The organism is Pseudomonas sp. REB1044 (genome assembly GCF_038813925.1).
Taxonomy (GTDB): Bacteria; Pseudomonadota; Gammaproteobacteria; order Pseudomonadales; family Pseudomonadaceae; genus Aquipseudomonas; species Aquipseudomonas boreofloridensis.
This window is the reverse complement of the sequence record NZ_CP046139.1, coordinates 2,636,734-2,752,076: the sequence shown is the minus strand read 5'-3', so window position 1 is coordinate 2,752,076 and position 115,343 is coordinate 2,636,734. Positions and strand designations below refer to the sequence as shown.

The window sequence follows — 115,343 nt, the reverse complement described above, 5'->3', positions numbered from 1 at the left end:
CCGACGGCCAGGGCGGTTATCTGCTCGCCGAAGGTGGACGGGATCGTGTACTACGCTTGTCGCCGTCTGCGCAGTAGCGCTCGGCGGCCTGTCCCGCCACACTGACCACCCCGATCAGGAGCAGGGCATGGCGCTTTCCTCGACCGATTTCACCACTCGGCTGCTGGTCGATGCCGGCATAGGCCCCGGCATGCGTGTACTGGATGTCGGCTGCGGCATGGGCGATGTCAGCTTCATGCTCGCCGAGCTGGTGGCGGCGGACGGGGCGGTGGTGGGCATCGACCAGTTTGCCGCCGCGCTAGCGCACGCGCGCCAGCGTCAGGTAGATGGGCATGCTACCAACGTCGAATTCGTCGAGTGTGACCTGCATCGACTGCCGGCGTCTCTGGGGCTGTTCGACGCCATCGTCGGGCGTCGAGTGCTCATGTACCAGCCCGATGCCGTGCTTGCCGTGCGCCACTTGGCCAGGCTGCTGCTGCCCGGTGGCGTGCTGGTGTTCCAGGAACATGACAGCACGCTGACGCCCGCCAGCCTCGACCCTTTCCCCTTGCATCGCCGTGCCCAGCGCTGGTTGCAGCGCATGATCGCGCATGAAGGCGCCGACTTGCACATCGGTTTCAATCTGCACCGGATCTTCAGCCAGGCCGGGTTGCAGGTTGGTCACTTGCGCGCCGAATGCCTGCTGCAGACGCCTGACAGCCCCTACGGGCTGGCGGCGATCATTCGCGCCTGCCTTCCCCGCATCATCGAGCACGACATTGCCACCGCGCGACAGGTCAACATCGACACCCTGCAGGCGCGTCTGGACGCCGAGCGGACCGCCTCCACGGGCATCTACATTGGCGACATGGCCTTTGGGATTTGGGCACACAAGCCCTGAACAGGCCGGTGTCACGACTGCGTGACTGTACAGGCATCTCGCCAACGCCCGCATAGCGGTATACTCGCGGTCCGTTCGACTGTTATCCGAGTACTTCAATGGGTCTTTCCACTACCGCCACTTCCGGGCGGCGCCGTCTGGGCGCGCCGCTCATCGCCCTGGTCCTGTTGCTGACCGGCGCCTGGTTTCTCCAACTCAATGCCAGCTTCAAGCAGATGCTGTTGCTGCTGGTGGGCGCGGCCCTGGGGCTGACCCTCTATCACGCCGCCTTCGGCTTCACATCGGCCTGGCGCGTGTTCATCAACGAGCGGCGCGGCGCAGGGCTGCGTGCGCAGATGGTCATGCTGGCACTGGCGGTCGTGTTGTTCTTCCCGGCCTTGTCTGCCGGCAGCCTGTTCGGTAATCCAGTCAACGGACTGGTAGCGCCCGCCGGAGTGTCGGTGGTGTTCGGCGCCTTCATCTTCGGCATTGGCATGCAACTGGGCGGCGGCTGTGCATCCGGCACCTTGTTCACGGTGGGCGGCGGCAACGCGCGCATGCTGGTGACCTTGCTGTTCTTCATCATCGGCTCGGTCGCCGCGACTCACCACGCCGATTGGTGGTTCGCCTTGCCGTCGCTCCCGGCCACCTCGATCGTCAAGGCCTGGGGTGTCGGACCGGCACTGGTCGCCAGCCGTGGGCTGTTCGCGCTGATCGCGTGCGTGACGGTGATCCTGGAGCGACGTCGCCATGGTGTGCTGGAGCGGCCTGTGGGCAGCGAGCACCATGGCGTGCGGCGTTTTCTGCGCGGGCCGTGGCCGCTGCTGTGGGGGGCGATCGCTTTGGCGCTGCTGAACTACGCCACCCTGGCATTGGCCGGCCGCCCGTGGGGCATCACCTCTGCCTTCGCCCTGTGGGGCGCCAAGACCCTGAGTGGGTTGGGCGTTGATGTCGGCAGTTGGGTCTTCTGGCAGGCACCGGCCAACGCCAAGGCCCTGGCATCGCCGCTGTGGCAGGACATCACTACGGTCATGGATGTGGGCATCGTGCTCGGCGCCTTGCTCGCCGCCGGGCTGGCGGGTCGGTTTGCGCCTAGCCTGAGGATTCCCTTGCCTTCGCTCGTCGCTGCGGTGATCGGGGGCTGTTGCTGGGGTATGGCTCGCGTTTGGCCTACGGCTGCAACATCGGCGCCTATTTCAGTGGCATCGCGTCCGGCAGCCTGCACGGCTGGCTATGGCTGGTGGCCGCCTATGTCGGCAACGTGATCGGTGTGCGACTGCGTCCGCTGTTCTTCGCCGGTGAGCGACGTGCTGACAAGCTGACCGGGTGTTGAGCATCGGGTCATCAATCGTGAAGCTGAGAAACTACCTGAGCTTTATCGATAAATAGCTTTAGGTTTTCATCTTAAACTATTGATTAACAAAACATTATTGGCTTTTGGCTCTGATCAGCAGAGCCTCTGCTGCGAATCATCGACGGGCTACGGCATGTTGCACGCACTGTTCGTAGTACGTCTGCTTGATCGCCTTGGGCGGCAGCCTTGAACGACTGTTGTAGGTCTGTTCAGTGATGCCCATGGCGGTCATGCGCATCCAGGGCTTGGCGAAGCGGCGTACCTGCAATTTCTTGCGCGCTGCATACAGCGTGGCCCCCGACAGTTTGGACTGCTGCGCTTCAGCAGCGATCTGAGCGCCCCATCCACAGACGCTGCGATCGTTCTGGTTCAACGGCCTGGCCTGGGCGTCCCATGCCACGAAGGCCAGCGCAAAGCTGGCCAGGGTTGCTAGAAATACGCGCATGTTGCTGTCCTAAGCATCTGAAGAAAAAGGGAGTTTGCCTTCGCTTCTGTGGCTCCGGGGCCAGCATATTGCTGTCAGGCGACGGACTGTCATACCCCCTTCCGGGGACCATTGCCGCGCGGCGCGATGTGCTGGCGCTGCGCGAGCATGAGCTGATTCATGTGGGGCGAGGAATATCGAGTGCATCGATGTGATCGTACAACTGCATGCGTTATGATGGCCGCTGTCTTTTCACGATGAATCTCAACGGCATGACAGAGCAGCACGTACAGCCGCGGACACGACGCAAGCCGCGCAGTTTGGCTCAGGAATTGGTCACGGTGCTCACCGAGCGTATCCGCAACGGCCAGCTCAAGCGCGGCGACAAATTGCCGACCGAGTCGCAGATCATGCTCGAGGAGGGGGTCAGTCGCACCGTGGTGCGGGAAGCCATCTCGCGCTTGCAGGCAGCCGGGCAAGTCGAAACCCGTCATGGCGTCGGCACCTTCGTGCTTGACGCACCGAGCGCTACCGGCTTTCGGATCGATCCTGCGACTGTCGTCACCTTGCGCGAGGTGTTGGCGGTGCTGGAGTTGCGCATCGCCTTGGAGATCGAGGCGGCCGGACTGGCCGCCCAGCGGCGCAGCGACGCGCAGTTGCAGGGCATGCGCACGGCGCTGGACGAGCTCAATGAAGGCGCCGCACAGGCCTGCGATGCGGTCTCGGCGGACTTCCAGTTCCACCTGCGCATCGCCCAGGCCAGCGGCAATCATTATTTCGCCGATATCCTCGCCCATTTGGGTACCAGCATCATCCCTCGCACCCGGCTCAATTCCGCGCGTCTGGCCCACGATGACCAGGCCCATTACCTCAGCCGCCTGAGTCATGAGCACGAGGCCATCTACGAAGCCATCGCTCGCAGTGACAACGAGGGCGCGAAGTTGGCCATGCGCTTGCACTTGAGCAATAGCCGCGAACGTCTGCGCCAGGCCCATGCCGCAGCCGAAGAGCAGCACGCGGGGTAGCGGGCAGGGGCCTCGAGGCCCCTGGCCGTCGCGTCAGAGCGGTGCGTCACTCCACTGGCCGTTCACCAGTCGCCGCAGCCGCAGTGGGTTGGCGTCCTGCAAGGCCAGTGGCAACAGCGCCTGCGGGTAGTTCTGGTAGCACACCGGGCGCAGGAAGCGGTCGATGGCCAGTGTGCCGACCGACGTGCCGCGTGCGTCGGACGTGGCGGGATAGGGGCCGCCATGGACCATCGCATCGCACACCTCGACCCCGTGGGATAGCCGTTGATCAAGATCCTGCCGACCTTTTCCTCCAGCAACGGTACCAGCCAGGCGTAGGCCTCGAGGTCTTCGGGTTCGCCAATCAGCGTGGCCGTCAGTTGTCCACGCAGGCCCAGCAGCGCGGCGCGTAGCTGAGCGTCGTCAGCGACTTCGACCGCGACCGTGGTGGGGCCGAACACTTCTTCCTGCAGCACCGGGTCGGACGCCACCAGCAAATGAGCGTCTGCCTTGAACAGTTGCGCGTGCGCTTGGGGGCCGGTCTGGACCTGACCGGCCAGGTGCTCGATGCCAGGATGCGCATGCAGGTGCGTCAGCCCCTCTTCGTAGCTGCGCAGGCCACCGGTATTGAGCAAGGTCTGTGCGGCTTGCTGTTGCAACTGCTGACCGACTTCGCTCAACAACTGACTGAACGCGGGGGATTTCAGGCCGATCACCAGCCCCGGATTGGTGCAGAACTGGCCCGCCCCAGGCATACCGACCCTGCAAGTTCCCGAGCAATGGCTTCGCCACGCTGGGTCAGTGCCGCAGGCAGGACGATCACCGGATTGATGCTCGACATTTCAGCGAACACCGGAATGGGCTGGGGGCGTTCGGCGGCCATGCGGCACAGAGCATCGCCGCCCTTGAGCGAGCCGGTGAAGCCGACCGCCTGGATGGCGGGGTGCTTGACCAACCCTTCGCCCACGCCTGCACCAAAGACCATGTTGAACACGCCCTCAGGCATGCCGGTGCGCCTGGCGGCGCGAACAATGGCGCAGCCGACCAAGTCAGCTGTAGCCATATGCCCGCTGTGCGCCTTGAACACGACCGGGCAACCGGCTGCCAGCGCAGCGGCCGTGTCGCCACCTGCCGTGGAGAAGGCCAGTGGGAAGTTGCTGGCACCGAACACCGCTACCGGACCCACGCCGATACGCATCTGTCGAAGGTCGACGCGCGGCAGCGGCTGGCGCTGAGGCTGGGCCTGGTCGATGCGAGCGCCAAGGTAGTCGCCACGGCGCAGGACCTGGGCGAACAGGCGCATCTGACCGCTGGTACGGGCGCGTTCGCCCTGGATGCGCGCGGCGGGCAGTGCGGTTTCCTGGCAGACAATGGCGACGAAGCGGTCGTCCAGTTCATCCAGCTCGTCGGCGATGGTGTCGAGAAATTCGGCACGCCGTGTCCCAGGCAACTGACGGAATTCGGCGAAGGCGGCCGCTGCCGCGCGAGCAGCTTGATCGACTTCGCTTTCGGTGGCCTGCGCGAAGCTGAAGGGCAGTGCCTGCCCGTACTGGCGTCCAGGCTCTGCAGACGTTGCTGGCCGCCGGCGCTGCGCTGGCCGGCGATGAAGTTGTGGCCGAGGATCTCAGGCATGGGGTGCTCCTGTGGTTGACGCTGGATGCCTGCTCACCGCCCCGTCAGGTGCGGAAGATGCAGGCCATTTTCAGGTGATCGGTGCTGGATTGAACAAGGTGATGTCGTTGTGTAGCTTGTGGCGCTCGGCCCAGGTCTGTTTGCGGCCACTGGCCACGTCCAGGTAGAAGTGGAACAGCTCCCAGCCCAGCGCCTCGATGCTCGAGCGGCCGCTGGCGATGCGTCCGGCGTCGATGTCGATCAAGTCGGGCCAGCGTTGCGCCAGTTCGCTACGGGTACACACCTTGACCACCGGCGCCATGGCCAGGCCATACGGGGTGCCGCGGCCCGTGGTGAAGACATGCAGGTTCATGCCCGCCGCCAACTGCAGGGTGCCGCAGACGAAGTCGCTGGCCGGTGTGGCGCAGAAGATCAAGCCCTTGCCGTTGACTCGCTCGCCTGGGCCGATGACGCCCTGGATGGCGCCACTTCCGGACTTGACGATCGACCCCAGGGATTTTTCGACGATGTTCGACAGGCCGCCTTTCTTGTTCCCGGGCGTGGTATTGGCGCTGCGGTCGGCTGCGCCCTGTTGCAGGTAGCGGTCGTACCAGTCCATCTCGCGCACCAGCGCCTCGGCCACCTCGGGGGTTTGTGCGCGCGAGGTGAGCATATAGATGGCGTCACGTACTTCGGTGACCTCCGAGAACAGCACCGTGGCCCCGGCGCGCACCAACAGATCGGCGGCGAAGCCCAGCGCCGGGTTGGCGGTGATGCCGGAGAAGGCGTCGCTGCCCCCGCATTGCATGCCCAGGATCAGCTCACTGGCCGGGACCGTCTCGCGGCGGCGCTGATCGAGCTTCTTCAGCCGTGTTTCGGCCAGGTGCATGATCTGTTCGATCATCTCCACGAAGCCCAGCGAGGCATCCTGCAGGCGGTACAGCCAGGGCTCGGCGAGGTCCACGGAGGGGTCGCCCTCGTGCATGACCTGTCCTGCCTGCAATTTCTCGCAGCCCAGGCTGATCACCAGCGCTTCGCCGCCCAGATTGGGGTTGCGTGCCAGGTTGCGTACGGTGCGGATGGGGATATAGGCGTCGCGGGCATTGATTGCCACGCCACAGCCGTAGCTGTGGGTGAGGGCGACCACGTCGTCGACATTGGGATAGCGCGGCAGCAACTCGGCGCGAATGCGCTTGACGGCGTGGTCGAGCACACCCGTCACGCACTGCACGGTGGTGCTGATGCCGAGGATGTTGCGGGTGCCGACGGTGCCATCGGCGTTGCGATAGCCCTCGAAGGTGAAGCCCTCCAGGGGTGGCAAGGCCGCTGGCACGGCATTGCACCGGGGCAGGCTGTCGAGTTCAGGCGCGGCAGGCATCGACAACTGGGTTTCCTGGACCCAACTGCCCTGGCGCAGGTCCTGGAGGGCGTAGCCGATGATTTGCCCATAACGCCGCACCGGCTCGCCTTGGCGGATGTCGACGGTGGCCACCTTGTGGCTTTGTGGTACGCCCTCGATCAGGGTCAGGCCATCGGCGAACCGCGCGCCTTCGCCCAGCCCGCCGTCGTTGACCACCACCACGACATTGTCATCGTCGTGCAGGCGGACGTAGCGGGGCGACTCGGAATGTTCGATCAACTGCATGCTCAGGCCCTTTTTGTCATTCATCTCAGGCGTTCATCCGGCGTTCTTGCTTCAGCTTATCGGCGCGCGGCCGCCAGCCCGCCAGTAGGCGCGGCGGCAGGCTTGGGCGGATCCTTGAGCTCGATACGCTTGATCGGTCCCACGATCACCAGGTAGCTGAACACTGCCACCAGCGCGTTGGCGCCGACATACACCAGTGCCCACTTGAACGAGCCGGTGGCGCTGATGATGTAGCCGATGACAATCGGTGTGGTGATCGAGGCGATGTTGCCGAAGGTGTTGAACAGACCGCCCGAGAGTCCGGCGATCTGCTTGGGCGAGGTATCGGCGACCACGGCCCAGCCCAGCGCGCCGATGCCTTTGCCGAAGAAGGCCAGGGTCATGAAGCCGACCACCATCCACTCGGCCTCGACATAGTTGCAGAACACCATGGTGGTGGAGAGCATGAGGCCGCAGACGATCGGCAGCTTGCGCGAGAAGGTCAGCGAGTTGCCGCGTCGCAGCAGCCAATCCGACAGTACGCCGCCCAAGACACCGCCGATGAAGCCGCAGATGGCCGGCAAGGAGGCGATGAAGCCCGCCTTGAGGATGGTCATGCCGCGCTCTTGCACCAGGTACACCGGAAACCAGGTCAGGAAGAAGTAGGTGATGGCATTGATGCAGTATTGGCCGAGGTAGACCCCTAGCAGCATGCGACTGGTGAGCAGTTGCTTGATGTAGCCCCATTTCGGTCCGTCGTTGCCGCGTTTCTGGTCCATGTCCACCAGGCCGCCGTTGCGTTCGATGTGTTCGAGTTCGGCCGGACTGATACGCGGATGCTGGCGTGGGTTGTAAATGGTTTTCATCCACACCGCCGAGAACAGGATGCCTAGGCCACCCATGACCACGAACACATGTTCCCAGCCGAAACTGAACACGATCCAGCCCATGAGCGGGGCGAACAGGGCGGTGGCGAAATACTGCGCCGAGTTGAAGATCGCCGAGGCGGTGCCACGTTCGGCGGTTGGGAACCAGGCCGCGACGATGCGGGCGTTGCCCGGGAACGACGGGGCTTCGGCGAAGCCGACCAGAAAGCGCAGGGTGAACAGCGTGACCACCGCCCAGGCGACCGGCAGGCCGCCGACGAAGCCTTGCAGCAGGGTGAACAGCGACCAGGTGAAGATGCTGAAGGCGTAGACATTCTTCGAACCGAAGCGATCGAGCAGCCAGCCACCGGGAATCTGTCCGGCCACGTAGGCCCAGCCGAATGCCGAGAAGATGTAGCCCAGAGTGACTGCGTCGATGCCCAGGTCCTTCTGCAGGCTGGAGCCGGCGATCGCGATGGTGGCGCGGTCGGCATAGTTGATCGTGGTCACCAGGAACAGCATGAACAGGATCAAGTAGCGCACGTGCGTTGTTTTCGTCGCTTGCATGCGGTTGAACTCCCACTAGTTATTGTTGTGCGGGGCGGTCGAATTGTAGGCCGGAGCAGCTGTGCTCCGGCGGCGGCCTGTGCTGGCCGCAGGGCTGTGCCTATTGCGGGCCCATCTTGTCCATCAGTGCGGCGAGCATCTGGTATTCATCGTCGGTCAGGTCGGTCAGCGGTGTGCGCACGGGACCGGCGTCGTAGCCGGCGATACGGGCACCGGCCTTGACGATGCTCACGGCGTAGCCAGCCTTGCGGTTGCGGATGTCCAGATACGGCAGGAAGAAGTCATCGATCAGTTTGCCGACGGTCGCGTGGTCGTCGCGGGCGATGGCGTTGTAGAAATCCATGGCGGTCTTGGGCACGAAATTGAACACGGCCGAGGAATACACCGGCACGCCCAGTGCCTTGTAAGCCGCTGCATAGACTTCAGCGGTCGGCAAGCCGCCCAGATAGCTCAGGCGATCCCCCAAGCGGCGGCGGATCGACACCATGCGCTCGATGTCGCCCAGGCCATCCTTGTAGCCCACCAGGTTCGGGCAGCGCTCGGCAAGCTGTTCCAACTGGGTTGCGTTCAGTCGGCAGACGTTACGGTTGTACACCACGACGCCGATCTTGACCGACTTGCACACCGCCTCCACATGGGCGGCTACCCCGTCCTGGCTGGCTTCGGTGAGGTAGTGCGGCAGCAGCAGCAGCCCTTTGGCGCCCAGGCGCTCGGCTTGCTGTGCATAGTCGATGGCCTGGCGAGTGGCGCCACCGACCCCGGCCAGGATCGGAACCGAGGTGGCGCAGGTGTCCACGGCAGTCTTGATCACTTGGCTGTATTCGCTGGCAGCGAGGGAGAAGAACTCGCCGGTGCCGCCAGCGGCGAACAGCGCGCTGGCGCCGTAGGGGGCGAGCCATTCCAGGCGCTTGACGTAACCGGCGGGATTGAAGTCGCCGTGAGCGTCGAAGTCGGTGACCGGGAAGGACAGCAAGCCGTGGGAGAGGATGGATTTCAGTTCTTGTGGATTCATTGTTGGAAGCATCCTATGGCGCTAGAGGGTTCAAGGCTAGAGGTAAGTTATCGTACAACCCAAGTTCTGCAAAGAGGTCTGTTGAAAAATTTCGATGCCAGGCGACGGAGATTGGAAGGATGACAAGCAGGCCCGCTATTCGACGAGCACCGAGCATTTTCAGCTAAGTGCGCACGGTTGCATTTATTTGGGAAGGGCGGGTAGGCGTGTGTCCAGGTTTAGATCGACTACTTGAAGGTTCAAGCAAGACTAGGCCAGGTCATCGTATGTCTAAGGCGTAGGGTCGTGATGAGTGCTGACAAGGTCTGGTTCGCACGTTAAAGGCAGACAGTCCCACTGCGGAACGACATTGCGTCGTCCCGCGATCAGGGTATCAAGCACGCGATCAGGCCGCCTGATGGCGTTTTCCGGCCTGAGCTTTATGTACCTGGGCGCGGCACGCCTCGCCAAAGGCCTGGAACAATTTGATCGAATCCGGGTTCTTCGAGGCCTGCCATTCCGGATGCCACTGCACCGCGAACAGGAAGGGCGAAAGGCTTGGTGCATGGATGGCCTCGACCAGGCCGTCTTCGGCACGCGCAATGGGCTGCAGGCCTTCCCCGAGGTTGCGCAAGCCTTGACCGTGGAGTGAGTTCACCCGGATCTGATCGCTACCCAGGGTGTCGCGCAGCCAGGTGCCTGGTTCAATGGTGACGCTGTGGGAAGCGGCATACTGCACCTCGACCGGATCATCAGGATTTTCCCGATGGTCGTTGAAACCGGGCTCGGCGTAGACCTTCTGATAGATGTCGCCACCGAGGGCCACGTTGATTTCCTGCATGCCACGGCAGATGCCGAAGATGGGCAGGCCACGGGCGATGGCCAGTTGTACCAGGGGGATGTCGAACAGGTCGCGATCCTTGTCCTGCGCTTTGCCGGGCGTTTCGTTCTGCTGACCGTACAGGGCCGGGTCGATGTTGCTGCCAGCGCCGGTCAGGTACACGCCGTCCGCCATGTCCAGGTAGGCTTCGAGCGCCTCGGTACCACAGCAAGTGGGGACCAGAACCGGGATGCAGTCGGCGAAGTCGACCAGGGGCGTGATGTACTTGTGGGTCATGACCTGGTAGTCGTGACCTTTGCGCTCTTGGGTGCCCATGGTCATCAGGACGACGGGTTTGCGCAGGGCGGGTTGCGTGTTGCCAATGTTGCTGTTGGACATATGTCACCTTGGGACAGGTACTACCTGTCGTTGTTATGCAGGCGCGCGGCCTGAAGCCTGAAGTGCGCGGCCTGAAGCCCCGAGCACTGCCGGCGCAACGATTGGCTGCGAAACCGGTCGGGGCATGGGATCTAGCTTGCCAGAGCCGTTCGATATGTCAAACGACCGAGCGGGCGGTTTAACGCGGTTTTCCGGGGTGTGCAGGGCTGCATGCCCGAGGCTGTAGGGGTTTGCCAGGGGCGCGGGTCAATAATAATTAACGACGCAGTTGGATCATTGCAGCGTTGCAATGAAGCGCAATGACCGCATGTGGTGATCGTCAGATTTGACAATGTGGCGGTGCTGGCCGAAGAGTGTCTGCCATGCCACCGACCCACTATCACTGCAAGGAGCCGTGTATGTCCGTGTCCATCGAACCCTTGATTCGTGTGCCTCTGGCCGAGTTGCAGGCGCTGTTGCAGCAGGTTTTCCAGCGTCACGGCTGCAGCGAAGCGGTGGCCGGTGTGCTCGCCGCTAATTGCGCGGGCGCCCAGCGTGACGGCGCGCATAGCCATGGCGTGTTCCGTATGCCGGGATACGTTTCGACCTTGGCCAGCGGTTGGGTCGACGGGCGTGCGGTGCCTGAGGTCAACGATGTCGCGGCGGCCTTCGTGCAGGTCGATGCCAAGGGCGGTTTTGCCCAGCCGGCCCTGGCTGCGGCCCGGCAACTGCTGGTGCAGAAGGTGCGTAGTGCTGGCATTGCGGTGCTGGCGATACACAACTCCCATCATTTCGCGGCGCTGTGGCCGGACGTCGAACCGTTCGCCGAAGAGGGCCTGATCGCCCTGAGCGTGGTCAACAGCATGACCTGCGTGGTGCCCCATGGCGCGCGCAAACCCTTGTTCGGCACCAACCCGATTGCCTTCGCCGCGCCCTGCGCCGGGCATCCGCCGATCGTCTTCGACATGGCCACCAGCGCCATGGCCCATGGCGATGTGCAGATCGCTGCGCGTCAGGGTGAGCAACTGCCGACCGGCGTGGGGGTTGATGCCGCCGGTGAGCCGACCACCGATCCCCAGGCGATGCTCGACGGCGGCGCCTTGCTGCCGTTCGGCGGACACAAGGGGTCGGCGCTGTCGATGATGGTCGAGCTCCTGGCCGCAGGGCTGACGGGCGGGCACTTTTCGTGGGAGTTCGACTGGTCTCAGCACCCCGGCGCGAAGACGCCCTGGACCGGCCAACTGATCATCGTCATCGACCCGGCCAAGAGCACAGCCACACCGTTTTCCTACCGCAGCGCAGCATTGGTGGAGCAGATGCACGCGGCCGGCTTGTCGCGCTTGCCGGGGCAGCGGCGGTTCATCGAGCGTGAGTTGTCGGCAGACCAAGGCGTAGCGGTCACCGAGGTACAGTGGCTGGAGCTGCAAGGGATGCTGGAGAGGCAAGTCGACGAGTGAATGGTTCGCTTGATTTTAGTGGCTCAAGACAGCATGACTTCAGCTCGGTCTCTTGGTCGATTCCAGCAAGGCACAGGCCTTCGATTTTTCGTATCAAAGTTCGCAAGGTATGTGCTCATTCGCACTGGGAATTTCAGTGGGAACTGGCACCTGAGCGATCAAAAAACTTGGCACGCTTAGACAATAGGAAACTGCCGAGGAGTATCAAAGCCCAGCCCCACCAAGCACCGTCCAAGTGAAGAAATCGTTTAACGCCCAGTGTTGACCAAACGGCTACACCTACCATGATTAATGCGAGACCTAAACTCCTACGAATGCGAGGCGATTCGCACAGCCACTCCAGCAGGAAACCTATCAGTAGTAGTGCAAGTGCCAGGTAGATTTCAGTCATTTCAAATCTAGATAATGAGCATGGTAGTTGATACTTGAGGTCCGATACCACCTTTAACCTCAGCCTGGAGAACTACCATAACATCGCCGGCATGGTAGGGAGTCAGCGCTTTCCGAGTCGCGAACGCCGCTGCACTACCGGATACGCCGCCTACGGCCCCTTTGGCCAATTTGCCAGATACCTTCGGCATTGCCCACCCGGCGCCACGGGCAACGATCAAGCCGACCAGTGATGCAATGGTGATTTTGTTTTCGTTAAGTCTGTCGGCTTGCTGTCTGCTGAGAGGCCTGGAAACAGAGACTTGCAGGGTGCAAACACGTTCATCAGCAAGCATTCGCTCGTAAAGCTCTCGCATGGCACTCACCACTTTATAGTGTGCTCCATGGACGGAGGGGAGATTGGTTTCGGGGAAGTCGCAGCATTCCCCAGGTCTTATGATAAATACACTTACATCAAAAGCTATGGCGTAACGACCGATAGAGTGATACGTCCTTTCAGGTTTCATGACCTCTCCTGGTGGGGCCTGCATAACGTCGATACTGCAACGACAACAAGATAAATCGTTGCGGAGGTACAGCAAGACGGCCCTTTCTGAAAGATCCGTGGTGCGTTTCCGCTCAATTTTCCATGCTGTCATAACCCTCGGCATTGCAACGCCGCATACCCACCTTGCACATCCAGTGATGTTCCTCGCTCGCTCCTGCAGGTATGCTCGGGCCTGTCCTTCCGACTGTCCTGATTCCAAGGAGCTGCGCGCTGTGTTCAAACATGTCGATGCCTATGCCGGCGACCCGATTCTCTCGTTGATGGAGGCCTTCAAGGTCGATTCGCGGACCGACAAGGTCAATCTGAGTATCGGCCTGTATTACGACGAAGCCGGCGTGGTGCCGCAGTTGGCGTCGGTGGGCGAAGTCGAGAAGCGTCTGGCCGGCCAGCCGCACGAGGCGTCGCTGTACCTGCCGATGGAAGGCCTGGCCAGCTACCGCCAGGCGATCCAGGCGCTGCTGTTCGGTGCAGACCACCCCGCAATCATCGAGGGCCGAGTGGCCACGGTGCAGACGGTTGGCGGTTCGGGGGCGCTGAAAGTCGGCGCCGACTTCCTCAAGCGCTACTTCCCGCAGGCCGAGGTCTGGGTCAGCGATCCAACCTGGGACAACCACCGCGCCATTTTCGAAGGCGCCGGATTCAAGGTCCATACCTACCCGTATTTCGACCCAGCCACCCGTGGCCTCGACTTCGAGGGCATGTTGGCGAGCCTGCAGGCGCTGGCGCAACAAAGCATCGTGCTGCTGCACCCGTGCTGCCACAACCCGACGGGCGTCGATCTGAGCCAGGACCAATGGCAGCAGGTGGTCGAAGTGGTCAAGGCGCGCCAATTGATCCCGTTCCTCGACATCGCCTACCAAGGCTTCGGCGAGGGCTTGGTCGAGGACGCCTACGCCATCCGCGAAATGGCCCGTGCCGGCGTGCCTTGCCTGGTCAGCAATTCCTTCTCGAAGATCTTCTCGCTGTACGGCGAGCGGGTAGGGGGGCTGTCGGTGGTCTGTGACGACATCGCCAGCGCGCACAGCGTGCTGGGTCAGCTCAAGGCGACCGTGCGCCGCAACTACTCCAGCCCGCCCAGCCATGGCGCGCTGCTGGTCGCCGGCGTGCTGGGCGACGCGCAGTTGAACGCGCAATGGCAAGCGGAAGTCGGCGCCATGCGCATGCGGATCCTGGCCATGCGTCAAGGCCTGGTCGAGGCATTGGCCCGACACCTGCCAGGCCAGGACGTCCAGTTCTTCCTGCGCCAACGTGGCATGTTCAGCTACACCGGCTTCAGCCCCGAGCAGGCGCGTCGTCTCCGTGACGAGTTCGGTGTGTACATTCTCGACAGCGGTCGAGTGTGCATGGCCGGGCTGCGTGAGGATAACCTGCAGCGCGTCGCCGAGGCCTTTGCGGCGGTGCAGCAGGGCTGATCTAAGCGCCCTCTGGAAGCGGCTCCACGCCGTTCCAGAGGGCAGCGTTTCCCTGCTACACCCGTCCCTCATGCCAACAGGGCTTCGCATTCGCCCCCATTCAGTGCACAATCGCGCCCCTCTTTTTCGGTTGGGGGTGGCGTGAGTCTCGTGTCTCGCCATGCTCAGCCTGTTGCAGTCTTGCGAGTGGAGTTGCACCCGGATGAATGAGCAGGCCCAAAGCGTCGAGCAACGCTTCGAATCGACCCAACACGCCGCCCTCGGCAGCTGGTCACGTCAAGACACCACCTGGATGCTGGGCCTGTTCGGCACGGCCATTGGTGCCGGTACGCTGTTCCTGCCGATCAACGCCGGTCTTGGTGGCTTTTGGCCGCTGCTGGTCTTGGCTGTGCTGGCATTTCCCATGACCTACTATGCGCACCGGGCCTTGACCCGCTTCGTGCTCTCCGGCAGCAAGGAAGGCGACATCACCCAAGTGGTCGAAGAGCATTTCGGCATCACTGCCGGCGCGCTGATCACCGTGCTGTACTTCTTCGCCATCTTCCCGATCCTGCTGATCTACAGCGTGGCGCTGACCAACACCGTGGCCAGCTTCATGGAGCACCAACTGCACATGACCCCGCCACCGCGGGCGATCCTGTCGTTCGTGCTGATTCTCGGCCTGCTGGCTATCGTGCGCTGCGGCGAGCAGGCCACGGTCAAGGTCATGAGCCTGCTGGTGTATCCGTTCATCGTCGCCCTGGCGCTGTTGGCGCTGTACCTGGTGCCGCATTGGAATGGTGGCATCCTCGATACCGCGCACCAGGTGCCGTCCGGCTCGGCGCTGCTGCACACCCTGTGGCTGGCGATTCCGGTGATGGTGTTCTCGTTCAACCATTCGCCGATCATTTCGGCGTTCGCCGTGGACCAGAAACGCCGCTACGGTGCCCATGCCGATGAGCGCAGCGGGCAGATCCTGGCGCGGGCGCACCTGCTGATGGTGGCGATGGTGCTGTTCTTCGTGTTCAGTTGTGTTCTGACCTTGAGCAGTGCGCAACTGGCCGAAGCCAAAGCGCAGAACCTGTCGATCCTGTCGTACCTGGCCAACCACTTCAGCAACCCGGCCATCGCTTTCGCCGCGCCGCTGATCGCCTTCGTGGCCATCGCCAAGTCGTTCCTGGGCCACTACATCGGCGCCAGCGAAGGCCTCAAAGGCATCATCGCCAAGACCGGCGCTCGCCCGGGCGCCAAGACCCTGGATCGTGTCGTGGCGGCGCTGATGCTGGTGGTGTGCTGGATCGTCGCCACGCTCAACCCGAGCATCCTGGGCATGATCGAGTCGCTCGGTGGTCCGATCCTGGCGGTGCTGCTGTTCCTGATGCCGATGTATGCCATTCGCCGCGTGCCGTCGATGCGCAAATACAGCGGCGCGCTGTCGAACGTCTTCGTCGTGGCGATCGGCCTGGTAGCCCTGAGCTCGGTGGTCTACGGCCTGCTGGCCTGAGTGAGTCCAAGCCTGCGGGCTTGCCCGCTTGCAGCCTGGCGCTAAAAACGATTAACTCGGGATCCTTTTCAAACCCATAAGGATTCGCGCCATGGCTCAAGTGACTCTCAAAGGCAACCCGGTTCAGGTCAACGGCGAGCTGCCCAAGGTCGGTGCCCAGGCGCCGGCCTTCTCCCTGGTTGGCGAAGGTCTGGCCGACAAGTCGCTCCAGGACTATGCCGGCAAGCGCAAAGTGCTGAACATCTTCCCCAGTGTCGACACCCCCACGTGCGCCACCTCGGTGCATAAATTCAACGCCCAGGCCAACGAGCTGCCCAACACCGTGGTGCTGTGCATCTCGGCCGACCTGCCGTTCGCCCAGGCCCGTTTCTGTGGCGCCGAGGGCCTGACCAACGTGCACAACCTGTCCACGTTGCGCGGACGTGAGTTCATCGAGCAATACGGCGTAGCCATTGCCGATGGTCCGCTGGCGGGCCTGACCGCCCGTGCCGTGGTGGTGCTGGACGAACAGGACAAGGTGCTGCACGCCGAGCTGGTCAAGGAAATCGCCGACGAGCCGAACTACGACGCGGCGTTGGCTGTCCTCAAGTAAGCCTGGGCCAACGCCGCTGCGCGCTGTGCACGCGGCAGCCTCGCTGAAAATATGCGGCAATACGGCCCGGACGCCTTTCCGGGCCGTTTTCATTTAAAGTTCATCGTTTTAGCAACGTCAGCCAATGGTAAATCCCTGGTAAAGCTCCTTTGCTAAACCGATGCCAGTGCTTATCGTTCAGCCTCTCCGGCCGCCACTCTCTGAACAAGGTTCGTTCAATCCATGCAAGCTTCCGTTTCCCGCTCCCCTCGTCGCTGGCTGATTGGCCTGCTGATCCTGCTGCTGGTGGCCCTGCTGGCCTGGTGGCTGTGGCCTGCGGCTGCGCCCAAGCACATGGACCCGGCGGTACGCATGGGCAAGGGCGGGCGACCGGGTTTCGGCGCGTCCAGCGATCCGGTGCCCGTGCGCGTGGAGCCGGTCCGCGTTGGTGATTTCCCGCTGTATTACAAGGCCTTGGGCACCGTGACGGCGACCAGCACGGTCAACGTACGCAGCCGCGTCGCTGGCGAGCTGGTGAAGATTCACTTCAAGGAAGGCCAGCAGGTGAAGGCCGGCGACCTGCTCGCCGAGATCGACCCGCGGCCTTATCGCATCGCCCTGCAACAGGCCGAAGGCACCCTGGCGCAGAACCAGGCGCAGCTCAAGAATGCCCAGGTCGATGTGGCCCGCTACAAAGGCCTCTACGCCGAAGACAGCATCGCCAAGCAGACCCTGGACACCGCCGAGGCTCAGGTCGGTCAGTTCCAGGGGCTGGTCAAGACCAACCAGGCGGCGGTCAACGATGCGCGGCTGAACCTGGAGTTCAGCCAGATCCGTGCCCCGATCAGCGGGCGTCTGGGCCTGCGCCAACTGGACCTGGGCAACCTGGTGGCGGCCAACGACACCACGGCGCTGGTGGTGATTACCCAGACCGATCCGATCAACGTCGTCTTCACCCTCCCGGAAACCGAACTGGGTACCGTGCTGGAGCGCTATCGCAGCGGCGCACGGTTGGCCGTCGAAGCCTGGGACCGGGGCGACAGCAAGCTGCAGGCCACCGGCGTGCTCGGCAGCCTCGACAATCAGATCGACACCAGTACCGGCACCCTCAAGTTCAAGGGCCTGTTCGAGAACAAGGACCGGGCCCTGTTCCCCAACCAGTTCGTCAACGTGCGCCTGCTGGCCGACACCCTCAAGCAGGTGGTGCTGGCCCCGGCAGCGGCGATCCAGTTCGGTAACGACGGCACCTTCGCCTATGTGGTCGGCGCCGACGACAAGGTCAATGTGCGCAAGCTCAAGGTCGGTGCCAGCGATGGCATCAACAGCGTGATCCTCGACGGCCTCAAGGATGGCGAGCGCCTGGTCCTGGAAGGCACCGACCGCCTGCGCGAAGGCACCCAGGTCGAGATCGTCGACGACAGTTCACAGGTGCCCGCCACTCCGGGTCAGCACCTGCAAGGCCAGGAAACCAAGGACGCCACCCAGGCCGGTGAGTCGAGCAAGGCGGGCGCATGAACATCTCGCGGCTGTTCATCCTGCGCCCGGTCGCCACCACGCTGACCATGCTGGCCATCGTGCTGGCTGGCCTGATCGCCTACACCCTGCTGCCGGTGGCGGCCTTGCCGCAGGTGGACTATCCCACCATCCGGGTCATGACCCTGTACCCCGGCGCCAGCCCGCAAGTGATGACCAGCGCGGTCACCGCACCGTTGGAACGTCAGTTCGGTCAGATGCCGGGGCTGAGCCAGATGGCCTCGACCAGCTCCGGCGGCGCCTCGGTCCTGACCTTGCGCTTCAACCTGGACATGAACATGGATGTCGCCGAGCAGCAGGTGCAGGCGGCGATCAATGCCGCCAGCAACCTGCTGCCCAGCGACTTGCCGGCGCCGCCGGTGTACAACAAGGTCAATCCGGCCGACACGCCGGTGCTGACGCTGGCCATCAGCTCGCGCACGCTGCCCTTGCCCAAACTCAACGACCTGGTCGATACCCGGGTGGCGCAGAAGATCGCGCAAATCAGCGGCGTCGGCATGGTCAGCATCGCCGGTGGCCAGCGCCAGGCGGTGCGCATCAAGGTCAATGTCGATGCCTTGGCGGCCAACGGCCTGAGCCTGGACGACGTGCGTACGCTGGTGGGCGCCTCCAACGTCAATCAGCCCAAGGGCAACTTCGACGGGCCGACGCGGGTGTCGATGCTCGACGCCAACGACCAACTGCGCTCCCCAGAGGAATACGCCAACCTCATTCTCAAGTACAGCAACGGCGCGCCGCTGCGTTTGAAGGACGTCGCCGAGATCGTCGATGGCGCGGAAAACGAACGCCTGGCCGCCTGGGCCAATGAAAACCACGCCGTGCTGCTGAACATCCAGCGTCAGCCTGGGGCCAACGTCATCGATGTGGTCGACCGCATCAAGACGATGTTGCCGTCGATCACCGATAACCTCCCGGCGGGCCTGGACGTCAGTGTGCTCACCGATCGCACCCAGACCATCCGCGCCGCCGTACGCGACGTCCAGCATGAACTGCTGTTCGCCATTGCCCTGGTGGTGATGGTCACCTTCCTGTTCCTGCGCCGCTTCAGCGCCACGATCATTCCTTCCATCGCCGTGCCGCTGTCGCTGGTTGGCACCTTCGGTGTGATGTATCTGGCCGGCTTCTCCATTAACAACCTCACGCTGATGGCCCTGACCATCGCGACAGGATTCGTGGTGGACGATGCCATCGTCATGTTGGAGAACATCTCGCGCCATATCGAGGAAGGCGAAACGCCGCTGCAGGCCGCGCTCAAGGGCGCGCGGCAGATCGGTTTCACGTTGATTTCGCTGACGTTCTCGTTGATCGCGGTGCTGATCCCCTTGCTGTTCATGGCCGATGTGGTCGGCCGGTTGTTCCGTGAGTTCGCCATTACCCTGGCGGTGGCGATCCTGATCTCGCTGGTAGTGTCGCTCACCCTGACACCGATGATGTGCGCACGGCTGCTCAAGCGCGAGCCCCGGGAAGAGGAACAGGGCCGTTTCTACCGCGCCAGCGGTGCCTGGATCGACTGGTTGATCGAGCGCTACAGCCATGGCCTGCGCTGGGTACTGCGGCATCAACCGCTGACGCTGCTGGTCGCGCTGGCCTCGTTGGCGCTCACCGTCGTGCTCTACGTCATCGTGCCCAAGGGCTTTTTCCCGGTGCAGGACACCGGCGTCATCCAGGGCATTTCCGAGGCGCCGCAGTCGATCTCATTCGCCGCCATGAGCGAACGTCAGCAGGCGCTGAGCCAAGTGATTCTGGAGGATCCGGCGGTGCAGAGCTTGTCGTCCTATATCGGTGTGGACGGCGACAACGCCACCCTCAACAGCGGTCGCCTGCTGATCAACCTCAAGCCCCATGCCGAGCGCGACGTCACCGCCAGCCAGGTGATCGCCCGGCTGCAGCCGCAACTCGAGCGCCTGGTCGGCATCCGCCTGTTCATGCAGCCGGTGCAGGACCTGAGCATCGAGGACCGCGTGAGCCGCACCCAGTACCAGTTCAGCCTGTCGTCGCCCGATCCGGACATGCTCGCCGAATGGAGCGGCAAGTTGGTGCACGCGCTGCAGCAGCGCTCCGAGCTGACCGACGTGGCCAGCGACCTGCAGGACAAGGGGCTGCAGGTGTACCTGGCGATCGACCGTGACATGGCCAGCCGCCTGGGCATCAGCGTGGCGCAGATCACCAACGCGTTGTACGACGCCTTCGGTCAGCGACAGATTTCCACCATCTACACCCAGGCCAGCCAGTACCGCGTGGTGCTGCAGGCCCAGGCGGCCGCCAACATCGGTCCGCAGATGCTCGAATCGATCCACGTCAAGGCCGCCGATGGCGGACAGGTACGCCTGTCGGCGCTGGCCCGGATCGAGCAGCGCCAAGCGCAGTTGGCAATTTCCCACATCGGCCAATTCCCGGCGGTGATGATGTCCTTCAACCTCGGCCAGGGCGTTTCGCTGGGCGAAGCAGTGCAGGTGATCGAACAGGTGCAGCACGACATCGGCGTGCCGCTGGGGGTGCAGACCCGCTTCCAGGGCGCCGCCGAAGCTTTCCAGGCCTCGCTTACGAGCACCTTGCTGCTGATTCTCGCCGCCGTCGTGACCATGTACATCGTGCTCGGCGTGCTTTATGAGAGCTACGTTCATCCCGTGACCATTCTGTCGACGCTGCCTTCGGCGGCGGTCGGGGCGTTGCTGGCGTTGCTCATCAGCGGCAATGACCTGGGCATGATCGCGATCATCGGCATCATCCTGTTGATCGGCATCGTCAAGAAGAACGCGATCATGATGATCGACTTCGCCCTGGAGGCCGAACGTCACCAAGGCATGAGCCCGCAGGAGGCGATCTACCAGGCCGCGTTGCTGCGCTTCCGGCCGATCCTGATGACCACCTTGGCCGCGCTGTTCGGTGCCTTGCCGCTGATGCTGGCCACGGGCTCCGGCGCTGAGCTGCGCCAGCCCCTGGGCCTGGTGATGGTCGGTGGATTGCTGGTGAGCCAAGTGCTGACCCTGTTCACCACTCCGGTCATCTACCTGTACTTCGACCGCCTCTCGCTCCGCTGGCGGCGCAGCCCCGCGCTGGAGACTCAGGTATGAGTGGCAAGCGCGAAGCGGCGAGCGGCGAGCTGATTGCGAAGCGCTCGGGCACGACACGCGCAGACGCCGCGGCTTGCCGCTTGCCGCTTGAGGCGTACAGTTCGCCGCGACCGGTAGGGAGCGCTCGATGAACCTGTCCGGCCCGTTCATTCGTCGGCCCGTGGCGACCATGCTGCTGAGCCTGGCGATCATGCTGCTTGGCGGCGTGAGTTTCGGTCTGCTGCCGGTTTCGCCGCTGCCGCAGATGGACTTCCCAGTCATCGTGGTGCAGGCCAGCCTGCCGGGGGCCAGCCCGGAGGTCATGGCCTCGACCGTGGCCACGCCGCTGGAACGCAAGCTGGGCAGCATTGCCGGGGTCAACGTGCTGACCAGCAATTCCAGCCAAGGCTCCACGCGAGTGATCATCGGCTTCGAGCTGGGCCGCGACATCGATGGCGCCGCGCGCGAGGTCCAGGCCGCGATCAATGCCACGCGCAACCTGTTGCCCAGCGGCATGCGCAGCATGCCGACCTACAAGAAGGTCAATCCGTCGCAGGCGCCGATCATGGTGCTGTCGCTGACCTCCGATGTTCTGTCCAAAGGCCAGCTGTACGACCTGGCGGACACCATCCTGTCCCAGAGCCTGTCGCAGGTCACCGGGGTGGGCGAGGTGCAGATCGGCGGTAGCTCGTTGCCGGCGGTGCGCATCGAGCTGGAACCGCAACTGCTCAACCAGTACGGGCTGTCCCTGGACGAAGTACGCACCGCGGTGGCCAATGCCAACCAGCGCCGCCCCATGGGTTTCGTCGAGGATGACCAGCGCAACTGGCAGGTGCGTGCCAACGACCAACTGGAAAAGGCCGATGACTACAAACCCCTGGTGATCCGCCAGCAGAACGGTGCGATCCTGCGCCTGGGGGATGTGGCCAAGGTCGGCGATGGTGTCGAGAACCGCTACAACAGTGGTTTCTTCAACAACGATGCGGCGGTGCTGCTGGTCATCAACCGCCAGGCCAACGCCAACATCATCGAGACCGTGCAGCAGATCAAGGACCAGCTCCCGGCCTTGCAGTCGCTGCTGCCGGCCAGCGTCAAGCTCAACGTGGCCATGGACCGCTCGCCGGTGATCAAGGCGACGCTCAAGGAAGCCGAACATACCCTGCTGATCGCCGTGGTGCTGGTGATCCTGGTGGTCTACCTGTTCCTGGGCAACTTGCGCGCCTCGTTGATTCCCAGCCTCGCGGTGCCGGTGTCGTTGGTGGGTACGTTCGCGGTCATGTACCTGTGCGGCTTCTCGCTCAACAACCTGTCGCTGATGGCGCTGATCCTCGCCACCGGACTGGTGGTGGACGACGCCATCGTGGTGCTGGAGAACATCTCACGGCATATCGAGAACGGCGAGAAGCCCATGCGTGCGGCATTTCTCGGCGCCAAGGAGGTCGGTTTCACGCTGCTGTCGATGAACGTTTCGCTGGTGGCGGTGTTCGTTTCCATCCTGTTCATGGGTGGCATCGTGCGCGGGTTGTTCCAGGAGTTCTCGATCACCTTGGCCGCCGCGATCCTCGTTTCGCTGCTAGTGTCGCTGACCCTCACGCCCATGCTGTGCTCGCGCTGGCTCAAGCCTCACACCGCGCGCCAGCAGACACGCCTGCAGCGCTGGAGCGACCGTCAGCACCAGCGCATGGTCGCTGGTTATGACCGCAGCCTGGGCTGGGCCTTGCGCCATCGGCGCCTCACGTTGCTCAGCCTGCTGGCGACCATCGTGCTCAACGTTGCCCTTTATGTGATCGTGCCCAAGACCCTGATGCCGCAGCAGGACACCGGTCAGTTGCAGGGCTTTGTGCGCGGCGACGATGGCCTGTCGTTCAGCGTCATGCAGCCGAAAATGGAAACCTATCGACGCGCGCTGCTGGCCGACCCGGCCGTGCAGAGCGTGGCCGGCTTCATCGGCGGCAACAGCGGCACCAACAACGCCTTCGTGCTGGTGCGCCTCAAGCCCATCGGCGAGCGCAAGGAAAACGCCCAGAAAGTCATCGACCGGCTGCGCAAGGAGCTGCCGAAAGTGCCGGGCGGGCGGCTGTACCTGATGGCCGACCAAGACCTGCAACTGGGCGGCGGCGGGCGTGACCAGAGCTCCTCGCAGTACCTCTACACCCTGCAGAGTGGCGACCTGGCAGCCCTGCGTGAGTGGTTCCCGAAAGTAGCGGCGGCGTTTCGCAAGCTGCCGCAGCTCACCGCCATCGATGCGCGTGACGGTGCCGGCACCCAGCAGGTGACGCTGGTGGTCGACCGCGACCAGGCCAAGCGCCTGGGCATCGACATGGACATGATCACTGCGGTGCTGAACAACGCTTACAGCCAGCGGCAGATCTCCACCATCTACGACAGCCTCAACCAGTACCAGGTGGTGATGGAGATCAACCCGCGCTATGCCTGGGACCCGAGCACACTGGAACAGGTGCAGGTGATCACCGCCGACGGCGCGCGGGTGCCGCTGTCGACCATCGCCCACTACGAAAACAGCTTGGCCAACGATCGGGTCAGCCATGAAGACCAGTTCGCCTCAGAGGACATCTCCTTCGATGTCGCCGAAGGCTATAGCGTCGATCAGGCGCTGGCGGCGGTGGAGCGCGAGGTGGCCAAGCTCGGGCTGCCCGAATCGGTGATCGCCAAGCTTGGCGGCGACGCCGATGCCTTCGCCAAGACCGCCCAAGGCCAGCCATTCATGATCCTCGGCGCCTTGGTGCTGGTGTATCTGGTGCTGGGCATCCTTTACGAGAGCTACATCCATCCGCTGACCATTCTCTCGACCCTGCCGTCGGCCGGGGTGGGCGCGTTGCTCACGTTGTACCTCACCGGCGGGGAGTTCAGCCTGATTTCGTTGCTCGGCTTGTTCCTGCTGATCGGGGTGGTGAAGAAGAACGCCATTCTGATGATCGACCTGGCGCTGCAACTGGAGCGCCACGAAGGCCTGACGCCTGAAGAGTCCATCCGCCGCGCCTGCCTGCTACGGCTGCGACCGATTCTGATGACCACGCTGGCCGCCATGCTGGGCGCGTTGCCGCTGCTGCTCAGCCAGGCCGAAGGCGCGGAGATGCGCCAGCCGCTGGGCCTGACCATCATCGGCGGCCTGGTGTTCAGCCAGGTGCTCACCCTCTACACCACTCCCGTCGTCTACCTGTACCTGGACCGCGCGCGCCATCGTTTCAACCGCTGGCGCGGCGTGCGTACCGACGCCGCCCTGGATACTCCGCTATGAATTTTGCCCAGACCCCGCTGCACCGTGCCCTGCAACTGTTGACTCGTGGCCGCGGCTCACGCCTGCTAGGTGCCGGGCTGTGCGTGGCGCTGCTCAGTGCCTGCACGCTCAGCCCCGACTATCACCGTCCCGAGGTCAGCACGCCGGTGCAGTTCAAGCAGGCCGAAGGCTGGACCCAGGCCAAGCCTTCTGACGCCATTGCCCGTGGTGCCTGGTGGGAACTCTACGGCGACCGCCAGCTCGATACCTTGGTCGAGACCCTCAACAGCAGCAATCAGACCGTGGCCCAGTACGAAGCGCAGTACCGTCAGGCCCAGGCCCTGGTACGTAGCAGCCGCGCGTCGCTGTTTCCATCGCTGAACCTCACCACCAGCAAGAACCGTTCGGCCCAAGGGGCGGGGAGTTCGAGTTCGAGTCTGTCGAACAACAGCAGTGGCATTCGCAACACCTACAACGCGCAATTGGGGGTGAGCTGGGAGATCGACCTGTGGGGCAAGCTGCGCGAAACCCTCAATGCCAATGCGTCCAGCGCCCAGGCCAGTCTGGCCGACATGGCGGCAATTCGGCTGAGCCAGCAGTCCGAGCTGGTGCAGAACTATTTGCAGTTGCGTGTGATCGATGAGCAGAAGCGGCTGCTTCAGGCCACGGTGGCCGCGTACGAACGCTCGCTGCGGATGAACCAGAACCAGTACCGCGCCGGCGTCGCCGGGCCCGATGCCGTGGCCCAGGCGCGCACCCAGCTCAAGAGCACCCAGGCCGACCTGATCGACCTGGCCTGGCAACGTGCCCAGTACGAAAACGCCATCGCCGTGCTCATGGGCAAGGCACCGGCCGAATTTTCTCTGGCCGAAACCCGCGACATCCCTGCATTGCCGCAGATTCCGTTGAGCCTGCCGTCGCAGTTGCTCGAGCGTCGTCCGGATATCGCGTCTGCCGAGCGCAAGGTCATGGCCGCCAACTCGAACATCGGCGTGTCGCGCGCCGCGTATTTCCCCGATCTATCGCTGAGCATGAATGGCGGCTATTCCAGCAGCAGCTTCAGCAACTGGATCGAATTGCCCAATCGCTACTGGTCGGTCGGCCCGCAACTGGCGCTGACCCTGTTCGATGCTGGTAAACGCAGCGCCGAGGTCGATCGCACCGTGGCCGTGTATGACCAGACCGTCGCGCAGTATCGCCAGACAGTGCTCGATGGCTTCAAAGAGGTGGAAAACTACCTTGTGCAGTTGAAGGTCTATGCCGATGAGGCTGTGGTACGTCAGGAAGCCCTGGATTCGGCGCGCGAGTCGTTGCGTTTGACCGAGAACCAGTATCGCGCTGGGCTAATCGGCTATCTGGACGTGGTCAACGTGCAGACGACCGCCCTGAGCAATGAGCGCAGCGCCTTGAACCTGCTGCAGGGGAGGCTGGTGGCCAGTGTGCAGTTGATCGCAGCACTGGGCGGTGGCTGGGACGCCGAGCAGGCCTTATCGCCAGTCGAGGACTGAGCGAGTCGACGCATTCTACGTGGCAACTATCTAGCGCCTGAGCGCACCGCCTGCTCCTTAGCCTCAGGGCTTTTCCCAGGAGTATGCCATCGTGACTCACGCTATCCCTCCCTCGGCAGCGCATCAGGACTGGATCATCGGTCGGCGCTTGCCCAATTGGCTGGCGACCGCCAGTCTTGAACAGGTTCAGGCACTTCAGGATGCGTTGAGCTTGAGCCTGTATTTTCATGAGCGGGCCAGAGCGCTGTTGGCTGGACTTCAGGCCCCGGATGCTTACGCCGCGCCCTTGCTGAGCGCAGCGCTCGAGCAGCAGATTGGCAAGTCTGTCGAGCTGGATGCCTTGCGGTTCAGAGTCGGCACCCGCGAACCTGTACTGACTTCGCAACCCATCGGTTACCCAGTGACCAAGGCGGTGTATCGCGAGATATCACTCTTGGAGGCAGCTCTGCGCAACTTCAGCGCCGAACAGGCTGAGGAGGGTGGACAACTGGAAGGCAATCGGCTGCTCCGGCCCGGTGACGAACAGGCTGTACTGCCCACTGCCGCGCAGTTCGCCCAACTGTGCCGCGAGGTGGATGTGGGTGGGCAGTATCAGGCGCATGTGGACCAGGTGCTGCAACCTGACGATCACGCCGACGAGCCGGCAGGCGCAGCGCAGCGCCGGACCTTGTCCCTTCTGGCCCGCGCACACCGCTATGGGATGCTCGCCGATGCTCATGTGGCGCGCCTGAAAGGCCACCTGAGCGAGCAGGAGTTACAACTGGTGGTGCAGGTGTGCAGCTTGACCGTCAAGCCAACCTTCCAAGGTTGTCCGGTTCAGACCAAGGGCCTGCAGTTGCTAGGCACTGCACTGGAGCGCATCGTGGTATTGGATGTACGCGACGAGAGCCTCAGCCCTCTCTATACCTCAAGCCAACGTGTGCTGGTGCATATTCCAGGCGATCCGCACACGCCTTGGAGTGCGTTTCCCACCTTGCGCTACTTCGCCAACGACTTGGGCAAGCGCCTGCGCACTGCCGACTATCAAGCATTTTTCAGTCGCTTCGTTCGCAGGCGGCAGGCCAATGCATTCTTCAATCAGCTGGTCAGTGGCTACGCGGGCGTATCAGATCTGGCCAACATTGCGCTGGAAGAGCACATGCGGCCGTTGCCTGAGCCGTTGTTCGACCAGTTGGCGCAGGCACGCATCGCACAGATCAAGGACGATGCTGCGATGATCGCGGTGCCGGTCAGTGCCGTTGATGAGCAGGTGCAGCGCGAGCACGATCAACGCTTGGCCAGCGAGGGCTGGGCATTGCTGAATTTGGCGGGATTCTTCGTGCCAGTGATCGGCCTGGGGTTGCTGGCGGTGACCGCCTGGGAGCTGCTGGGCGAGGTCTACCACGGCGTCGAGGCCTGGCGCGAAGGCGATACCAGTGAGGCGTTGGATCACCTGCTCAATGTGGCGGGCGATGTCGCTGCATTCGCGGTCACGGCCGCCGGAGTGGGCGTGGTGCGCGGTGCCTGGAGTCGATCACGCTGGGTCGATGAGCTGCTGCCGGCCACCCTGGAGGATGGCAGTACACGCCTGTGGCACGAAGACCTTTCGCCCTGGCGCGACGCACCGCCGTCCGAAGCGCGCTGCGACGAGCAGGGCCTCTGGCGCGACGGCGACCGTACCTGGGTCCAGATCGATGAACATCACTATCCGGTGCGACAGCGCGCCGATCTGCGCTGGCAGCTTTTGCCGCACAACGGTCACGGCCCGCTGCTCGAACACAACGGTGCCGGCGCCTGGCGTTTGTGGTGGGAGCAGCCGTTGGCCTGGGACGATCCGTATCGGCTGTGTCGCCGCCTGGGCGGGGCCTGGGCGCGACTGGATAACCAGCAGTTGGACGAAATCATGCAGATTCACGGCCTGGATGCCGCGCAATTGCGCGCGCTGCATGCCGATGGACGCAAGCCTCCTGCAGTCTGGCAGGACAGCGTCGAGCGCTACGATCTGGACCGCCGCATTCGGGGCACCGTCAGCCAGTTGCGCAGCGGCCAGCCGGCGAGCGACGGTCTGGTGCTTGCCCATGCGCGGCGCTTGCCGGGTGCCGCCGACGTCAGCGATCAAGCCCTGGCCGAGCGGATCTGGGCACAGCGTCGAGAACTGTTCGAGCAATTGTATGAGGCCACGCGGCCCAGTGACGCGCCCGGGGCGCAGATCGTGCGACGGCAGTTCACCTCGCTGCATTCACGGGGCGCAGCCCAGGTGCTGAACGATGCCCGTGCTGCGGATCGCGAACGTTTGTTGCAAGGGGCACGCGTGCCGCTGGCCCTGGCGGAGGCGGCGCGTGAAATGGTGCGACAGATACGTGTCGCTCGGGTGCTGGAGTCGTTGTACCTGGACGCCAGCCAGGACGCGGATCTGGCGCGGGTGGTGTTGCACCTCCTGGGCCGATCGCCTGGGCCGGTCGCTGCTAGCGGATGGCGTCTGTACGAGCATTCATTGTCGGGGCCCACGCTGCTGTCGATCAAACCCGGGGAGGGCGCGGCCAGCTTCGACCTGGTTCATCTCAATGGCAGGTTCCAGTTGGCGCAGGGAGGCCATGCACTCGGCGAGCGGGGCGAGTTGTTCGAAGTCATCGCGCGCACGTTGGATGAATCGCGCTGTACGGCGATGGGACTGAGCGACCCACTGCCGCATAACCTGCGCGTGCGCATGGCCCGACTGGCTGCCAGTCAGCCTGGCGAAATCGAGCAGGCTTTGGCACTGCGCCCACCAGTTGGCGGCTTCCGGCCGCCCCAGCGTCTGGCTGACGGACGCTTGGGCTATCCGCTCAGTGGGCGCGGCGCGAGACGCCAGTCCCGCGCATTGTATGCACGGGTTCGGGCGCTATACCCCAATTTCAGCGACAGCGAAGTGGAGAACTGGCTGATTTCCGTACGCGCACAAGGTCTTGACCATAACCTCGAGCTGCAGCGCCTGGGGGCAGAGCTCGACACGCTGCGCGAACATCTCGCTGCCTGGACCCAGCAAGCGCCGGGGCTGATGGCCCGTGCCGAACGCTCTGGCATGAGGGATGCGCTGATGGCTGCCTGGCGTCGCCAGTCTCCGCGCGTGGCCAATCAGATCGGCGAGCCGATCGGCTATCGCCTGGCCCTCTGGGGACTGCCCATGCGTCGACTACCAGACATCCCGGCGCAGGTGCGCTTCAGTCATGTGGTGTCGCTGAACATGACCAGCATGAGCCTGGAAGAGATCCCTGAATCGTTCATGAACGCTTTCACCGGCTTGCAGTCCCTGGCGCTGAACAACAACGCGTTGAGCCGATTACCGGCCAACATCGAGCACTTGCCTGAGTTGCGTGAGCTGGACCTGTACGGTAACCAGATCGTGCTCGATCCTGAACAGGCCGAGCGTCTGGGTCGTTGTACCCGTTTGCAGCGGCTGAACCTGTCGTTCAATCCGCTGGGGCGGGTGTTCTCGGTGGCTGCCATGCCGCGCCTGATCTCGCTGCAGGTGCGTGCGACGAGCATCAGCGAACTGCCGAGCGGTCTGTTCGACCACCACCTGCTGGAAGAAGTGGACCTGCGCAACAATCTCATTACACGGGTGCCGGACGACTATTACCGAGTCCCGCTGTGGGTTTCGGGTGCCATCCTGCTAGCCGAGAACCCGCTGGAGTCCGGCTCGGCCAACCGGCTGCGCAGTTTCATGAGGGTGAACGGCTGGCTGGAGGAAAGCGATCCTGCCTCGGGGGCCGAGGAGCCTGAGTCGCTCGATCTGGCTCAGGCTTTGGATTATGCCCGCGAGGGGTGGATGCGCAGCATCGCGCCGCGTGAGGCCAGAGGTTTCGGCGAAGCCTGGGACGCCTTGCAGGCCGAGCCGGGCAGTCAGGACTACCTTGCCTTGCTGGCTCGTCTGCGCGAGACCCGCGATTACCGGACCGACCCTACCGGCCTGGGCAGCCGAGTCGCGGCCACCCTGCAGGCTGCCCAGGACCATGCCGAACTGCGTCAGGAGCTGTTCGACCTGTCCAGGGGGCTGGAGGGGTGTGACGACGCGGTGATTGGCCGCTTCAGCGATCTGGAAGTCCATCTGCTGGTGTGGCGAGCACGGTGTGAGGCCGAGCGCGGTGCCGAAGAGTCCGCTCTGCTGTACCTGGGTCGACAGTTGTGGCGGCTGGACGAACTCGATCGCATCATCGCCGAAGACCTGCAGGGTCGGCGCCAGGACGGTGGGCATCCGGATGAAGTCGAGGTAGGACTGGCCTACCGGCTAGGCCTGCGTGACGAGTTCGACCTGCCGGGGCAACCGGCGACCATGAGTTACCGCGAGGTGGCTGGTGTGGGTGCGGATCAGTTGGACGACGCGCGGGCGCGGCTGCATGAGAGCGAGACCGACGAGGCGGTGGCGCAGTCGATGGTCTGGAAGTCCTTCTGGCGCACCCATCTGCTGCGCAGCGATCCAGAAGGCTTCGAGCGGTTGGACCAACGTTTCCACAGCCGCCTGCAAGTGATCGAGGACATGGCCGAGGGCAAAAGCTATGACCAGGTGCTGCTCGATCGCGCCGCACAGATCGACGCCTTGCAGCAACGGGCGCGGGTGTTGGGCGATGAAGCACAGGCGCTGGGCGAGGATTCTGAGGCGCGGGTGCGCAATGCAGCGGCTTTGGCCGAAAACGCCCGCCAGTTGCAAGAGAGCCAGAGTGAATTGGCAGCGATGCAGGACGATTCGGCGTTCGCCGAACAGGTCAGGGCACTGACGGTGTCCGCCGATGACTATGAAAACTGGCTGCGCAGCATTGGTCGGGACCGAGAGGCGGCGTGGGATGCACGCATATTGGCATACACCCGTGCAGCACTCGCCCAGGCCAGGCCCGAACCGCAACCGGGGCCCAGCCACAGGCGTCCCTGATGCCTTGATCGACTATGCTTGCAGATGTGTAGGAAGCTTCTGAGACGTTCGGGGCCGTTTCCGAAATCCCACGTTACCTTTAGTCTAAGCCGGTGCCTGATCCCTTGGTTTAGGCTCTGGCTCGGATCTTTCTCCCTGATCTGTAGTCCCTGGTTAATCGAGAAAACAAGGAGATGCTCATGCTCGTCCGGTCACTGACCCTCGCCACCCTGTTCGCCGTCAGCGGCCCGCTGTTCGCCGCCGACAGCGACGCTCCACTGGCCAAGGAACTGGGCAAGGCACGGCCATTGGTCGTCATCGCGCCCAGCAGCGCCGACCCGACGCTGCGCGGCCTGGAGCAGGCCATCAAGGATCCTGCCACCGAAGCCGGGTTCAAGGAGCGCAATCTGGTGCTGTTCAGCGTGGCCAGCATGATGGGCAAGCGCGAAGACAAGAACCTCGAGCAGCAGACCACCATGGCCTTGATCCGCGAGCTCAAGCTCGGGGCGAGCAAAGGCACCCGGGTGATCCTGATCGGCAAGGATGGCGAGCGTCATGTCCTCAAGGACGACGACACCCCGGAGAAGCTCGACCCGCAAGCGGTGTTCAAGGCAGTCGACGAACTGCCGGCCAGCGAAAAAGCTGTGACTGCGCCTGAACCGGTGGCTGTGGCGCCAGCCGGCAAGCCGGAGAAGCCGAACAAGGGGACCAAACCTGTCAAGCCCGCTGCGGCGCCCAAACCACTGGACGACTGATTGCGCTCGGCGATGTGCAGGTCTGGGCGATGGTGCTCATCTGGCCTTTGCCTTCGACCTGCCTGTGACGCTCAGCCCAGCCGCGCAAAATGCGCCTGCATGCGCGCAGCATCGGCCGGCCGCCCGCTGAACAGCTCGAACGCCTTCACCGCTTGGAATACCGCCATGGTGCCGCCGTCCAAGGTACGGCAGCCCAACGCTCGGGCATGGCGCAGCAATTCGGTTTCCAGCGGGAAGTAGATGATTTCCGCCACCCACAACCGTGCATGCAGCCAATGCACCGGCAGCGGTGTGCCGGGCAGTTTGCTCATGCCCACCGGCGTGGTGTTGACCAGGCCGTCAGTCGCAGCCAGCGCAGCCGCCAGATCATTGCCGAGCAGCGCCCGGCCAGCACCGAAACGCTGTGCGAGGTTTTCTACCAGGGCTTGCCCGCGAGCGGCGTCGACCTCGAACAGGGTCAGTTGCTCCACGCCCTCGGCCAACAGTGCATGCGCCACCGCCGAACCTGCACCGCCCGCACCCAGTTGCACCACCTGGCGGCGCGCCACATCGGGCAAACCACGGCGCAGACCTTCGGCAAAGCCCAGGCAGTCGGTGTTGTGGCCAATGCGCTTGCCGTCTTTGAATACCACGGTGTTCACGGCGCCGATGCCACGCGCTTCTTCTGACAGTTCGTCGAGCAACGGCACGATGGCCTGCTTGAACGGGAAGGTAATGTTCAGGCCGGTGAAGCCGCTGCGCTGCGCGCCGTCCACCAGCGCAGGCAGTGCGCTATCGTCCACGCCGAGTTGATCGGCGTCGATCAGACGATACAGATAACGCAGGGATTGGGCATCGCCTTCGCCTTGGTGCAAGGCTGGCGTGAGGGAGGCTTGGATACCACGACCGACAAGGCCGGCGAGTATACCGTGGGCGGCGAGGGGGGAGGTCATGTCAGTGCATCGCTTTTGTTATTGGATGCGTTTATTTTTGTACCATCTGGTTAGTTTTGTAAACGCAGAGCTGCTTCGCCTTGGGGATTTGGGGCGGTAATCGCCCGCAGCTTTACGCGTCGTTACCCAAACAGGGGCGTAGCCAACGCCCCCTGTCGTCGGTCACAACGCGTTGGCTCGCCCGCGGCCCGTCGATGGGCCGCCGAGTGTTTCGTCATCCAGTGAAACGCGTGAGGTTTCCGGCAGCGCCAATCCACCGACCAGCGCAACCAAAGCAATCACCACCAGATAGAAAGCAGGCGCCAAGCTGCTGCCAGTCTGGGTGATGAGCCAGGTCGCCACCAGCGGTGCGGTGCCGCCGAACAGGGTATAGGCCACGTTGTAGGTAATCGCCGACGCAGTGTAGCGGGTGCGGGTCGGGAAGCTCTCCGACAGCAAGGCAGCGGTCACTACACCACTGGACAAGGCGCCGACTGCCAGCAGGATCACCCCTAACAGGGCGCCGGACATCGAGCCGGAACTTGCCAGCCAGTAGGCGGGGAATACGCAGACCATTACCCACAGGCAGGTGAAACCGATAGTCCGACGCCGGCCGATGCGGTCCGACAACGCGCCGGCCAGCGGGCATCCGGCGGCAGCGAACAGCAATGCCACGGTGGTCACCAGCAGCGACTGGGCACGGCTGAGATGACCGACCATCTGCAGGTACGTGGCGAAGTAGGTGGTGAACATGTAGAACGACAACGCCGTCAGCGAGATGAAGGCCCCCAGGTTGCGAATGGCTCGGCCATGGTGGCGCAGGGTGTCCTTCAGCGGCGAGTGCTCGTGCTGGCGACCCTCGGCCAGCGCCTCGCGGAAGGCCGGCGTTTCCTCCATGCGCCAACGCAGGTACAGGCCCACCAGACCCAGGGGCGCGGCGATCAGGAACGGTACGCGCCAGCCCCAGGCGTTCATGGCATCGCTGCTCAGGCTGGCTTCCAGGCCGTAGGCGATCACGGCTGCACACGCGAACGCGGAAAAGGTCGAGACCGGCACGAAGCTGCCATAGAACGCCCGGCGCTCGCGTGGGGCATGCTCCATCAGGTAAGCGCAAGCGCCGGCATACTCGCCTCCGGCAGAAAAACCTTGCAGGCAGCGCGCCAGCGTCAGCAATACCGGGGCGGCGATGCCGATGCTGGCGTAGGTCGGCAACAGGCCGATCAGTGTGGTGGAGCCGGCCATCAACAGGATGGTCAGCGAGAGGATACGCTTGCGTCCCAGACGGTCGCCCAATGCGCCGAAGATGATGCCACCCAGCGGGCGCAGGGCGAAGGCGACGGCGAATACGGCGAAGGTCTTGAGCAAGGCGACGCTGGCGTCCTCGCTGGCGAAGAACTGGCTGGCGATCAGTGTGGCGAGAAAGCCGTATACGGCGAAATCGAACCACTCGACGAAGTTGCCGATGGCCGAGGCGGCAATCACGCGGCGCAGGGTGGCGGGGATACCTCATGGGATGCGGACATGGGCACGTGCTCCGGTTGGCGTAGGCAGCCTGATGGGGGCGGACAGGATCATGCCCTGTCGTCTGGTTATCAGGTGCAGTACACCTCAGCGCAACGACCGCCGCATCCTTGAGCACGACACCCAGATATCCGTTTGGACCGATCCGGGCGCCAACGCTATTCAAACCGTGAACACCACCCCGGTGCGCGAGGCGGCGTTGCGGATATGCGCTTGCATGGCCCGCTGGGCGGCGGCCTGGGCACGGCGCTCGAGGGCCTTGAGGATGGTGCGGTGTTCCTGCCAGGTTTCCATGGCCCGTTCGGGACGAATGAACGGCAGCTTCTGGCTTTCTAGGAAGATCTCCCGGCTGCTGGTGATCACCTGCAGCATCGCCTGATTGCCGCAGGCCAGCAGCAGCGCCTGGTGGAACTCGAAATCCAGTCGCGCCGCCGCCTCGAAGCGGCCCGCGCGCAGTTCCAGGCGCATGGCCTCGACGTTGGCCCGTAGCCGGTCCAGCGGATCGGCGGTCAGGGCCAGCGCGGCTTGGCCGGCCGCAAATCCCTCCAGGGCATAGCGCATCTGGAAGGTATCGGCCGCCGACACTTGCTCGGCATAGGGCCAGGCGAATCCACCCGGTGCCGGGCTCTGCACGAAGACACCTTTGCCGGCCTGCACGCTGATCAGCCCCATGGCGCTCAACGAGGACAGCGCTTCGCGCAGGGAGGCCCGGCTGACGCCGAGGCGATCGGCCAGGTCGCGTTGCGAGGGCAGGGCGTCGCCGGGTTGATAGCCGCCTTCGTCGATGAGCTTGCGGATGGCCTGCAGGGCCAGTTCCGGTACGGCGCGGGGGAGGGTGTCGAGCATGCTGTTCAGACCGGTAGGAGGGCGATGACGCTGACGTTGTACGGCGATCTGCCGGTGCTGGCAAGCCTTGCGCCAAGCTGGCGCAGCGCGGATTACAGCGCACGAAAGCAGGGCGCACGAGGCCGACCGAGTGAGATCTACAGGTCAACTGTTCAGACCAGTAAGACCTTGTAGAACCCGCGCCCCGCGCACTCGCGGTCGATTTCAGGACGAGCTGGCATGCTGCCTGCAATGGCCTGCAGCGCACACCCATTCGACTTACCGCGAGGCCTTCCATGACGACGTTCCGCTCCCTGCTCCTGGCCACCCTGTTCTGCAGTGCGGGCCTTACGCTCACACCCGCCCAGGCCGATGCCCTGAGCGACATCGCTGCCCGTGGCGTGCTCAAGGTCGCCGTGCCCCAGGATTTCCCGCCCTTCGGCTCGGTTGGCCCCGACATGAAGCCGCGCGGGCTGGATATCGACACCGCGCAGTTGCTGGCCGATAAACTGGGCGTCAAGCTGGCGCTGACGCCGGTCAACAGCACCAACCGCATTCCCTTTCTCACCACCGGTAAAGTCGACCTGGTGATTTCCAGCCTGGGCAAGAATGCCGAACGTGAAGCGGTGATCGACTTCTCCCAGCCCTACGCGCCGTTCTACCTGGCGGTATTCGGTCCGGCCGACGCGCCAATCGACGACATCAGTGCAGTGGCCGGCAAGACCATCAGCGTCACCCGCGGCTCGATCGAGGACATGGCGCTGAGCGCCGTCGCACCCAAAGATGCGGTGATCAAACGCTTCGAGGACAACAACTCGACCATCGCCGCCTACTTGTCCGGCCAAGTACAGTTGATCGCCAGTGGCAGCGTGGTGATGGCGGCCATCGCCGAGAAGAACCCGGCCAAGGTGCCGGTGGTCAAGGTCAAGCTCAAGGACTCGCCGGTCTACGTCGGCGTCGCCAAGCACGAGCCGGCATTGCTGGACAAGGTCAACAGCACACTGGCTGCCGCCAAGGCCGACGGCAGCCTGAACCGCAACGCCGAGAAGTGGCTCAAGCAACCGCTGCCAGCCGACCTTTAAGCACTAGGCGGACTTTCGGACCATGGCCTATCAATTCGACTTCGCGCCCGTGCTCGCCCAGAGCGACCTGCTGCTCAAGGGCGCACTGTTCACTTTGGAGCTGACCGCCATCGGCACGGTGCTTGGCCTTGCCATCGGTGTGGTCGGTGCAGGCGTGCGGGCCTGGCGCCTGCGCCCGTTCGACCTGCTGTTCGGTGTGTACGTGGAACTGATCCGCAACACGCCGTTCATCGTTCAGCTGTTCTTCATCTTCTTCGGTCTGCCGGCACTGGGTGTTCGCCTGAACGAGTGGGAAGCCGCGGTGCTGGCCATGGTGGTCAACCTCGGCGCCTACAGCACCGAGATCATTCGCGCCGGTATCCAGGCGATCCCCAAGGGGCAGTTGGAGGCCGCGGCAGCGCTGGCCATGAGTCGCTTCGAGGCGTTCCGGCACGTGGTGCTGCGCCCGGCCCTGGCCAAGGTCTGGCCGGCGCTCAGCAGTCAGATCGTGATCGTCATGCTCGGATCGGCGGTCTGTTCGCAGATTGCTACCGAGGAGCTGTCGTTCGCCGCCAACTTCATCCAGTCGCGCAACTTCCGCGCCTTTGAAACTTACCTGCTGACCACCGCCTTGTATTTGCTGATGGCCATCGTTGTGCGCCAACTGCTCAACTGGCTCGGCCAGCGTCTGCTGATGGGGAAACGCTGAATGGATTTCACCTTCTGGGACATCGTGCGCAACTTGCTGGTGGGGTTGCAGTGGACCCTGGCGTTATCGCTGGTGGCCTTCGTCTGCGGCGGGCTGGCCGGACTGTTGGTGCTGATCGGACGGATCTCCGAGCGCGCCCTGCCACGGCGGCTGGCGCGTGCCTACATCGAACTGTTTCAGGGCACGCCGTTGTTGATGCAGCTGTTCATGGTGTTCTTCGGCATTGCGTTGTTCGGTGTCGATGTGTCGGCCTGGGCGGCGGCGGCCATTGCCTTGACCCTGTTCACCAGTGCATTTCTCGCCGAGATCTGGCGCGGCTGCGTGGAATCGATCCCGCAAGGGCAGTGGGAAGCCAGCGAAAGCCTGGCGCTGAGCCGTCTGGAGCAACTACGCCACGTGATCCTGCCGCAGGCCCTGCGTATCGCCGTTGCGCCGACCGTGGGCTTCTCGGTGCAGGTGGTCAAAGGCACCGCCGTAACCTCGATCATCGGCTTCACCGAGCTGACCAAGACCGGCGGCATGATCGCCAACGCTACCTTCGAGCCGTTCATGGTCTACGGCCTGGTCGCGCTCGGCTACTTCATCCTCTGTTATCCGCTCTCGCTGAGCGCCCGCTACCTTGAAAGGAGGCTGCATGCCGCTGCTTAGAGTGTCCGCGCTGCACAAGTATTACGGTGACAATCATGTGCTCAAGGGCGTCGACCTGAGCATCGAAGAAGGTGAAGTGGTGGCCATCATCGGCCGCAGCGGCTCGGGCAAGAGCACCTTCCTGCGCACCCTCAACGGTCTGGAATCGATCAGTGACGGGGTGATCGAAGTGGATGGCGAATATCTCGATGCCAGCCGCGCCGATTTGCGCGCACTGCGCCAGAAGGTTGGCATGGTGTTCCAGCAGTTCAACCTGTTCCCGCACCTGACGGTCGGTGAAAACGTGATGCTGGCACCGCAAGTGGTGAAGAAGGCCGGCAACGCCGAGGCGCAGGCGTTGGCCCGGCAGATGCTGGCTCGGGTCGGCCTGGCCGAGAAGTTCGACGCCTATCCGGACCGTCTTTCCGGCGGGCAGCAGCAGCGGGTGGCCATCGCCCGGGCCCTGGCGATGTCGCCCAAGGTGCTGCTGTGCGACGAGATCACCTCGGCGCTGGATCCGGAGTTGGTGAACGAGGTGCTGGGTGTGGTGCGCCAGTTGGCCCGCGAGGGGATGACGCTGATCATGGTCACCCATGAGATGCGCTTCGCCCGGGAAGTGGGTGACAAACTGGTGTTCATGCATCAGGGCAAGGTGCACGAGGTGGGCGATCCCGAAGCGCTGTTTGTCGCGCCAAGAACGCCAGAGCTGGCTCAGTTCATTGGAAGCACCCTGATGGCATGATCCAGCACTGCGGCAGACTTGCTTGTCAGCTTTGATCCTCTGGCCAATAGGTGAAGACCTGCTCTGGCCCCGCTTGAAGATCAACGCGAATGACCGGCTTCCAAAGGCCTGCAGCACTGTCGCTCAAATCCTGCTGCATCGCTTTGGCCTGCGTGATCGCATCGAGATGCCCGCTCTGGTAGAAGAAAGCCTCCAGTGGCAGCAATTGTGGGATGTTCTGGGGCCAAGTTTCGATCAGCAATTCGTTGTGGTGTAGATACTGCTCGGGATTGAGCATCGCCTCGCGCGATTTCAGCGAAATATCGAAAGCGACAGCGTCTACTGCCAGGCTGCACTGATGTTGATTGCGATCGTTGAAGTGCTTGTCGTTGCCCGCAATGGATTGGAAGTGGGCCTTGAGTGTGGCGAGATCGAAAATACCTTGAGCGGCGCAGCGCACGCTGGCTTGGCTGTAGTTACGGTGGGCGCCGCATCCGCTTTCTTGGCGATCCCAACTCGCTGCGTCCGTGGCATACATGCACAGAGGCTTGAGCGGGTAGAGGTCTGGCGCGGCCCCAGCATCGAGCTCGCGAACGATTAGACCCTGATAGAGCGTATTCCATGCCAGCACCTTGATCCCGAGGTCTGCACGCAGGTATGAAAACGATACGCTACCGGAGTTCACCGAGCGCTGGCTGGGATTCCATACCTTGAATTGCGGGGAAAAGGTTGTCGTTCGCAGGATCACCCCATTGCAGAGCAGGGAGGTTCTGCCATCGCACCGGCTGGCTGTACTGGTGTAGCGCAGGGTCAGCGCCTGTGCTGTGGCTCGCCCTTGTTGATCATGGGTCGGCGCCTTGAAAATCTGGTTATCGGTTGCGCCTGGATCCAGCGCAACGATTGGTACATCCCTGGAAGTTTCCTGGAGGAAGGCATTGCGTAATTGCAGTGCTGTTTCGAAAGCGCCACTTCTGTTGGCGTTGAAGAAAAACGCCTCGATCGGCAGTTGCTTGGGCTGCGTATCGTCCCATGTGGGTATCAGCAACTCATTGCCGGCGGTCTTGGCGATATCGGCGTGAGCCACTCGCGCCTGAAGGCTGGTGATCAGTTGCTCGGGCACTTGGGTGCTCAGCGAACACTGATCACCGCGCGCAAACTCCTTCGCCTTGAAGTGTGCGCTCCAACTGGTGACAGTGATGGCGGGGGGAATTTGCGTCGCGCACACACTTTCATCCTTGCGCGGCGGTTCGGCGACGTCTCGCATTCCGCAGCCGTGCAGACTTCGCCCATTGTTTTGGGTGCCAGCCAGAAATGGGTAGATACAGCGTGGCGACTGCAGCGTATAGCCAGCACTCATCGCTGTCGTGTTGTCCATGAAAATGAAACCGCTGGTCAGATCATTACTGTTGCTTGCCCCGTCTACTCGCAGCCAGGAGAAAGTGACCGAACCCAGCGCTTGGCTCGCTGGGCTATGCGTCCAGAAGGCATACCCGGGATTGTGCGTGGCGCGACGCAACAGGATGCCGCTACAGTGCAGCGCCGGGGCACCATGTTCACATTGCGCCACCGCACTGTTGTAGCGCGCGTTAAGTCGGTCGATAAGCGAGGGTTGATCGTTCAGCGCCAGTAATGACTGATCCATGATGGTCGCTGGAGCCGCTTGGCTGGGGCCTGGCTCGCCCTGTTGCTGAGGAATTGCCTGGACGCCGAAAGCGAACAGTGGATGACATGCAAGGGTGACAATCAGAACCACCGGCTGGAGTAAGGCGGTCTTGCGATACATGGCGCTGCCCTCATCGGTGAGTCTTTGTGCTAACGCTAGGCGGGGCGGCGCGCACTGCCAACTGGTAAATGTATCAGTTGAGGCAGACCGTTTACTCCTGAAGAAAAACCTCGGCAAACAGGTTGGGGCCTTGAAATCCATTAATCTCGGCTCTTCGTGCGTTGAGTGGGAAAAGCGCTGACAGCCCCGAACAGGAGAGAAGAGTAATGAACGAAGCATCACGATTCTGGCGAAACCCAGAACTGCCCTTTGTCGAGGCACGGTGGGTCATCGATGGGCGCAGGGTCTGCTATGAGCCTCATTCTCACGAAAGCTTTTCCATAGGCGTGGTCACAGGTGGACGCAGCACCTACCTCAACGGCAACACGTTGCGCGAGCTGACCGCAGGTGCCACCGTTCTGATGAACCCAGGCGTGGTGCATGCCTGCAATCCTCTCCAGGGTGAGCCGTGGTCTTACCTGATGCTGTACGTCGACTTGCCCTGGCTGCAGGCTCAGGGTTCGTTCTGCCGCAGGCGACCTACAGCGACTGCACTGCGCTGTACGCGCATCTGTTGCAGGTCTTCACAAACGTGTTCGAGCAGCAGGTCTCTGGGCGGACGTCTTTCTGAAAGCGTTCTTCAAAATGTTGCCAAGCTATCTGCAGATGCCTGGCGAGGTGGTTCGATCAGATCATCCGCGTTTGGATACCGCTGCGGCCTTCATCCGCGCCCACCGTCTCGATCCTTTGAGCCTGGACGATATCTGTCTTGTTGCTGGACTCTCCCGCAGCTACCTGATTCGCGCCTTCCGCCATCGCTTCGGCCTTACACCCCATGGTTACCTTATCGATCAACGCGTGCAGCACGCACGCGCCGAGTTGCGTCGGGGGCGGGCATTGCAGAAGTGGCGCTGGAGGCCGGATTCGCCGATCAGGCGCATTTACAGCGCGCTTTCAAGCAACATTTGGCGGCAACGCCCGGGCACTACCGCAGCGGTTGCTGATCCAGACCTTCAGGCCAACATCAGATATGCCGCACTGATCACCAGCAAGCCCGCCAGTACCCGATTGAACAACCGCATGTTCCGGGCATTGCCCAGGCAGTGGCTGATCATGCTGCCCGCCCAGGCCCAACTGGCCACTGACACGAAGCAGATGGGCGCGTACAGCCAGGTGAATAGCCACAGCAAGTGATGATCGCCGCCGGTATAGGCGCCGATACCGGCCACCGAGGCCAGCCAGGCCTTTGGGTTGAGCCACTGCATCACCGCGCCGTGCCAAGCCGAAGGTGCTTGGCTCTGATGATGGGTGTTCAGCTCGCCGCTGTCGCTGGCCAGCTTCCAGGCCATGTACAGCAAGAACAGCACCCCCCCCAGAGCAGCAGACGATTGAGCAGCGGCCAACGCAGCAGCAGTTCGTGCAGGCCCAGGCCGATCAGCAAAAGCAATAAGCAAAAGCCCAGGCTGGCACCGGCGGCGTGCCCAAGGGTGGCCCGCAGACCGTGTCGCGCGCCGCTGCCCAGCGCGACGATGTTGACAGGACCTGGGGAAATCGAAGCGGCCAAGGCGAAAGCGGCCATGGACAGTGACAGGCTCATTGAAGGCGTCCTCGTTGTTCTATGAAGCGGCCATGCTCTTGCAGGGGGCACTGCGGCGTATTGAACGAAAGTGCTCAGCGACCGGTTACAGTTTTTGTAATAGTTTCCCGCTGTCGGAAAAACCTGCTTCGATTGTAGGATCGACATCCCAAATTACACTTAAGGCCCTTATGAGCACCTTCGCGGAGCCCCCCAGTCCCTGGCCGTCCCGGCCGCCCTTCATGCGTCGTCCTGACGCGTTCCCCGAGAGTACCTGCTGATGGAATGGCTAGCTGACCCCACGGCCTGGCTGGGCCTGCTGACACTCATCGTGCTGGAACTGGTGCTGGGTATCGATAACCTGGTGTTCATTGCCATCTTGGCCGACAAACTGCCCCCGCATCAGCGTGACCGCGCCCGGGTGATTGGTTTGACGCTGGCATTGGTGATGCGCCTTGGCCTGCTGGCCTCGATCTCGTGGATGGTGACGCTCACTGCGCCGCTGTTCGAGGTATGGGGCAAGAGCTTCTCAGGTCGAGATCTGATCATGCTGTTTGGCGGCGTATTCCTGCTGTTCAAAGCCACCATGGAGCTGCACGAGCGCCTTGAAGGGCATGTCGCCCAAAGCAGTGCGGGTGCACGTCACGCGGCTTTCTGGCCGATCGTCGCGCAGATCGTGGTGCTGGACGCGGTGTTCTCGCTGGATGCGGTGATCACCGCCGTGGGCATGGTCGAGCATCTGTCGGTGATGATGATCGCGGTGATCTTCTCCATTGGCATCATGATTGTGGCCAGCAAGCCGCTGACCCGCTTCGTCAACGCCCACCCGACAGTCATCATGCTGTGCCTGGGCTTCTTGATGATGATCGGCTTCAGCCTGACCGCCGAAGGCCTGGGTTCCACATTCCCAAGGGCTATCTGTATGCGGCGATCGGTTTCTCGATCCTGATCGAGGCGTTCAACCAACTGGCCCGGGCTCGTCGCAAGCGCAGCCTGCAACAGCACCGCCCGCTGCGCGAGCGCACCGCCCACGCGGTGCTGCGCCTGCTGGGCGGGCGTCGTGTCGAGACTGACGAACTGGGCGAGGAGATCGCCGATCTGGTCGAAGGTGGTGAAGAACAGGTGCTGTTCGACCGCCGCGAGCGCGTGATGATCAGCGGTGTGCTGAACCTCGCCGAGCGGCCGATCCGGACCGTGATGACCGTGCGCACCGAAGTCGATGCGCTGGACCTGGCGCAGTCGGCCGAGATGATCACGCAGACGCTGATCAACTCGCCTTACTCACGGCTGCCGCTGATTCGTGACGGTCGCATCGACGAGCCTCTGGGCTTCGTTCACAAAAAGGAGTTGCTCAAAGAATTGCTGACCGGTAGCACCCCGGACCTTGAGCGTATGGTGCGCCAGCCGCTGAACCTGCTGGAGAGCTTCAGCATTCTCAATGCGCTGGAGCAGATGCGAGGACAGTCGACGCACATCGCGTTCGTGATCAACGAATTCGGTGATTTCACCGGCGTGCTGACCATGACCGACATTCTTGAGTCGATCGCCGGTGAGCTTCCCGATGCCAGTGAGGTGGCCGGGCCGGAGATCGTCCAGGAGGTCGATGGGTTCGTCGTCAACGGGGCGCTGAACCTGACCCAGGTGCAGGCGCGAACCGGCTTCGCCGCCCGCGCCACCGAGGATTACCAGACCCTCGCCGGACTGGTGATGAGCCTGCTCGACCGCCTGCCGATGGTCGGCGATCAGCTCGACTGCAATGGCTGGCGCATGACGGTGATGGCGGTGCAGGAGCGCCGGGTGCGCCAGGTGCGCCTTACACCGCCCGCCGACGCTGACGCAGGTGCTTGATGCCCTCGAGCACCAGGACCAGTACGGCGGCCCAGATCGGCAGATAGGTCAGCCACTGGTCCGAGGTGATGGTTTCGCCCAGCAGCAGTGCCACGCCAACCAGCAGCACCGGTTCGACGTAGCTGAGCAAACCGAACAGGCCAAAGGGCAGTAAGCGGCTAGCCAGCACATAGACGATCAGCGCCGAGGCGCTGATCGCACCGAGCAGGGGAATCAGCCCATACAATCCAGGATGCGCGGCCAGGTCGGCCGTTGTCAGGGGGCCCTCGATCACGAAGTACAGGGCCCAGGGCAGCAGCAGGCACATGTCGCACCACAAACCGCCCAGGTGGTCGGTGCGGCAGCGTCGGCGCAGGACGAAGTAAATCGGGTAGCCCACCACCACCACCAAGGTTTCCCAGGCGAAGCTGCCATGCTGGTACAACTCGTGGCCAACGCCTAGGGCAGCGCAGCCCACGGCCAGTTTTTGCAGGCGTGAGAGACGTTCGCCATAGACCACTCTGCCCGTGAGCACCATTGCCAGGGGCAGCAGGAAATAGCCCATCGACACCTCCAGACTGCGCCCATGCAGCGGTGCCCACAGGAACAGCCACAACTGGATGCCCAGCAGCGATGAAGTGCCTATCATGCCGAGCAGCAGGGCGGGTGTCTGGCCAATCCGTGTCAACAGTTCGCCGACATGGCGCCAGTCCTTGCTCAGCAGCATGAACAGCGTCAGGCACGGCAGGGTCAGCAACGTTCGCCAGCCAAAAATTTCCTCCCCGTCGAGCGGAGCAAGCAGGGAGGTGTAGAAATACATCACGGCGAACAGACAGGACGCCATGACGGACGAGATGATGCCTTTTGACACGAAAGCCTCGATAGCTGGAGAGTGAACGGACCGATCAACCGGGCATGATGGCAGCGGGGGTGTCCGGGGGCAACCGGCCGCTTGAGGAACGTGCGGCGAGTGCTTGGATAAAGGCCTCCAGTGGCATGGGCCTGGCATGCAGGTAACCCTGCTGTAGATCGACCTGATGTCGCGCCAGGTAATCCCGCTGCGCCTCGGTTTCCACCCCTTCAGCGACCATCGCCAGATCCAGCTTGCGCGATAGCTCGATGATGGTGTCGAGGATGTGCTGCGAGAGCGCGTCGCCGCCGATCATGGCGACGAAGCTCTGATCGATTTTCAGATAATCGATATTGAACTGACGCAGGTAATTCAGGCTGGATTGTCCGGTGCCGAAGTCATCCAACGCGATCTTCACGCCCATCTGGTGGAGCCTCTCGAACAACTCAAGGGTCGTCGGTGTGACTTCGAGCAGCTTGCGCTCGGTCAGTTCCAGCGTCAGTAGCACACGTCCAGGAGGAAAAAAGTCGAGGAAGGTGCGGCATTCGTCGAGCAGGGCGAAGTCCTGGCAATGATCGGCGGTGATGTTGATACCAATGTGAAAGCCTTCATCCATGAAGGCGGCATAGGGGGCCAGACCTTGGGCGGTGCGCAGCATCAACGCGCGAGTCATGGGTACGATCTGCCCGCTGTGCTCGGCATAAGGGATGAACAGGTCAGGGGGCACCAGCCCCTCGCGCGGGTGCTGCCAGCGCATCAGCACCTCAGCCCCGGCCCAGCGATAGTCGCTTGTGCGCACCACGGGCTGGAAATACGGGGTGAACTCGTCGGCCTGCAGCGCCCTGTCCAATTCGCTTCGTGACGAGGACGCCCGGCGCAGTTGCCAATGGCAGGTCATGCCGATAAATGCGCCGATGACACACAGCAGGGCGAGCAGCGCTGGATAGTGGCTGTACAGCGTGCGCAGCGATTGATGTGCGCGATAGCCGCCATGTACACCGAACGGATAGCGGGAGGAATACAGCGATATTGGCGTGCTGCCTGTCAAAGGCGGCTTTGAGATGTGCACCCTACCGTCGGCACCCATCCAGTGCGTGCCGACCTGAATCTGCAGGGCTTCGTCATTGGCAATCAACTGCAAGGCGGTAACGAGGTGATCCCCATCCACCGTGAGCAGAACGCCACGCCCAGCCTGGTGGGTTCGATAGACCAGCAGCGCGTGGTCGGGCGTGACCGTGTTCCCATCCATCAACCACAGGTGACCTTCAGTGTAGCGCTGGGCTTCGACCGGCTCATGAATAGCGCCAAACAGGGACGAGCAATAAAGTATGTCGTTGGCGAACAGGTTGGTCGAGCGGATGAACGCGTTGCGCGTCACCTGCTCGCGCAGTGCGAGCGTCACCTCTGCGCAAGGGCGGCCTGCCAGCGGCGCCAGGATCTTCGCTGCCGCCGACACGCTGTCGAGAACGCGTTCGACGTGATTGACCACCTGTCGTGCCGTGGCCACGCTGCGCTCGTGCAGGTTACGCTCGACTTGCCACTCTAGCAGGACTAATCCGCACAGCAGCGGCAGCGCGCCAACCGTCCAAGGGAGCAGAGCCCGCCAGGTTCGATGACGTTGACGTTCAAGCGTGAGAGGCATGTGAGTCTTGAGGTGAGTGGCTGCCGACAGCACAAGAATAGTCGGTGATGGGCCCGCACACTGAACGAGTGCGCGACAAAGGAAATTACGCCCTGTAGAATCAAGTTACGAATACAAGAATAAGGTTTCCCGTTTTGGGAACCGACCCAGCCGAGAACATTGATATGGCGTATCACGGGTTCAAGCTCCTCATCGGTGATTTTCTCGCCCGCAGCGTCAGGGGAATTCCCTGCTCGCCGCCTGTCCTGTCTGACATCCCACGCATTCGAGCATATTCATTCTGTTACAGCTGAGGATAACGACATGGCAGATCTTTTCGAAAACCCGATGGGCCTGATGGGCTTCGAGTTCATCGAGTTCGCTTCCCCCGCCCTGGCGTTCTTGAGCCCGTGTTCCAAGCATTGGGCTTCACCAAGGTGGCTACCCACCGTTCCAAAGAGGTGCACCTGTACCGCCAGGGCGGCATCAATCTGATTCTCAACAATGAGCCCAAGAGCATCGCGGCGTACTTCGCTGCCGAGCATGGCCCGTCGGTATGCGGCATGGCGTTTCGCGTGCGCAACGCGCACGACGCTTACGCTAGAGCGTTGGAGCTCGGCGCGCAGCCGGTTGAGATCGAAACCGGTCCCATGGAGTTGCGCCTACCGGCGATCAAGGGTATCGGTGGTGCACCGCTGTACCTGATCGACCGCTTCGAAGAGGGCAGCTCGATCTACGATATCGACTTCAACTTCATCGAGGGTGTCGATCGTAATCCGGTTGGGGCGGGACTGCAGGTGATCGATCACTTGACTCACAATGTCTATCGCGGGCGCATGGCCTATTGGGCCGGTTTTTACGAAAAGCTGTTCAATTTCCGGGAAATTCGCTACTTCGACATCAAAGGCGAGTACACCGGCCTCACTTCCAAGGCCATGACCGCACCTGATGGTATGATTCGCATTCCGCTCAACGAGGAGTCCTCTAAGGGCTCCGGACAGATTGAGGAATTCCTCATGCAGTTCAACGGAGAGGGCATTCAGCATGTTGCCTTCCTCACCGACGATCTGCTCAAAACATGGGATGCCCTGAAAAGTATTGGCATGCGCTTCATGACGCCGCCTCCCCAGACTTACTACGAAATGCTCGAGGAGCGTCTTCCAGGGCATGGCGAACCGGTCGATCAACTCAAAGCTCGAGGTATTCTCCTCGACGGCGCATCGGTATCGGGGGATAAGCGCCTGTTGCTCCAGATTTTCTCCGAAACCCTGATGGGGCCCGTGTTCTTCGAGTTCATCCAGCGCAAGGGAGATGATGGTTTCGGAGAAGGAAACTTCAAAGCGCTCTTTGAATCCATTGAGCGTGATCAGGTTCGTCGAGGCGTGCTGAGCGCCGAGTGATCACACGTGTCGGGTCAAGCCGCCGGTCGCCGACTGGCGGTTTTACCGTCGATGTTGACCCTTCGATTACGCAGGCTCCAGATCACGACGGCAGAAGTGAGTGCACTGATCAGCACCAGTGAGGGGAGCACGCTGTTTCTTGCCTGGCGTGCTTCTGCGGCAGTAAAGCCCTGCGGATAGCCGACTTTTATTCGGTATCCGTACTTCTTGGAAACACCGCCTTCCAAGAACTCCGACATTGAGGGGCGTATTTGCTCACGGCTGTCGCCCTCTGTCCAAATGTACTGATCGCCGACTTCAACGATCAGACGCAGGCCATTTTTGAAGGCGCGTAGTTCGTTGCGTATTTCCAGTCCATAGGTTGTGGCGACGACTGAGCGGTCGCCGTTGACCAAGCGATAGGCGACCAGTGCGCCATCGGGTATCGCGGTCGAATCGAAGATCAACCGGAGGCTCTGGTCCGGGGCAAAATCGGGAAGTTCCATGGTCTCCATGCTGCGGCATATTCGCCCCGCGCCCTGATTGACGATCAGCGATTGCAGTCTAGGGTTACCTGCGACCTGGGCGGCGAGTCTGTTCTGAATGTCCTGGCAGGGTCTTGTCCCTGACGGCAGGGCGAGTACTGCTGCGGCGCGCAGACCATCGAACAGACGGTCGAACGTGAACAATGCTTCGTCTACGGCGATCTTTGCGCTTTGCTCCAAGCGTTTGTTCAATTGATAGTCCATGACGAGCAGCCCAGAGATCAGTGGCGCAGCACCGATCAGCAGTGCGATCGCCAGAGCGACCATGCGACGGCTTTGATGCTTTGGATGCCTTGATATGCTCATTGATTTCCTAATCCGATAGTGGAGGACTCCAAGAGCCTAAGGCTGTGTCTGGGGCCACGCTGTAGGTCATATCTGTAGCGTATGAAGCAAGGCATGCTCAATGCGTGGGATTGATTACGCCTACACCCCGAGCCAACGGTGGACGCGCGCCTGCCAGGCGGCGCTGGCGATCTATGTGCTAGGCTCAAAACCACCTCAATACTGCCCAGGAGTTGCCATGGACCCGGAAACTCTGCTCCGCTACCACATCTTGATCGTCATGCTAGAACGGGAGTCTGTTCCGTGAACGCTGGCAAAACGGCTCGGATGGGTGCTACACAGGTGATTCACCTACCGGCAGCTTCCTGTTCTGCACAAATGGCGGGCGAACACATCACGCGTTTCGACTGGGGGCCGACACCGCTCGGTGCCTTGACGCAATGGCCGCCGTCACTGCGAGTGGCAGTGGATATCATGCTTTTGTCGCCATTTCCGTGTGCATTGGTATGGGGTCGAGCGCTCACCCTGATACCTAACCGCAGCTACATGGCGCTTCTGCCCGGTGTCAAGCAATCAATCGGCATGCGCTTTGATCTCTTGTGGCACGAGGAGTGGCCGCGTATCGGCCCCTGGGTCTTCCAGGCACTGGAGGGGCGTGCGAATTTCATTGATGCACCCATTCAGTTGAACAGCCATGAACATGATGGCCCTGCCTGGTTCGCCTTTGGCTACGCTCCACTGCGTGACGAGCAAGGTGCAGTGGCGGGGCTCCTGCACACGGCGATCGACAACACCGCCAGCATGGAGCAGGTCAGGCAGTGGCGCGAGCAGGCGCAGGGTTTCGAGCATCAGGTGGGGCAATATCTGCCCAGCAGCGACCATCTTTGGCGAATGGCGCGCGATGCGATGGTCGTCGTCAGCCGTGAGCTTACGCTTCTGGCTGCGAATGAAGCCTGGCAACGGGTACTGGGATGGGACGTGCAGGGCATGGATACCGTTGCCCTGGTGGACCTGGTTCATCCCGGTGATCGCGCGGAGGTCAGGTTGGCCATCACCGACTTGCTACAGGGAAAGGCGGTCCATGAAGTCGAGTCCCGGCTCAAGCACAGAGATGGGCATTATTGCTGGATGTGCTGGAGCGCCCGCTCACAAGGCGACGTTTTGGTGGCAGTTGGGCGTGATATCACCCAGGAGCGCTCCAGTATCGTACGCGAGGCCGAAGGCCTGCTCCGTGACAATCAGCGCATGGAAATCGTGGGCCAACTGGCGGGTGGAATGGCCCACGAAATGAACAATCTGCTGGCCGGCGTCGGAGGGAGCTTGGAGCTGCTCCAGCGACGGATGGGCCAAGGTCGAATGGAGCGCATCGACGAGTACGTCCACGTCGCGCGCGACTCGGTGCAGCGTGCCATGGCCCTTACGCACCGGCTGCTGGCCTTTGCCCGAAGCCAGCCGTTGCAGCCGCGCCCGGTGAACGTCAATACCCTGTTGCTGGAATTGAAACCGCTCGTGCATCAGGCGCTAGGCCCGGATTTCGAAGTTCACTGGCAACTGGATGTTGCGCCCTGGCCAATACGGGTGGACTGTGCCCAGTTGGAGATCGCCATGCTGCATTTGTGCAGCAACGCGCGGGATGCGGCGGCTGAGCAGGGCGTGCTGACCGTTCGCACGTCGAACGAGCGCTTGCCGGCTAGGACGCTGCATGGAGAAAACATACCGGCCGGAGACTATGTCGCCATTCTTGTCAAAGACGGGGGTACCGGCATGCCGGCAGAGATCCTCAGCCGCGCGTTCGAGCCGTTTTTCACCACCAAACCGAAAGGTCGGGGCTCTGGGCTGGGGCTTGCGATGGTTTACGGGTTCGTCCACCAGTCAGGCGGTCATGTGTGGATCGAGTCCAGTCCCAGTGACGGTACCGTAGTGACTTTGCTATTTGCCCGGTATCCGGGTGATTTACCGGCCAGCGACTCCGATATACGCGCTTGTGAACGCAAGCTTGGGAACGGCGAACGGATACTGTTGGTCGACGATCAGCTCAATCTCAGGGCATTGATGCGAGAGGTGCTGGTAGATAACGGTTTCGAGGTGCACGAGGCGGGTGACGCGGCGCAGGCATTGGCGTGCTATGAGCAGGACGGCCCCTACGACTTGGTCATTACCGATATAGGCCTGCCGGGAGGCATGAGTGGGCGGCAGGTTGGCAAGGCGATCCGCCAGATCAGGGCAACGCAAAAAATGCTGTTCATTACCGGCTACACCGAGCACCCGCTGGAGCGCAGTCTGCTTGGAAAACCGGGTACTGCATTGATGCTCAAGCCGTTTTCGCTGGAAAACCTAATCGGCAAGGTCTACCAGATGCTGGATGAATAGCCTGTTTCAGTGCTCAGCGAGCATCTCGAGGATCTGATCACGAAGATGCTGCAGTTCGAATGGTTTGCACATCAGATGCATTCCCGGATCGAGAAAATCATCTCGAGAAACGGCGGTCTCTGCATAGCCGGTGATCAGCAAGATCGGCAGGCCTGGGCGTAGCGTCCGCGCGATTTCTGCCAATTGGCGGCCGCTCATCCCCGGCAGCCCAACATCGCTGAGCAGCAGGGACACCTGAGTGCCGGAGCCAAGCATCTGCAGCGCTTGTGTGGCGTCCTGGGCCGTCAGGCAAGAAAGCCCGTCTTCGGTCAAGGACTGATAGAGCAATGCGCGGACATCGCGATCATCTTCGACGATCAGTATGGGTCCCTCGGTGCTGCCAGGGCGACGGAGCAATGTGGCGGGAGCGGGGGCTGCCAGGCTCCGAGGCAGGTACAGATCGATTTGAGCGCCATGGCCTACTCGGCTGCGCAGGGTGACATATCCATGGGATTGCCGGCTGAACCCATACACCATCGACAAGCCCAGACCTATTCCTTGGCCAACAGGTTTAGTACTGAAAAACGGTTCGAACGCATGATCGAGGGTGATCTGTGACATGCCTTGGCCGGTGTCGATGACGCTCAAGCGGACGTAATCGCCGGTACTCAGACCGCTTTGCGGAAAACACAGCGCATCGATATGCTCGTTGCACGCCTGGACACTAAGCTTGCCACCATTGGGCATGGCCTCACAGGCGTTGCATAACAGGCTGTCCAACGATTCCTGCAACTGTTGAGCGTCTGCTTGTAGGGCCCATAAATCCTCCGGCACGTTCAGCACAAGCTGAACGCACTCGGGCACGATTGCACGCAGTCGCTGAGGATCAAGCAGCGTCTTAAGCTCGAGTGTTTGCTTCTGCAACGATTGGCGAGAGGAAAATGCCAACAACTTGTGTGTCAGCTTGGCGCCGCGCGCCACTGAGTCACGACCCATACGCACAACCTTGTCCAGGTCTTCGAGGCGGCCCTTTTGTAATCGTCGCTCGATGAGTTCGAAACTCCCCCCGATGCTGGTCAGCAAGTTATTGAAATCATGGGCGAAACCACCAGCGAGCTGACCAATTGCATCCATTTTGCGCCTATGCTGAAGCGCACTGTCGTCGCGGGCTGTATAGGTATCGAGCTGATCGGTCAGTTCGCGCAGGGCTTCACGGGCGAGGTACTGACGCTTTCGGGTACGCATTGCTTGTCCAGCCAAGCTCAGTAACTGTGACTCATTCAACGGGTAATCTAAGCAAGACAGATTGCCAAGGCTCTGAACTCGCGCAGAGTCGCCGCCTGTCTTCATCATCAAAATGGGCAAGTCAGACCATTTCGGCTGGGCATCGACAAACTGCTGTAGAGCGCATTGCGGGTCAGTAGACAACACCTGTTCATCCACCAATACCAGCGCAGCCCCTTCAGTGAGCCAAACCCCCAGGCGCTGGTTGTCGGCAGTGCACAGGCATGTGATGCCACCGCCTGAAAGCATCTTCGAGGCCTTTGCGGCAACGTGCTGTGGCGCCAGAATGAGCGCCCTTTCGTCGTAGGGCAGTGAACCTGACAAGACCAATCTCCCGAGTATGGGGCGGCCTGATGCGATAGGGCATTCAGCGAGCCGATACTCACTGGACCGCCTGTTTTCCGTCAGGGTTCAAAGTGCTTCTAAGAAAGGGCTACAAGCCCTGCTGCAGGTAGGGATCGTCGGGATTTTGCCGCTCAAGTTCGGCGAGCAATACCTGAACGTTCTGCAATTGCCCAGTCTCTTTCCAGTAGCGGATCAGTTGCACCCGCGCACGGCGATTGGCGGGTTGGCGATCCAGCAGGTTTTCCAGCTGCTTTTGCGCGGCCTCTACCTGTTCAAGGTCATGCAGGGTAATGGCCAAGGTGTAGCGGTAGTCGGCGTTGTCAGGTTCGATTTCGACTGCGCGCGATAGGGCAAGCAGGGCGTACTCGCGTTGTCCGTGGCGTAACAGCCAGAGACCGAGCTCATACTGCAGAAATGCGGAGTCTGGACGCAGTGCCAACGCCTGTGCGAGTACTTCGCGGGACGCATCGTGCCGGTCCATGGCCTCTAGCAGTCGCACCTGGGTTGCCAATGCGTCCGGATCTTGCGGCGCCAATCTCAGGCTGCGGGCGAGGGCGGCTTCGGCACTTGGGAAGTCTCGCTCGTGCAAGTACAGCCGCGCCAGATGGGTCTGGGCCTGGGCATCGTCTGGCTGTTGCTCGAGGGCTTGCTGGTACTGCTCGAGCGCTGATTGCAAAGGGCGGAAATACAGGCCGATGGCGTCCGGATCCAGGCCCATCAACACGTCTACGGCGGCGAAGCGCACGCTTTGCTCTTCATCTTCGAGCAACGGCCCCAGCACCAGGCTGCGCTGGGCTGGTGGCAACAGGCGTCGAATGCTGGCAATGGCTGCGCGCCGAACCAAAGGATCACCGTGCTCAAGGTCCTGCTTGGCCAGCTTGAGCGCTTGGGGGGAAGGGTAATTGGGTAACTCGTTGTACAGCGCAGCCCGACGGATCGGGGTGAGATCGTCCCGCTGGAGTTGCTGATAGAGCACACGAGCGGCGCCTGGCAGTCCGGCATGGGCCTGCCGTAACGCTTTGGCGTAGCGTTCGACAGGTGGGCCGGGAGGCGAGGATGCGGGAGTTCGCCACACGACAAGGATGGCCGCGGCCAGAACCGCCAGCGCGAGCGGCAGCGCGATCAGGTAACGGTGACGGATGGACATCAGCTGTTCCGTGAACTCGGGAGTGCAGAGCTTGGGACAGGTGGAGGTCAATTGCAACGGTGTCGCGGCTCGAGCTCGCGATCGATATGGGAAACACTTTCACGCCCATTGTCCTGCTGATAGGACTAATAAAGCTGCTTTGAGCGGCTAATTACCCATTGCCTGGGTTGGTAGACTGATCCGCAGCCAAATGAGGAGTTTTCCCATGAAACAGGTTCTGAGTGTGCAACGAAGCCCACAGCCGCACTGGGTAGGCAATGGCTTTCCCGTGCGCAGCCTTTTTACCTACGATCGGCAGGCAGCGCATGTCAGCCCCTTTCTTCTGCTCGATTACGCCGGTCCCCACGTCTTTGCCCCCACGCAGGCGCGTCGCGGTGTCGGGCAGCATCCGCACCGCGGCTTTGAGACCGTCACCATCGTCTACCAAGGCGAGGTCGAGCACCGCGACTCTACGGGCGCTGGCGGGCTGATCGGCCCGGGCGACGTGCAGTGGATGACCGCGGCGGATGGGATCATTCATGAAGAGTTTCATTCACCGGCGTTCGCTCGACAGGGCGGCACGCTGGAAATGGTTCAGTTATGGGTCAATCTGCCCGCCCGCGACAAGCAGGCAGCGCCTGGCTATCAGACATTGCTCGACCGAGACATTCCCCGCGTATCGCTGGCGCACGGCGCCGGTAGTCTGCGCGTGATTGCCGGCGAGTATGAAGGGTACAGCGGCCCGGCGCGGACGTTCACCGCCATGGATGTATGGGATATCCGTCTTGATGCAGGCGCTTCCCTGCAGTTGCCGATCAGCAGCGGACGCAACGCTGCACTGGTCGTGTTACACGGTGCGCTAACCGTCAACGATTCACAGCGAGCCGCCGACGGCGAGCTTGTGCTGCTCACACGTGAGGGCGAAAACGTTCGTGTGGCGGCGCAGCAGGATGTTTCGCTATTGCTGCTCAGTGGTGAACCCATTGACGAACCCATCGTTGGCTATGGGCCGTTCGTGATGAATACGCAAGCCCAGATCGCCGAAGCATTCGACGATTTTCACGCTGGGCGCTTCGGCAAGATACCCGCATCGACATCGGCGCCGGAACGGTGAACTGAATCCTGTTCGGCCGTCCGTCACCTGTCCAGGAAGAATGCTCGAACTAACAGGGTCGCGTGAGGCTCATCCGTTAAGGCGTAGCGTGTGATTCGCGCGGCTCAATTAGCCGCCTTGATAATCACGTGTTAGCTCACAGGCAATATCCATTAGCAAAGGACAGGTAGATGGCGTAATCCCTCATCTAGCCATCCACCGTTTTGAGGGTCTGACAATGTCTCTGATTGGCGTTTCGATGCTGGAAATGCGTCAACTGATCGAGCAAGCCTGCCTGCCAGACCGGTGCGAGGTCAGTAGTCGCGATGGCGTGAGCTTGACCATCCGGCTTGGCACGGGCTCAAGCCTTGCCGACTGCGTGACAATGACCGACGTGCGACTGGACAGCCTGAACAGCTCTCGCGATCTGATTGGCCTGCTTGGAAAGCTCAAGGAAGGGCAGCGTCTGGGGCGCCTAGCGCCGCAAAAGGCGTCGCCTCGTTTACGGGCCTGACTCTGGGCGGATGCGTGTGGGGTTGGTGCACACTCAACCCCACTCAAGATGATCGGCCGCAAATGGGATCAGTGCGTCAACGCTGCGGGTTCAGCGTCAGGTGCACATGACGGTTCACGTCCTTGTACAACAGGTAGCTGAACGGACCTGGACCGCCGGAGTAGCAGGCCTGTGGGCAGAAGGCGCGTAGCCACATGAAGTCGCCGGCTTCGACCTCTACCCAGTCTTGGTTCAGGCGATACACCGCTTTACCTTCCAGCACATACAAACCGTGCTCCATCACGTGGGTTTCGGCGAACGGAATCACGCCGCCGGGTTGGAACGTGACGATGTTGACGTGCATGTCATGACGCATGTCAGCCATGTCGACGAAGCGCGTAGTCACCCAGCGGCCCTCAGTTCCTGGCATTTCGATGACGGTCGCGTTGTCACGGTGGGTGACGAAGGATTCAGGCGCGGCTAGGCCCTCAACCTTTTGATAGTGCTTGCGCAGCCAATGGAAGGTGACGTTGGCCTTGCTGTTGTTACGTAGGCTCCAGTCAGCACCGGGGGCGAGAAACGCGTAGCCACCGGGCACCAAGGTATGGTGTTTGCCTTCGACGGTGATGTCGATTTCGCCTTCAACGACAAACACCACCGCTTCGGCATTGGGGTCCAGCTCGGGCCGCTCGCTGCCGCCTTCAGGGGCGACTTCGACAATGTACTGGGAGAAGGTTTCGGCAAAGCCGGTCAGCGGTCGGGCAATGACCCACATGCGCATCTTGTCCCAGAACGGCAGATGGCTGGTGACGATGTCACGCATCACACCCTTTGGGATGACGGCATAGGCTTCGGTGAACATGGCACGGTCAGTCAGCAACTCGGTCTGAGCCGGGTGCCCTCCGTGAGGGGCGAAGTAGGAGTGATTCGACATGGACGGTCTCGATTTGTTGTTCTGCCCCGTGCCGTAAGCCGCACCGTCCGGTGCGCCGCAGGGGATGCGAGGCCAGCATAGGGCGCGTCCGAGGCTATCCACAAATTAAATGTTGGAATAATCGGCATTCATCTTTCAAATGCAATTTCCGCTTCTCAGCGATTGCTGGTCAGACGCTGTTGAGCGGCCACGCATCCGTTGATCTCCACGGCTTTCTGCAGCATGGCCTGACTGCGTTGTGGGTCGAGCTCGCCAAGCAACCGGTAGACTTCTGCCTGGTAGTCACGTTGACGTCCCCACTGCAGCTCCAGTCCCTGCGGGCGGTTGCGGTTGCATGCCAGGCGCGGGCGGGTTGAGGATAGTAGGGGGCATAAAGGGTGGCCATGCCTGCAATGGCCTCCAGAGCGTCTTGGTAGGCAGGGCTGGTACTGAACGCAGGGCACCAGTTGGCAATGGCCGTGGCCGGTGGAGCGAAGCCCTGCCGAAGGCTGGATTCGAGCAAAGGGCAAGCCGCCTCGGCGATTTTTCCGGCTGGCAGGTAGGTCATGTAATACAACGCCAAGCGGTACTGGGCAACCGGATGACCCAGTTCGACTGACTTCTCCAGCAGTGCGACCGCGCTCGGTAGCGTGCGCGCCATGGCCTGGCCCTGCCGGCTGAGCTCTGGGTCGCGCAGGTCGACAGTGCGCAGCGGACTGGCGCTGTCATTTTCTGCGTCGGCCTGCTCCAGCAATGGTAAGGCCTGGCGGTAGAGAAGATCGGCGTGAGGGTCGATGCGCACTTCAAGCGCCAAGGCCGCAACCGGCATCAGCGTTGCGAGCAGTCCCGAGAAAAAGACAGCTCGACTCACAAGTACGCCTCGCGGGTAAGCGCGGGGCACTGGAGCAGGACCAGCGCGGAATTCAGTGCTTGGGAGTTCATGGCGAGTACGCGTTTGCCTCGAGCGACCGGGAGCGGTGACGGGCTATTCTAGCCATCACCGGGTGCTTGTCGAAAGGGCCGCGAACAGCAATCAGACGAGCTTGAAGGGCGAAGCCTTGCGGCTGGCGTATTTTTCCTGCGCCAAGCCGAGCTTGGCGGTGATGACTTTGGCGAGTGCATTGTTGCCGAGGTCGTTGAGATGCAGACGGTCGATGAACAGATCCTGGCCGAATACGGGTGAGCTGCTGAGCATGCCATTCATGTCATAGCAAGGCACTGGCTCCGCCTGGCTTTTTATCCGCCGGAAAAAGATCGAATGCAGATGATCGTCGTACACGCCGTCCAGCAACCGATCGTAATGGTCCGACCGTTGGAGCAGCAGCTTCAGCATTGCCTGTTCTCCAGGCGGTAGTTTTTCTCTGCACCATGGAAGCAGCGGCTGCAGGATGAAGGTCAGCGAGGTATGGCTGTCAGCGAGCAAGCGATCCCATTGCAGCAACGTGCGGCCAATGCGATCGGCGGCGCGGATCAAGCGCTTTTCAGGTGACGATAATACTGGTGGCGGTAAGGGCTGCTGACGGCGCCGGAAAAGGCGCTGCAGCCAATGCGGCCACGGCGAGAGGTGTGTCGTCGCCTGCTGTGGCTGCGCATCTGAGGTTCGGTGTTCGGGCGCATCGACACGCATAGTCGCTTGCTGATCGTCAGCAAGCATTTCGCACATGCCCTCGTGTGCCAGCGTATTGAGTCCGCTCAGGATCACCACATGACCGATCCGCCCCAGTCGATGTTGGTGGCTCAGGAACAGCAGTAACTCCTGGGTGGCGTCGAGCCCGCAACCTGCCAGACTCAGCCACACCTCGCCAGTCAGCAGGGCCAGGCAGGAGGCCACCGTCTGCTGGTCAGAACTCGCGCCGATTCCCAATGCGGTCGAGCCGCCCACCAGCAGGTTGACGCGTGCCGAGCCGCCACGCTCGGCCAGGGAATAGCGCTTGCCGCCGAGGTGACTGTAGCGCAAGCCCAGCGCATCGGTATTGATGATGTCCGAGCGATAGCCTCGCTCATGAACGTAGAGCGTGAGCGGAGCACGGCGTCCGCCCAGCAGCAGGAAGCGCTGATAGTCTTCGCGCATCGCCTGGACGCAGTTCATCTCCAGAGTGTGGTCGATCGGTGCCATAGGCGCTCCTATGGGCCGGGCCTGTTCAGCCGGCCAGCTCCCTGAGGTTGTACAGCAGACCGCCTGCTGCAATCAGCAGCAGCGCGATGCCTGAGGCCAGGCTGATCATCCGATTGCTGCGCTGCGAGGCGATCTTGCCGATCGCGAAGATGTACAGGCTCAGCACGGCAAAATCGATGGCAATCCACAGCAGCGACAGCACCACCATGCTTTTTCCGAACGACTCGGTGATCTGGATGAACTGCGGAAAGAAGGCAATGAAGAAGATGATGTCCTTCGGGTTGGAGATGCCGACCATGAAACCCTGCAATAACCCGCCGCGGCCTCCACCCGTCGCCATCGCGCTCTGTTCGGCAGCAGCGGAGCTCGCTGGGGTCTTGAGGGCCTCGCGCAAGGTGCCCGAGGCGATGTAGCCGATGAACAGGCAGCCCAGCAGGCTCATGCCGCTGAGCCAGGCCTTGTCGATGGCCGCGCTGGTCATGATGATCCAGGCGGCGGCGCCAATCAGTACCAGCGATGCCCAATTGGTGCCTACTGCCGTGAACAGTGCCTTGCGTGCGCCTGCCGCGGCGGCGGTGTTGACGACCAACGCCACTACTGGGCCAGGGGTGGCGATCAGCAGCAAGACGGTCAAGGCATAGGTGGCGGTCAATGCGGTATTCACGTTCAGTTCTCGATCTTATGTTCGATAGGGGTGCCAGGATTGAAAGGGCAGCGCGCGGGGTTGAGTGAGCCGGTTTCCTGGAGTTGGTACTGCGTCCATTCGTAGTTGTCGGGCTCGCCGAAGAACCCCAGGCTCTGGGGCGCTCGCCCATCGTTGTAGCGCGCGACCCGTTCGCGGATTCGAGCGCGAATCCGTTGCCCGCTCTGGGTCGTGGCGCTGGCCACCTCGTCGAAACTCTCACGCGGATTGATCACGAAAACGATGCTATGGCCCAAGTTGCGGCTTTTCATCTGCCGGTGAGCCGGAAAGCTCATGTTGATGAACAGCGGCATGCTGGCGAAGCAGAACGACCATTGCGTGTCGTGAGGATCGCGTGGCACGTCCTGGGGCCAGGGGTGAGGGTCGCGAGCGTGTACTTGCTGCAGAATCTTCCAAGCAAGCGCCTGCTGTTCTGCCAGGGTGCCGTGTTCGCGGGTTTCGAGAAACACCAGCAGTGGACAGCCGATCCGCTGCTTGAGCGGAATCGGCGCAATGGTCTGTACGTAGTCGGCCAGCCCGCGAGCGATATCGTTGGCCGGATCCTCGGCGCGGGCAAACAGGATATGGCAGGTGCCGGCGGCCACCGCCTTGCGCCCGAACAGGCAGGGAAAGCCAGGATTGGCAAGAATGGCTTTGAAGTGTTGCAACGTGGTGTACGTCCAATGCTGTTTGCTCTGGACATGTTCGTCGGCCAGCTCTAGCGCATCCAGGCGATAGCAGTTTCCATAACCCGTAAACATGTTTTCCCCAGAAGAATGCTATGAAGTGGTTTTTCTGCCTTATCGCGGCGTATTGGCTGAATGTAATTGTTATTTACCTGCATTTTCTGGAAGCAGGACTCGGTTGTAAAACGCCTGGAACTATGAGTAACTATTAGTTTCACTCATGGTTTGGCGGCGAAGATGTCAGAACGGATTCAGGCTTTGCACGCCTTGCGTGCCTTCGAGGTGGCCTCGCGCTACGGATCCTTCACCCGTGCAGCGCAAGAGCTGGCATTGACTCAGGGTGCCGTCAGCCACCACATCAAGACCTTGGAAGCCTTGTTCGGCTGCGACCTGTTCGAGCGCCGAGGCCCCAAGCTGCGCCTCACCGAGCACGGCCGTCTGCTGGCCCAAGAGCTCAAGGTCGGGTTCAAAATCATCGAGAACGCCTGTGCGTTGTTGCGTCAGGACCGCTACGGCCTGCGCTTGAAGGCCGCATCGACCCTCACCGTACGCTGGTTGCTCAGGGCGGTGGACAGCTTCAAGAGGGCCGACGACAGTTGCAGCGTGCAACTCTCCAGCGTGTGGATGGATATCGACACGGTGGATTTCTATTCCGAGCCCTATGACTGCGCCATCCTGCTGGGCAATGGCCGCTTTGCAGCCGACGTCGAAAGCGTGAAGCTGTTCGACGAATGGCTGATCCCGTGTGTCATCCGGACTATCTGAGCGACCCGGCACCGCCCTTGTCGGTGCTGCGCGAATGTGAGTTCCTGCACCCGTCGTCCGACCGCCGCGATTGGCGCCGCTGGCTGGCGCGGGTGGATGCCCCGGACATCAGCATCGACCAAGGCCAGGTGTTCGATACCTTGGACCAGGGCATCTCCGCTGCACAGCAAGGGTTGGGGATTTCAGTGGTCGATCTGGTACTGGCCAGCGCCGACCTTGATGCCGGGCGCCTGATCACCCCGTTCAGGCAGGCGGTGTCGACGGGTGACGGCTATTACATGACTTGGCTCAAAGCCAGCCCCAAGGCCAAGCAGATGGCCAAGTTGCGCGATTTTCTCATCGGTCAGGTGCCGCCTCTGGCATTGAAGGACATCACCTACCTGTATGGCTAATCCGTCCCTGGATCGTGGCACTGAGCTCAGAAGCCGAAATGGCTCAGGCCTGGGTGATCGTCCGGTCGGCGTCCCAGTGGCCAGCGGAATTGGCGGTCTTCTTCGTTGATTGGCATCTCGTTGATGCTGGCGTGGCGATGCTGCATCAGGCCGTCGGGCGCGAACTCCCAATTTTCATTCCCGTAGGCCCGATACCACTGACCGCTGTCGTCGCGGTACTCGTAGGCATAGCGCACCGCGATGCGGTTGTCGGTGAAGGCCCAGAGCTCCTTGATCAGGCGGTAGTCATGCTCGCGGTTCCACTTGCGGGTGAGAAAAGCCTGAGCCTCGTCGCGATTACTGACGAAATCGACCCGATTGCGCCAGCGGGTGTCGAGCGTGTAGGCCAGGGCGACCTTTGCCGGATCGCGGCTGTTCCAGCCGTCTTCAGCCAGGCGGACTTTTTCGATGGCGGTTTCACGGCTGAACGGTGGCAGGGGTGGACGGGACATGGCGAAACTCCTCTGAGTGCAAATCGAGTAGGCGACCTGATGGAGTGAAGCCTAAGCTTTCACGGCTAGCACGAGAGTCCGCCCGCGTGTCAGTTCATCATTTCGCCGGGCGGAACAATCGCCGATTGTTACCTGTGGTGCGTCAGAGCGCTTCGCCCATTTCCCGTCGCGCTACGTGAGTGCGTCCACCCAGCCACACCAGCAGGAGCGCGCTGGCGGCGAGCAATCCACCGGCCATCGGCACGGCCGCATAGCCAAGGTCCAGACTGATCACCGCGCCGCCCAAGGCCGCGCCTAGTGCGTTACCCAGATTGAACGCGCCGACGTTGATCGACGACGCCAGCCCAGGCGCCTCGGCGGCGGCGGTCATGACCCGCATCTGCAGCGGCGGGACGACGGCGAAGGTGAAGACGCCCCACACCAGCAGCGCCAGCGCCGCACCGACGTGAGTGCCGAGCACCAACGGCATCGACAGCATGATCACCGCCAGAATGGCCAGCACGATGCGCGCGGCACCGTCCAGCGACCAGTCGGCCAGGCGCCCGCCAAGGCTGTTGCCCAGGGTGAAGCCCACGCCGATCAGCACCAGCCCGAGGGTGACGAACGCCGCCGAGGCGCCGGTGAGCGCCGTGAGCACTGGCGCGACATAGGTGTACAGCGTGAACATCGCGCCGGCGCCGAGTACGGTGGTGGCCATGGCCAGCAGCACATTGGCACGGCCGATCACCGCCAGCTCCTTGCGCACAGGCGGCACACTGCCGCGTTCACCCTTGGGCAGGGCGTACCACAAGGCGGCGATGGCGATGAGGCCCAGCACGGCGGTGCCGGCGAAAGCCATGCGCCAGCCAATCTGCTGGCCGATCCAGGTGGCAGCCGGCACCCCGCCGATATTGGCGATGGTCAGGCCCATGAACATGCTGGCGATGGCGCTGGCCTGCCGTTCCTTGGGCACTACGCTGGCGGCGACCACCGCGCCGAGGCCGAAGAACGCCCCGTGGTTGAGGCTGGTGATCAGGCGGGAGATCAGCAGGGTGTAGTAATCCGGCGACAATGCCGACAGCAGGTTGCCGACGGTGAAGATGCTCATCAGCAGCATCAGCGCCGCGCGCTTGCCGAAGCGGCTGAACAGCAGGGTCATGATCGGCGCGCCGACCATCACACCGATCGCATAGGCGGTGACCAGCATGCCGGCGCTGGGAATGCTGGCGTTGACGCCTTCGGCAATGACCGGCAGCAGGCCCATTGGGGCGAATTCGGTGGTGCCGATGCCGAAGGCGCCGATAGCCAAGGCAAACAAGACACGTTTGGGATGCAGCACGCTCATCGAGAACTCCAGGTGATGGCGGTGGAACGACAAAGGAGGAGGGCGCCGGTCACGCCGGCGCCGGGTGGTACAGGATCAATCCCAGGCAGGCGCCAGCCCGCCGGGCTGACCTCACGGCCGTTGCGCTCCAGTCCGGCGATGCGCGCCATGTCCTGTTCGTCCAGGCGCAGGTCGCGGGCGAGCAGGTTGCTGGCCAGGTTCTCACGTTTGGTGGAGGAGGGAATGACCGCATAGCCTAGCTGCAAGGCCCAGGCTAGAGCAACTTGAGCGACGCTGGCCTGGTGCTTGCTGGCGATCTCGGCCAGCACCGGATCCTTGAGCACCTTGCCATAGGCCAGGGTCATGTACGAGGTCACGGCGATGCCCTGCTCGCTGAGGAAATCGGCCAATCGACGGTTTTGCAGATAGGGGCTCAGTTCGATTTGGTTAGTGGCGATTTCGCCCTTGCCGACCACCTCGATGGCCTGACGCGTCAGTTCGATGTTGAAATTGGAAATACCGATCTGTCGGGTCAATCCTGCCCGTTTGGCCTCGGCCAGTGCGGTCATGAATTCACGCAGTTCCACGCCGTTGCCCGGTGCCGGCCAATGGATCAGGGTCAGGTCAACCTGGTCGGTGCGCAGTTTGCTCAAGCTTTCGCGCAGGCTGGGGATCAGCTTGTCGGCAGCGTAATTGTGGGTCCAGATCTTGGTGGTCAGGAACAACTGGTCGCGAGCCACGCCACTCTCGGCGATAGCCTGGCCGACATCGGCTTCGTTCTTGTAGATCTGCGCGGTATCGATGGCGCGATAGCCCAGTTGCAGGGCCGTCTTGACCGAGTCGATGACGGTTTGACCGGTCAGGCGATACGTGCCGAGGCCGAAGGCAGGGATAGTCATGCAAGGTGCTCCACGCAAAGGATAATCGAATTCATTCGAGCCGGGAGCAGTGTGAAGGTTGCAGCGCACATGATTAAGCACGCTGCTAGGCAAGCACTTTTGCGTTCAAATCATCAATCCGACCGTCTGGCCTGCCGGGCGCGAAATACACGCCCGGCACGGTGAATGCGATCAGGGCTGCGCCTCCGCCAGCGGGCGTGCGTCGTTCTGCACCTGCTCCCAGACCCGAAGAAAATTGCCGGCCCAGAGCTTGGCGATATCGGTCTCGCTGTAGCCGCGGCTGAGCAGTTCGGCCGTGACGTTGCGGATCTCGCTGACGTCTTTCCAGCCTTCCAGGCCGCCGCCATCGTTGAAGTCCGAACTCAGGCCCACATGGTCGATACCGACCTTCTTGACCGTGTAGTCGATGGCGTCGGCGTACTGCTTGAGCGTCGCCTTGGGCTCTTCTTCGAGAATCGCGTAGAGGCTGCTGGCGTATTCGCCGAAGCGTGATTCGGGCCAGATGGCTATCACTGCATCGCCCGGCATCAACGCGTTGGCCAAGCCTTGCAACGGCTGCAAGTCGAAACGCGCGCGCAGGGCTTCGAGCTTCTCCAATACCGGCTTGCTCAGCGGTTTGAGGTACTGCCCAAAGCCGACGACCTGGATCACGCCGCCGCTGTCCTTGATCAGCTGCATTTCCTTGTCGGACAGGTTGCGCGGAATGTCCACCAGGGCCCGGGGCGCGGAGTGCGAGGCAACGATGGGCGCACGGCTCAGGCGCGCGACCTGCTCCAAAGCCAGGGTGGACATCTGCGACACGTCGATGATCACGCCCAGGTCATTCAGTCGTTTCACCGCCGCTTGGCCCAGCGGCGACAGACCGCCCAGCGCGTCGGCGGTGTCATTGAGAAACGGCAGCGGGCGCGAGGAGTCTGCCCAGTCGTTGTTGCCGGTGTAGCTGAAGCCGAACATGCGCATGCCACGTGCCGTCCACAGGTCAAGTTGCGACAGGTCGTGGCCCAGCGGATAGGCGTTCAGCATACTGATGAAGATCGCGAACTTGCCCTCGCCATTCAGGCGGCGGAAGTCCTCGGGGGTGTAGGCAATGCCGACCTGGTTGGGAAAATCGCGAACCATGCCACTGATGATCTTCCAGCGCACCTCTTGCTGCTGCCTGGCCTCGTCGACGAAGCCAGGCGTCGGGTGGTGAGGTGCATTGGGGCCGTTCCAGATCTCGGGCCAGCCGAAGATGGTCAGCGCGGCGCCGGACAGCCGACCGCGGTTGGCCTTGACCAGGTCGAACTGACCAGGGCCATCCTTGTCGACTTCCTCGCCCGTGCTGCCCAGACTCAGAGGAACGGTGATGTGACTGTCGAACGACAGCATGTGCTCGTGCAGCGCCTCGGCCTGCTCGACGATCTTCGCCGGGTAGCCGGCAGTGCGGTGTTGCCAGTAGAAATAGCCGGCAGCGCTGCCCAGGGCGACCACCAGGGCCAAGGGCAGGCCGATGTACAGGGCTTTGCGGGAACGGGTCTTGGTCATTGCCATCTCGGTGCAGGACTGATCGCAACCGCCCGGCAGGTGCACGACGTGCCGGGACAGGGTTCGGGTATCAGGTGGACGAATGGCGTCGACGCAGATTTACGTGGTAGGTGGTTGTCGGTGCCGGCCTCAGCCGTGTGGCGGAGCGCCCTTGGCGGGAGTGCCGGCGTACTGCGCCTTGAGATGACCCTGATCGTCCAGCAACCAGGCGTCCATGATCTCGCGCACCACGGGCCCGGCGACCCGGCCGCCCGCTTCGCCGTTCTCGATCATCACCGCCACCACGATCGACGGATGATCGGCTGGGGCGAAGCCGACGAACAGGGCGTTATCACGGTGCCGCTCCAAGGTCTTGTCGCGGTTGTAGCGCTCGCCCTGGCGGATCGCGACCACCTGCGCCGTGCCGCTCTTGCCGGCGATCCGGTACTGCGCGCCTGCTGCTGCGGCGCGGGCGATGCCGCGCGGATCGTGCATTACCATCTGCATGCCCTGACTGACCTGGTCCCAGGCGCGCTTGTCGTGCAGCACGATATCGGGCATCGGGTTGGGATCTACCGGCTTCTCGCCGCCCACCGTCATCGCCAGGTGCGGGCGATGCCACACGCCCTTGCTGGCCAGCAGGCTGGTGGCCTGGGCCAGTTGCAGCGGGGTGACCTGCATGTAGCCTTGGCCGATACCCAGAATCAGCGTCTCGCCCGGGAACCAGGCCTGGCGGCGAGTGGCGCGCTTCCACTGCGCCGACGGCATCAGGCCCGGCGCTTCTTCGAACATGTCCAGCGAGACTTTCTGCCCCAGGCCGAACTCGGCCATGTAGTCGTGCAGGCGATCAATGCCCAGCTTGTGCGCCAGGTCATAGAAGTAGGTGTCGTTGGAACGCATGATGGCGGCGTAGAGGTCCACCCAGCCATCGCCACTGCGGTTCCAGTTGCGGTACTTGTGGTCGTAGTTGGGCAGTTCGTAGTAGCCCGGGTCGAATACCCGGCTGCCGGGGGTGATGACGCCGCTGTCCAGTCCGGCGATGGCCACCTCCGGCTTGACCGTCGAGCCGGGCGCATACAGACCACGCAGCACGCGGTTGAACAGCGGCCGGTCGATGGAGTCGCGCAGGGCTGCGTACTGCTTGAAACTGATGCCTTTGACGAAGAGGTTGGGGTCGAAGCTGGGGTTGCTGACCATGGCCAGCACGTCGCCTGTAGCCGGGTCCAGCGCGACCACCGCGCCACGCCGCTCGCCCAGGGCTTTCTCGGCGGCCTGCTGCAGGTGGGCATCGAGGCTCAGCACGATGTCCTTGCCCGGTATCGGATCATGATGGCGCAGCACGCGCATCACCCGGCCCTGGGCATTGGTCTCGACTTCTTCGTAGCCCACGTGGCCGTGCAGCTCGTTCTCGTAGAAGCGCTCCACGCCAGTCTTGCCGATCGACTGGGTACCGCGGTACTCGGTGTTATCGAGGCTCTTGGCTTCTTTTTCGTTGATCCGCCCCACGTAGCCCACCGAATGGGCGAAGTGCTCGGCCAACGGGTATTCGCGGATGAACTGTGGCTCGACTTCCAGCCCTGGCAGGCGGAACTGATTGACCGCGATCTGGGCGATTTGCTCCTCGCTCAGACCGACCATCAGGGTCACCGGCTCGAAGGGCTTGCGCCCCCGCCGCAGGTCCTTGTCGAACTGGGCGCGGTCGTCCTCGGACAGGTTCAGCACCTGGGCCAGGGCATCGAGCACGGCCGGGGTCTGGCCGTTGGTGCGCTCACGGGTCAAGGTCAGGTTGAAGCTGGGTTTGTTGTCGGCCAGCACCACACCGTTGCGGTCGTAGATCAGGCCACGTTCCGGGGGAATCGGCAGCACGTGCACCCGGTTGTTCTCCGAAACGGCCGACTGCTGGTCATGCTGCAACACCTGCAGTACATACAGTCGACCCACCAGAACCGCGACCAGGCTCAGGGTCAGCGCGGCGCACACCAACAGGCGGCGGTTGACCAGGCGTTTTTCGGTTTCGTGGTCCTTGAGGGGGATCGGTTGTGGCATGGGGTCTCGGGTGGCGTATCGGTGAGGGCAGCGGCGCGGGGTTCGCGATGCTACGCAAGGCCGCGACGCGTCTCAACCCAGGCTTGCCCTGCGATCACCGTGCCGCAGGACTGCCGAGCCGCTGTTGAAGGGGTTGTCGAGAACATGAAGATTTATTCATTCGGCCAGAGGAGGCGTGGGTTGCGTCCTGCTTCGACGTCGAGAGAAGCAGGGCGCAACCCGCTGCGGTCTACAGCACTTTGTCGAGAGTGATCGGGAACTCGCGCACCCGCTTGCCCGTGGCGTGATAGATGGCGTTGGCAATCGCGGCGGCGACGCCGACCACGCCGATTTCCCCGACGCCCTTGGAGCCGAGCTCATTGACGATGTCGTCTTGCTCCTCGACGAAAATCACCTCGATGTCGCCGATATCGGCGTGCACAGGAATGTGATACTCGGCCAGGTTGTGGTTGAGGACGCGACCCAGCCCATGGTCGGTTTGGCCTTCCTCGTGCAGCGCCATGCCCAAGCCCCACACCACGCCGCCGAGGATCTGGCTACGGGCGGTCTTGGGGTTGACCACGCGACCTGCCGCCACGGCGCTGACCACGCGGGTCACCTTGATCGAGCCCAGATCCTCATCGACAGCGACTTCGACGAACACGGCCGAGTGGGTCGCGGTGGAAAAGGCCTGGCGTCGACTCCCAGGCTCGGCGTCGATCTGCACCTGTAATACGCCATGCTCGGCGCGTGCAACGATGTCTGCCAGGGCGAGGCGCTGGCCGGCGGCGTGCAGATGGCCGTCGGCGAAGCGGATGTCTTCGACCGCCACTGCCGACAGCGCCGGGTACGCCTGACGTGCGCATTCCAGCACCTTGGCGCGCAACACCAGGCAGGCCTGGCGCACCGCCGAGCCGACCGAGGATACGGTGAACGAGCCGCCTTGCAGGGGCGCGGTGGGCAACGAGGAGTCGCCAAGCTCGAAGGTCACCTCAGCCGTGTCCAGGCCAATGGCGTCGGCCGCGATCTGGGTCATGACGGTGTAGGTGCCGGTGCCAATATCCGTGGTAGCGCTGCTGACCGTCAGGTGTCCGGAGGCATCCATCCGGGCTTTGGCGCTGGCTTTCATCTGCATGGCTTCCCACACGCCGGTGGCCATGCCCCAACCCAGCAATTGCTTGCCGCTGCGCATGCTGCGCGGCTGCGGGTTGCGCTTGGCCCAGCCGAAGCGCTCGGCGCCTTGGTCGTAGCAGGCCAGCAGTTCTTTGCTGGAGTAGGGCTTGCCTTCATTGCCGTTGTGCGAGGCAAAGTTGAGCCGTCGCAGTTCCACTGGGTCCAGGTCGGCTGCGCAGGCCAGTTCGTCCATCGCGCATTCCAGCGCGATCATCCCTGATCCGGCCCCAGGGGCGCGCATGTCCAGCGGGGTGTAAACGTCCAAGTCCGCCAGGCGATAGCCCAGCGCCACGTTGTCGCACTGGTAGAGCATGCCGCTCCATTCCACCAAGTGCTCGGTGAAGTCTTCGAAGCGCGAGGTCTGGCCAATTGCGTCGTGGCCGACTGCCAGTAACTTGCCCCTGCCATCCACACCCAGCCGTACACGCTGCTGAGTCCTTGGGCGATAGCCGAAGGTGAACATCTGCTGGCGGGTAAGGGTGAGTCGCACCGATCGCTTGAGGTGCAGCGCCGCCATCACCGCCAGGGGCAGTTGATACTGAGGTCTCAGACCCGAGCCGAATGCCCCGCCGACGAACGCGGCCAGCACGCGGATACGGTCCTTGGGCAGGCCGAAAACGTTGTGCAAGTAGTCTTGGCAGTTCTGCGTGCCTTGGGTCTTGTCGTGGATTTCCAGGGCATCGCCGGCTCTGTAGAACACCGTGGAGGCGTGTGGCTCCATCGGGTTGTGGTATTCGTTGGCAGTGACATAAGTAGCGTCCAGCGTGGTGCTCGCAGTGGCATAGGCACCGGCGAAATCGCCACGCGGCTCGGGGAGCTCGGCCGGCGCTTCGTGGCTGGCTGCAAGCGCACCGAGCAGATCGGTGCGATGGTCATCCTGATCGTACTCCACGGTCACCAACGCCCCGGCATGCCGGGCGAGCTCCAGCGTGTCGGCCACCACCAGCGCGATCGGCTGGCCGCTGTACAGGACCTTGTCGTTGTACAGCGGACGGAATGGCGACCCGTCGGCCGAGTCGTCATCGCTGTAATCATCGTCGTAACTGGAGACATGGGGTCTGTTCAGGTGATGCAGCACGGCAATCACGCCAGGCACCTGCAAGGCGGCGGCGATGTCGATTGCGCGGATACGGCCGCTGGCGATGGTGCTCGACACCACACTGGCATGCAGCAGGCCGTCTTCGTGGTACTCGCCGGCATAGCGCGCCTGGCCGGTGACCTTGGCCACGCCATCGACGCGGTCCAGGGGCTTGCCCATGGCGGAGGTAAAACTGTTCATGGGGTGTTTCCTCTGTGCGGGGTACCAAGCGCTGCTTCGGTCAAGGCGCGAATGATCGCGCGCTCGGCCAGTTCGACTTTAAAGCCGTTGTGATCGAGCGGAACGGCGTCTTCGAGGACCAACTTAGCCACTCGGGCGAAGAGTGCTGGCGAGACGGTCTGTCCCTGCATCAGCGCCTCAGCCGCCTCGTTGCGCCAGGGCTTGTGCGCCACGCCACCGAGTGCCAGGCGCGCTTGCTGGATGACGTCGCCGCGCAAATCCAGGGCTGCTGCGACCGATACCAAGGCAAAGGCATAGGACGCCCGGTCACGAATCTTCAGGTAGCGAGCGTGTTCGGCGAACCGCGCCGGGGGCAGCTCGATGGCGGTGATCAGTTCATCGTCGTCGAGTTGATTGTCACGCTCAGGTGCATCGCCGGGCAGACGGTGGAAATCCTTGAAGGCGACGCAGCGCGTGCCGCGAAGACTCTGCACGTGCACCACGGCCTCCAGCGCCGCCAGGGCCACGCACATGTCCGAAGGGTGAGTCGCCACGCACGCTTCGCTGGCACCGAGGATGGCGTGAATACGGTTCAGGCCTGTGCGCGCCGGGCAGCCGCTGCCGGGTTCGCGTTTGTTGCAGGGCGTGCCAGTGTCATAGAAGTAGTAGCACCGGGTGCGTTGCAACAGGTTGCCGCCGGTGCTGGCCATGTTGCGCAACTGCGGTGAAGCGCCGGCCAGGATGGCTTCGGACAGCAACGGGTAGTCCCGCTCGATCAGCGGATGCCAGGCCAGGTCGGCGTTGCTCACCAGCGCGCCGATCAGCACGCCACCGTCGGCGGTGGACTGCACGCTGTTCAGGCCCAGCCCGGAAAGATCGATCAGGCGTTCGGGACGCTCGATGTTTTCCTTCATCAGGTCGACCAGGTTGGTGCCGCCAGCGATGAAGCGTGCGCCCGGCCCGACACTGTTCAGGGCCTCGGCGATGGAGGTGGGGTGCTGATAGCTGAAGGGCGTCATTCGCTCACCTCGCGCATCTGCGGCAGGGCTTCTTCGACCGCCGCGATGATGTTGCTGTAAGCCCCGCAGCGGCACAGGTTGCCGCTCATGTGCTCGCGGATGGCCTCCCGGGTATGGGCACGGCCTTCGCGGGCCAGTCCGACCGCCGAGCAGATCTGCCCAGGCGTGCAGTAGCCGCACTGGAACGCGTCCTGCTTGATGAAGGCGCGTTGCAGGGGATGCAACGTATCGCCGTCAGCCAACCCCTCGATGGTGACCAAATCGGCCCCTTCGCAGCGGATCGCCAACGTCAGGCAGGCGTTGACCCGCTTGCCGTCGCGCAACACGGTACATGCGCCGCACTGACCGTGGTCACAGCCCTTCTTCGATCCCGTCAGGTCGAGCTGTTCGCGCAGAAGGTCCAGCAGCGTAGTCCAGGGATGCACCTGTACGGTACGGGCCTGACCGTTGACGGTCAGGGAAACGGGGTGCGCCGTAGCGCCTTCGACAGAGGTGGCATTCATGGAAATTCCTCACGGTTACGGTCGTGCACAGTGGACTGTGTCTCTAAACAGCGACTGACGTGATCCGATGAAGGTTCAGCCTGTTTGCCGGAACGCTGATTGAAGGGGCTGGCGTTGAACGGGCTTGGCTAAGCCGTAGAAGCGGCTGGAGGGTGCTCCGGCAGCCTGTGCGAGGTCTGCCGGAAAGGTCTCGATACTCAGGGTTTGAGGTCTGGATTGGTGTCTTTGGTGTTTTTCTGACCGATGGGATCGATGTCGTCCGGGTTACGCGGGTCCTGGCGCGTGTCGATGTTCGGTGCCGGAGAAAGTTGCAGCACCTCGTTGGTGTAGTCCCACTCCTGCTGGACCTTGTCCGGGTGATCGTTCAAGTGCAGGCCGTAGGACGGGATGATCTGCTTGATTTTCTGTTGCCATTCAGGTGTTGCGAGCTTGTCCTTGAACACTCGGTTGAGCAGGTCGAGCATGATCGGGGGCGCGGTCGAGGCGCCCGGCGAGGCGCCCAGCAGGCCGGCGATGCTGCCGTCCTTGGAGGCGACCACTTCGGTACCGAGCTTGAGTACACCGCCCTGGTCCGGGTCTTTCTTGATGATCTGCACGCGCTGGCCGGCCTGCCACAGTCGCCAGTCTTCCTTCTTGGCATGGGGGAAGTAAGTCTGCAGGGCTTCGAAACGATCGTCGTCGGACTGCATGACTTGGCCAACCAGGTACTTGACCAGGTCGAACTCACGGACCCCGACGCGGAACATGGGCCAGGTGTTGTGCACGCTCATGCTGGCGAACAGGTCGAGCAGCGAGCCTTCCTTGAGGAATTTGGTGGAAAAGGTCGCGAACGGTCCGAACAGGACCATGCGCTTGCCGTCCAGTACTCGCGTGTCCAGGTGTGGCACCGACATCGGCGGCGCGCCGGTGGCGGCGATGCCGTAGGCTTTCGCCATGTGTCGCAGGGCGATGGCCGGGTTCTCGGTGACCAGGAACGAGCCGCCCACCGGGAAGCCGGCATAGTCCTTGGCCTCGTCGATGCCTGACTTCTGCAGCAGCAGCAGCGCGGCACCGCCCGCGCCGATGAACAGGAACTTGGCGTCGGTCGACTGGCGGCTGCCGTCCTTGAGGTTCTTGTACGTCACATGCCACGAGCCGTCGTCGTTGCGGGTGATGTCCTGGACCTCGCTGGACAGCCTGAGGTCGAAATTCGGCCGGCTCTGCAGGTAGGCCACGTACTGGCGGGTGATTTCGCCGAAATTGACGTCGGTGCCGATGGGTGTCCAGGTCGCCGCGAGTTTTTGATCGGGGTCGCGACCCTCCATCATCAGCGGTACCCACTTGCGGATCTGCTCAGGGTCTTCGGAGTACTGCATCGGCCGGAACAGCGGGCTGGCCTGCAGCGCTTCGTAACGCTTGCGCAGGAAGCGGATATTGTCCTCGCCCCAGACGAAGCTCATGTGCGGCGTGGAGTTGATGAACGAACGCGGATTTTTCAGTACGCCCTGCTTGACCTGCCAGGCGAGGAACTGGCGGGTGATCTGGAACGACTCGTTGATTTCCACGGCCTTGGTGATATCGATCTTGCCGTCTTTCTCCGGTGTGTAATTCAGCTCGGCCAAAGCCGAATGGCCGGTGCCGGCGTTGTTCCAGCCGTTGGAGCTTTCCTCGGCGACCTTGTCCAGCCGCTCGATCATCTGCATCGACCAACTGGGCTCCAGTTCGTTGAGCCAGATGGCCAGGGTGGAGCTCATGATGCCACCGCCGACGACCAGCACATCGACCTTGGGTGGATCGGCGGCGTGGGCGGTGGACAGGGCGCAGCCCAGGCTGAGCAGCGCGCAGTTGAGGCGGTTGTTGATCTTCATGTCGGCTCCAGAGAGGCACACGCGCCTCCGATAGCGGTGGAACAGTCTTCGAGAAACCTGGACGGACGTCGGTTCAAAACGTCCGGCCAGGGCCTGCATTGGAGGTGGCAGGCGCGTCACTTTGAGATTGAGAATAGAAGATCGTCGCAGCGCCACGGGAGGCACGGGATGCTGTTGGTCCGCACAGATCGCCAGCACTCGTCTGGAAGGCTATCCTTCGAACAGATCGCCTGGTGCTTGAGGGGGCCACCCCACATCGGCATGACCTACCATCCAATACACATCAGGGAGGACGCGACATGCTCAAGCGAGGCGATGACTACAAGCGCTGGTGCGACCCAGGCCTCAACCATCAGGTTCACCAGCAAACCCTCGATGACGGCACGTTGCTCGAGGTACAGACGCGCTTGTCGCGAACCGGCGCTACGCAGTTGTTCATTGGGATCTACGAGGCTGACGGTGCGTGCATCCATGAGCGTCTCTATGACCAAAGGCCTGGCGAAACCACCACGCGTGCCTTGCTCTGGGGGCTGGGTCGCGCCCGGCGTCTGGCGCAAGAAGCGCGCAAACATGGGACTTGGATCATCAATCAGTGAGTCTGCAGGCCTGAGGGTCACCTGGGCCACCCGGTAGATTTTTGGAACTCAGGCCCTTCGCCACTTGCCCACTTCCTTGACAGTCACAGACCACGAGGAGGGGCAAGATGCCCAAGGCAACAGGCAAAGTCCGTTATGGCGTGGTAGCCGGCGGCTCGATTTCCCAGGGTGCGTTCATGCCAGGTATCGGTCAGACCGATAACTCGGTGATCACTGCATTGGTGACGGGCGACCCGCAGAAGGCCAGGCTTCTGGCCGAGCGCTACGCGCTCAAGGCCTATGCCTATGAAGAGTACGCCGCGCTCTTGAGCAGCGGTGAAGTGGATGCGGTGTACGTTGCCACGCCGAACTTCCGCCACCGCGAATTCGTGGTTCCAGCGCTCGAAGCGGGCATTCACGTGCTGCTGGAAAAACCCATGGGGTCAGTGAGGCCGATTGCCAGGCCATGATCGACGCGGCGCAGCGTTCCGGCGCCAAACTGATGATCGCCTACCGCCTGCACTGCGAGCCCGGCACCCTGGACATGGTCGAGCGCGTGCATGCCGGTAACTTCGGTGACCCACGGTTGTTCACGTCGATCTTCACCCAACGGGTCAAACCCAGCAATCATCGCGCGCAAAGCGGTTTCGAGGCCGGTCCTGTGCCTGACATGGGGCCGTACCCGCTGAACATGGTGCGTCAGCTCTTCAATGCCGAACCCATCGAGGTGTCGGCGATCGGCGTGCATTCACCGGGGTCATCGATCAATACCTGGGACACCGTGACGGTGAGCCTGCGCTTCCCCGACGAGCGCCTGGCACAATTCACCGTGAGCTACACCTTGCCCGACAGCGAGCGTTTCCAATTGCTGGGCACTAAGGGCGAGATCGAGGCGTCGCCGTGTTTCGGCTATGGCGAAGGCGTCGCCATCAGCTATCGAGCCACCATCGACGGCGAAACACGGGTCCACGTCAATCCGGTTGTGGATCAATTCGCTGGTGAAACCGCTTACTTCTCCGATTGCATCCTCAACAACGAAAGTCCGGAGCCCGATGGAGAGGAGGGGCGGCGCGATGTGAGAGTGGTCGCCGCAATCCAGCGAGCCCTGGAGACTGGCCAGGCTCAGCGCCTCGAGCCCCTCGATCCACGGCCAGTCGCGCGGCGTGCAACGCAAAGTCGGGCGTTTCCGTTAGCCAAGGTGCCGCCGATGATCGACACCGAATCGCCCACCGAATGACTGTGCCGTCCGAGCGCGCTGCCTGGCGCGCCCGGACCTGCGCGCCTCAGCGCTGGGGGCGTAGCCACCAATGGCCAACGCCGCACGCAACGCGGCCAGGTGAGTCAGTCCCTGGGGCAGGTTGCCCAGATAATGCCCCGTACTTGGGTCGACCATTTCCGAATAGATACCCACGCCATGTGCCAGCCCGGATAGCGCCTGGTCGTAAGCCTGCTCGGCACGGCCACGCTGATCGAGTATGGCCCAGGCCTCGATCAGCCAGAACGTGCAAGCGAGAAAACACCCTTCCTCTTGCTCGGCTCCACTGTAGCGATAATGGTAGGCGCCGCTACCCAGTGCCTGCTGCACCGCCTCCAACGTACTGTGCAAACGTGTCCTGGAGGGGTAGCCGAAGCGCACTGCCAGGGCGATGGAGGCGTCCAGCCGATCGCTGCCGGGGTAGAACAGGTAGGCCTGGTGCCTCTCGCTCCAGCCGTGGGTTTCTATCCATACGTGAATACGCTCCCGCTCGCGCACCCAGCGCTCGCGGCAGGTGGTGGGCAGATGACCGCCATCGGCCAGTTCGATGGCACGGGTCAGGGCTTGCCAACTGCTGACCTTGGACATGGTGTAATGCTGCGGCTCGGGCAGTTCCCAGATACCGGAGTCGGGTAGGCGCCAGCAGTCGGCACATTGGTCGGCCAAGTGGGCCAATGTGGCGGCGCTCACGGCATCGAGGATATTGCCGCTGTCGATGAAACAGCGCGCGGTCTCGAAGATGTCGCCGAACACGCCGTGCTGCAGTTGATCCCGGGCATCGTTGCCGACCACCGGCGGGGAATGCTTGTAGCCGGGCAGATCGAGGGGGCGAGTGCAGTCGCCCAGCGCACCGTCGAGCGTGTAGAACACCTGCGCCCCATGTTCTTTCACCCGCCGCAACAGCCAGGTGAAGGCGGCCTTGGCTTCGGTCTGGGCACCGATACCGAGGAAGGCTTCGATGGTGTAGCCGGCATCACGGATCCAGGCGAAGCGGTAGTCGTAGTTCTTCGCACCGCCGATGCGCTCGGGCAACGAGGTGGTGGCCGCAGCCATGATCGAGCCGCTGGGCGAGGACAGCAGCAGCTTGAGCGCCAGGGCATTGCGCACCACCAGGCCCTTGAAAGGGCCATCGTAAACCAGGCTTTGTGACCACTGGCGCCATTCCCGGTCGGAGCCGTCGATGCGCGCATCGATCAAGCTCAGCGGGGGCACCACCAGCGGCTCATCGTGCCCGGCGATCAACGCCACGATGCTGCGCTGGCCTGGGCCGACCGACACGCGGGCGCGCACGCCCATGTCATCCTTGCGCTCGATTTCCGTGCGCGCATCATGCAGGAACAGACCGAGGATATGACCGGCGTGGAACACGCAGCCGTTGTCGTTGGGCGTCAGGTAGGGGCTGATGGTGTCGGCCTGGGTGCCGAAGTCGATGGCGATGTCGAACTCGACTTCGCCTTCGACGCCTTCGATACGGCGGGCCAGCTCAGCCCAGGGCAAGCGACCGGCCGGGCCGCTGTTCAGCGATTCGGTGAGTCTGGCGCGACCATTGGCGGTGATGTACAGGGTTTCCAGCACATTGCTGTCAGGTAGATACCGGCGCTGGACGTGGAACGGTTCGCGTGGCGTGACGGCGAAGAAGCCTCCGGTGGAGGGGGCCAGCAGCCGATCGAACAGGGGGGGAGAGTCCATGTGCGGGACGCACCACCAATCGATCGAACCATCCAGGCCGATCAGCGCCACTGATCGGCCATCGCCCAGGGCAGCGTAGTGCTCGAGCAGCAGCCAGCCACCGCTGTCGCGTTGCGGTTCGCCCTGTTGGCAGGAGTGAGAGTCGATATCGTGCACGCTGTGTCTCCGCTGTAGGTCGTAATCTTGGGACCAAAGGTGCGGCGGCGGAGTTCTGAACGGCGCGTTGGAGCTATTGAGTGACCAATCAGTCAAAAAAACGGAATTTTTTGATTCAGTACCCGCTCCATTAGCCTGAACTGATGAGGAGAGTCCAATGGCAGGACAGCAGTTGTACGTGATCGAGTACGCGCTTCATGGGGAATACCGGACTTTCATCATTCGGCTGGAACGCATGGATAATGCCGCAGCTTGGCACTGGGCAAGCTGCGACGCGGGCGTGGGCATCATTCCACGGTTTGGCCAGCATTCCATCAAGAAGGTCAGCCGGCCGATGGCCGAGCGCTATGGGCTGTCCGATGTGCGCTGGCGGCCTTCGGGGCAGGGCCCCGAGTTCGTTGCGCCACTCGTGGATGTGCAGAAGTTTTCCAGCGCTGGCGTCAAGCCCGTTCACCGCGCAACCAACGCTGATGATAGTGAGCCACCCGAGACAGCCCATAGATCGCACCTTCATGCATGACCGCTGCGCGTTCGCCGAAAAAACGCTGGCTGCGGGTAAACACTGCAACGGGGTGACCGGCAAACGCCCAGGCGAAGCACATCGTACCCGGTGAAACCCCAGGCTGCGGAGCCGGCCCGGCTACCCCAGTGGTGGCTATGGCCACGCTGGCGTCACTGTCCTTCAACGCACCGAGCGCCATCTCCCACGCCACGGCCTCGCTGGTCAGACCATAACGCTCAATCGTCTCGGGGCTGACGCCCAACAGGCGGCGCTTGGCGCTGGGCGAATACACGACGTAGCCGCTTTCCAGCACCTCACCAGCCCCAGGTAATGCGGCCAGCAGCGTGACCATGGCTCCGGCGGTGCAGGACTCAGCAGTTGTGAGCATCAAGCGATGGTCTTTGAAGTATTGCAAAGCAGTAGCGACGGGATCGTGGATCATGATCTTGGCTCTCAAGGGATTTGGCGGTGGACGTCTGCCGATCGCTATTGGTTCAGCATGACGCTCTTTGTCTCCACTGATCATGTGGCGGTGAGTTGCGTTGAGTTCTGCCGCGCTCCTCGGCTTCCTTTAGTGGGCGCTGTATCACCGCCTGCACCGCAGCGGCACGCGTGTGCTAGAGGTCCAGCAGCGCCGGACTGTTGAAATTGCTTAACCTGTGGTCGTCGGCAGCACATTCCAGTGCACTTAGGTGTTGGTGCGATAGCGCTTTCTGCAAGCTGCGTTCGCCGTTCTGCCAGGCTTGTTGAAGCACAGGCTTGAGCCGCCGAGGTAGAACGCTGAACATCGGCTGCCAATACCCGCTCTGACGCACCATCGCGGTGGCCTCTTCGGCAGCCGCGAGCTGGCGCAGGGCGTCGATCAATTCACGGTCAATCAGCGGCGAATCACACGCCAGCACCACGACCCATTCATGACGCACCACCTGCAGGCCGGCGATCACGCCGGCGAGCGGTCCTGGATAATCCCTGTCTTCATCGCCCACGCAGCAGTCGGCGAAGCCGGCATAGACCTGCTGGTTGCGGTTGCACGAGATCACCAGGTCATCGGTGAGCGGTCTGACCACACGCTGTATGTGCGCCACCAGCGGTTCGCCACGCCAAGGCAGCAAGCCCTTGTCACGCCCGCCCATGCGCTGGCCACGGCCTCCGGCGAGGATCAGAACGGAACAGGGGGCAGGGCAGCAGGCATTGAAAAGGGCTCCAAACAGTGACTGCCCGGAACCCTCTCATTCAACGCCTGGCTTGTCCAGTCAGGCGTCCGGCTTGGCGCTGCGGTGACCGGCAATACGCATGACCACCACGAAGAACACCGGCACGAATACCACGGCCAGGGTCGCACTGAGCATGCCGCCGATCACGCCGGTGCCAATGGCTTGCTGGCTGGCCGAGCTGGCACCGCTGGCAATGGCCAGCGGCACCACGCCGAGGATGAACGCCAGCGAGGTCATGACGATGGGGCGCAGTCGCAGCTTGGCGGCCTGCATGGCCGCATCGGCGGCGTCCACGCCTTGATCGACCAGGCTCTTGGCGAACTCGATGATCAGGATGGCATTCTTCGCCGACAGACCGATCAGGGTGATCAGGCCGACTTTGAAGAATACGTCGTTGGGCATGCCGCGCAGGGTCACCGCCAGCACCGCCCCCAATACGCCCAGTGGCACCACTAGCAGCACCGCCGTAGGGATCGAACAGCTCTCGTAGAGTGCTGCCAGGCACAGGAACACCACCAGCAGCGACAGGGCCAACAGCACAGGTGCCTGGCTACCGGACAAGCGCTCCTGCAAGGACAGACCAGTCCATTCCAGTGCACTGCCGGCGGGCAGCGCATCGACCAGGCGCTGGATTTCCGCCATTGCCTCGCCCGAGCTGTGGCCTGCTGCTGGCTCACCGGAAATCGACACCGCCGGGTAACCGTTGTAGCGCGTCAGTTGCACCGGGCCGCTGAGCCAGCGTGCCTGCACGAAAGCGCCGAGCGGCACCATCTTGCCGCTGGCGTTGCGCACGTGGATCTTCAGCAGATCCTCGACCTGGCTGCGTTGATCGCCCTCGGCTTGAACCACCACGCGTTGCATGCGGCCCTGGTTGGGGAAGTCGTTGACGTAGTTCGAGCCCACCGAGGTGTCGAGCACCGCGCCGATGTCGGCGAAGGACACACCGAGCGCATTGGCCTGACGGCGGTCCACTTCCAGTTGCACCTGCGGGCTCTCGGCCAACGATGCCTCCCGTACGTTGGTCAGCACCTTGCTCTTGCGTGCCTGGGCCAGCAGCTCGTCGCGGGCCGCCATGAGACCGGCATGGCCCATGCCACCTCGGTCCTGCAGGCGAAACTCGAAGCCGGTCGACTCACCCAAGCCGTCTACTGGCGGCGGCAGTATTGAATAGGCCACGGCATCCTTGAGCGCCGAGAACGCCACGGTCGCGCGATCGGCGATCGACTGCGCGCTGTCGTCGGCGCCACGCTCGGACCAGTCCTTGAGCGTGGTGAAGGCCAGCGCCGCGTTCTGGCCACTACCCGAAAAGCTGAAACCAAGGATCATTGTGGTATTGCCTACACCCGATTCCTGCGCATTGTGCGCCTCGATCTGCGCGGCGACCTGTTCGGTACGCATGCGGCTTGCCCCTGGGGGCAACTGGATGTCGGTGATGGTGTAACCCTGGTCCTCGGTGGGCAGGAAGGCGCTGGGCAACTGGCTGAAGCCGTAGCCCAGCACCGCCACCAGCAAACCGTAAAGCAGCAGGTAGCGGCCACTGCGGGCCAGGGCATGGGCGACCCAGCGCTGGTACCCCTGGCTCATGCCCTCGAAGCGGCGATTGAACCAGCCGAAGAAGCCTTTACGCTCATGATGCTCGCCTTTGGCGATGGGCTTGAGCAGGGTCGCGCACAGGGCGGGCGTGAGGCTCAGCGCCAGGAAAGCGGAGAACAGGATCGACACCGCCATCGACAGGGAAAATTGCTGGTAGATCACGCCCACCGAGCCTTTCATGAAGGCCATGGGCAGGAATACGGCTACCAGCACCAGGGTGATGCCGATGATCGCGCCGCTGATCTGCCCCATCGCCTTGCGCGTCGCCTCCTTGGGACCCAGACCTTCCTCGGCCATGATCCGCTCGACGTTTTCCACCACCACGATGGCATCATCGACCAGGATGCCGATGGCCAGCACCATGCCGAACAGGGTCAGCACATTGACCGAGAAGCCCAGCGCGAGCATTACGGCGAAGGTGCCCATGAGTGCGACTGGCACGACAAGGGTGGGGATCAGGGTGTAACGGATGTTCTGCAGGAACAGGAACATCACCGCGAACACCAGCAGCATCGCTTCGAATAGAGTGCTGATCACCTGCTTGATCGAGACCTTGACGAACGGCGAGGTATCGTAAGGGATGTCGTATTTGACCCCGGCAGGGAAGTAGCGCGACAGCTCGTCCATCTTCTGCCGCACCAGCGTGGCCGTTTCCATGGCGTTGGCACCCGGAGACAGCTTGACGCTGAACGCGCTGGTCGCCTTGCCGTTCAGGCGCGTGCCGTATTGGTACTCCTGGGCGCCGATCTCGACGCGAGCGACATCGCCAACGGTGACCACCGAGCCATCGGGATTAGCCCGCAGCACGATGGCGGCGAACTCTTCTGGCGTGCTGAGCTGACCCTTGACCACCACGTTGGCGGTGATTTCCTGGGTCGGCCGGGTGGGCAGATCGCCGATGCTGCCAGGGGCCACCTGCGCGTTCTGCGCCGTAATGGCGCTGGCCACGTCCTGAGGCGTGAGGGCGAAGCCGACCAGCTTGGCCGGATCGATCCAGATCCGCATGGCCCGTTCCGAGCCATAGAGCTGGGCCTTGCCGACGCCCTTTATGCGGCGGATCTCGTTCATGACGTTGCGCGCCAGAAGGTCGCTCAGGGCGATTTCGTCGTAGCTGCCGTCTCCGGAGGTGAGGGTGCCGAGCAGCAGAAAGCCAGTGGAGACTTTCTCCACTTGCAGGCCTTGCTGAGTGACCGGTCGCGGCAGACGCGACTCGACCACTTTCAGACGGTTCTGCACATCGACCTGAGCCAGGTCGGGCACCGTGCCGGGCTCGAAGGTGGCGGTGATGGTGGCGCTGCCCAGACTGCTCTGGGATTCGAAATACAGCAGATTGTCGGCGCCATTGAGCTCCTGCTCGATAACGCTGACCACGCTCTCATCCATGGTCTGCGCCGAGGCGCCTGGGTACACGGCGTAGATTTCCACCTGCGGCGGCGCGACGTCGGGATACTGGGCGACCGGCAACTGCGGAATGGCCAGCGCGCCGGCGAGCAGGATGAACAAGGCGACCACCCAAGCGAAGATCGGGCGGTCGATGAAGAACTGCGGCATGGGTCAGGCCCTCACTGGCCGGTGTGCTTGACGAGGGGTTGAGCGGACTTGTCGGCGTCGACTTGCACTTGATCTCCGACCTTGACGTGCTGCAGGCCCTCGACCACCACGCGTTCGCCAGGCGTCAGCCCTTCGCTGACGATCCAGCGGTCACCCTGGGCACTGCCCAGGACCACCTGGCGTTCGTCGATACGCTGCTGGTCATCGACCACCAGCACCTTGGGTACGCCGGCGCTGTCGCGCAGAATCGCCCGCTGCGGCACGCTCAGGCCCTTGGGCTGTACCGCCTGCTCCAGTCGCACGCGCACATAGCTGCCGGGCAGCAGGTCCAGGTCTGGATTGGGGAACTCGCTGCGCAAGGTAATCTGGTTGGTGCTCGGATCGACGCTGATGTCGGAGAACAACAGCTTGCCCGACAGCGGGTAGGCACTGCCGTCGTCCTGAATCAGCGTGGCGCGGGCCTGGTCGGGGCCGACCTGCTGCAATTCGCCGGCGCGCAGGGCGCGGCGCAAGGCATTGAGGTCGCGGGTCGACTGGGTGACGTCGGCATGGATCGGGTCGAGTTGCTGGATGACGGCCATCTCGGTGGCCTCGCTCTGTCCGACCAGAGCGCCCTCGGTGACCCGCGCGCGGCCGATACGCCCTGAAATCGGTGCGGTGACCGTGGCGTAGCCCAAGTTCAGTCGCGCACGCTCCAGTGCTGCCTTGGCCTCGGCCACCTGAGCACGGCCCTGCAGGAAGGCGGCACGGGCGTTGTCGTATTCCTGACGGCTCACGGCATTTTCTTCGACCAACTGCCGGTAGCGCTGCTCCTGAAGCCGCGCCTGGTACAAGGTAGCCTCGGCGCGGGCGAGGGCAGCGCGAGCACTGTCGTGATCGGCTTTGAACGGTGCCGGGTCGATCAGGAACAGCACATCGCCTTGATTGACGTCGCTGCCTTCGCGGTACACCCGCTTGAGCACCACGCCGGCGACGCGGGCGCGTACCTCGGCCGTCCTGGGCGCCAGAATACGCCCGCTCAGTTCGGTGCTGATGGCCAGGGCCTGCGGCTGCACGGTCTCGACCCGCACCTGCGGGGCCGGCGCGTCGGTTTCCTGATCGTTGGCATCGTCGCAACCGGCCAGGACCAAGCCCAGCACGGTCAAAAGCGCCAGACGGCGCTTGAAGAAGGGAATAGACATACGGATCTTCCAGATAGGATCGTGCCTATGCTACGGCAGCCGTTCGCGTGCGGGCTGTTAAGCTATGTAGGTCGTGTGTGAAAAAGTGTAAGGAGCATGCTGTGCGCTGCGTAGGATTCTATATCCTGCGGTCAACGGGCCGTGTCGGCCTTTTTATTCTGATGACTTTCAAGCGCCCATGCCCAACATACTCTTGGTCGAAGACGACAGCGCGCTGTCGGAGCTGATCGCCAGCTACCTGCAACGCAACGATTTCCATGTCCAGGTGATCGCCCGTGGCGACCACGTGCTCGAGGAGTTCCGCCGCCAGCGTCCGGACCTGGTGGTGCTCGACCTGATGCTGCCGGGGATGGATGGATTGCAGGTCTGTCGCCTGCTGCGCCAGGAGTCGCAGAGCCTGCCGATTCTCATGCTCACCGCTCGCGATGACAGCCATGATCAGGTATTGGGCTTGGAGATGGGTGCCGATGACTACGTCAACAAGCCGTGCGAGCCACGAGTGTTGCTGGCCCGTGTACGCACTTTGCTGCGCCGTAGCAGCGTGGGCGAGCCGCGCCTGGACCACGAGCTGATCGAAATCGGTGGGCTGAGCATCGATCTGGCCGAGCGAACAGTCAGTTGGCGCGGCGCCGAGGTCGAGTTGTCCAGTGGTGAGTACAACCTGCTGGTGGTGCTGGCGCGCAATGCCGGCGAGGTGCTCAGTCGCGACCGTATCCTGCAGCAGTTGCGTGGTATCGAGTTCAACGGCACCGACCGCTCGGTGGACGTGGCGATCTCCAAGCTGCGGCGCAAGTTCGACGATCACGCCGGCGAGGCACGCAAGATCAAGACTGTGTGGGGCAAGGGTTACTTGTTCAGCCGGGTCGAGTGGGAGTACTGAGCCGCCATGCTCAAGTTCCTGGTACGACTCTACCTGCTGATCATCGTCGCCTACGCCGGCGCGCTGCTGCTGATTCCCGATGCCATCGTCGGTGCGTTCCACGATCGTTTCATGGCCTACAACCTGGATCAGACCCGTGGTGTGCAATCGCTGATCGTCCGTCAGTTCCAGCAGGCGCCTCAGTCACGCTGGCCGCAGGTGGAGCAGGAACTGGCTGCCGCGTTCGCACCCTTGCAGGTGCAACTGCTGCGCATGGACGACCCGGATCTCAAGCCGGTCGAGCGCGCACGCCTGGAACGCGGGCAGCACGCCCTGCGCCTGGCGGACTGGGGTTATTACCAGACCATCATGGCGCCGCTGGATCGCAATTGGTTCGTGCGTCTGAACTCGCCACCGGACCCGCTGGACATCAACGTGTTGTCGTGGGGCGTGACGGTACTGATCGGCGCGGCCATGCTCGGCTGCCTGCTGCTATGGGTCTGGCCGCACTGGCGTGACCTGGAGCGGCTCAAGGACACCGCCCGACGCCTGGGGCGCGGCGAGATGTCCGAGCGCACGCAGATTTCCCCGCGCTCCAACATCGGCGAGCTGGCTGGGGTGTTCGACACCATGGCTGGCGACCTGGAGCGCCAGGTCAGGCAGCAGCGCGAGCTGCTCGATGCCGTCTCTCACGAGCTACGTACGCCGTTGACCCGGCTGGACTTCGGGCTGGTACTGCTGTTCGACGAGGTGCCCGCCGCCAGTCGCAAGCGCCTGCTGGAACTGGTCGGGCATGTGCGCGAGCTGGACGAACTGGTGCTGGAGCTTTTGTCCTACAGCCGGCTGGACAACGCCGAGCAGGTGCGCGAGCGGGTGGAGGTGTCGCTGGTCGAACTGGTCGACAGCGTGATCGGGGGTTTCGCCGAAGAGCTCGACGGGCGCGGCATCCAATGGGAGGTACGCGCCGATGAGGGGCTGCCGCGCTTCGTGCTCGATCCGCGGCTGACAGCGCGGGCGGTACAGAATCTGGTGCGCAACGCCATGCGCTACTGCGACCGACGCCTGCTGCTGCGCCTGACCCAGGAAGCCGACCGGGCTTGTCTGCTGACGGTCGAGGATGATGGCATCGGCATTCCGCCCGAAGAACGCGAGCGAATTTTCCAGCCGTTCTATCGTCTGGACCGCAGCCGAGACCGCAGTACCGGTGGCTTCGGCCTGGGCTTGGCGATCAGCCGTCGAGCCATCGAGGGGCAGGGCGGAACCCTGACGGCGGCGCAGTCCGCCTTGGGCGGGGCGCAATTCAGGATTCGCCTTCCGGCAGGTGCCCTGCAACCCAGCTGAACAGCGCTCGCAAAAAAGGGCTGCCAAGCAGCCCTTTGTGCATCGTCCGTGAGGACTTAGAACACCACACCCTGACTACGCAGGTAGTCATCGTAAGTGCCGCTGAAGTCGATCACGCCATCAGCTGACAGCTCGATGATGCGCGTAGCCAGCGAGGATACGAACTCGCGGTCATGGCTGACGAACAGCAGGGTGCCCGGATAGTTCTCCAGCGCCAGGTTCAGCGCCTCGATGGATTCCATGTCCAAGTGGTTGGTCGGCTCGTCCATCACCAGCACGTTAGGCTTCTGCAGGGTCAGCTTGCCGAACAGCATACGGCCTTGCTCACCACCGGAAATCACCTTGACCGACTTGAGAATCTCGTCGTTGGAGAACAGCATGCGGCCGAGCGTGCCACGGATGACCTGCTCGCCACTGGTCCACTGACCCATCCAGTCGAACAGGGTCACGTCGTCTTCGAAGTCGTGGGCATGATCCTGCGCGTAGTAACCCACCTCGGCGCTGTCGGTCCACTTGACCGAACCGGCGTCGGGCTGCAGCTCACCGACCAGGGTGCGCAGCAGCGTGGTCTTGCCGATGCCGTTGGGGCCGATGATCGCCACGCGCTCGCCGGCTTCGACGGTGATGTCGAAGTTCTTGAACAGCACCTTGTCGTCGAAGGCCTTGGCCATTTTTTCCACGACCACGGCCTGACGGTGCAGTTTCTTGGTCTGTTCGAAGCGTATGAACGGGCTGACCCGGCTGGAGGGCTTGACTTCGGCAAGCTGGATCTTGTCGATCTGCTTGGCCCGGGAAGTGGCCTGCTTGGCCTTGGAGGCGTTGGCCGAGAAGCGGCTGACGAAGGTCTGCAGCTCGGCGATCTGCGCTTTCTTCTTGGCGTTGTCCGAGAGCAACTGTTCGCGGGCCTGGGTGGCGGCGGTCATGTACTCGTCGTAGTTGCCTGGGAACAGACGCAGTTCACCGTAGTCCAGGTCGGCCATGTGAGTGCAGACGCTGTTGAGGAAGTGACGGTCGTGAGAAATGATCACCATGGTACTGTTGCGCGCCGTGAGAACGTTTTCCAGCCAGCGGATGGTGTTGATGTCCAGGTGGTTGGTCGGTTCGTCGAGCAGTAGGACGTCCGGATCGGAGAACAGCGCCTGGGCCAGCAGCACGCGCAGTTTCCAGCCCGGCGCCACTTCGCTCATTGGACCGAAATGCTGCTCCAGCGCAATACCCAGGCCCAGCAGCAGTTCGCCGGCACGCGATTCGGCGGTGTAGCCGTCCATTTCAGCGAACTCGGTTTCCAGCTCGGCGACGGCCATGCCGTCTTCCTCGGTCATTTCCGGCAGCGAGTAGATGCGGTCGCGTTCGGCCTTGACCTTCCACAGCTGGCTGTGGCCCATGATCACCGTGTCGATGACACTGAACTGTTCATAGGCGAACTGATCCTGACGCAGCTTGCCCAGGCGCGTATTGGGCTCGAGCATCACCTGGCCGGCGCTGGGCTCCAGATCGCCGCCCAGGATTTTCATGAAGGTCGACTTGCCGCAACCGTTGGCGCCGATCAGGCCGTAGCGGTTGCCGTTGTTGAATTTGACGGAGACGTTCTCGAACAGGGGCTTGGAGCCGAACTGCATGGTGATGTTGGCGGTAGAGATCAAAGGGCTAACCTATCAGTCACTTACAGGGCCGGATTTCAACCTGATACCGAATTGATACCAATTTTGAGTTTTTCCAGCTCGCTCCAGTCGGAGCTTGAGTTGAGCCAACGGGCATAAGTCGACAGCAGCATTTGAACGCTGTGACCCAGCTGTTGGGCGATAAATGCGGGATTGAGCCCGGACATTAAGCATATTGTCGCATAGGTATGCCGGCAGTTGTACGGGGGGCGACGGCGAATACCCAGCTCACGCAGGACTGGTACCCACTGTTTGTGCAGGTCAGACGTCTGCTTCACATATTCGGCGTTCTTCGACGGCGGGAATACGAACGGCGTGGTTGTCACCGCTCCCTTGCCATCCTTGCGGCGCTCTGCGTAAAGCCTGCCGAACTGGATAGCTCGCAAGGCCCGATCGTTCAGGAGCGCGAAGCGATCCCTGCCGGTTTTCGTTCGCTCCTCAACCTCACCCAGGGCGACCGTCCTCCTGACATGCACCGTCCGCTTGGTCATGTCGATCACATCCCAGCGGACCGCCAGTGCTTCCGACAGGCGCAACCCAGTGAAGAACATGAACTCGAACAGTGCCGCGTAGATCAGGCTCGGCCAATGCTTGTGTTCAAACAGTTTTCTGATGATGGTGTTGGCTTCGGCCAAGGTGAAGGGGTCGATCTCTTTCCTCGAACGCTTCGGAAACTCGATCAGTTCGGCAGGATTCTTGGCCAGCAGACCCTCTCGGGTGGCAGCGGACAGGATCGTCGACAACCTGGTGATAGCGTTGCGTTTCACGTTCGCCGAGGTCCACTCCGTTTCCGTTATGACCCATCGTAACAGCGTGGTGGTGATCAGGTCGACGCGGACCAGCGCCAGGCGGGGATCCAGTAGAGGTTGAGGGCGCTCTTGTAATTGTTATGGGTGCCCTGCGTGATTTCTCGACTATCCAGCCAGAGCTGGGCGTACTCGCCGAAAGTCGGCTTCCCTCCGACCACGGTCTGCAAGCCAGGGAAGAACTCAGCGTATTTCTCTTGGTCCAGTAGGCCAAGTTTGTTGAGGCTGGTTACCTGATCGCGAAGGTTGGATGCAGCCTTGATGCCTTTTTGTGTCGGGGGATAGGGCAGCGTTTCGCATCGACGGATACCATCCCATGTGAAACGAATCTGGAGGGCGTTGCGGAAGTGTAGTGGTCAACAATTCCCGGACACAGAATTGAGTTTTTCTTCCGCCACCGCCGGCGGTACGAAACCGTTGTGCTGATGCGGCCTTATCCAGTTGTACCGCTGCATGAGGTAGCAGCCGATGTCCTGCTCGGCCAACGCTGTCGTCATGTAACCCTCTGTCGGCACCCACTCCGTTTTCAGGCTACGAAACAGCCGCTCCATGGGCGAATTGTCGTAACAGTTTCCCCTTCGGCTCATGCTCTGGGTCATCCGATAGCGCCAGAGCCGCTGGCGGAAACTACGGCTGCCATATTGGCTGCCCTGGTCGCTGTGAAACAGCACGCCTTGTGGTCTGCCACGCATCTCGTAAGCCCTGTCGAGCGCTTTGACGACCAGTTCCGCATCAGGCTTGGCGGACATCGCCCAACCCACCACTCTGCGGCTGCACAAGTCCAAGACCACCGCCAGATAGCTCCATCGACCCTCTGCCCAGATATACGTGATGCCGCCACACCAGGCCTTGTTTGGCGCAGCCACGGTGAAATTGCGATCAAGCACATTCGGAATGTCGGGACGCTCGACCGTGGCCTTCTTGTACGCATGAGAACCGGGCTGTTTGCTCATCAGTCCTTGTTCCTTCATCAATCTTCTGACTCTGAAACGCCCGACGTTAACGCCTTCATCCCGCAGCATGGCAACCAGACTGCGACTGCCCGCTGAGCCACGACTTTGGTTGAACAGCTCGTTGACACGACTGCGTAGATTCACTCGGCGGACATCGATATGACGCCGCCGGGCCAAGTGGGCGTAATAACAAGACCGGGGTAGCTCGAAGACTGAACACAACAGTTGAACGGGGTAGTGCTTTGCCAACTGCCGAATCGACTTCAACGTCTGCGCCCGTGTTCCTCGGCCATCAAGAGCGCAGTGGCCTCCTTTAATATTTTCTTCTCAAGCTCCAGCCGGTTGATACGGGCCTGAAGCTCCTGAATGGTCTGCTGCTCCGGCGTGAGCGCCTTGGCAGTGGGCGTAACGCCCCCGCGCTCCAGCTGCAGCTGGGTAACCCAGCGGCGCAATAAGCTCTCACCTACATCGAGAGATCTGGCGGCCTCGGGACAACTGTAGCCTTGGTCGAGCACCAGGCTGGCAGCCTCACGCTTGAAAGTCGGGGTGAAGGTACGTCGTTGTCTGCTCATCGAACACCTCTGTATGGCGAGCATTCTCGCCTAAAAAGGTGTCCGGGGTTAGTAGACCACTACAGCGGATTGAACCACGAGGTTTCCCATTTCGGATCATATGACTTGCATGTGCCGCCCTCGCCGGGGGCGCTATCGTTGAATGGGGGAAGGCGCTGGAGGGCAGCGCCGAGTGATATGCTTCGACGTTTACCAAACAAGGAGAGTGGTAATGGGGTGCGAGAGAAAGCTGGTAGCGTTGAGGCAGAAGTTCACCCGCCTGCAGCGCCTGGTTGTGGGTGGCGCCGCTTTTGTGAGTGCCCAGGTATGGGCTTTCTCATACCCGAGCCAGCCCTGGCTTTACCTTCTGATCTTCGGGGTCATCGTCTTCATCTGCGCCTGGTCGCGTGAGACATACCGGAAGGGGTGAGGCTGGCGGGCAGCGCCAGAGGGTCAGGCCGCGACCGGGTACTGCTTGGCCAGAGCCTGCTTCACTGTCGCGATGATGCGGCAGAGGTAGGTCCAGTCTGGGTTCGGCTCCATGGCGTCAGCCGGCAGGTTCCACCAGTCGTCACCGAACACGCGGTGCATGAACTCGCTGTGGGCGCCGCCGCACTCGTCGAGCGAGCTGGTGTGGCGAACATCCTCGGCCTCGTCGAACAGGCTCCGGGCATCTTCTGCGTCCAGATCCCGGTCACGCCGCATCTGCACGATCGCCTTCCGCGCTTTGTCGGCCAGGGCCTCGGCGCTGAACCGGCGAGAACTCAACTGCCGGTCGAAGTAGCCGATGATGTATGCGTCTTGCAGCTTGCAGAAAACTGGGCGATGGTCAGGCCATCCCACATGCCGCCCCAGTAGGCGTGCAAGGTCTTGTCGAAGCAGCTGACGGTGATCTTCCCTTTGCAGGGCGCCAAGTCCTCGAGGTAAACGCTGATCGGGTCAAGGTTCGGCGCCCCGGTGATCAGAAACTTGGTGACGGTCGATTTCTCGACGTTCATGGCTTTCTCCATGCATGCGCCGCCCTCCGTGGCCAGATGCGGCATGGTTGAGATGGTAAAAGTGGGCAGCGCCTGTGTTAACTTAGCGACACGTTGAGTCAGCCGGAATTATTGAAATGCTCACAGTATTTCCCGAGTTTTTGTTAGAAAGAATTTCACTGAGAAAGATACTTCCTTCACACATAAGCGATGTGTACAAGGCGCTTTCCAACCCCCAAGTGATCGCCCACTATGGCGTTTCATATTCGAGCCTTGCCGAGACTGAAGAGCAAATGCGGTGGTTTGAGCGAATCGTCAACGAAAGGTCTGGAATATGGTGGGGGATATCTCTAGTTAACAATGAATCATTGATAGGGGCTTGCGGCTTCAACAATGTTTGCCACGACCACCGAAAAGCAGAGATAGGGTACTGGTTGATGCCTGAGTACTGGGGGCGAGGTCTACTATCTGAGGCTCTGCCGTCAATGATTGACTACGGGTTCAGCACCATGGGATTACACCGTATTCATGCAGATGTTGAGCCGGAGAACGAGCCCAGTTGCGCTCTCTTGAAGAAGTTTGGATTCATGCTTGAAGGCACTTTGCGCGATGTGGAATTTAAAGGTGGGAGGTTTCTAAGTCTCCACCAGTACAGTTTGCTATCTACGGACCCTGTACAGCGGTTAGGTGCTACTCACAGCAATTAATTTTTGACAGCTGAGATATCGCTGATCAGCTAGGGTGAATGTTGAACCCTGGAGTCTTTCGATCCGGTTCTGTTTTAGGGGTAATATGAAAGCAATTGATGATCTCATTGATGAGGTAGGTAGAGATAAACGGTGCAAAATATTTCCAGGCAAAAGGAACTGCCGCCTTTGCCATCTTCTAATTTGGCTTATCCAAGTGATTTGATTGATTTTTATAATTTCTGTGGTGGGGCTATTTTGTTTGAGGCTGGAAAGGATAATGTTTCTTTTGAAATATTATCTCCGGACGATCTTGTCCGTATCAACGTTGTGATGTTGGGTGATGAGAATTTGTTTGATATCTCGTCAACGTGGTACGCGGTATGTCGGACTGATAATGGTGACTATATTTCCATAGACCTTTCAAGGGAGGGAAATGGTCGATGTTATGACAGTAACCATGAAGTTCATGGTGTGCCGGGGAGCTGCCCAATAGTTTCGAAGAGCTTTTGAATAAGCTGTATCGTACTAATGGAAAAGATATTTTCTGGAGAAGTACAAATTATGGCGATGCCTATGGGTGAATTGATAACTGGGAATAGTGGTTTCCGAGATGTTTTTAAGTAATGAACGTTCTTGGGTATCGTGTCAGTCAGGGGCAGCTTACGGGGTACACGGCGCAACGGACCACGCTGTTTGCCCTGTCGAGTCCGTGGATGGCGCGCAGGCAATTAATACCTGCTGCGGGAGAGGTGCGCCCGTGAGGGCAGAAAACCAAGACTGTGCCTTGGTTTTCCAATGAACAACGGCTGAAAGTCGGGCTTTTCGGCATCCTCAAGCCGTCCATTTTCGGATGATGAGCAACTTGCTCGGAGTTTCCCTAAATATCCTCTATTGCTTCCATGATTGTACTAATAAAGAAATCCTCAAAACTTTGGAAAGCAATTTTTTCTCCCCATCCCGCTTAAACGATAATTCAGTCTCCACTATTACAGCTTCGCCACGCTCGCCAAAAATAGAAGTATCTATTGAAAATATTGGTCCATAGCCGGAAGTCTTTATGATAACCATTTTGATCGTGTCCCAGGAAGTGGTGTAACTCATCATGGCGCTGGCCACTGAGTTTGCCGTTTAGTTGATCACGGCCGACAGCTTGGCCTGTGGATTATCGCTGACGGATTCAAAGGCCTCCAACTGCATATATCGCCGTTGCAGGCACCATTCGTCGTTCTGCTCCAGCAGCATCGCCCCTACCAGCCTTGTGATCGCAGGATCGTTGGGGAAGATGCCCACGACGTCGGTGCGGCGCTTGATCTCTGCGTTGAGCCGCTCCATTGGATTGGTGCTGTGCAGTTGCTGTCGATGCGCTTTGGGAAACGCCATGTGCGCCAGCACCTCGTCCTCGCACCCGTCCATGAGTGTTGCGATCTTGGGGTACTTTTCGCGCAGTTGGTCTGCAACCAAGCGCAACTGTTGGTGGCATTCAGCGCGGCTATCTTGGGCGAAAACCGTGCGCAGAAGCGCCGCTACCATGGTGCGCTGGCCCTTGCCGACATGGGCCATGGCGTTGCGTATGAAATGCACTCGGCAGCGCTGCCAGGTCGCGTTGAAGACCTTGGAAACCGCAGCCTTCAAACCTTCGTGGGCATCGGAGATGACCAACTTCACGCCACGCAGGCCGCGCCGCATAAGGCTTCGCAGGAAGTCCGTCCAGAACGGCTCGGCCTCCGACGGCCCAACCCGCATGCCCAAGACTTCGCGGCCACCATCCGTGTTCACGGCCACGGCAATTATCACGGCGACCGAGACGATGCGCCCGGCCTCCCGCACCTTGACGTACGTGGCGTCGATCCACAGGTAAGGCCAGTCGCCTTCCAAAGGGCGATCAAGGAAGGCGTGGACGCGTTAATCGATCTCGCCAGCCAGCCGTGACACCTGGCTCTTGGAAATGCCGGTCATGCCCATGGCCTTGACCAGCTCGTCCACCGAACGCGTTGAAACGCCTTGGATATAGGTTTCCCTGGTGAGTATTAGGTCTTCGCAAACTCAACGTTAGCCAAGAACCACGATGACCACTCTCTTTCGCCCACAGGGCGCCTTTGGTTGGTTCAGTTACACCACTTCTCGGGACACGATCATTTGGTTTTTTGTTGGGCGCGCCCAAACGTATGCGTGCACTGTGAGTTCACCACTAAGCAACAAGGGGGCTTTTCTGGTTTTCAAAAATTCTCGCTAAAAAGTCGCGTCCCATGCTATATCCCGCGAGCTGGCATCCTCTGTACGCTACTTGGATGGGGTAATGAGCTGGTTTACCATGCGAGTGAAAATTATTCGCGTGTATTTGAACGAAATCTTTCAGAAAGAAATAGTATGAGTGCTAGCGTTGGCAGGCAAACGGCTGCCAAGATCACGCCGTGCCATCCGTATTTCAAGTAGAGATTGCTTGCTATGGCAGAGCCGGCTGCGCCTCCCAGAAAGAGACTGGTCATGTAAAGAGCGTTGAGGCGGCCGCGGTTTTCTGCACTCAATATATACACTTCGCGCTGACTGACTATCATGTTCATTTGTACTGCGAAATCAAGCAGCACACCGGTGAGCGCAAGGCCAAGTAGGCTGGAGCCGACGGGCAATAGTCCGCTTACGAGCGCGAGGGGCGCTATAACAAGCGCAAGCAAGCTTGCTGCATAGCTATGACCTGCGTCTGCCAGCCTTCCGGCGATAGGTGCAGCTACCGCGCCGATCGCCCCGATTAAAGCAAATATTCCAACTTGGCTCTGCGTCAGCCCAAATTCGCGTGTCAGTACCAGAGGTACGGCAGACCAGTACAGGCTGAAAGAGGCAAACAACAACCCTTGATAGAGCGCGCGCCTGCGGAGCACTGAGTATCGAAGTAAAAGGCTTGGCATTGAATATAGAAGCGTTGTGTATTTAGTGCTTTGGGCAGGTCGTCTGCTCGGTAACAATAAAAAGAGCAATAAAACGATTGCCGACATCAAGGTCGCAGCCATCAAAAACACAGAACGCCAGTTAAAATTATCTGTAATGAAGCTGGAGAGTGGTCTCGAGAGCAGTATGCCCACCAATAGACCGCTCATAATATTGCCTACCACTCTGCCTCGTTGGTGTTCAGGCGTTAAATGTGTCGCCATTGGGATCAGGATTTGCACTACCACAGAGCTGAATCCAATAATCACAGAGGCACTCAGGAACAGGGATGTTTGGCCCGGCTTGCTGATGCCTGCCAGTATCAAGCCTGTCACGTTTAGCGCAGTAATGATAATGATGAGGCGGCGATTTTCAATGATGTCCGCCAGGGGGACTAGGAAAAGGAGGCCAATTGAAAATCCAAGCTGTGTCAGTGAAACGACTATGCTTGAGTAGTTTCCCATTTCTAGATCGGGTGCGATCAGCCCTAGTATCGGTTGAGCATAATAAATATTGGCTGCTGTCGCTCCGCAGCAAAATGCTAAAAAACAATGAATGCAGTGCTTAACTGATGAGGTGAGTTGGCTGCAGAGACGCTGGGTGATTTCATGGTGCTGGCCTGAGTTTAACTCTGGGATTTTGGATAATATTGAAAATTTCAGCGTCAAGTAGAAGCGGCACTTTACGCAATGCACCTATGCGCAGCACGCACAAGTGATGCTGTCGTAATGATCACTTTGAGCAGATTTTGGAAGGCGTCCATTTTCATTCAGGCATCTGCCAGGTGCTTGATGCCCAGCGCGCCTGAAGTCTCAGAAGATGACGTAGAGCGGCTACACGTTATTGCTGGCGCGCAGGTCGACGCCGCTTACGCCTATCGGTTTGATGTAATGGGGTAGCGACTGATTGAGTTGGGCAAGATTCGGGGCAGTTCGACCTAGGGCAGCAGCCTCTCAGGCGCCCTCCAATCTGGCGACGAGCTGATTCAGGCCTCTCAGATCGAAGCAACCTGTTTACGCTTTTGCCGAGCGGACTAGCGATGAACACTGAGTTCATCGCGGCCACGATACGTAGGTTGGCGCGGAGTTGACGAATGTCGCGCGGGTACCGTTCAAGGATGTCCAGCGCGTTGTGCGCTGATTTGAGGGTTGGACTAGCCAGGGATGTACTACGCGCGTAGAGCCTGGTGAAGGCTATCAGTGGCAAGCTTGGCAATTGCTACCAACTGAGCTTCGCTGGCCCCGTCTCGTGCCTGCACAGTCATGCCTTGGAGTATTGCCCCGATAAAACGTGCCAGTGCGTCAGGGTCCGCTGATTTATCTAATTCGCCTTCGCTGATGGCTCTGGTCAGACGTCGCTGCAACAGCGCGATCGTTGCCTCACGCTTTTGCGAGGCCATCCGCGCTACCGTACTGTTTTCAGTTGCGCAGCCCAGCGCAGCGACTGAAATCATGCAGCCTTTGGGATAGGAAGATGATGCAAAGGCACGGGCTTGGCTAAGCAGCCAGGCACTCAAGGTCTTAACTGCGCCTGGGCCTTCCAGCGCCTCGAGTCCTGTATTACCAAACGTATCGGCGTACCAGTCCAGTGCCTCTTGGTAGAGCCCAGCCTTTGAGCGAAACGCTGTGTAGAGGCTCTGCGGTGTGATTCCCATGGCACTCGTAAGGTCGGTGATCGACGTACCTTCGTAACCGTGAGACCAGAAGCGCTCAGCAGCTTTCTGTAGGGCGATGTCGCGATTGAACGACAAAGGACGGCCACGTGGGCGTGCATTTTTCACAGTGATCACTCTTGAAATGGAATTTACCCTGTGTATTATGGAGTGGTCACTCATAAATCGCAAAGGTTAGCTCATGTCATACATCGAATCGTTGTCCACACTCGTAGATCACTCAATCGACAAAGCTCTTGAAGAGCAGCGAATCGTGGGTGCTGTGGTGATGGTCGCAAAGGATGGGCAGGTGCTCTATCGCCGTGCATCGGGAAAATTGGATCGTGAAGGCGACACTGCCATGCGCGAGGATGCAATTTTTAGACTGTCTTCCGTAAGCAAGCCAATGGTCACAGTGGCTGCAATGCGCCTTGTCGAGCGTGGCGTCATTCACCTGGGGCAGCCTGTTACCCACTGGCTCAAAGACTTCCGCCCGAAGCTTCAGAACGGCACCGAGCCTACTATTACCGTGCATCATTTACTCGCGCACGTGTCGGGTTTGAGCTATGGCTTTTTCGAGCCTGAGGGCAGCGCCTATCATGCCCTACAGATTTCAGACGGTTTGGATCAGCCTGGTTTGAGCCTGAACGAGAATCTGCGACGTCTGGCTAAAGCTCCGCTGGCGTTCGAGCCTGGTTCGAGCTGGCGTTATTCACTCGCGACCGATGTACTGGGCGCAGTGTTGGAAGCTGCAACTGGTCATTCGCTGGCCCAGATCATCCGGGAAGAGATCACGCGCCCTTTGGGGCTCCCAGATACAGGCTTCAACGTCACTGACCGCGCTCGGTTGGCCGTGCCCTATGCAAACGCTGAGGGCGCACCTGTACGCATGGATGGTGATGTTTCTCTGGAACTATGGGGCGGGCAAGTGAAATTCAATCCTGAACGCATCTTGCACCCAGAGTCTTATGCATCGGGTGGGTGTGGTATGGCCGGCACCGCACAAGACGTCATGCAATTTTTGCTGAAGCTTCAGTCCGGAGAGCAGTCTCTCGTCAAACCGGAGACGCTGTCGATGATGATGAAAGATCATGCTGGACCTCAGGCACAATCGCTTGGCCCAGGGTGGGGCTTTGGATACGGTTGGGCTGTCCTCGACAATCCAGATGCAGCAGCAACGCCCCAGGCCAAAGGCACCTTGCAATGGGGTGGCGTTTATGGACATAGCTGGTTTATTGATCCTGTCAATAATTTCACTGCAGTCATTCTCACAAATACTGCATTCGAAGGCATGTCTGGACAGTTGGTCAATGATGTAAGGGATGCCATTTACTACGCAAAGTGATCCGTTGAGTTATCGATCGCGATTTAGCACCTTTTGGTAGGCCTGGGTCATTCGGCGATGCTCGATGGCGAGCATCGCGCTCAAACTTCTTTGGAGATGGATCATGGCAAAAAAAACCGTCGTAGTTACTGGTGCTTTGTCAGGTATCGGATTTGATTGCGCTAGAAGTTTCGCCCGTGAAGGTTACAATGTCGTGATTTCAGGACGTGATGCTCGCCGTGGACAGCACAGGTTAAATGAGCTTCGTAACGTCACTGACGATGTAGTTTTTTTCACCACGGATGTCACCAGCGAGGAGCAGGTCGCCCAGTTGATGCAGGCGGCTGTTATTACTTATGGATCCGTCGATGTTGTGATTCACAGTGCAGGCACTGAGGGCAACCCTGCGAACCTCGAAGATGTATCCACTCAAGATTTCCAACAGGTGTTCGATACCAATGTGCTCAGCACTATTTTGGTGATGAAATACGCGATACCCATCATGCGCGGACAACGCTCGGGGGTAATAGTCAATATCGCTTCGCAAGCTGGGCTAGGTGGTATGCCAGGTAAAATGGTCTATGCCGCCAGTAAAAGTGCGGTCATCAGCCTTACGCGTTCGGCAGCATTGGAAGTAGCAGTGTCGGGCATCAGAATCAACGCAGTCGCTCCTGGTCCAGTCGCAACCGATATGTTTGATCGTTTTACGGGGAGAGATGCTACTGCCAAACGTGATTTCCTGGATATGTTTCCCACGAAACGGGTAATTGAGGTGGGGGAAGTAACAGCTGCCTTGTTGTACTTGGCGTCAGACAGCGCTCGCTCCGTAGTTGGTGAAGTGTTGACTATAGACGGTGGCTATTCTGCGAGTTGAAGTGCGTGGATCGTGTGGCATCTTGTAATGCTCTGATGTGGGCGCTGATCAACGATCCCGCTGGCTGAGGTGCAGTGTTAGGGGAGATGGCTCATGCGGCGCACAGGCGGCGACATCGGATGCGATGTAAGCGCTCCATGAACCCCACCTAGCCAATAATGGGCAGAGCACTTAGCTGTGTATTTGAGGTGTGCAACTCCATGGTAGCAGCGCTTCGTAGTCTTACACTGAGCACGCCTGCGGCAGGCGTTCCAGTGCGTGGCGCAGCCACGCATAGGGCTCTTGGCCGTTGGCTATGGCCGTCTCTACCAGGCTGTAAAGTTGTGTGCTGGCAGTGGCACCTTTGGGCGTGTCACTGAACAACCAGTTCATTCTCCCAATGACAAATGGGCGGATCGCGCGCTCGGCCGCGTTGTTGTCGATCGGTAAGCAGCCGTGCTCGACGTAGCGTTCCAACTTGCTCCAGTTGCTGGCCAAGTAGCCGATGGCCTTGCCCAAGGCATTCTGTGTCGTGACTTGAGGTTGCGTTTTCTCTACCCAGCTTTTCAGCTGAGCCAGCAATGGCAGGCTGCGCTCCATGCGGGCAGCCTTACGATCTTCATCGCTGCCGTCCTTAAGGTCGCGCTCGATGCCATGCAGCTTGTTGATCAAACTCAGGGCGATGTCTGCGCGCCCGGTTTTACCCTTGGGCTGCACCTTCTGCGCTTCGACGAACTTGCGGCGCGCGTGAGCCCAGCAGCCCAACCGCTCAACACCGTCCTGTGCAGCCAGGGCGTTGTAACCAGCGTAGTCGTCGGTCATGACATAGCCGCGATAGCCATCCAGCAGGCGCGTCGGCACCTCCTGCGCTCGGCTGGTGGCGTAGTCGAAAAGGATCACTGGCCGATCAGGTGGGCCGCCGGTTTGTACCCACATCCAGGATTGGCTACTGGGCTCACGGCCAGGCTCTTTCAACACTTGCACACGTGTTTCATCACAGAGGATGATCCGACTGCTCAACAGGCGTTCGCGCATCAGATTCAGCAGCGATTGGAAGTGCTCGCTGCATTGAATCACCCAGCGTGCCAGGGTTTGGCGCGGGATATCGATACCGTGGCGCCCCAACACTTTTTCGAAGCGATTAAGCGGTAGGCCGTCTACGTATTTGGTGGTCAGCAGCATGGCCAGCACACTAGGGCTGGCCATACTTTTCTCGATCACTTGGGCAGGCTTGTCCGCCGTTACGGGCGCTGACTCGCAGTCGGGCAGCCATACACTTGTTTGATGATGCGAATCTGCATCGGGACGATTTCAAGCTGTTCGCTGACCTCTTCACCAATGGCATGTTTGCGGCAGCCGCAAGCGCACGTCAGCTCATGCTTGGGCAGTTCGTGGACAACCTCGATACGCGGCAAATCAGCCGGCAGTGGTTTGCGTTTACCACGGCGCTTGGTCGGTGCAACCACTTCTTCGTCGCCAGTGGAGCGCTTACGATGCGATGACTGCCTAGGCAACCTGTACTGCCGTTTTGTCCGTAAGTGGCGCTTCATTGCGAGCAATCAGGACTGGGGTTGCCGCTAGCGCCCCCCTGCCGAGCCATCTCACACGCGATCAGGTTATTCTCCCGCCCTCGCCGCCGCCATCTGATCGTTGAACCGCCTGAAGAATCCCGTGTAATCCTCGCCGCGCTCGGCGAAGCGTAATGGCTTCACCCGTTCCACCAGAATCTCGTCCGCATCCGGTGAATGCTCGAAGATCGCCATCACTTCGTCGATGAATTCACGCAATGGCATGGCGTGAGGATCGTTCGCCTGACGTTGGCCCATCAACTCGGTTTGTACGTAGGGCGGAGCGATTTCACGCACGCGAACACAGGTGTCTTTCAATTGATAGCGCAGTGACTGCGTGTAGGAATGGATCGCCGCTTTGCTGGCGCTGTAGCTGGGCGTGAGGGCTAATGGCAGAAACGCCAGCCCTGAAGACACGGTAATGATCGTCGCGTGAGGTTGTTCCAAAAAGTGCGGCAGCAGCCAGCCGTCAAGACGCATGGGGCCTAACAGGTTGGTGGCGATGGTGGCATCCAGTTCGGTGGGGCCTGCTCTGAGTGATTCGCCGCGCATGATGCCCGCGGCATGCAGCACGCCGTTCAAAGTCGGGTAGTCGCGGATCAACGCCTGTGCCACGCGCTGCAGATCTTCGGCATCGCTGACGTCCAGCACTTTGTACTGCAGGCCGGGGTTATCCGCCACCTGCTGACGCAACACCGACTCACGCCGCCCGGCGATGATCACCTCGTTACCCAGGGCTGAGAACGCTTTGGCCAATTCCAGGCCGATACCGCTGCCGCCGCCGGTGACCAGAAGAGTATTACCTGTCGTTTGCATGATCGTTCCTTACTACGGATGTAGTGTGAGGTGAACACGGGGTGGGCATTGCTGGTTATCAGCGATGGGTGAGCGAAAGCGTGGAGATGATGCAAATCGAACCATCGTCAGCCGGCGTCGTTTCAGTTTGATCGACCTGATTGTAGACGCCGCCATGGAATTCGAAGCGCTGTGAACTCCACGTCTTATCGAATTGAAGAGGACCGGAGGATCCGGAAGCGCCGTTGCATTTCGCAGTCACTGTTATATGGCCCTGGGCGGTGGCCTGCAGGGTCACGGTGAACTCGGCACCCAGCGGCACATTTTCCAGCACTGTCATGTTAGTTGGCGTGGCTTGGTTATAGGTCCGGCGAAAACCCAGGGTGAGGCTGCCCTTGTTCCAGAACACCTTGATGGGCGGTCCGTCATCACCTCTCACATGCATCTGCGAAACCACCACCTTTTGTGCTGAGTTGACTTTGATAAGTCGCATCGTTTGCCGGTTCAGGTGTTCAGTTGCACTCGCCAGCGTCCAATTTGTGGATTCAGACCACTCGCAACGGGTTCGCCGTGTGCTTTTGCTCGACGCCCCTTTTGTGGGTGCCGAGAGCTGGACAGACCCGTCGTCCAGCACCTTGATGATGCTGGGGTAGTTGGCGATCGCCTCCGAGCCTTTCATCTCAAGCGCAACCGGGTTCTTCGCCGATGTTGGTAGGGGTGTAGTGATGGTGAGGTTATTGATGTTTACAGTCATGTCGCCTTCCTTGTGCGCCGGGGTAGTAGGTGACGATTGCACGTCATGTTGAATCAACCGTCCCAACCCTTCATCTTTGCAGCCAATAGTGCACGTTCCTTGCTCAATGACTTGAGTATGCCGGGCTGTCCTCCGACTTTCATGAACAGGAAGTAGCGTTCGTGTTCATCGTGGAGGAGGCGATAGACGTTGGCTGAACGTTCAGCATTAGGCGGAGTGAGTGTGTCCACGATCAATGTGTAGGCGTTCACTCCGAGGCCGCTCAAGGCGTTCTGCAGCTCAGCATCAACTTTCAAACGCCATCTTTTCGAGTTGCATCTATACGCCCAAATCGCAAACGCGATAGCCAGTATTGGCATTACCCCGGAGGCGAAGACCGTCAGAACTTTATCCATGAAGCCTCTTCGTGACGTGGGAAAACCCTTTATCAATACCGGCGGGCGTCCAGAACTGCAAGAGAGGTCTACAGGCACTGCCCGCTGCCTACCCATCCAGCCTGGATGCAAAGCCAGTGGCACCGTCAGGCACGCCATAGTAGGTTGCGCCTTCAACACAACCTATCCGGTTCGTTGCCTGTATGCCCATGGACCGGGCACTCACCATTGGGGAGGTCAGATGGACACTGTTCAATCAATCAGTCAGCGAGAAATGGATGCCGCCCTCGTGGCGTTTGCCCGCTTCAAGATCGGCGAGATCAAACTCTTCGATCTGGAGCAGGCAATGACCTTCGATGCAGGGGACGCGCTGTCCAGAAGCGGGCTGGTGAGGTTCTCGATCAGCAAAATGGCGTCGGGCCGTTATCGCATCAGCGATGAAGGCGAGAATGCGATCACCCAGGCAGGGCGGGAACGTCTGGAGGCGCTTCGCGGATAAGCGCCGGGCTAAGGTAGCTGTTCAGGCGAGGCCCCGGCAAAGCCCAGCCTCGTCGTGAACGGCGCACTGATACTGCAACTGAAACCCTGTGGATCATAAATCAAGTTCGCACTGCCATCGAACGCATTGCGCAGGCTGCCATTGATCATCAATGTACCGTAGCCTTTGTGGGTGGGCGCTGTTACCGGTGGGCCGTTTCCTTCCTTCCAGGTCAGGTCGAAATAGGGGCCGCTCTCTTCGCAGGTGCGCAGCGACCACTCGACATTGAGTCTCCCGCCAGGTTCGGAGAATGCGCCGTACTTGGCAGCGTTGGTCGACAGCTCATGCAGTACCAGGGCGATGGAGGACGCAGCCTCCGGTGCCAGGGTGATCGCAGGACCGTCGAAAAGCGTCTGGTGCGTGCAACTGTAGGGCGCCAAGGTGTCCTGCAGCAGTTCGAGCAAGCCGGTCTGCTGGTGAGTGACGGCCAGCGCGTGGGCTTTTTGCATCATCACTAGGCGTCCCTGGAACACCTTGCAAAAGTTCGCGGGTTCGGGGTAGTTGCGTGAGGTGAGGACGGCCATGGCGCCGATGGTAGCGAATAGGTTGCGCATGCGGTGGTCGAGCTCTTCGACCAGAATCTTCGCCGCCTCTTGGGTTCTGCTATAGGCGAACAGGTGCGCGCACAGCTCGGTGGCATGACCAAGCAGCTCACGCTGGTCCCCGGTCAAAGGCACATCGAGTGGGTGGATGACGGCGATGCTGCCTTGCACCACGCCTTCATTGCTCAGTGCGGGGAATGACACCAGCGATTGCAGGCCATGGGCGTGGAACAGCGCTTTCCATTCTGCCGAAAACCGCAGGTCGCAGGCGACGTTCGGCACTTCGACCGGGCGTCCTGTCATCACCGCCATGCCGCATGAGCCACGTTTGCCCGTGATCAGGTTGCCTACCAGTTGGGCGCCGAACTGTTCCGGCAACGCTGGGAAAATGGCGTGGCGGAAGGTTTTTCCGGGTTTGTCCAGGACGGTGACGCCTACCGTAGTGCCAGGCATTTCAGCCTGAAGGGCGTTCACGAAGGCTTCCAGCAGTGGAATCACTGGACCACCAACGGCCATGACGCTAAGCGCTTTTTGGCGAAATGCATCAATCAGCTGGAGCATGGTCAGGTCACTCGAAACGATAGGCTGGACGGCAGCGTCTTAGGGTGGGGGCTGGCGGATGCTCGGCGCCTAGGGTGGCGCTGCGCGAGGCACATGATGCGTCAAAAGACTGCAGTCGCCAAGCAAACAAACTCTTGGGGAGAGGGGCTAAGGTCGCGATCGGGTAGCCATTGCTGAATGGCGGACAAAGAAAAGCCCGCTGGGGAGGGCGGGCGAAGTATTTCACGGATGTGGCTTAACCTTGCCACCCGCCAGGTGAAAATGTCGTGAAGATAGTGTCGCAAAGACCTGTAGTTGGAAAAAACTGGATCCTCCCGATAACCCCGATTAGTGTGCCGGGTGTCGCATCCCCTCCAGGAGTCATCCGTGTCCAACGCCTATACCTTGATGCCATCACCCGTAGGCACGTTGACACTGGTCGCGCGTGGCGAGTGTCTGGCTGCCGTACTTTGGGAAGAAGAGCGTGAGAATCGGGTGCGGCTCGGTGAGCTGCACCGCAAGGACCGCTTGCCGGTGTTGCGTGAAACCGCTCGCCAACTGGGTGAATACTTCGCGGGCCAGCGTGAGCGCTTCGAACTTCCATTGGATTTTGCCGGCACCGACTTCCAGCGTCAGGTCTGGGCGGCGTTGCTGACCATCCCCTTCGGGCAGGCCCGCACCTACGGCGATATCGCCCGTCAGATCGGCAATCCCTCGGCGGTGCGGGCGGTTGGGGCGGCCAATGGTCGCAATCCCATCTCGATCATCGCGCCATGTCACCGGGTGATCGGCGCGTCGGGCAGCCTGACGGGCTTTGCCGGTGGGCTGGCGGCCAAGCACTTCCTGCTGGCGCTCGAAGGACGCCAGAGCTTATCTCTGTTCTGAGTGCTCAGCGGCTGAACGCCCATGCCAAGACACAGGCCACGAGGCTGACCAATGTTCCCGCAAGCATTGTGTAGTGGCGGTGAGACTGGCGAGCATGCGCCTCGACGTTGCGCAGGTATTCGCCCGGGGTCGGAGCGTCAGGCCGATGACGCAGACCCTCGGCGATGTCGGCCAGCCTGCCATGAATCAGCAGGCCGACCAGGTAATAGCAGCCGGCATAGCTGGCGATGATCAGCAGCAGGTATTTCACGCGGATCCGTCCTTGGTCGAGACAAGTGTCAAAGATAACCGCGTGCGCAGACTTTTACCCAATGAAACTAAGATTTCCACGCTCATCGCTTATCCACCCTATGTCATGCTGCTCGCCACCCGTATGAGCGGCACCTATGCATGCGGGCGATCTGGCGGGAGGGTATAGAGAATGCTGCGCTTTCAGAGCATGACGGCCAACACCGCAGGCCGCGACTTGGCGGTAGGTGATATTCATGGTCATTTCCAGCGCCTGCAGGCGGCGCTGGAGCTCATCGCCTTCGATCCCTCGGTGGACCGACTCTTCAGCGTCGGCGATCTGGTGGATCGCGGTCCTGCCAGCGCGGATGTTCTGTATTGGCTGGCGCAGCCCTGGTTCCATGCGGTGCAAGGCAATCATGAAGCGCTGGCAATCACGCACGTGCGCGGTGGTCAACTCGATCTGGACATGTACCGTGCGGCGGGTGGCGGCTGGTTTCTGGACTTGGCGCCGAGCGAGCAGTTGCATTTGGCCGAACACTTCGCAGCGCTGCCCATCGCTATGCAGATACCCACGCCGCTGGGCCTGATCGGGTTGTTGCACGCCGACAGCCCGTTTCCGGACTGGCAGCAACTGCGCGCCGGCCTGGAGGCTGGCGATCCGAATGTGCAGGAGGTCTGCCAATGGTCCCGGCGGCGTCTGAAAACACACGATGTCAGACCGGTGGAAGGCCTGCGCGCGCTGCTGGTCGGTCACACCCCGGTGCCCGAGCACAGAGTCCTGGGTAATGTCTGGCACTTGGATACGGGAGGGTGGAGCAACGGATTCTTCAGCCTTCTGGACATCGCGACCCTGAAGATCGCTACGCATACACGCCGCTGATTCCCCCCGCGCTGACGCACTCGGCAACCTCGACCCATTTCACGTTATTTCGTACGCCTGCCGCGCCTGGGAGCGCGTTCGCACACCCTCACATTCGATAACCCGTGATTATTGAATGTATTCGTATCAGGAATTGAGGTGGAATAATCTTGATTTATGGTATGTAATTACATGGTACGTAATACATTACGAAATCGTAGGAGTCATCATGGCCCGTGGAGGCATCAATAAGGCGGTGGTGCAGCAGGCGCGTCAGGCTCTCATCGCCAGGGGCGAGCATCCCAGCATCGATGCCGTCCGTATCGAGCTCGGCAATACCGGGTCCAAGACCACCATTCACCGTTATTTGAAAGAGCTGGATGCGCAGTTGCCCGCGCAAAGTGCCCCGGTGCTGGGTGAGACGTTAGGCCGCTATGTGCAGCAGCTTGCAGACCAACTCAATGAGGAGGCCGAGGCCCGCGTTGCCCTGGCTCAGGCTGGGTTCGATGCCCAAATCGAACAGATGCGGACACAACTGAGTTTGGCCGAGCAAGCGCTTGTAGCCGCCGATCAGCAACGGCAGATCAAGGCCAGCGCGTTGCAGCGTCAGTCCGAGCAGCTCGAGACGGCACTGGCCAGCCTTCAGAGCGAGCAACTGCGCAGCGCCAGCCTCAACCAGTCTCTGGGCGAGCTCCAGGTACGCCTCGACGACAAGATCGAACAGATCCGCTCACTCGAAGACAAGCACCGCAATGCCCGCGATGCCTTGGAGCATTACCGCAGCGCCAGCCGTGAGCAGCGCGAGCAGGATCAACGTCGCCATGAAGCGCAGGTGCAACAATTGCAGGTGGAATTGCGCCAGATGCAGCAGGGGATGGTGGTACGCCAGGAAGAACTGACCCGGCTGCACCGCGACAATGAGCGGTTGTCAGTCGAGAATCGACAGCAACAGGCGCAGGGCAAGCAGCTCGATGAACAACTGGAGCAGCGCGACGCCCAGGTCCAGGGACTGCGCTCGATCCTGGCTCAGGCCCAGGGCGCCAGCGAAGAGTTGCGCCGGCAGTGGGATATTGATCGTCAGGCCTTGGAAAGCCAGCGTGAGTTGACTCTTGAGCAGGTACGCCTGGTCGAACGGCTACAAGATCGGCTGACGCTCAGCGAAGCTCGATCTGCGCAACCCGCCCTGGCCGCCGAGGAGCGTGAGAAGCAGATAAATCAAACTTCCCCGCCGTGACAGGCTCTTCCATAGACACGTTCGAGGAGAGCAGAAGATGAGTGCACATAAAACTCCTTCACATCACAATGAAGGGCCGCATTCTTCAGAAGGGAGTTCTGGGGAAACCGATCTTGACTTCGATCCGGATTCACCGGATCTGGAAGATCCTCAGGTAGACCCCATAGGTAAGGCCATTGCGCCTAAGGATCATGAAAAGAAAGACCACCAATGACGCGACGAGCCTCGGCGCTGCGCAGGCAGCCACCGAGGCTCTACGCCTTCAGCCTTCCAGTTTCTTCGCCGCCTCTACGCCGGCGCTGGATAGCTTGATGGGGTAGCTGACATCCACTGGCTGATCAGCATCGACGCTGACGCAGCCGTCATGGATCAACCCCTCTTCTTGCAACGACTTGAGCATCCCGGCGACAGCCATCTCGCCGCGGTAGTTGTCCAGGATCTCCTTACCCAAGCCGTGAGGGTGGGCGTGTCGCAACCGGGTCAGCACCTCGGCGCGCAGGTCATCGTCACTCATATCAAACCTCTTTGATTACCGGTGAATCATTTGCCGTGCTTGGTTTGCAGTTGCTTGGCTTCCTGCAGGTGCTTTTCCAGCGCAGGCAAGGTCTGAACGGCAAAGGCCTTCAGCTCGGCCTTGTCGGAGGATTGAGCCTCCTTCTTGTACAACTCCACGGCTTTTTCGTGTGCAGCGACCTGATTGTTGACGTAGGACTTGTCAAACGACTCATCACGCCATTCCAGGATCACTTTCTTGATCTTGTCGGTCAGCGCAGCGTCATCCGGCACCTTGATGTCCAGTTTGCCCGCCAACTCGGTCAACTGCTGATTCACTTTGGTGTGATCGGTGACCATCTGCTGAGCGAAGGTCTTGATATCGGCGTCCTTGCTCTTTTCCAGCGCCAAGTTGCCGGTGACCACTTCCGCGATACCTGCCTCTACGGCAGCATCGACGAAATCGTCCGAGCTGGCGGCCATTGCTTGTACCGAGGCCAGTCCCATGGCCATGCACAGTCCGGCTCGCTTGAGGAAGAGATTGCTCATGTGTCACTCCTTATCCGTGGGCGCGACGTCAGTGTCGCGTTCGGTTGAGCCACGGCCGGTGGAGAAAGTTTGATTTATCTCGCTTTTTTTCAGGCGCCATTGGGGTGGGAGGGGCGGGCTGCTTTCGGTGCCGTCAAGGCGGACACCGAGAATGCAGTTGCAATTTAAGTGTTATAACGTAACATTTATCTCGATTCTTCTTTCAGGATTTCCGCGTGCGCTCTTTGCCTTTCATTCCTGCCTCACCCAATTCCTGCACCTGCCATCCAGGCGCAGCATTTGTCCTGATCGGGTGCTGACATGGCCGATCTAATGATACGCAACGCTCGCTTGATCAACGAGGGCCGCGTCTTCGAAGCCGACGTGCAGGTGACCCATGGACGCATCGACAAGATCGCCACGAGCATCGATGGCGCCTGTGCCAAGCAGGAAATCGACGCCCAGGGTCAGTGGTTGATGCCTGGGATGATCGACGACCAAGTCCATTTTCGCGAGCCCGGAGCCGCGCACAAAGGCACGATGGCCAGCGAATCGCGGGCGGCGGTGGCGGGCGGCATTACCAGCTTCATGGACATGCCCAACACCCTTCCGGCCACGTTGAGCCTTGCTGCGTTGGCCGATAAGAAGCGTCGCGCCGCCGCCACTGCCCAGGCCAACTATGGATTTCATTTCGGTGTCAGCTGCGACAACCTTGACACCGTCGCTGCGCTCGATCCCCGAGAAGTCGCCGGGGTCAAAGTGTTCATGGGCGCCTCCACCGGCAACATGCTGGTCGATGACCCGCAGGTGCTCGAGCGCTTGTTCCGCGACTGCCCGACCATCCTGCTGGCGCATTGCGAGCACACCCCCAGCATCCTCGCCAATGAAGCGCGCTGGCATGCCAGCCATGGTGAGGCGATCCCGGCGGCGGCGCATCCGTTGATCCGCGACGCCGAGGCATGCTACCGCTCATCTTCCATGGCCGTGGCCATGGCGCGCCGACTGGGGACACGCCTGCATGTACTGCACCTGACCAGCGCACGCGAGTTGGCACTGTTCAGCACAGGCGCGCTGAGCGACAAACGCATCACTGCGGAGGTCTGCCTGCATCATCTACTGTTCGATGACCGCGACTATGACCGACTGGGCCATCTGATCAAATGCAACCCTTCGATCAAGACCCGGGCAGACCGCGACGCGCTGCGCCAGGCACTGGCCAGCGATGTAATCGACGTCATCGGTACCGATCATGCGCCCCATACCCTGGAAGACAAACAGCGCCCTTACAGCCAGGCGCCTTCAGGACTGCCGCTGGTGCAGCACGCATTGCCGGCAGCGCTGGAGTTGGTGGCCGATGGCGTGTTGAGCTTGCCAAAGCTGGTGGAGAAGACCAGTCACGCAGTGGCCAGGCTATTCGGTATTCGCGAGCGCGGTTTCCTGCGCGAGGGGTATTGGGCGGATCTGGTATTGGTCGAGAAACTGGCCACGCCGCGTCCGGCCATTGATGACCCGGTGCTGGCCCACTGCGGCTGGACGCCGTTCCAGCACCATGCCTTCCGCCATGTGGTGCGCAGCACAGTGGTGTCGGGGCAACTCGCCTGGCACCAGGGGCAGGTGCAGCCGGGCTGCCAAGGGCTGCCATTGATGTTTGATCGATGATCCATTTCTTCTACGAGCGTGTCCCATGACTGAAGAAGAGTTGCTTGCACAGGCACCAGAAGCCTACATGAATGAACCCCAGCGTCAGTTCTTCCGCAACCTGTTGCTGGCGCAGCGTACCGATCTGCAGGCACGCATCGAGCAGGAGTTTCGCGCGTTGCGCGAGCAGGAGGTGCACAGCGATCCAGCTGATCTGGGCAGCGCCGAAGAGGAAAGGCAGTGGCAACTGCGCTCTCTGGAACGGGAAAAACGCCTGCTGGACAAGATCGACCAGGCGCTTGAGCGCCTGGTGCGCGGCGACTATGGCTGGTGCGACGAAACCGGCGAGCCGATCGGGTTGCGCCGCCTGCTGCTGCGTCCCACGGCCACCTTGTCCATCGAGGCCAAGGAGCGCCAGGAACTGCGCGAGCGTCACCTGCGCGACGACTCTTGATACGCCCTAGTCGGTCAGCACCGGCTGTACGTGGCGCTGCCACCGCACCGCGCTGACGCCTTTCTCCAGGCTCACCCGGCTGACCAGGCGTTCCAGTTGGGCGGGCGCCTGGGGCGAGCCGAGCAACTCGGCGCGGACCTCAAGACGTTGTGCGTCGGGCAAATCTTCGCTGTGCAGCGACTGCAGACGCAGCCCAGGGTCGTTCAGGCTGTGCAGCATCAGGCTGCGCACTTGAATCTCGTCTTCGGTGCGGCAGACGATGCGCACTTCGAAGTGTTGCTCGACTTCGCTGGCCGGAACCATGTCCTGGCGGTCGAGGCGTTGGGCGATCTCACGCAGCAGGATGTTCGCGCACAGCACCGTCAGGCTGCCCAAGGTGGCTTCCAGCAGCAGACCGAGGCTGCACAGCACACCGATGGCGGCGGTGCACCAGAGCGTGGCAGCGGTGTTCAGGCCGCGCACGTTGAAGCCGTCGCGCATGATCACGCCGCCGCCCAGAAAGCCGATGCCCGACACCACGTAGGCGGCGATGCGCGACGCGTCGCTGGGCGCCATGCCTGGCACCGCCTGGGTCATCAGCACGAACAGGCAGGCGCCGGTGCTGACCAGCGCGTTGGTGCGCAGGCCGGTCAGACGCTGGCGCAGTTGACGTTCGGCGCCGATCAGGGCGCCCAGAGCGAGTGCTACGCCGACGCGCAGCAGAAAAACTTTCCAATCCATAGCAAACCTCTTTCCACGGGCCAATGCCCGCACGCGCGTCACTGGCGGCAGTGACGCCGATGAAATGAATGAGTGCGCAGGACCACAGTGCTCGCCAGCAGCAGCCGGCTGAGTGGAAGGAGAAGGGGATGAGCCTGTACAGGCATCAGGGGCCGCTATCTACCGTGTTCGGCAAGACAGCGGCAGGAATACTGCCGGACTAGCTTGCCGTGTGGACCTGTCGCAATCGACTGGGGCTACTGTCCAATGCAGGACTCCTGTTGGGGATGCGAAATTGCGCGGCGGACATTACCCCGAGCCAAGCGATCGATCAAGGGCAGATCGATGACAATTGCTTCATCGCTGAACTCTCCTACCGATTTCGAAGGCCTGTCCGGCGGTGGTAATCTTGCGCCATTCGTTTTTCACGCCGGACCGTCACATGCTGTTCAACATCGCCGTGCTGCTCGCCACCCTCGTGGCCATGGAGGGTGTCGGCACCTTGGCCCACAAATACATCATGCACGGCTGGGGCTGGTGGTTGCATCGATCGCATCATCGACCGCACCTGGGGATGCTCGAGACCAACGACTTCTACCTGCTTGCCCTGGCGTTGGTTGCGACCGCCCTGGTGGCTTTAGGCAAGGCCGGCTACCCACCGTTGCAATGGGTGGGTGGCGGTGTCGCAGGCTACGGCCTGCTCTACGTGGTGGCTCACGATGGCCTGTTCCACCGGCATTGGCCACGCCATCCCCGGCTCCTCCAGCCCTACCTGAAGCGGCTGTACCGCGCCCATCGCCTGCACCATGCGATCAAGGAGCGCACAGGCAGCGTATCGTTCGGTTTCTTCTATGCACCGCCTTTCGAGGCGCTCAAGCGCCAGTTGCGCGAGCGTCGGCGTGACTGAACGGTGCACCTGTGTCCGGGCGGCGACACGTCGCGTTGCGGGCGCCCGCCAGGCGCAGTAGGATTCGCGCTTTTGCCGAAGGATTAGCTCGTCATGCCGTTCCAGCAAGGTCTGCTCGCCACCCCGGTACCGGTCCACGCCCGTCACTTGTTCTTCGCCCTGCAACAGATCGATGCCGCTGCGGCGGCACTGGAAGCGCTGCTGGGCGAGGTCGATGGGCGCAGCCTGATCGTCGGCATTGGCCTGCCGTTGAGCAAAGCCCTGGGCCGCGACATACCGGGCCTGTGCAGCTTCCCGCAATTGGACGCGGTGGTGGAAAACCCCTCCACTCAGCATGCCCTGTGGTTGTGGTTGCGCAGCGACGAGCGTGGCGACCTGTTCCTGCGCGCTCAAGCACTGGAACAGACCCTGGCGCCGGCCTTCACCTTGGTGGACAGCGTCGACGGCTTCCTGCATCGCGGCGGACGCGACCTGACCGGTTACGAAGATGGCACCGAGAACCCGCGAGACGAAGAGGCCGTGGAGGCGGCAATCGTGGCATCGGAGGCCGGCGATATGGCCGGGTCCAGTTTCGCGGCGTTCCAGTTGTGGAAGCATGATCTGACCTACTTCAAATCGCTGCCGCAGCCCGAGCAGGACGACATTATTGGTCGACGCCTGAGCGATAACGAGGAACTGGACGAGGCGCCGGAATCGGCCCACGTCAAGCGCACGGCGCAGGAAAGCTATGCTCCGCAAGCGTTCATGGTGCGTCGCTCGGTGTCCTGGGCCGACACCCGGGGCGCAGGGCTGGCCTTCGTTGCCTTGGGGCGTTCCTTCGAGGCGTTCGAGGCTCAGCTGCGGCGTATGAGTGGTTTAGAAGATGGCGTCGTCGATGCTTTGTACCGCTTCAGTCGACCGCTGACGGGTGGCTATTACTGGTGCCCACCCATGGGCTGTGCCGGACTGGACCTGCATCGGCTGATCGACTGAGCGTCCCCCCATACAGGGCGCCGCACCCAGGCGGTGCCCTCTAAACGACTTCATCTCCAGGCACAAAGCTGCCGCACCAAATACCCCGCCTTGCACCTTTAGCGCCGCCGGTCCGCTAGCCTGCCAATAAAACGAATCGCCCGTTTTCGGCGCACTCCGAACCTATGTACGGCGCACGACCGTGCACATCCCACAGCCCAAGAGGTGCAAGACCATGGCCAATAACCAGAGCAAGACTGGCAGTCAGGGTGGTACCAAGAATCCTGGCAACTTCGCCAATGACCGGGAAAAAGCGTCTGAGGCCGGACGCAAGGGTGGACAGCACTCCGGTGGCAGTTCCGGTGGCAAGAAAGACGACATGAGCCACAAGGGCGGTCGTTCCTGAGGTGCTGGGCAGTGCCGGTGCCTCCGGCACTGCCGCAGTTCATCGTCGTATGTTTTGCTCACTGGCAGGTGCTACTGCCGGTTTGGCGACAGGAGTCGTAGATGGCCCGTGCAATCTGGAAAGGCGCGATCAGTTTTGGGTTGGTGCATATCCCTGTGTCTTTGAAGACCGCCGTACGCAGCGAGCGCATCGACTTCGACTGGCTCGACAAGCGCAGCATGGAGCGGGTCGGCTACAAGCGGATCAACAAAGTTACCGGCAAGGACATCGACAAGGCAGAGGTGGTCAAGGGCGTCGAGTACGAGAAAGGCCACTACGTAGTGATCAGCGAAGAAGAAATTCGTAAGGCTCGGCCTGAGGCGACCCAGACAATCGATATTTTTTCGTTCGTCGAAGCGAGCGAAATTCCTTTACAGCATCTCGATACCCCGTATTACCTGAGCCCTGATAAACGCGGCGGTAAGGTTTACGCGCTGCTGCGCGAGACGCTGGCCAGCACCGGGAAGGTTGCGCTGGCGACCGTGGTGCTGCACACCCGCCAGCATCTGGCCTTGATTCGACCGCTGGACGGGGCGCTGGTGTTGATGACCTTGCGCTGGCCAGACGAGGTTCGTAGCGTCGATGGCTTAGAGCTCGGTACCGGGGTCAAGGACGTCAAGCTGGATAAGAAAGAACGAGACATGGCCAAACGTCTAGTGGAAGACATGAGCGGCTCTTGGTCTCCCGATCAGTACCACGATGCGTTTCGCGACACGATCATGGAATTGGTGGCAGAGAAGGCCAAGAGGGGCAAGATCGCCAAGGTCCGCAAGGGCGATGGCGGCAAAGGCGAGAAGGGTGCGGACATTCTTGACCTGACCGAATTGCTCAGGCGCAGCCTTGCCGGCAAGGGTAAAGGCGCTCAGCCTCCCAAGAAACCGGCGAAGAAAACCCGCAAGGCGTCCTAGGTCGCCTTCAGGCGCAGATGTGCTCCGCGCCTGAGATCTTATGGGTCAGTGGGGCGCGCGGACGATGGTCTTGAGCAGATCCTCAGGACTGATGTGCCCGACTACAGCACCCACGGCACTGCCGGGTGAGGGCAGGTCGATGATATGGCCCTTCATGCGCCCGACGACATGCATTTCGCAGGGCTTGCAGTCGAACTTCAAGGTCAGCACCTCGTCGCCGTGCACCAGTTGCATCGGCGCCACCTTGGTGCGCACCCCGGTCACGCCTTTGGCCTGCTTGGGGCACAGGTTGAACGAAAAACGCAGGCAGTGCTTGGTGATCATTACCGGCACGTCACCATGCTCCTCGTGCGCCTCGAACGCCGCATCGATCAGTTTCACCCCGTGGCGATGGTAGAAGTCGCGCGCCTTCTGGTTATAAACGTTCGCCAGGAACGACAGGTGCGCCTCAGGATAGACCGGCGGCGGGGTGGTTTCGGCCTTGCGATAGCCGCGCGGATGCGCTTTGACGCGTGCGTCGGTTAGCGCCTCGATGGCCTCGCGGCGCAGGGCCTTGAGTTGCGAATTTGGAATGAAATAGGCCTGCGGCGCATCCAGTTCGACGGCCTCGGCGTGGTACTGGGTAGTGCCCAGTTGGCCCAGCAGATCATGCAACTGATCCAGTGCCTGTTGAGGCTTGTTGGCCGCACCGAAGGGCCCATCCAGCGCCACCTGCGCGGTGATGCCTTCTTCGCTGGTGACACTCAGTGCCAGGCGCTGCTCAGTGAGTACGGCCTGCCAGCGCACCGCGACTCGCCGTTCGGAGGACGTGCGCTGCAGGGCGTGCTGCCAGTTATGGTCCAGGTTGCGCGACAACGGGTGGTTGGGCCGCAGCTTGTGCAGGCCTTCAGGCATTTCGTTGGGCTCGACGCGATAACGGTAGCGAGCTTGGCCGTCCTCTTCGAACTCGCCACGGGGTTCGGCGATATTGGCGCGGAACCCCACCACCTCGCGCTTGACCAGCACGTTCAGGCCATCGCCATTGGTCAGCGGCACCTCAGTCACGACCATCAGGTCGCGCTTGCCGACTTTCTCCACCACCCCCACCGGCAGGCCGGTAAAGGTCGGCGAGTCGAAGGCGCCGATGTCGATCTTGCGGTCGCTGACGAAGTAGTCGGTGCTGCCGCGGTGGAAGGTCTTGTCCGGGTCGGGCACGAAGAAGTGCTGGGTCCGACCGCTGGACGCGCGGGCCAGGTCAGTGCGGTCTTCGAGGATCGCATCCAGCTCGCGGCGGTAGTGGGCCGTGATGTTCTTCACGTACCCCATGTCCTTGTAGCGCCCCTCGATTTTGAACGAGCGCACGCCGGCGTCCACTAGATCACGCAGGTTAGCGGTCTGGTTGTTGTCCTTCATCGAGAGCAGGTGTTTTTCGAAGGCGACCACCCTGCCTTGGTCGTCCTTGAGCGTATACGGCAGGCGGCAGGCCTGGGAGCAGTCGCCACGGTTGGCGCTGCGCCCGGTCTGGGCGTGGGAGATGTTGCACTGTCCCGAGAACGCCACGCACAGCGCGCCATGGATGAAGAATTCGATCGCCGCATCGGTTTCGGCAGCAATGGCGCGGATCTGTTGCAGGTTCAGCTCACGGGCCAGGACCAGTTGCGAGAAGCCGGCCTGGTCGAGGAACTTGGCCCGCTCCAGGGTGCGGATGTCGGTCTGGGTGCTGGCATGCAGCTCGATCGGCGGAATGTCCAGTTCCATGACGCCCAGGTCCTGCACGATCAGCGCATCGACGCCGGCGTCGTACAACTGGTGGATCAGCGCACGGGCCGGCTCCAGTTCGTTGTCGTGAAGAATGGTGTTGATCGTGGTGAACACCCGCGCATGGTAGCGCCGGGCGAACTCGACCAATTCGGCGATATCGGCGACCTCGTTGCACGCATTGTGCCGCGCACCGAAGCTCGGGCCGCCGATGTAGATGGCATCGGCGCCATGCAGGATCGCCTCGCGGGCAATGGCCACGTCGCGGGCAGGGCTGAGCAGTTCCAGGTGGTTCTTCGGAAGGGACATATCGTTATGAGTTCGGGCTGGCACGGTTTGGCCGGCATTGTAGCGGCGAAACGGGCCGCTGGCACCCTTGGCTGCCGGAAGGCAGGCGCCTGGGGCGTGGCGCCTGCGCGGCTTGAGTGCGGTGTCAGCCCTTGGCCGCCATCGCAGTGACTTCCACCTTCATCCCTTCGAACGCCAGCGCCGCCACGCCGACAGCGGCGCGCACGGGCCAGGGTTTGGCGAAGAAACGCTGGTATACCTGGTTGAAGACCGCGCGATCGGCCATGTCGGTCAGGTAGATGGTCAGGTGCAGCACGCGGTCCATCGAGCTGCCGGCGCCCTCGAGCGCATCCTTGAGTGCCTGCAGGGTGCACTCGCATTGGGTGACGATGTCGCCCAGTTCCAGCTCGCCGTCGGCGCGCACGGGAATTTGCGTGGTGACCAGCACGCCGTTGAACTCGGCGACGTCGGAGGAAATGGACTCGGCGTCCGCATCGGGGGTGAAGGTGATACCTGTCTGAGCCATGGATGAATCTACCTTGCGCTGGACTAAAACAGGCAAGCCTACGCGAGCGTCACGAAAGGGTCGAGTCGGCTGCGTGCTACGAATGGCATTGAAATGACGAGGCTGGCACCGCAGAATCGCCGCGGATTTCAGGCAAGGGGTTGGCGTTGAACGAACTGACACTGTCGCAGCGGCTGGAACGCGTGGCGGCTTACATTGCACCGGGTGCGCGCCTGGCCGATATCGGCTCAGATCACGGGTATCTGCCGGTGGCCTTGGCGCTGCGCGGCGTACTCGAAGCGGCGGTAGCCGGCGAGGCTGCGGTCACGCCGTTCGAGTCGGCGCAGCGCAACGTCAAACGCAACGGCCTTGAGCACCGCGTCACGGTACGTCTGGCCGATGGCCTGGAGGCCATCGACGTCCATGACCGTATCGACACCGTCAGCCTGTGTGGCATGGGCGGCGAGACCATGGTCGAGATCCTGCAACGGGGCAAGGCGCGACTGCACGGGCGCGAGCGCCTGGTGCTGCAGCCCAACGGTGGCGAGCAACCGTTGCGGCAGTGGCTGATGGACAACCGCTACCGCATCGTGGCTGAAGAGGTGCTGCGGGAAAACCGCTTCGACTACGAGATCATCGTCGCCGAGCCTTCAGACCCGGTGATCTACAGCGCCCAGGAGTTGCTGTTCGGGCCACTGCTGATGCGTGAGAAGAGCGCAGCGTTCATCGACAAGTGGCGGCGCATGCGCCGTCAGCGGCAGATGGCCCTGGCCAATGTTGCCCGGGCCCGGGATGTGCCGCAGGACAAGGCGCGTCTATTCGCCTTGCACATCGAGTGGATCGAGCAACTGCTTGGCTGAATACCCTGGCCTGCGGCATCTCATGATAGATTCTCGCCCCCTGGGTAACGTTCGACCTCAAAGGATTGCCGACCATGGATATGCTGCATGCGATGCGCACCTTCGCCCGCGTGGTGGAGTGCGGCAGCTTCGCCGGTGCCGCCAATGCGCTGGACATCTCGGCGGCGCAAGTGTCGCGGATCGTCGCGGAGCTGGAGAAGCAGTTGCAGACCCGCTTGCTGCACCGCACCACCCGGCGCCTGCGCATGAGTGAGGCCGGGGAGCGCTTCCTCGAGCGTTGCCGGCAAATCATGTTGCTGACCGAAGAGGCCGTCGACGAAGCCCGGGGCGCCCACCTCACGCCGCGCGGACGGCTGCGGGTGCATTGCAGCCATGGTCTGGGCCTGCTGATGATGCCGCTGGTGGCGCGCTACAACGCCAGTTGCGCAGAAGTGGTGATGGAGCTGACGCTGTCCCAGCGCAACCCCGACCTGCTCGCCGAGGGGCACGATGTGGTGATCGCCATCGGCCAGGG

88 protein-coding genes and 15 pseudogenes (2 of these 103 only partly in view) are annotated in these 115,343 nt (G+C 61.5%); 48 read left to right on the top strand and 55 right to left on the bottom strand.

What is annotated here, in order from left to right:
• The 3 genes and pseudogenes from GKC70_RS12495 to GKC70_RS12485 form a co-directional block, all read left to right on the top strand.
• A pseudogene (locus GKC70_RS12495) lies at positions 1-77 on the top strand (hypothetical protein) (it extends 785 nt beyond the left edge of the window).
• 50 nt (positions 78-127) lie between these two features.
• Positions 128-880, top strand: coding sequence for a methyltransferase domain-containing protein (locus GKC70_RS12490; protein ID WP_342648820.1), 753 nt, complete (start codon positions 128-130; stop codon positions 878-880).
• Positions 881-978: 98 nt separating this feature from the next.
• Positions 979-2,192 (top strand): annotated as a pseudogene (locus GKC70_RS12485) (YeeE/YedE family protein).
• 136 nt (positions 2,193-2,328) lie between these two features.
• Here GKC70_RS12485 and GKC70_RS12480 read toward each other — a convergent pair.
• A complete protein-coding gene (locus GKC70_RS12480; RefSeq protein WP_342648819.1) occupies positions 2,329-2,658 on the bottom strand; it encodes a hypothetical protein in 330 nt (109 codons plus the stop codon).
• Between the two features lie 251 nt (positions 2,659-2,909).
• Between GKC70_RS12480 and GKC70_RS12475 the strand changes: the two genes are divergently transcribed.
• A complete protein-coding gene (locus tag GKC70_RS12475; RefSeq protein ID WP_342648818.1) occupies positions 2,910-3,662 on the top strand; it encodes a FadR/GntR family transcriptional regulator in 753 nt (250 codons plus the stop codon).
• A 33-nt stretch (positions 3,663-3,695) separates the two neighbouring features.
• Here GKC70_RS12475 and GKC70_RS12470 read toward each other — a convergent pair.
• The 5 genes and pseudogenes from GKC70_RS12470 to GKC70_RS12450 all read right to left on the bottom strand — a co-directional run bounded on the left by GKC70_RS12470 (position 3,696) and on the right by GKC70_RS12450 (position 10,519).
• Positions 3,696-5,273, bottom strand: a pseudogene (locus GKC70_RS12470) (aldehyde dehydrogenase (NADP(+))).
• A gap of 70 nt (positions 5,274-5,343) precedes the next feature.
• The gene (garD, locus tag GKC70_RS12465) at positions 5,344-6,897 is read right to left on the bottom strand and encodes a galactarate dehydratase (protein WP_342651515.1); all 1,554 of its coding nucleotides are present in this window, start codon (positions 6,895-6,897) and stop codon (positions 5,344-5,346) included.
• 56 nt (positions 6,898-6,953) lie between these two features.
• Positions 6,954-8,309 carry an MFS transporter gene (locus GKC70_RS12460; protein ID WP_039577601.1) on the bottom strand — a complete coding sequence of 452 codons (1,356 nt, stop codon included), beginning with the start codon at positions 8,307-8,309 and terminating at the stop codon, positions 6,954-6,956.
• 100 nt (positions 8,310-8,409) lie between these two features.
• Positions 8,410-9,321, bottom strand: coding sequence for a 5-dehydro-4-deoxyglucarate dehydratase (gene kdgD / locus GKC70_RS12455; protein WP_342648817.1), 912 nt, complete (start codon positions 9,319-9,321; stop codon positions 8,410-8,412).
• 385 nt (positions 9,322-9,706) lie between these two features.
• A complete protein-coding gene (locus tag GKC70_RS12450) occupies positions 9,707-10,519 on the bottom strand; it encodes a type 1 glutamine amidotransferase (protein WP_342648816.1) in 813 nt (270 codons plus the stop codon).
• 398 nt (positions 10,520-10,917) lie between these two features.
• Between GKC70_RS12450 and GKC70_RS12445 the strand changes: the two genes are divergently transcribed.
• Positions 10,918-11,955: an Ldh family oxidoreductase gene (locus GKC70_RS12445; protein WP_342648815.1), complete on the top strand. Its 1,038-nt coding sequence runs from the start codon at positions 10,918-10,920 to the stop codon at positions 11,953-11,955.
• A gap of 398 nt (positions 11,956-12,353) precedes the next feature.
• Here the strand turns inward: GKC70_RS12445 and GKC70_RS12440 are convergent, their stop codons facing one another.
• Positions 12,354-12,851 carry a hypothetical protein gene (locus GKC70_RS12440; protein WP_317870419.1) on the bottom strand — a complete coding sequence of 166 codons (498 nt, stop codon included), beginning with the start codon at positions 12,849-12,851 and terminating at the stop codon, positions 12,354-12,356.
• A gap of 253 nt (positions 12,852-13,104) precedes the next feature.
• Here GKC70_RS12440 and GKC70_RS12435 point away from each other — a divergent pair, with 253 nt between their 5' ends.
• The 9 genes from GKC70_RS12435 to GKC70_RS12395 all read left to right on the top strand — a co-directional run bounded on the left by GKC70_RS12435 (position 13,105) and on the right by GKC70_RS12395 (position 31,309).
• Positions 13,105-14,304, top strand: a complete 1,200-nt coding sequence (locus tag GKC70_RS12435) for an amino acid aminotransferase (RefSeq protein ID WP_342648814.1) — start codon at positions 13,105-13,107, stop codon at positions 14,302-14,304.
• Positions 14,305-14,506: 202 nt separating this feature from the next.
• Positions 14,507-15,787: a serine/threonine transporter gene (locus tag GKC70_RS12430; protein ID WP_342648813.1), complete on the top strand. Its 1,281-nt coding sequence runs from the start codon at positions 14,507-14,509 to the stop codon at positions 15,785-15,787.
• Positions 15,788-15,878: 91 nt separating this feature from the next.
• A complete protein-coding gene (gene tpx / locus GKC70_RS12425; RefSeq protein ID WP_342648812.1) occupies positions 15,879-16,379 on the top strand; it encodes a thiol peroxidase in 501 nt (166 codons plus the stop codon).
• A 222-nt stretch (positions 16,380-16,601) separates the two neighbouring features.
• Entirely contained in the window at positions 16,602-17,873 is a 1,272-nt protein-coding gene (locus tag GKC70_RS12420) for an MdtA/MuxA family multidrug efflux RND transporter periplasmic adaptor subunit (protein WP_342648811.1), read from the top strand.
• A complete protein-coding gene (locus GKC70_RS12415) occupies positions 17,870-20,965 on the top strand; it encodes an MdtB/MuxB family multidrug efflux RND transporter permease subunit (protein WP_342648810.1) in 3,096 nt (1,031 codons plus the stop codon). The genes GKC70_RS12420 and GKC70_RS12415 overlap by 4 nt, the downstream gene beginning before the upstream one ends.
• A gap of 127 nt (positions 20,966-21,092) precedes the next feature.
• A complete protein-coding gene (locus GKC70_RS12410; RefSeq protein ID WP_342648809.1) occupies positions 21,093-24,203 on the top strand; it encodes a multidrug efflux RND transporter permease subunit in 3,111 nt (1,036 codons plus the stop codon).
• On the top strand, positions 24,200-25,690 hold the full coding sequence (locus GKC70_RS12405) for an efflux transporter outer membrane subunit (protein ID WP_342648808.1): 1,491 nt from the start codon (positions 24,200-24,202) through the stop codon (positions 25,688-25,690). The genes GKC70_RS12410 and GKC70_RS12405 overlap by 4 nt, the downstream gene beginning before the upstream one ends.
• A 91-nt stretch (positions 25,691-25,781) precedes the next feature.
• A complete protein-coding gene (locus tag GKC70_RS12400) occupies positions 25,782-30,575 on the top strand; it encodes an NEL-type E3 ubiquitin ligase domain-containing protein (RefSeq protein ID WP_342648807.1) in 4,794 nt (1,597 codons plus the stop codon).
• A 179-nt stretch (positions 30,576-30,754) separates the two neighbouring features.
• Positions 30,755-31,309, top strand: a complete 555-nt coding sequence (locus GKC70_RS12395; RefSeq protein ID WP_029612575.1) for a DUF4174 domain-containing protein — start codon at positions 30,755-30,757, stop codon at positions 31,307-31,309.
• Positions 31,310-31,380: 71 nt separating this feature from the next.
• Here GKC70_RS12395 and GKC70_RS12390 read toward each other — a convergent pair whose 3' ends face one another.
• The 3 genes and pseudogenes from GKC70_RS12390 to GKC70_RS12380 all read right to left on the bottom strand — a co-directional run bounded on the left by GKC70_RS12390 (position 31,381) and on the right by GKC70_RS12380 (position 34,587).
• Positions 31,381-32,241, bottom strand: a complete 861-nt coding sequence (locus GKC70_RS12390) for a shikimate dehydrogenase (RefSeq protein ID WP_342648806.1) — start codon at positions 32,239-32,241, stop codon at positions 31,381-31,383.
• A gap of 162 nt (positions 32,242-32,403) precedes the next feature.
• A pseudogene (locus GKC70_RS12385) lies at positions 32,404-33,743 on the bottom strand (MFS transporter).
• A 160-nt stretch (positions 33,744-33,903) separates the two neighbouring features.
• Positions 33,904-34,587 carry an FCD domain-containing protein gene (locus GKC70_RS12380; protein ID WP_342648805.1) on the bottom strand — a complete coding sequence of 228 codons (684 nt, stop codon included), beginning with the start codon at positions 34,585-34,587 and terminating at the stop codon, positions 33,904-33,906.
• A 275-nt stretch (positions 34,588-34,862) separates the two neighbouring features.
• Here GKC70_RS12380 and GKC70_RS12375 point away from each other — a divergent pair, with 275 nt between their 5' ends.
• The 4 genes from GKC70_RS12375 to GKC70_RS12360 are packed head-to-tail and all read left to right on the top strand — an operon-like array spanning position 34,863 to position 37,705.
• Complete coding sequence (locus GKC70_RS12375; protein ID WP_342648804.1) at positions 34,863-35,648, top strand: transporter substrate-binding domain-containing protein; 786 nt, start codon at positions 34,863-34,865, stop codon at positions 35,646-35,648.
• Between the two features lie 22 nt (positions 35,649-35,670).
• The gene (locus tag GKC70_RS12370) at positions 35,671-36,336 is read left to right on the top strand and encodes an amino acid ABC transporter permease (protein ID WP_342648803.1); all 666 of its coding nucleotides are present in this window, start codon (positions 35,671-35,673) and stop codon (positions 36,334-36,336) included.
• Complete coding sequence (locus GKC70_RS12365; RefSeq protein ID WP_029612583.1) at positions 36,337-36,984, top strand: amino acid ABC transporter permease; 648 nt, start codon at positions 36,337-36,339, stop codon at positions 36,982-36,984.
• Positions 36,971-37,705, top strand: coding sequence for an amino acid ABC transporter ATP-binding protein (locus GKC70_RS12360; protein WP_342648802.1), 735 nt, complete (start codon positions 36,971-36,973; stop codon positions 37,703-37,705). The genes GKC70_RS12365 and GKC70_RS12360 overlap by 14 nt, the downstream gene beginning before the upstream one ends.
• 25 nt (positions 37,706-37,730) lie before the next feature.
• Here the strand turns inward: GKC70_RS12360 and GKC70_RS12355 are convergent, their stop codons facing one another.
• On the bottom strand, positions 37,731-39,467 hold the full coding sequence (locus tag GKC70_RS12355) for a hypothetical protein (RefSeq protein WP_342648801.1): 1,737 nt from the start codon (positions 39,465-39,467) through the stop codon (positions 37,731-37,733).
• Positions 39,468-39,673: 206 nt separating this feature from the next.
• On the opposite strand from GKC70_RS12355, the pseudogene GKC70_RS12350 reads away from it, so the two are divergent.
• Positions 39,674-40,450: pseudogene (locus tag GKC70_RS12350) on the top strand (AraC family transcriptional regulator).
• A gap of 9 nt (positions 40,451-40,459) precedes the next feature.
• On the opposite strand, the pseudogene GKC70_RS12345 reads toward GKC70_RS12350, so the two are convergent.
• Positions 40,460-41,043 (bottom strand): annotated as a pseudogene (locus tag GKC70_RS12345) (LysE family transporter).
• Positions 41,044-41,302: 259 nt separating this feature from the next.
• On the opposite strand from GKC70_RS12345, the pseudogene GKC70_RS12340 reads away from it, so the two are divergent.
• Positions 41,303-42,870, top strand: a pseudogene (locus GKC70_RS12340) (TerC family protein).
• Here GKC70_RS12340 and rarD read toward each other — a convergent pair.
• Together rarD and GKC70_RS12330 are read right to left on the bottom strand one after the other, a co-directional pair.
• Positions 42,836-43,720 (bottom strand): EamA family transporter RarD, encoded by an 885-nt coding sequence (gene rarD / locus GKC70_RS12335; RefSeq protein ID WP_342648800.1) that lies wholly within the window; start codon positions 43,718-43,720, stop codon positions 42,836-42,838. The pseudogene GKC70_RS12340 and the gene rarD sit on opposite strands and share 35 nt — an antisense overlap.
• Positions 43,721-43,754: 34 nt before the next feature.
• The gene (locus GKC70_RS12330; RefSeq protein WP_342648799.1) at positions 43,755-45,341 is read right to left on the bottom strand and encodes a cyclic diguanylate phosphodiesterase; all 1,587 of its coding nucleotides are present in this window, start codon (positions 45,339-45,341) and stop codon (positions 43,755-43,757) included.
• A gap of 303 nt (positions 45,342-45,644) precedes the next feature.
• Between GKC70_RS12330 and hppD the strand changes: the two are divergent.
• A pseudogene (hppD, locus tag GKC70_RS12325) lies at positions 45,645-46,720 on the top strand (4-hydroxyphenylpyruvate dioxygenase).
• 14 nt (positions 46,721-46,734) lie between these two features.
• Here hppD and GKC70_RS12320 read toward each other — a convergent pair.
• On the bottom strand, positions 46,735-47,511 hold the full coding sequence (locus GKC70_RS12320) for a CSS-motif domain-containing protein (RefSeq protein ID WP_342648798.1): 777 nt from the start codon (positions 47,509-47,511) through the stop codon (positions 46,735-46,737).
• Between the two features lie 321 nt (positions 47,512-47,832).
• Between GKC70_RS12320 and GKC70_RS12315 the strand changes: the two genes are divergently transcribed.
• Entirely contained in the window at positions 47,833-49,899 is a 2,067-nt protein-coding gene (locus GKC70_RS12315; RefSeq protein WP_342648797.1) for an ATP-binding protein, read from the top strand.
• Positions 49,900-49,905: 6 nt separating this feature from the next.
• On the opposite strand, the gene GKC70_RS12310 is transcribed toward GKC70_RS12315, so the two are convergent.
• Positions 49,906-51,486 (bottom strand): response regulator, encoded by a 1,581-nt coding sequence (locus tag GKC70_RS12310; protein WP_342648796.1) that lies wholly within the window; start codon positions 51,484-51,486, stop codon positions 49,906-49,908.
• 109 nt (positions 51,487-51,595) lie between these two features.
• Positions 51,596-52,654, bottom strand: a complete 1,059-nt coding sequence (locus GKC70_RS12305; RefSeq protein WP_342648795.1) for a tetratricopeptide repeat protein — start codon at positions 52,652-52,654, stop codon at positions 51,596-51,598.
• A gap of 205 nt (positions 52,655-52,859) precedes the next feature.
• Here GKC70_RS12305 and GKC70_RS12300 point away from each other — a divergent pair, with 205 nt between their 5' ends.
• Positions 52,860-53,747, top strand: a complete 888-nt coding sequence (locus GKC70_RS12300) for a pirin family protein (RefSeq protein WP_342648794.1) — start codon at positions 52,860-52,862, stop codon at positions 53,745-53,747.
• Positions 53,748-53,964: 217 nt separating this feature from the next.
• Complete coding sequence (locus GKC70_RS12295; protein ID WP_342648793.1) at positions 53,965-54,240, top strand: DUF1652 domain-containing protein; 276 nt, start codon at positions 53,965-53,967, stop codon at positions 54,238-54,240.
• A gap of 76 nt (positions 54,241-54,316) precedes the next feature.
• Here the strand turns inward: GKC70_RS12295 and GKC70_RS12290 are convergent, their stop codons facing one another.
• The 5 genes and pseudogenes from GKC70_RS12290 to GKC70_RS12270 all read right to left on the bottom strand — a co-directional run bounded on the left by GKC70_RS12290 (position 54,317) and on the right by GKC70_RS12270 (position 58,691).
• Entirely contained in the window at positions 54,317-55,153 is an 837-nt protein-coding gene (locus tag GKC70_RS12290; RefSeq protein ID WP_317870398.1) for a bifunctional allantoicase/(S)-ureidoglycine aminohydrolase, read from the bottom strand.
• A 155-nt stretch (positions 55,154-55,308) separates the two neighbouring features.
• Positions 55,309-55,961 (bottom strand): annotated as a pseudogene (locus tag GKC70_RS12285) (sel1 repeat family protein).
• Between the two features lie 204 nt (positions 55,962-56,165).
• Entirely contained in the window at positions 56,166-57,203 is a 1,038-nt protein-coding gene (locus GKC70_RS12280; protein ID WP_342651514.1) for a hypothetical protein, read from the bottom strand.
• 70 nt (positions 57,204-57,273) lie between these two features.
• A complete protein-coding gene (locus tag GKC70_RS12275) occupies positions 57,274-57,912 on the bottom strand; it encodes a LysE family transporter (RefSeq protein WP_342648792.1) in 639 nt (212 codons plus the stop codon).
• Between the two features lie 2 nt (positions 57,913-57,914).
• On the bottom strand, positions 57,915-58,691 hold the full coding sequence (locus GKC70_RS12270; RefSeq protein WP_342648791.1) for a YqcI/YcgG family protein: 777 nt from the start codon (positions 58,689-58,691) through the stop codon (positions 57,915-57,917).
• A 162-nt stretch (positions 58,692-58,853) separates the two neighbouring features.
• Here GKC70_RS12270 and GKC70_RS12265 point away from each other — a divergent pair.
• A pseudogene (locus tag GKC70_RS12265) lies at positions 58,854-59,773 on the top strand (LysR substrate-binding domain-containing protein).
• 26 nt (positions 59,774-59,799) lie between these two features.
• Here the strand turns inward: GKC70_RS12265 and GKC70_RS12260 are convergent.
• From GKC70_RS12260 to mqo, 9 genes and pseudogenes are all read right to left on the bottom strand, one after another.
• Positions 59,800-60,264, bottom strand: coding sequence for a DUF1348 family protein (locus tag GKC70_RS12260; RefSeq protein WP_039577673.1), 465 nt, complete (start codon positions 60,262-60,264; stop codon positions 59,800-59,802).
• Between the two features lie 142 nt (positions 60,265-60,406).
• Complete coding sequence (locus GKC70_RS12255) at positions 60,407-61,588, bottom strand: MFS transporter (RefSeq protein ID WP_342648790.1); 1,182 nt, start codon at positions 61,586-61,588, stop codon at positions 60,407-60,409.
• Positions 61,589-61,663: 75 nt separating this feature from the next.
• A pseudogene (gene dkgB / locus GKC70_RS12250) lies at positions 61,664-62,466 on the bottom strand (2,5-didehydrogluconate reductase DkgB).
• A gap of 171 nt (positions 62,467-62,637) precedes the next feature.
• The gene (pvdM, locus tag GKC70_RS12245) at positions 62,638-63,990 is read right to left on the bottom strand and encodes a pyoverdine-tailoring dipeptidase-like protein PvdM (RefSeq protein ID WP_342648789.1); all 1,353 of its coding nucleotides are present in this window, start codon (positions 63,988-63,990) and stop codon (positions 62,638-62,640) included.
• A 129-nt stretch (positions 63,991-64,119) separates the two neighbouring features.
• Positions 64,120-66,015 carry a penicillin-binding protein 2 gene (gene mrdA / locus GKC70_RS12240; protein ID WP_342648788.1) on the bottom strand — a complete coding sequence of 632 codons (1,896 nt, stop codon included), beginning with the start codon at positions 66,013-66,015 and terminating at the stop codon, positions 64,120-64,122.
• Positions 66,016-66,244: 229 nt separating this feature from the next.
• Positions 66,245-68,446, bottom strand: a complete 2,202-nt coding sequence (locus GKC70_RS12235; protein WP_342648787.1) for a xanthine dehydrogenase family protein molybdopterin-binding subunit — start codon at positions 68,444-68,446, stop codon at positions 66,245-66,247.
• On the bottom strand, positions 68,443-69,444 hold the full coding sequence (locus GKC70_RS12230) for a xanthine dehydrogenase family protein subunit M (protein WP_342648786.1): 1,002 nt from the start codon (positions 69,442-69,444) through the stop codon (positions 68,443-68,445). Before GKC70_RS12230 ends, GKC70_RS12235 begins: the two co-directional genes overlap by 4 nt.
• Positions 69,441-69,947 carry a (2Fe-2S)-binding protein gene (locus GKC70_RS12225; RefSeq protein WP_029612606.1) on the bottom strand — a complete coding sequence of 169 codons (507 nt, stop codon included), beginning with the start codon at positions 69,945-69,947 and terminating at the stop codon, positions 69,441-69,443. Before GKC70_RS12225 ends, GKC70_RS12230 begins: the two co-directional genes overlap by 4 nt.
• Before the next feature lie 197 nt (positions 69,948-70,144).
• A complete protein-coding gene (gene mqo / locus GKC70_RS12220; RefSeq protein WP_342648785.1) occupies positions 70,145-71,794 on the bottom strand; it encodes a malate dehydrogenase (quinone) in 1,650 nt (549 codons plus the stop codon).
• Positions 71,795-72,093: 299 nt separating this feature from the next.
• Between mqo and GKC70_RS12215 the strand changes: the two genes are divergently transcribed.
• From GKC70_RS12215 to GKC70_RS12205, 3 genes are all read left to right on the top strand, one after another.
• Positions 72,094-72,390 (top strand): hypothetical protein, encoded by a 297-nt coding sequence (locus GKC70_RS12215; RefSeq protein ID WP_342648784.1) that lies wholly within the window; start codon positions 72,094-72,096, stop codon positions 72,388-72,390.
• A gap of 107 nt (positions 72,391-72,497) precedes the next feature.
• A complete protein-coding gene (locus GKC70_RS12210) occupies positions 72,498-72,839 on the top strand; it encodes a Gfo/Idh/MocA family oxidoreductase (protein WP_342648783.1) in 342 nt (113 codons plus the stop codon).
• Positions 72,836-73,606: a Gfo/Idh/MocA family oxidoreductase gene (locus GKC70_RS12205; RefSeq protein WP_342648782.1), complete on the top strand. Its 771-nt coding sequence runs from the start codon at positions 72,836-72,838 to the stop codon at positions 73,604-73,606. The genes GKC70_RS12210 and GKC70_RS12205 overlap by 4 nt, the downstream gene beginning before the upstream one ends.
• On the opposite strand, the gene GKC70_RS12200 is transcribed toward GKC70_RS12205, so the two are convergent.
• Positions 73,559-75,406 (bottom strand): glycoside hydrolase family 15 protein, encoded by a 1,848-nt coding sequence (locus tag GKC70_RS12200; protein ID WP_342651513.1) that lies wholly within the window; start codon positions 75,404-75,406, stop codon positions 73,559-73,561. The genes GKC70_RS12205 and GKC70_RS12200 overlap by 48 nt on opposite strands.
• Positions 75,407-75,626: 220 nt before the next feature.
• On the opposite strand from GKC70_RS12200, the pseudogene GKC70_RS12195 reads away from it, so the two are divergent.
• Positions 75,627-75,905 (top strand): annotated as a pseudogene (locus tag GKC70_RS12195) (DUF6555 family protein); the annotation flags it as partial.
• 4 nt (positions 75,906-75,909) lie between these two features.
• On the opposite strand, the gene GKC70_RS12190 reads toward GKC70_RS12195, so the two are convergent.
• The 4 genes from GKC70_RS12190 to GKC70_RS12175 all read right to left on the bottom strand — a co-directional run bounded on the left by GKC70_RS12190 (position 75,910) and on the right by GKC70_RS12175 (position 81,510).
• Entirely contained in the window at positions 75,910-76,413 is a 504-nt protein-coding gene (locus GKC70_RS12190) for a nicotinamide-nucleotide amidohydrolase family protein (RefSeq protein WP_029612609.1), read from the bottom strand.
• A 175-nt stretch (positions 76,414-76,588) separates the two neighbouring features.
• Complete coding sequence (gene mobA, locus GKC70_RS12185) at positions 76,589-77,104, bottom strand: molybdenum cofactor guanylyltransferase MobA (protein WP_342648781.1); 516 nt, start codon at positions 77,102-77,104, stop codon at positions 76,589-76,591.
• Between the two features lie 120 nt (positions 77,105-77,224).
• Positions 77,225-80,329 carry a multidrug efflux RND transporter permease subunit gene (locus tag GKC70_RS12180; RefSeq protein WP_342648780.1) on the bottom strand — a complete coding sequence of 1,035 codons (3,105 nt, stop codon included), beginning with the start codon at positions 80,327-80,329 and terminating at the stop codon, positions 77,225-77,227.
• 11 nt (positions 80,330-80,340) lie between these two features.
• Positions 80,341-81,510, bottom strand: a complete 1,170-nt coding sequence (locus GKC70_RS12175; RefSeq protein ID WP_342648779.1) for an efflux RND transporter periplasmic adaptor subunit — start codon at positions 81,508-81,510, stop codon at positions 80,341-80,343.
• A 178-nt stretch (positions 81,511-81,688) separates the two neighbouring features.
• Here GKC70_RS12175 and GKC70_RS12170 point away from each other — a divergent pair, with 178 nt between their 5' ends.
• Together GKC70_RS12170 and GKC70_RS12165 are read left to right on the top strand one after the other, a co-directional pair.
• Positions 81,689-82,390 carry a response regulator transcription factor gene (locus GKC70_RS12170; RefSeq protein ID WP_342648778.1) on the top strand — a complete coding sequence of 234 codons (702 nt, stop codon included), beginning with the start codon at positions 81,689-81,691 and terminating at the stop codon, positions 82,388-82,390.
• Between the two features lie 6 nt (positions 82,391-82,396).
• Positions 82,397-83,710 (top strand): ATP-binding protein, encoded by a 1,314-nt coding sequence (locus tag GKC70_RS12165; protein WP_342648777.1) that lies wholly within the window; start codon positions 82,397-82,399, stop codon positions 83,708-83,710.
• Between the two features lie 56 nt (positions 83,711-83,766).
• On the opposite strand, the gene GKC70_RS12160 is transcribed toward GKC70_RS12165, so the two are convergent.
• The 5 genes and pseudogenes from GKC70_RS12160 to GKC70_RS12140 form a co-directional block, all read right to left on the bottom strand.
• On the bottom strand, positions 83,767-85,353 hold the full coding sequence (locus GKC70_RS12160; RefSeq protein WP_317870373.1) for an ABC-F family ATPase: 1,587 nt from the start codon (positions 85,351-85,353) through the stop codon (positions 83,767-83,769).
• Positions 85,354-85,388: 35 nt separating this feature from the next.
• Positions 85,389-86,506, bottom strand: a pseudogene (locus GKC70_RS12155) (tyrosine-type recombinase/integrase).
• A gap of 27 nt (positions 86,507-86,533) precedes the next feature.
• Positions 86,534-87,702, bottom strand: a protein-coding gene (locus GKC70_RS12150) for an IS3 family transposase (RefSeq protein ID WP_342648776.1) whose coding sequence is annotated in 2 segments (ribosomal slippage) — positions 86,534-87,441 and positions 87,441-87,702 — 1,170 coding nt in all. Because the reading frame shifts where the segments join, the coding sequence is not laid out codon by codon here.
• Positions 87,703-88,134: 432 nt separating this feature from the next.
• Positions 88,135-88,449 (bottom strand): hypothetical protein, encoded by a 315-nt coding sequence (locus tag GKC70_RS12145; protein ID WP_342648775.1) that lies wholly within the window; start codon positions 88,447-88,449, stop codon positions 88,135-88,137.
• Complete coding sequence (locus GKC70_RS12140) at positions 88,446-88,679, bottom strand: hypothetical protein (RefSeq protein ID WP_342648774.1); 234 nt, start codon at positions 88,677-88,679, stop codon at positions 88,446-88,448. The genes GKC70_RS12145 and GKC70_RS12140 overlap by 4 nt, the downstream gene beginning before the upstream one ends.
• A gap of 116 nt (positions 88,680-88,795) precedes the next feature.
• On the opposite strand from GKC70_RS12140, the gene GKC70_RS12135 reads away from it, so the two are divergent.
• The gene (locus GKC70_RS12135; RefSeq protein WP_342648773.1) at positions 88,796-89,365 is read left to right on the top strand and encodes a GNAT family protein; all 570 of its coding nucleotides are present in this window, start codon (positions 88,796-88,798) and stop codon (positions 89,363-89,365) included.
• A gap of 132 nt (positions 89,366-89,497) precedes the next feature.
• Positions 89,498-89,857, top strand: coding sequence for an SMI1/KNR4 family protein (locus tag GKC70_RS12130; RefSeq protein WP_342648772.1), 360 nt, complete (start codon positions 89,498-89,500; stop codon positions 89,855-89,857).
• A 618-nt stretch (positions 89,858-90,475) separates the two neighbouring features.
• Here the strand turns inward: GKC70_RS12130 and GKC70_RS12125 are convergent.
• The 3 genes and pseudogenes from GKC70_RS12125 to GKC70_RS12115 form a co-directional block, all read right to left on the bottom strand.
• Positions 90,476-91,372, bottom strand: a pseudogene (locus GKC70_RS12125) (IS256 family transposase); the annotation flags it as partial.
• Between the two features lie 299 nt (positions 91,373-91,671).
• Positions 91,672-92,874: an MFS transporter gene (locus tag GKC70_RS12120; RefSeq protein ID WP_342651512.1), complete on the bottom strand. Its 1,203-nt coding sequence runs from the start codon at positions 92,872-92,874 to the stop codon at positions 91,672-91,674.
• 563 nt (positions 92,875-93,437) lie between these two features.
• The gene (locus GKC70_RS12115; RefSeq protein WP_342648771.1) at positions 93,438-94,049 is read right to left on the bottom strand and encodes a TetR/AcrR family transcriptional regulator; all 612 of its coding nucleotides are present in this window, start codon (positions 94,047-94,049) and stop codon (positions 93,438-93,440) included.
• 73 nt (positions 94,050-94,122) lie between these two features.
• Between GKC70_RS12115 and GKC70_RS12110 the strand changes: the two genes are divergently transcribed.
• Both GKC70_RS12110 and GKC70_RS12105 read left to right on the top strand, forming a co-directional pair.
• Entirely contained in the window at positions 94,123-95,265 is a 1,143-nt protein-coding gene (locus GKC70_RS12110) for a serine hydrolase domain-containing protein (protein WP_342648770.1), read from the top strand.
• 103 nt (positions 95,266-95,368) lie between these two features.
• Complete coding sequence (locus GKC70_RS12105) at positions 95,369-96,118, top strand: glucose 1-dehydrogenase (protein ID WP_342648769.1); 750 nt, start codon at positions 95,369-95,371, stop codon at positions 96,116-96,118.
• A 222-nt stretch (positions 96,119-96,340) separates the two neighbouring features.
• Here the strand turns inward: GKC70_RS12105 and GKC70_RS12100 are convergent.
• The 4 genes and pseudogenes from GKC70_RS12100 to GKC70_RS12085 form a co-directional block, all read right to left on the bottom strand.
• Positions 96,341-97,572: pseudogene (locus GKC70_RS12100) on the bottom strand (IS66 family transposase); the annotation flags it as partial.
• Positions 97,573-97,713: 141 nt separating this feature from the next.
• Positions 97,714-98,481 (bottom strand): SDR family oxidoreductase, encoded by a 768-nt coding sequence (locus GKC70_RS12095; protein WP_342648768.1) that lies wholly within the window; start codon positions 98,479-98,481, stop codon positions 97,714-97,716.
• A 58-nt stretch (positions 98,482-98,539) separates the two neighbouring features.
• Positions 98,540-99,214 carry a polysaccharide lyase family 7 protein gene (locus GKC70_RS12090; protein ID WP_342648767.1) on the bottom strand — a complete coding sequence of 225 codons (675 nt, stop codon included), beginning with the start codon at positions 99,212-99,214 and terminating at the stop codon, positions 98,540-98,542.
• A 53-nt stretch (positions 99,215-99,267) separates the two neighbouring features.
• Positions 99,268-99,609 (bottom strand): hypothetical protein, encoded by a 342-nt coding sequence (locus tag GKC70_RS12085; RefSeq protein WP_342648766.1) that lies wholly within the window; start codon positions 99,607-99,609, stop codon positions 99,268-99,270.
• Between the two features lie 220 nt (positions 99,610-99,829).
• Here GKC70_RS12085 and GKC70_RS12080 point away from each other — a divergent pair, with 220 nt between their 5' ends.
• The gene (locus GKC70_RS12080; protein ID WP_342648765.1) at positions 99,830-100,087 is read left to right on the top strand and encodes a hypothetical protein; all 258 of its coding nucleotides are present in this window, start codon (positions 99,830-99,832) and stop codon (positions 100,085-100,087) included.
• Positions 100,088-100,095: 8 nt separating this feature from the next.
• Here GKC70_RS12080 and GKC70_RS12075 read toward each other — a convergent pair whose 3' ends face one another.
• Entirely contained in the window at positions 100,096-101,142 is a 1,047-nt protein-coding gene (locus GKC70_RS12075) for an HWE histidine kinase domain-containing protein (protein WP_342648764.1), read from the bottom strand.
• A 453-nt stretch (positions 101,143-101,595) separates the two neighbouring features.
• On the opposite strand from GKC70_RS12075, the gene GKC70_RS12070 reads away from it, so the two are divergent.
• Positions 101,596-102,093: a methylated-DNA--[protein]-cysteine S-methyltransferase gene (locus tag GKC70_RS12070; protein WP_342648763.1), complete on the top strand. Its 498-nt coding sequence runs from the start codon at positions 101,596-101,598 to the stop codon at positions 102,091-102,093.
• 4 nt (positions 102,094-102,097) lie between these two features.
• Here the strand turns inward: GKC70_RS12070 and GKC70_RS12065 are convergent, their stop codons facing one another.
• Positions 102,098-102,343, bottom strand: a complete 246-nt coding sequence (locus GKC70_RS12065) for a hypothetical protein (protein WP_342648762.1) — start codon at positions 102,341-102,343, stop codon at positions 102,098-102,100.
• 171 nt (positions 102,344-102,514) lie between these two features.
• Here GKC70_RS12065 and GKC70_RS12060 point away from each other — a divergent pair, with 171 nt between their 5' ends.
• The 3 genes from GKC70_RS12060 to GKC70_RS12050 all read left to right on the top strand — a co-directional run bounded on the left by GKC70_RS12060 (position 102,515) and on the right by GKC70_RS12050 (position 104,631).
• Positions 102,515-103,204, top strand: a complete 690-nt coding sequence (locus GKC70_RS12060; protein WP_342648761.1) for a metallophosphoesterase — start codon at positions 102,515-102,517, stop codon at positions 103,202-103,204.
• A 208-nt stretch (positions 103,205-103,412) separates the two neighbouring features.
• Positions 103,413-104,417, top strand: coding sequence for a DNA-binding protein (locus tag GKC70_RS12055; RefSeq protein ID WP_342648760.1), 1,005 nt, complete (start codon positions 103,413-103,415; stop codon positions 104,415-104,417).
• A gap of 37 nt (positions 104,418-104,454) precedes the next feature.
• Complete coding sequence (locus tag GKC70_RS12050) at positions 104,455-104,631, top strand: DUF6021 family protein (RefSeq protein ID WP_342648759.1); 177 nt, start codon at positions 104,455-104,457, stop codon at positions 104,629-104,631.
• Between the two features lie 48 nt (positions 104,632-104,679).
• Here GKC70_RS12050 and GKC70_RS12045 read toward each other — a convergent pair whose 3' ends face one another.
• Complete coding sequence (locus GKC70_RS12045; protein ID WP_342648758.1) at positions 104,680-104,931, bottom strand: hypothetical protein; 252 nt, start codon at positions 104,929-104,931, stop codon at positions 104,680-104,682.
• A gap of 26 nt (positions 104,932-104,957) precedes the next feature.
• The gene (locus GKC70_RS12040) at positions 104,958-105,458 is read right to left on the bottom strand and encodes a DUF4142 domain-containing protein (protein ID WP_342648757.1); all 501 of its coding nucleotides are present in this window, start codon (positions 105,456-105,458) and stop codon (positions 104,958-104,960) included.
• Positions 105,459-105,758: 300 nt separating this feature from the next.
• Here GKC70_RS12040 and GKC70_RS12035 point away from each other — a divergent pair, with 300 nt between their 5' ends.
• Complete coding sequence (locus GKC70_RS12035) at positions 105,759-107,096, top strand: dihydroorotase (RefSeq protein ID WP_342648756.1); 1,338 nt, start codon at positions 105,759-105,761, stop codon at positions 107,094-107,096.
• A gap of 25 nt (positions 107,097-107,121) precedes the next feature.
• Positions 107,122-107,529: an RNA polymerase-binding protein DksA gene (gene dksA, locus GKC70_RS12030; protein WP_342648755.1), complete on the top strand. Its 408-nt coding sequence runs from the start codon at positions 107,122-107,124 to the stop codon at positions 107,527-107,529.
• 6 nt (positions 107,530-107,535) lie between these two features.
• On the opposite strand, the gene GKC70_RS12025 is transcribed toward dksA, so the two are convergent.
• Positions 107,536-108,249: an MgtC/SapB family protein gene (locus tag GKC70_RS12025; protein ID WP_342648754.1), complete on the bottom strand. Its 714-nt coding sequence runs from the start codon at positions 108,247-108,249 to the stop codon at positions 107,536-107,538.
• 421 nt (positions 108,250-108,670) lie between these two features.
• Here GKC70_RS12025 and GKC70_RS12020 point away from each other — a divergent pair, with 421 nt between their 5' ends.
• The 4 genes from GKC70_RS12020 (at position 108,671) to GKC70_RS12005 (ending at position 111,439) form a co-directional block, all read left to right on the top strand.
• Positions 108,671-109,135 carry a sterol desaturase family protein gene (locus GKC70_RS12020; protein ID WP_116888284.1) on the top strand — a complete coding sequence of 155 codons (465 nt, stop codon included), beginning with the start codon at positions 108,671-108,673 and terminating at the stop codon, positions 109,133-109,135.
• Positions 109,136-109,228: 93 nt separating this feature from the next.
• A complete protein-coding gene (locus GKC70_RS12015; RefSeq protein ID WP_342648753.1) occupies positions 109,229-110,107 on the top strand; it encodes a Dyp-type peroxidase in 879 nt (292 codons plus the stop codon).
• Positions 110,108-110,321: 214 nt separating this feature from the next.
• Complete coding sequence (locus GKC70_RS12010; protein WP_029612636.1) at positions 110,322-110,492, top strand: KGG domain-containing protein; 171 nt, start codon at positions 110,322-110,324, stop codon at positions 110,490-110,492.
• A 101-nt stretch (positions 110,493-110,593) separates the two neighbouring features.
• Complete coding sequence (locus GKC70_RS12005; protein ID WP_342648752.1) at positions 110,594-111,439, top strand: Ku protein; 846 nt, start codon at positions 110,594-110,596, stop codon at positions 111,437-111,439.
• A 45-nt stretch (positions 111,440-111,484) separates the two neighbouring features.
• On the opposite strand, the gene GKC70_RS12000 is transcribed toward GKC70_RS12005, so the two are convergent.
• Both GKC70_RS12000 and GKC70_RS11995 read right to left on the bottom strand, forming a co-directional pair.
• Positions 111,485-113,485, bottom strand: coding sequence for a U32 family peptidase (locus GKC70_RS12000; RefSeq protein WP_342648751.1), 2,001 nt, complete (start codon positions 113,483-113,485; stop codon positions 111,485-111,487).
• A gap of 124 nt (positions 113,486-113,609) precedes the next feature.
• On the bottom strand, positions 113,610-113,990 hold the full coding sequence (locus tag GKC70_RS11995; RefSeq protein WP_029612638.1) for a RidA family protein: 381 nt from the start codon (positions 113,988-113,990) through the stop codon (positions 113,610-113,612).
• A gap of 146 nt (positions 113,991-114,136) precedes the next feature.
• Here GKC70_RS11995 and GKC70_RS11990 point away from each other — a divergent pair, with 146 nt between their 5' ends.
• Together GKC70_RS11990 and GKC70_RS11985 are read left to right on the top strand one after the other, a co-directional pair.
• Positions 114,137-114,829 (top strand): tRNA (adenine(22)-N(1))-methyltransferase TrmK, encoded by a 693-nt coding sequence (locus tag GKC70_RS11990; protein ID WP_342648750.1) that lies wholly within the window; start codon positions 114,137-114,139, stop codon positions 114,827-114,829.
• Positions 114,830-114,903: 74 nt separating this feature from the next.
• Positions 114,904-115,343, top strand: partial view of a LysR family transcriptional regulator gene (locus GKC70_RS11985; protein ID WP_342648749.1) — the beginning only. 493 nt of this gene lie beyond the right edge of the window; the window shows 440 of its 933 coding nt (coding positions 1-440); it begins with the start codon at positions 114,904-114,906; the stop codon falls past the right edge of the window.

Excerpts from the sequence above, each read along its gene's own strand:
- GKC70_RS12490 (WP_342648820.1), top strand. The coding sequence starts at position 128 with ATGGCGCTTTCCTCGACCGATTTCACCACTCGGCTGCTGGTCGATGCC.
- GKC70_RS12480 (WP_342648819.1), bottom strand. The coding sequence starts at position 2,658 with ATGCGCGTATTTCTAGCAACCCTGGCCAGCTTTGCGCTGGCCTTCGTG.
- GKC70_RS12475 (WP_342648818.1), top strand. The coding sequence starts at position 2,910 with ATGACAGAGCAGCACGTACAGCCGCGGACACGACGCAAGCCGCGCAGT.
- garD (WP_342651515.1), bottom strand. The coding sequence starts at position 6,897 with ATGCAGTTGATCGAACATTCCGAGTCGCCCCGCTACGTCCGCCTGCAC.
- GKC70_RS12460 (WP_039577601.1), bottom strand. The coding sequence starts at position 8,309 with ATGCAAGCGACGAAAACAACGCACGTGCGCTACTTGATCCTGTTCATG.
- kdgD (WP_342648817.1), bottom strand. The coding sequence starts at position 9,321 with ATGAATCCACAAGAACTGAAATCCATCCTCTCCCACGGCTTGCTGTCC.
- GKC70_RS12450 (WP_342648816.1), bottom strand. The coding sequence starts at position 10,519 with ATGTCCAACAGCAACATTGGCAACACGCAACCCGCCCTGCGCAAACCC.
- GKC70_RS12445 (WP_342648815.1), top strand. The coding sequence starts at position 10,918 with ATGTCCGTGTCCATCGAACCCTTGATTCGTGTGCCTCTGGCCGAGTTG.
- GKC70_RS12440 (WP_317870419.1), bottom strand. The coding sequence starts at position 12,851 with ATGAAACCTGAAAGGACGTATCACTCTATCGGTCGTTACGCCATAGCT.
- GKC70_RS12430 (WP_342648813.1), top strand. The coding sequence starts at position 14,507 with ATGAATGAGCAGGCCCAAAGCGTCGAGCAACGCTTCGAATCGACCCAA.
- tpx (WP_342648812.1), top strand. The coding sequence starts at position 15,879 with ATGGCTCAAGTGACTCTCAAAGGCAACCCGGTTCAGGTCAACGGCGAG.
- GKC70_RS12420 (WP_342648811.1), top strand. The coding sequence starts at position 16,602 with ATGCAAGCTTCCGTTTCCCGCTCCCCTCGTCGCTGGCTGATTGGCCTG.
- GKC70_RS12415 (WP_342648810.1), top strand. The coding sequence starts at position 17,870 with ATGAACATCTCGCGGCTGTTCATCCTGCGCCCGGTCGCCACCACGCTG.
- GKC70_RS12410 (WP_342648809.1), top strand. The coding sequence starts at position 21,093 with ATGAACCTGTCCGGCCCGTTCATTCGTCGGCCCGTGGCGACCATGCTG.
- GKC70_RS12405 (WP_342648808.1), top strand. The coding sequence starts at position 24,200 with ATGAATTTTGCCCAGACCCCGCTGCACCGTGCCCTGCAACTGTTGACT.
- GKC70_RS12395 (WP_029612575.1), top strand. The coding sequence starts at position 30,755 with ATGCTCGTCCGGTCACTGACCCTCGCCACCCTGTTCGCCGTCAGCGGC.
- GKC70_RS12390 (WP_342648806.1), bottom strand. The coding sequence starts at position 32,241 with ATGACCTCCCCCCTCGCCGCCCACGGTATACTCGCCGGCCTTGTCGGT.
- GKC70_RS12380 (WP_342648805.1), bottom strand. The coding sequence starts at position 34,587 with ATGCTCGACACCCTCCCCCGCGCCGTACCGGAACTGGCCCTGCAGGCC.
- GKC70_RS12375 (WP_342648804.1), top strand. The coding sequence starts at position 34,863 with ATGACGACGTTCCGCTCCCTGCTCCTGGCCACCCTGTTCTGCAGTGCG.
- GKC70_RS12370 (WP_342648803.1), top strand. The coding sequence starts at position 35,671 with ATGGCCTATCAATTCGACTTCGCGCCCGTGCTCGCCCAGAGCGACCTG.
- GKC70_RS12365 (WP_029612583.1), top strand. The coding sequence starts at position 36,337 with ATGGATTTCACCTTCTGGGACATCGTGCGCAACTTGCTGGTGGGGTTG.
- GKC70_RS12360 (WP_342648802.1), top strand. The coding sequence starts at position 36,971 with ATGCCGCTGCTTAGAGTGTCCGCGCTGCACAAGTATTACGGTGACAAT.
- GKC70_RS12355 (WP_342648801.1), bottom strand. The coding sequence starts at position 39,467 with ATGTATCGCAAGACCGCCTTACTCCAGCCGGTGGTTCTGATTGTCACC.
- GKC70_RS12330 (WP_342648799.1), bottom strand. The coding sequence starts at position 45,341 with ATGCCTCTCACGCTTGAACGTCAACGTCATCGAACCTGGCGGGCTCTG.
- GKC70_RS12320 (WP_342648798.1), bottom strand. The coding sequence starts at position 47,511 with ATGGTCGCTCTGGCGATCGCACTGCTGATCGGTGCTGCGCCACTGATC.
- GKC70_RS12305 (WP_342648795.1), bottom strand. The coding sequence starts at position 52,654 with ATGTCCATCCGTCACCGTTACCTGATCGCGCTGCCGCTCGCGCTGGCG.
- GKC70_RS12300 (WP_342648794.1), top strand. The coding sequence starts at position 52,860 with ATGAAACAGGTTCTGAGTGTGCAACGAAGCCCACAGCCGCACTGGGTA.
- GKC70_RS12295 (WP_342648793.1), top strand. The coding sequence starts at position 53,965 with ATGTCTCTGATTGGCGTTTCGATGCTGGAAATGCGTCAACTGATCGAG.
- GKC70_RS12290 (WP_317870398.1), bottom strand. The coding sequence starts at position 55,153 with ATGTCGAATCACTCCTACTTCGCCCCTCACGGAGGGCACCCGGCTCAG.
- GKC70_RS12280 (WP_342651514.1), bottom strand. The coding sequence starts at position 57,203 with ATGCGCGAAGACTATCAGCGCTTCCTGCTGCTGGGCGGACGCCGTGCT.
- GKC70_RS12270 (WP_342648791.1), bottom strand. The coding sequence starts at position 58,691 with ATGTTTACGGGTTATGGAAACTGCTATCGCCTGGATGCGCTAGAGCTG.
- GKC70_RS12260 (WP_039577673.1), bottom strand. The coding sequence starts at position 60,264 with ATGTCCCGTCCACCCCTGCCACCGTTCAGCCGTGAAACCGCCATCGAA.
- GKC70_RS12255 (WP_342648790.1), bottom strand. The coding sequence starts at position 61,588 with ATGAGCGTGCTGCATCCCAAACGTGTCTTGTTTGCCTTGGCTATCGGC.
- pvdM (WP_342648789.1), bottom strand. The coding sequence starts at position 63,990 with ATGACCAAGACCCGTTCCCGCAAAGCCCTGTACATCGGCCTGCCCTTG.
- mrdA (WP_342648788.1), bottom strand. The coding sequence starts at position 66,015 with ATGCCACAACCGATCCCCCTCAAGGACCACGAAACCGAAAAACGCCTG.
- GKC70_RS12235 (WP_342648787.1), bottom strand. The coding sequence starts at position 68,446 with ATGAACAGTTTTACCTCCGCCATGGGCAAGCCCCTGGACCGCGTCGAT.
- GKC70_RS12230 (WP_342648786.1), bottom strand. The coding sequence starts at position 69,444 with ATGACGCCCTTCAGCTATCAGCACCCCACCTCCATCGCCGAGGCCCTG.
- GKC70_RS12225 (WP_029612606.1), bottom strand. The coding sequence starts at position 69,947 with ATGAATGCCACCTCTGTCGAAGGCGCTACGGCGCACCCCGTTTCCCTG.
- mqo (WP_342648785.1), bottom strand. The coding sequence starts at position 71,794 with ATGAAGATCAACAACCGCCTCAACTGCGCGCTGCTCAGCCTGGGCTGC.
- GKC70_RS12215 (WP_342648784.1), top strand. The coding sequence starts at position 72,094 with ATGCTCAAGCGAGGCGATGACTACAAGCGCTGGTGCGACCCAGGCCTC.
- GKC70_RS12210 (WP_342648783.1), top strand. The coding sequence starts at position 72,498 with ATGCCCAAGGCAACAGGCAAAGTCCGTTATGGCGTGGTAGCCGGCGGC.
- GKC70_RS12205 (WP_342648782.1), top strand. The coding sequence starts at position 72,836 with ATGATCGACGCGGCGCAGCGTTCCGGCGCCAAACTGATGATCGCCTAC.
- GKC70_RS12190 (WP_029612609.1), bottom strand. The coding sequence starts at position 76,413 with ATGATCCACGATCCCGTCGCTACTGCTTTGCAATACTTCAAAGACCAT.
- mobA (WP_342648781.1), bottom strand. The coding sequence starts at position 77,104 with ATGGGCGGGCGTGACAAGGGCTTGCTGCCTTGGCGTGGCGAACCGCTG.
- GKC70_RS12180 (WP_342648780.1), bottom strand. The coding sequence starts at position 80,329 with ATGCCGCAGTTCTTCATCGACCGCCCGATCTTCGCTTGGGTGGTCGCC.
- GKC70_RS12175 (WP_342648779.1), bottom strand. The coding sequence starts at position 81,510 with ATGTCTATTCCCTTCTTCAAGCGCCGTCTGGCGCTTTTGACCGTGCTG.
- GKC70_RS12170 (WP_342648778.1), top strand. The coding sequence starts at position 81,689 with ATGCCCAACATACTCTTGGTCGAAGACGACAGCGCGCTGTCGGAGCTG.
- GKC70_RS12165 (WP_342648777.1), top strand. The coding sequence starts at position 82,397 with ATGCTCAAGTTCCTGGTACGACTCTACCTGCTGATCATCGTCGCCTAC.
- GKC70_RS12140 (WP_342648774.1), bottom strand. The coding sequence starts at position 88,679 with ATGAACGTCGAGAAATCGACCGTCACCAAGTTTCTGATCACCGGGGCG.
- GKC70_RS12135 (WP_342648773.1), top strand. The coding sequence starts at position 88,796 with ATGCTCACAGTATTTCCCGAGTTTTTGTTAGAAAGAATTTCACTGAGA.
- GKC70_RS12110 (WP_342648770.1), top strand. The coding sequence starts at position 94,123 with ATGTCATACATCGAATCGTTGTCCACACTCGTAGATCACTCAATCGAC.
- GKC70_RS12105 (WP_342648769.1), top strand. The coding sequence starts at position 95,369 with ATGGCAAAAAAAACCGTCGTAGTTACTGGTGCTTTGTCAGGTATCGGA.
- GKC70_RS12095 (WP_342648768.1), bottom strand. The coding sequence starts at position 98,481 with ATGCAAACGACAGGTAATACTCTTCTGGTCACCGGCGGCGGCAGCGGT.
- GKC70_RS12090 (WP_342648767.1), bottom strand. The coding sequence starts at position 99,214 with ATGACTGTAAACATCAATAACCTCACCATCACTACACCCCTACCAACA.
- GKC70_RS12085 (WP_342648766.1), bottom strand. The coding sequence starts at position 99,609 with ATGGATAAAGTTCTGACGGTCTTCGCCTCCGGGGTAATGCCAATACTG.
- GKC70_RS12080 (WP_342648765.1), top strand. The coding sequence starts at position 99,830 with ATGGACACTGTTCAATCAATCAGTCAGCGAGAAATGGATGCCGCCCTC.
- GKC70_RS12060 (WP_342648761.1), top strand. The coding sequence starts at position 102,515 with ATGCTGCGCTTTCAGAGCATGACGGCCAACACCGCAGGCCGCGACTTG.
- GKC70_RS12055 (WP_342648760.1), top strand. The coding sequence starts at position 103,413 with ATGGCCCGTGGAGGCATCAATAAGGCGGTGGTGCAGCAGGCGCGTCAG.
- GKC70_RS12050 (WP_342648759.1), top strand. The coding sequence starts at position 104,455 with ATGAGTGCACATAAAACTCCTTCACATCACAATGAAGGGCCGCATTCT.
- GKC70_RS12045 (WP_342648758.1), bottom strand. The coding sequence starts at position 104,931 with ATGAGTGACGATGACCTGCGCGCCGAGGTGCTGACCCGGTTGCGACAC.
- GKC70_RS12040 (WP_342648757.1), bottom strand. The coding sequence starts at position 105,458 with ATGAGCAATCTCTTCCTCAAGCGAGCCGGACTGTGCATGGCCATGGGA.
- GKC70_RS12035 (WP_342648756.1), top strand. The coding sequence starts at position 105,759 with ATGGCCGATCTAATGATACGCAACGCTCGCTTGATCAACGAGGGCCGC.
- dksA (WP_342648755.1), top strand. The coding sequence starts at position 107,122 with ATGACTGAAGAAGAGTTGCTTGCACAGGCACCAGAAGCCTACATGAAT.
- GKC70_RS12025 (WP_342648754.1), bottom strand. The coding sequence starts at position 108,249 with ATGGATTGGAAAGTTTTTCTGCTGCGCGTCGGCGTAGCACTCGCTCTG.
- GKC70_RS12020 (WP_116888284.1), top strand. The coding sequence starts at position 108,671 with ATGCTGTTCAACATCGCCGTGCTGCTCGCCACCCTCGTGGCCATGGAG.
- GKC70_RS12015 (WP_342648753.1), top strand. The coding sequence starts at position 109,229 with ATGCCGTTCCAGCAAGGTCTGCTCGCCACCCCGGTACCGGTCCACGCC.
- GKC70_RS12010 (WP_029612636.1), top strand. The coding sequence starts at position 110,322 with ATGGCCAATAACCAGAGCAAGACTGGCAGTCAGGGTGGTACCAAGAAT.
- GKC70_RS12005 (WP_342648752.1), top strand. The coding sequence starts at position 110,594 with ATGGCCCGTGCAATCTGGAAAGGCGCGATCAGTTTTGGGTTGGTGCAT.
- GKC70_RS12000 (WP_342648751.1), bottom strand. The coding sequence starts at position 113,485 with ATGTCCCTTCCGAAGAACCACCTGGAACTGCTCAGCCCTGCCCGCGAC.
- GKC70_RS11995 (WP_029612638.1), bottom strand. The coding sequence starts at position 113,990 with ATGGCTCAGACAGGTATCACCTTCACCCCCGATGCGGACGCCGAGTCC.